At 64.9% G+C, this 110,082-nt stretch carries 93 protein-coding genes and 3 pseudogenes; 40 read left to right on the forward strand and 56 right to left on the reverse strand.

Annotated elements, in window-relative coordinates; all coding sequences use genetic code 11:
• The 4 genes from B4I46_RS15960 to B4I46_RS15975 all read left to right on the forward strand — a co-directional run.
• Positions 1-955 (forward strand): 2-oxo acid dehydrogenase subunit E2 (locus tag B4I46_RS15960; RefSeq protein WP_286900940.1); only part of this gene is annotated, 955 nt, incomplete at its 5' end.
• A gap of 317 nt (positions 956-1,272) precedes the next feature.
• Positions 1,273-3,966 carry a sensor domain-containing phosphodiesterase gene (locus B4I46_RS15965; protein ID WP_043863653.1) on the forward strand — a complete coding sequence of 898 codons (2,694 nt, stop codon included), beginning with the start codon at positions 1,273-1,275 and terminating at the stop codon, positions 3,964-3,966.
• Positions 3,967-4,035: 69 nt separating this feature from the next.
• A complete protein-coding gene (msrA, locus tag B4I46_RS15970) occupies positions 4,036-4,701 on the forward strand; it encodes a peptide-methionine (S)-S-oxide reductase MsrA (RefSeq protein ID WP_286900942.1) in 666 nt (221 codons plus the stop codon).
• 9 nt (positions 4,702-4,710) lie between these two features.
• Positions 4,711-5,343 (forward strand): glutathione S-transferase, encoded by a 633-nt coding sequence (locus B4I46_RS15975; protein WP_088514275.1) that lies wholly within the window; start codon positions 4,711-4,713, stop codon positions 5,341-5,343.
• 179 nt (positions 5,344-5,522) lie between these two features.
• Here the strand turns inward: B4I46_RS15975 and creD are convergent, their stop codons facing one another.
• The 4 genes from creD to B4I46_RS15995 form a co-directional block, all read right to left on the reverse strand.
• On the reverse strand, positions 5,523-6,857 hold the full coding sequence (gene creD, locus B4I46_RS15980; protein ID WP_043863650.1) for a cell envelope integrity protein CreD: 1,335 nt from the start codon (positions 6,855-6,857) through the stop codon (positions 5,523-5,525).
• Between the two features lie 94 nt (positions 6,858-6,951).
• Positions 6,952-8,385: a two-component system sensor histidine kinase CreC gene (creC, locus tag B4I46_RS15985; RefSeq protein WP_043863649.1), complete on the reverse strand. Its 1,434-nt coding sequence runs from the start codon at positions 8,383-8,385 to the stop codon at positions 6,952-6,954.
• Positions 8,385-9,065: a two-component system response regulator CreB gene (creB, locus tag B4I46_RS15990; protein WP_286900945.1), complete on the reverse strand. Its 681-nt coding sequence runs from the start codon at positions 9,063-9,065 to the stop codon at positions 8,385-8,387. Before creB ends, creC begins: the two co-directional genes overlap by 1 nt.
• 141 nt (positions 9,066-9,206) lie before the next feature.
• Entirely contained in the window at positions 9,207-9,707 is a 501-nt protein-coding gene (locus B4I46_RS15995) for an ATP-dependent zinc protease (RefSeq protein ID WP_043863647.1), read from the reverse strand.
• A 180-nt stretch (positions 9,708-9,887) separates the two neighbouring features.
• Between B4I46_RS15995 and B4I46_RS16000 the strand changes: the two genes are divergently transcribed.
• Complete coding sequence (locus B4I46_RS16000; RefSeq protein ID WP_286900948.1) at positions 9,888-10,778, forward strand: acyltransferase; 891 nt, start codon at positions 9,888-9,890, stop codon at positions 10,776-10,778.
• Here B4I46_RS16000 and B4I46_RS16005 read toward each other — a convergent pair.
• The 12 genes from B4I46_RS16005 to glyA all read right to left on the reverse strand — a co-directional run bounded on the left by B4I46_RS16005 (position 10,775) and on the right by glyA (position 25,258).
• Positions 10,775-11,932 (reverse strand): glutathionylspermidine synthase family protein, encoded by a 1,158-nt coding sequence (locus B4I46_RS16005; RefSeq protein ID WP_286900949.1) that lies wholly within the window; start codon positions 11,930-11,932, stop codon positions 10,775-10,777. The genes B4I46_RS16000 and B4I46_RS16005 overlap by 4 nt on opposite strands.
• A 9-nt stretch (positions 11,933-11,941) precedes the next feature.
• Positions 11,942-12,637 carry a DUF1190 domain-containing protein gene (locus tag B4I46_RS16010; RefSeq protein WP_286900950.1) on the reverse strand — a complete coding sequence of 232 codons (696 nt, stop codon included), beginning with the start codon at positions 12,635-12,637 and terminating at the stop codon, positions 11,942-11,944.
• A gap of 15 nt (positions 12,638-12,652) precedes the next feature.
• Entirely contained in the window at positions 12,653-13,081 is a 429-nt protein-coding gene (locus B4I46_RS16015; RefSeq protein ID WP_043863643.1) for a DUF350 domain-containing protein, read from the reverse strand.
• 70 nt (positions 13,082-13,151) lie between these two features.
• Entirely contained in the window at positions 13,152-13,718 is a 567-nt protein-coding gene (locus B4I46_RS16020) for a DUF2780 domain-containing protein (protein ID WP_043863642.1), read from the reverse strand.
• 172 nt (positions 13,719-13,890) lie between these two features.
• Complete coding sequence (locus tag B4I46_RS16025) at positions 13,891-16,245, reverse strand: glucose/quinate/shikimate family membrane-bound PQQ-dependent dehydrogenase (RefSeq protein WP_286900951.1); 2,355 nt, start codon at positions 16,243-16,245, stop codon at positions 13,891-13,893.
• A 195-nt stretch (positions 16,246-16,440) separates the two neighbouring features.
• Positions 16,441-17,640 (reverse strand): formaldehyde dehydrogenase, glutathione-independent, encoded by a 1,200-nt coding sequence (gene fdhA, locus B4I46_RS16030; protein WP_043863640.1) that lies wholly within the window; start codon positions 17,638-17,640, stop codon positions 16,441-16,443.
• A gap of 124 nt (positions 17,641-17,764) precedes the next feature.
• Positions 17,765-18,622, reverse strand: a complete 858-nt coding sequence (purU, locus tag B4I46_RS16035; protein WP_043863639.1) for a formyltetrahydrofolate deformylase — start codon at positions 18,620-18,622, stop codon at positions 17,765-17,767.
• A complete protein-coding gene (locus tag B4I46_RS16040; protein WP_043863638.1) occupies positions 18,619-19,251 on the reverse strand; it encodes a sarcosine oxidase subunit gamma in 633 nt (210 codons plus the stop codon). The genes purU and B4I46_RS16040 overlap by 4 nt, the downstream gene beginning before the upstream one ends.
• Positions 19,252-19,381: 130 nt before the next feature.
• On the reverse strand, positions 19,382-22,399 hold the full coding sequence (locus B4I46_RS16045) for a sarcosine oxidase subunit alpha (protein ID WP_286900953.1): 3,018 nt from the start codon (positions 22,397-22,399) through the stop codon (positions 19,382-19,384).
• Positions 22,396-22,725 carry a sarcosine oxidase subunit delta gene (locus tag B4I46_RS16050; protein ID WP_058541806.1) on the reverse strand — a complete coding sequence of 110 codons (330 nt, stop codon included), beginning with the start codon at positions 22,723-22,725 and terminating at the stop codon, positions 22,396-22,398. Before B4I46_RS16050 ends, B4I46_RS16045 begins: the two co-directional genes overlap by 4 nt.
• A gap of 13 nt (positions 22,726-22,738) precedes the next feature.
• The gene (locus tag B4I46_RS16055) at positions 22,739-23,989 is read right to left on the reverse strand and encodes a sarcosine oxidase subunit beta family protein (RefSeq protein ID WP_286900955.1); all 1,251 of its coding nucleotides are present in this window, start codon (positions 23,987-23,989) and stop codon (positions 22,739-22,741) included.
• Positions 23,990-24,004: 15 nt separating this feature from the next.
• The gene (glyA, locus tag B4I46_RS16060; RefSeq protein WP_054916001.1) at positions 24,005-25,258 is read right to left on the reverse strand and encodes a serine hydroxymethyltransferase; all 1,254 of its coding nucleotides are present in this window, start codon (positions 25,256-25,258) and stop codon (positions 24,005-24,007) included.
• A 177-nt stretch (positions 25,259-25,435) separates the two neighbouring features.
• On the opposite strand from glyA, the gene B4I46_RS16065 reads away from it, so the two are divergent.
• On the forward strand, positions 25,436-26,479 hold the full coding sequence (locus B4I46_RS16065) for a low specificity L-threonine aldolase (protein ID WP_043863633.1): 1,044 nt from the start codon (positions 25,436-25,438) through the stop codon (positions 26,477-26,479).
• Positions 26,480-26,563: 84 nt separating this feature from the next.
• On the opposite strand, the gene B4I46_RS25670 is transcribed toward B4I46_RS16065, so the two are convergent.
• The 4 genes and pseudogenes from B4I46_RS25670 to B4I46_RS16080 all read right to left on the reverse strand — a co-directional run bounded on the left by B4I46_RS25670 (position 26,564) and on the right by B4I46_RS16080 (position 29,190).
• Positions 26,564-27,301 carry a methyl-accepting chemotaxis protein gene (locus B4I46_RS25670; protein WP_370409087.1) on the reverse strand — a complete coding sequence of 246 codons (738 nt, stop codon included), beginning with the start codon at positions 27,299-27,301 and terminating at the stop codon, positions 26,564-26,566.
• 123 nt (positions 27,302-27,424) lie between these two features.
• Positions 27,425-28,501 (reverse strand): annotated as a pseudogene (locus B4I46_RS25675) (HAMP domain-containing protein); the annotation flags it as partial.
• A 159-nt stretch (positions 28,502-28,660) separates the two neighbouring features.
• Positions 28,661-28,963: a cell division protein ZapA gene (locus tag B4I46_RS16075; RefSeq protein ID WP_043863631.1), complete on the reverse strand. Its 303-nt coding sequence runs from the start codon at positions 28,961-28,963 to the stop codon at positions 28,661-28,663.
• Complete coding sequence (locus B4I46_RS16080) at positions 28,960-29,190, reverse strand: hypothetical protein (protein ID WP_043863630.1); 231 nt, start codon at positions 29,188-29,190, stop codon at positions 28,960-28,962. Before B4I46_RS16080 ends, B4I46_RS16075 begins: the two co-directional genes overlap by 4 nt.
• A gap of 293 nt (positions 29,191-29,483) precedes the next feature.
• Here B4I46_RS16080 and B4I46_RS25680 point away from each other — a divergent pair.
• The 4 genes and pseudogenes from B4I46_RS25680 to B4I46_RS16095 all read left to right on the forward strand — a co-directional run.
• Positions 29,484-30,239, forward strand: a pseudogene (locus tag B4I46_RS25680) (MCP four helix bundle domain-containing protein); the annotation flags it as partial.
• A complete protein-coding gene (locus B4I46_RS25685) occupies positions 30,231-31,094 on the forward strand; it encodes a methyl-accepting chemotaxis protein (protein ID WP_408980709.1) in 864 nt (287 codons plus the stop codon). The pseudogene B4I46_RS25680 and the gene B4I46_RS25685, both read left to right, overlap by 9 nt.
• A 382-nt stretch (positions 31,095-31,476) precedes the next feature.
• Positions 31,477-32,898: a purine-cytosine permease family protein gene (locus tag B4I46_RS16090; RefSeq protein ID WP_286900959.1), complete on the forward strand. Its 1,422-nt coding sequence runs from the start codon at positions 31,477-31,479 to the stop codon at positions 32,896-32,898.
• Positions 32,895-33,740 carry a nitrilase-related carbon-nitrogen hydrolase gene (locus B4I46_RS16095; protein ID WP_286900960.1) on the forward strand — a complete coding sequence of 282 codons (846 nt, stop codon included), beginning with the start codon at positions 32,895-32,897 and terminating at the stop codon, positions 33,738-33,740. The genes B4I46_RS16090 and B4I46_RS16095 overlap by 4 nt, the downstream gene beginning before the upstream one ends.
• Here B4I46_RS16095 and gbcB read toward each other — a convergent pair.
• Complete coding sequence (gene gbcB / locus B4I46_RS16100) at positions 33,737-34,837, reverse strand: glycine-betaine demethylase subunit GbcB (RefSeq protein WP_043863626.1); 1,101 nt, start codon at positions 34,835-34,837, stop codon at positions 33,737-33,739. The genes B4I46_RS16095 and gbcB overlap by 4 nt on opposite strands.
• 282 nt (positions 34,838-35,119) lie before the next feature.
• Here gbcB and gbcA point away from each other — a divergent pair, with 282 nt between their 5' ends.
• A complete protein-coding gene (gbcA, locus tag B4I46_RS16105; RefSeq protein ID WP_286900962.1) occupies positions 35,120-36,412 on the forward strand; it encodes a glycine-betaine demethylase subunit GbcA in 1,293 nt (430 codons plus the stop codon).
• 712 nt (positions 36,413-37,124) lie between these two features.
• Here gbcA and B4I46_RS16110 read toward each other — a convergent pair.
• From B4I46_RS16110 to B4I46_RS16135, 6 genes are all read right to left on the reverse strand, one after another.
• A complete protein-coding gene (locus B4I46_RS16110) occupies positions 37,125-37,895 on the reverse strand; it encodes an electron transfer flavoprotein subunit beta (protein ID WP_043860354.1) in 771 nt (256 codons plus the stop codon).
• 10 nt (positions 37,896-37,905) lie between these two features.
• Positions 37,906-39,126, reverse strand: coding sequence for an electron transfer flavoprotein subunit alpha/FixB family protein (locus B4I46_RS16115; RefSeq protein ID WP_286900965.1), 1,221 nt, complete (start codon positions 39,124-39,126; stop codon positions 37,906-37,908).
• Positions 39,123-41,072, reverse strand: a complete 1,950-nt coding sequence (gene dgcB / locus B4I46_RS16120) for a dimethylglycine demethylation protein DgcB (protein WP_043860356.1) — start codon at positions 41,070-41,072, stop codon at positions 39,123-39,125. The genes B4I46_RS16115 and dgcB overlap by 4 nt, the downstream gene beginning before the upstream one ends.
• Before the next feature lie 158 nt (positions 41,073-41,230).
• Positions 41,231-43,291: a dimethylglycine demethylation protein DgcA gene (gene dgcA, locus B4I46_RS16125; RefSeq protein ID WP_286900967.1), complete on the reverse strand. Its 2,061-nt coding sequence runs from the start codon at positions 43,289-43,291 to the stop codon at positions 41,231-41,233.
• 15 nt (positions 43,292-43,306) lie between these two features.
• On the reverse strand, positions 43,307-43,837 hold the full coding sequence (locus tag B4I46_RS16130) for a 4-vinyl reductase (RefSeq protein ID WP_054916693.1): 531 nt from the start codon (positions 43,835-43,837) through the stop codon (positions 43,307-43,309).
• 51 nt (positions 43,838-43,888) lie between these two features.
• Positions 43,889-44,866, reverse strand: a complete 978-nt coding sequence (locus B4I46_RS16135) for a dipeptidase (RefSeq protein ID WP_043860376.1) — start codon at positions 44,864-44,866, stop codon at positions 43,889-43,891.
• Between the two features lie 266 nt (positions 44,867-45,132).
• Between B4I46_RS16135 and B4I46_RS16140 the strand changes: the two genes are divergently transcribed.
• The 3 genes from B4I46_RS16140 to B4I46_RS16150 all read left to right on the forward strand — a co-directional run bounded on the left by B4I46_RS16140 (position 45,133) and on the right by B4I46_RS16150 (position 46,362).
• Positions 45,133-45,543 (forward strand): lysozyme inhibitor LprI family protein, encoded by a 411-nt coding sequence (locus tag B4I46_RS16140; RefSeq protein WP_088514261.1) that lies wholly within the window; start codon positions 45,133-45,135, stop codon positions 45,541-45,543.
• Between the two features lie 8 nt (positions 45,544-45,551).
• Positions 45,552-45,971 (forward strand): DUF3010 family protein, encoded by a 420-nt coding sequence (locus tag B4I46_RS16145; protein ID WP_043860360.1) that lies wholly within the window; start codon positions 45,552-45,554, stop codon positions 45,969-45,971.
• A 130-nt stretch (positions 45,972-46,101) separates the two neighbouring features.
• The gene (locus B4I46_RS16150; protein ID WP_043860361.1) at positions 46,102-46,362 is read left to right on the forward strand and encodes a hypothetical protein; all 261 of its coding nucleotides are present in this window, start codon (positions 46,102-46,104) and stop codon (positions 46,360-46,362) included.
• Positions 46,363-46,464: 102 nt separating this feature from the next.
• Here the strand turns inward: B4I46_RS16150 and B4I46_RS16155 are convergent, their stop codons facing one another.
• Positions 46,465-47,568 carry a GlxA family transcriptional regulator gene (locus tag B4I46_RS16155; RefSeq protein ID WP_043860362.1) on the reverse strand — a complete coding sequence of 368 codons (1,104 nt, stop codon included), beginning with the start codon at positions 47,566-47,568 and terminating at the stop codon, positions 46,465-46,467.
• Between the two features lie 393 nt (positions 47,569-47,961).
• The gene (locus B4I46_RS16160) at positions 47,962-49,338 is read right to left on the reverse strand and encodes an L-serine ammonia-lyase (protein WP_054916697.1); all 1,377 of its coding nucleotides are present in this window, start codon (positions 49,336-49,338) and stop codon (positions 47,962-47,964) included.
• Between the two features lie 350 nt (positions 49,339-49,688).
• Between B4I46_RS16160 and B4I46_RS16165 the strand changes: the two genes are divergently transcribed.
• The 3 genes from B4I46_RS16165 (at position 49,689) to choV (ending at position 52,730) form a co-directional block, all read left to right on the forward strand.
• A complete protein-coding gene (locus B4I46_RS16165; RefSeq protein ID WP_100634829.1) occupies positions 49,689-50,636 on the forward strand; it encodes a choline ABC transporter substrate-binding protein in 948 nt (315 codons plus the stop codon).
• Between the two features lie 70 nt (positions 50,637-50,706).
• Complete coding sequence (gene choW, locus B4I46_RS16170) at positions 50,707-51,555, forward strand: choline ABC transporter permease subunit (RefSeq protein ID WP_173925098.1); 849 nt, start codon at positions 50,707-50,709, stop codon at positions 51,553-51,555.
• On the forward strand, positions 51,552-52,730 hold the full coding sequence (gene choV, locus B4I46_RS16175) for a choline ABC transporter ATP-binding protein (RefSeq protein ID WP_043860366.1): 1,179 nt from the start codon (positions 51,552-51,554) through the stop codon (positions 52,728-52,730). Before choW ends, choV begins: the two co-directional genes overlap by 4 nt.
• Before the next feature lie 338 nt (positions 52,731-53,068).
• On the opposite strand, the gene B4I46_RS16180 is transcribed toward choV, so the two are convergent.
• The 3 genes from B4I46_RS16180 to betT form a co-directional block, all read right to left on the reverse strand.
• The gene (locus B4I46_RS16180) at positions 53,069-53,773 is read right to left on the reverse strand and encodes a hypothetical protein (RefSeq protein ID WP_286900972.1); all 705 of its coding nucleotides are present in this window, start codon (positions 53,771-53,773) and stop codon (positions 53,069-53,071) included.
• 151 nt (positions 53,774-53,924) lie between these two features.
• Entirely contained in the window at positions 53,925-54,245 is a 321-nt protein-coding gene (locus B4I46_RS16185; RefSeq protein ID WP_104572840.1) for a hypothetical protein, read from the reverse strand.
• A gap of 408 nt (positions 54,246-54,653) precedes the next feature.
• Complete coding sequence (gene betT / locus B4I46_RS16190; protein WP_054915558.1) at positions 54,654-56,657, reverse strand: choline BCCT transporter BetT; 2,004 nt, start codon at positions 56,655-56,657, stop codon at positions 54,654-54,656.
• A 423-nt stretch (positions 56,658-57,080) separates the two neighbouring features.
• Here betT and betI point away from each other — a divergent pair, with 423 nt between their 5' ends.
• From betI to selO, 6 genes are all read left to right on the forward strand, one after another.
• Complete coding sequence (gene betI / locus B4I46_RS16195) at positions 57,081-57,746, forward strand: transcriptional regulator BetI (RefSeq protein WP_043860369.1); 666 nt, start codon at positions 57,081-57,083, stop codon at positions 57,744-57,746.
• 29 nt (positions 57,747-57,775) lie between these two features.
• Complete coding sequence (betB, locus tag B4I46_RS16200; protein WP_043860370.1) at positions 57,776-59,248, forward strand: betaine-aldehyde dehydrogenase; 1,473 nt, start codon at positions 57,776-57,778, stop codon at positions 59,246-59,248.
• An 81-nt stretch (positions 59,249-59,329) separates the two neighbouring features.
• On the forward strand, positions 59,330-61,027 hold the full coding sequence (gene betA / locus B4I46_RS16205; RefSeq protein WP_043860371.1) for a choline dehydrogenase: 1,698 nt from the start codon (positions 59,330-59,332) through the stop codon (positions 61,025-61,027).
• Between the two features lie 260 nt (positions 61,028-61,287).
• Positions 61,288-63,030, forward strand: a complete 1,743-nt coding sequence (locus B4I46_RS16210; RefSeq protein WP_043860372.1) for a potassium/proton antiporter — start codon at positions 61,288-61,290, stop codon at positions 63,028-63,030.
• Positions 63,031-63,066: 36 nt separating this feature from the next.
• Complete coding sequence (gene mscK, locus B4I46_RS16215; RefSeq protein ID WP_282362382.1) at positions 63,067-66,399, forward strand: mechanosensitive channel MscK; 3,333 nt, start codon at positions 63,067-63,069, stop codon at positions 66,397-66,399.
• Complete coding sequence (selO, locus tag B4I46_RS16220) at positions 66,396-67,856, forward strand: protein adenylyltransferase SelO (protein WP_286900975.1); 1,461 nt, start codon at positions 66,396-66,398, stop codon at positions 67,854-67,856. Before mscK ends, selO begins: the two co-directional genes overlap by 4 nt.
• Positions 67,857-67,959: 103 nt before the next feature.
• Here selO and B4I46_RS16225 read toward each other — a convergent pair whose 3' ends face one another.
• Positions 67,960-68,445, reverse strand: a complete 486-nt coding sequence (locus B4I46_RS16225; RefSeq protein WP_058541795.1) for a DUF4265 domain-containing protein — start codon at positions 68,443-68,445, stop codon at positions 67,960-67,962.
• Between the two features lie 155 nt (positions 68,446-68,600).
• On the opposite strand from B4I46_RS16225, the gene trxC reads away from it, so the two are divergent.
• Positions 68,601-69,035, forward strand: coding sequence for a thioredoxin TrxC (gene trxC, locus B4I46_RS16230; RefSeq protein ID WP_054915555.1), 435 nt, complete (start codon positions 68,601-68,603; stop codon positions 69,033-69,035).
• On the opposite strand, the gene B4I46_RS16235 is transcribed toward trxC, so the two are convergent.
• Together B4I46_RS16235 and B4I46_RS16240 are read right to left on the reverse strand one after the other, a co-directional pair.
• Positions 69,032-69,802: a ParA family protein gene (locus B4I46_RS16235; RefSeq protein ID WP_043859929.1), complete on the reverse strand. Its 771-nt coding sequence runs from the start codon at positions 69,800-69,802 to the stop codon at positions 69,032-69,034. The two genes, trxC and B4I46_RS16235, sit on opposite strands and share 4 nt — an antisense overlap.
• Positions 69,803-69,868: 66 nt before the next feature.
• Entirely contained in the window at positions 69,869-70,768 is a 900-nt protein-coding gene (locus tag B4I46_RS16240) for a LysR family transcriptional regulator (protein ID WP_054915554.1), read from the reverse strand.
• Between the two features lie 143 nt (positions 70,769-70,911).
• Here B4I46_RS16240 and B4I46_RS16245 point away from each other — a divergent pair, with 143 nt between their 5' ends.
• The gene (locus tag B4I46_RS16245) at positions 70,912-72,153 is read left to right on the forward strand and encodes an MFS transporter (RefSeq protein ID WP_414708945.1); all 1,242 of its coding nucleotides are present in this window, start codon (positions 70,912-70,914) and stop codon (positions 72,151-72,153) included.
• Positions 72,154-72,224: 71 nt separating this feature from the next.
• On the opposite strand, the gene B4I46_RS16250 is transcribed toward B4I46_RS16245, so the two are convergent.
• From B4I46_RS16250 to pilM, 12 genes are all read right to left on the reverse strand, one after another.
• Entirely contained in the window at positions 72,225-72,572 is a 348-nt protein-coding gene (locus tag B4I46_RS16250; protein WP_210015413.1) for a YgiW/YdeI family stress tolerance OB fold protein, read from the reverse strand.
• A gap of 87 nt (positions 72,573-72,659) precedes the next feature.
• Positions 72,660-73,181, reverse strand: coding sequence for a type II secretion system F family protein (locus tag B4I46_RS16255; RefSeq protein WP_286900977.1), 522 nt, complete (start codon positions 73,179-73,181; stop codon positions 72,660-72,662).
• A gap of 125 nt (positions 73,182-73,306) precedes the next feature.
• Positions 73,307-74,371: a uroporphyrinogen decarboxylase gene (gene hemE / locus B4I46_RS16260; RefSeq protein ID WP_043859934.1), complete on the reverse strand. Its 1,065-nt coding sequence runs from the start codon at positions 74,369-74,371 to the stop codon at positions 73,307-73,309.
• A gap of 180 nt (positions 74,372-74,551) precedes the next feature.
• Positions 74,552-75,970, reverse strand: a complete 1,419-nt coding sequence (locus B4I46_RS16265; RefSeq protein ID WP_043859935.1) for an FAD-dependent oxidoreductase — start codon at positions 75,968-75,970, stop codon at positions 74,552-74,554.
• 33 nt (positions 75,971-76,003) lie between these two features.
• Complete coding sequence (gltB, locus tag B4I46_RS16270) at positions 76,004-80,449, reverse strand: glutamate synthase large subunit (RefSeq protein ID WP_286900979.1); 4,446 nt, start codon at positions 80,447-80,449, stop codon at positions 76,004-76,006.
• A 366-nt stretch (positions 80,450-80,815) separates the two neighbouring features.
• Positions 80,816-82,411, reverse strand: a complete 1,596-nt coding sequence (locus B4I46_RS16275; protein ID WP_043859937.1) for an AAA family ATPase — start codon at positions 82,409-82,411, stop codon at positions 80,816-80,818.
• Positions 82,412-82,427: 16 nt separating this feature from the next.
• Positions 82,428-83,525, reverse strand: a complete 1,098-nt coding sequence (gene aroB, locus B4I46_RS16280) for a 3-dehydroquinate synthase (RefSeq protein WP_043859938.1) — start codon at positions 83,523-83,525, stop codon at positions 82,428-82,430.
• A 100-nt stretch (positions 83,526-83,625) separates the two neighbouring features.
• The gene (aroK, locus tag B4I46_RS16285; protein ID WP_043859939.1) at positions 83,626-84,144 is read right to left on the reverse strand and encodes a shikimate kinase AroK; all 519 of its coding nucleotides are present in this window, start codon (positions 84,142-84,144) and stop codon (positions 83,626-83,628) included.
• Between the two features lie 4 nt (positions 84,145-84,148).
• Complete coding sequence (locus tag B4I46_RS16290; RefSeq protein WP_196932067.1) at positions 84,149-85,420, reverse strand: type IV pilus secretin PilQ; 1,272 nt, start codon at positions 85,418-85,420, stop codon at positions 84,149-84,151.
• 24 nt (positions 85,421-85,444) lie between these two features.
• Positions 85,445-86,350, reverse strand: coding sequence for a pilus assembly protein PilP (locus B4I46_RS16295; RefSeq protein ID WP_286900980.1), 906 nt, complete (start codon positions 86,348-86,350; stop codon positions 85,445-85,447).
• Positions 86,347-86,877, reverse strand: coding sequence for a PilN domain-containing protein (locus B4I46_RS16300; RefSeq protein WP_286900981.1), 531 nt, complete (start codon positions 86,875-86,877; stop codon positions 86,347-86,349). Before B4I46_RS16300 ends, B4I46_RS16295 begins: the two co-directional genes overlap by 4 nt.
• Positions 86,874-87,725, reverse strand: coding sequence for a type IV pilus biogenesis protein PilM (pilM, locus tag B4I46_RS16305; RefSeq protein WP_286900983.1), 852 nt, complete (start codon positions 87,723-87,725; stop codon positions 86,874-86,876). Before pilM ends, B4I46_RS16300 begins: the two co-directional genes overlap by 4 nt.
• Positions 87,726-87,899: 174 nt before the next feature.
• On the opposite strand from pilM, the gene B4I46_RS16310 reads away from it, so the two are divergent.
• The gene (locus B4I46_RS16310) at positions 87,900-90,332 is read left to right on the forward strand and encodes a penicillin-binding protein 1A (RefSeq protein WP_173925097.1); all 2,433 of its coding nucleotides are present in this window, start codon (positions 87,900-87,902) and stop codon (positions 90,330-90,332) included.
• Positions 90,333-90,444: 112 nt separating this feature from the next.
• On the opposite strand, the gene B4I46_RS16315 is transcribed toward B4I46_RS16310, so the two are convergent.
• From B4I46_RS16315 to rpmE, 3 genes are all read right to left on the reverse strand, one after another.
• Positions 90,445-91,713 (reverse strand): malic enzyme-like NAD(P)-binding protein, encoded by a 1,269-nt coding sequence (locus B4I46_RS16315; RefSeq protein WP_043860148.1) that lies wholly within the window; start codon positions 91,711-91,713, stop codon positions 90,445-90,447.
• 183 nt (positions 91,714-91,896) lie between these two features.
• Complete coding sequence (locus B4I46_RS16320) at positions 91,897-92,697, reverse strand: thermonuclease family protein (RefSeq protein WP_286900984.1); 801 nt, start codon at positions 92,695-92,697, stop codon at positions 91,897-91,899.
• A 32-nt stretch (positions 92,698-92,729) separates the two neighbouring features.
• Positions 92,730-92,945 (reverse strand): 50S ribosomal protein L31, encoded by a 216-nt coding sequence (gene rpmE / locus B4I46_RS16325; protein WP_043860144.1) that lies wholly within the window; start codon positions 92,943-92,945, stop codon positions 92,730-92,732.
• A 166-nt stretch (positions 92,946-93,111) separates the two neighbouring features.
• Between rpmE and B4I46_RS16330 the strand changes: the two genes are divergently transcribed.
• From B4I46_RS16330 to B4I46_RS16340, 3 genes are all read left to right on the forward strand, one after another.
• Positions 93,112-95,331 (forward strand): primosomal protein N', encoded by a 2,220-nt coding sequence (locus B4I46_RS16330; protein WP_078481693.1) that lies wholly within the window; start codon positions 93,112-93,114, stop codon positions 95,329-95,331.
• A 177-nt stretch (positions 95,332-95,508) separates the two neighbouring features.
• Positions 95,509-97,245, forward strand: a complete 1,737-nt coding sequence (gene argS, locus B4I46_RS16335; RefSeq protein ID WP_043860142.1) for an arginine--tRNA ligase — start codon at positions 95,509-95,511, stop codon at positions 97,243-97,245.
• A 1-nt stretch (position 97,246) separates the two neighbouring features.
• Entirely contained in the window at positions 97,247-97,939 is a 693-nt protein-coding gene (locus B4I46_RS16340) for an SPOR domain-containing protein (protein ID WP_043860141.1), read from the forward strand.
• Positions 97,940-97,979: 40 nt separating this feature from the next.
• Here B4I46_RS16340 and B4I46_RS16345 read toward each other — a convergent pair whose 3' ends face one another.
• Positions 97,980-98,402 (reverse strand): NINE protein, encoded by a 423-nt coding sequence (locus tag B4I46_RS16345; RefSeq protein WP_043860140.1) that lies wholly within the window; start codon positions 98,400-98,402, stop codon positions 97,980-97,982.
• 156 nt (positions 98,403-98,558) lie between these two features.
• Here B4I46_RS16345 and B4I46_RS16350 point away from each other — a divergent pair, with 156 nt between their 5' ends.
• Complete coding sequence (locus tag B4I46_RS16350) at positions 98,559-99,197, forward strand: C40 family peptidase (protein ID WP_043860139.1); 639 nt, start codon at positions 98,559-98,561, stop codon at positions 99,195-99,197.
• Here the strand turns inward: B4I46_RS16350 and B4I46_RS16355 are convergent.
• Positions 99,194-100,228, reverse strand: coding sequence for a type IV pilus twitching motility protein PilT (locus tag B4I46_RS16355; protein WP_286900988.1), 1,035 nt, complete (start codon positions 100,226-100,228; stop codon positions 99,194-99,196). The genes B4I46_RS16350 and B4I46_RS16355 overlap by 4 nt on opposite strands.
• 66 nt (positions 100,229-100,294) lie before the next feature.
• Between B4I46_RS16355 and B4I46_RS16360 the strand changes: the two genes are divergently transcribed.
• The 9 genes from B4I46_RS16360 to B4I46_RS16400 all read left to right on the forward strand — a co-directional run bounded on the left by B4I46_RS16360 (position 100,295) and on the right by B4I46_RS16400 (position 106,900).
• Positions 100,295-100,981 carry a YggS family pyridoxal phosphate-dependent enzyme gene (locus tag B4I46_RS16360; protein WP_054915543.1) on the forward strand — a complete coding sequence of 229 codons (687 nt, stop codon included), beginning with the start codon at positions 100,295-100,297 and terminating at the stop codon, positions 100,979-100,981.
• A 38-nt stretch (positions 100,982-101,019) separates the two neighbouring features.
• Complete coding sequence (gene proC, locus B4I46_RS16365; protein WP_043860136.1) at positions 101,020-101,838, forward strand: pyrroline-5-carboxylate reductase; 819 nt, start codon at positions 101,020-101,022, stop codon at positions 101,836-101,838.
• Positions 101,839-101,848: 10 nt separating this feature from the next.
• Positions 101,849-102,439, forward strand: coding sequence for a YggT family protein (locus B4I46_RS16370; protein ID WP_054915542.1), 591 nt, complete (start codon positions 101,849-101,851; stop codon positions 102,437-102,439).
• 95 nt (positions 102,440-102,534) lie between these two features.
• A complete protein-coding gene (gene metX / locus B4I46_RS16375) occupies positions 102,535-103,674 on the forward strand; it encodes a homoserine O-succinyltransferase MetX (protein ID WP_043860134.1) in 1,140 nt (379 codons plus the stop codon).
• A gap of 7 nt (positions 103,675-103,681) precedes the next feature.
• On the forward strand, positions 103,682-104,302 hold the full coding sequence (gene metW / locus B4I46_RS16380) for a methionine biosynthesis protein MetW (RefSeq protein WP_043860133.1): 621 nt from the start codon (positions 103,682-103,684) through the stop codon (positions 104,300-104,302).
• Positions 104,303-104,328: 26 nt separating this feature from the next.
• Positions 104,329-104,763, forward strand: coding sequence for a DUF4426 domain-containing protein (locus B4I46_RS16385; RefSeq protein WP_043860132.1), 435 nt, complete (start codon positions 104,329-104,331; stop codon positions 104,761-104,763).
• A complete protein-coding gene (rdgB, locus tag B4I46_RS16390; RefSeq protein ID WP_043860131.1) occupies positions 104,760-105,356 on the forward strand; it encodes an RdgB/HAM1 family non-canonical purine NTP pyrophosphatase in 597 nt (198 codons plus the stop codon). The genes B4I46_RS16385 and rdgB overlap by 4 nt, the downstream gene beginning before the upstream one ends.
• Positions 105,353-106,567 (forward strand): radical SAM family heme chaperone HemW, encoded by a 1,215-nt coding sequence (hemW, locus tag B4I46_RS16395; protein ID WP_100634288.1) that lies wholly within the window; start codon positions 105,353-105,355, stop codon positions 106,565-106,567. Before rdgB ends, hemW begins: the two co-directional genes overlap by 4 nt.
• Positions 106,568-106,576: 9 nt before the next feature.
• A complete protein-coding gene (locus B4I46_RS16400; protein WP_043860129.1) occupies positions 106,577-106,900 on the forward strand; it encodes a DUF3392 family protein in 324 nt (107 codons plus the stop codon).
• A gap of 113 nt (positions 106,901-107,013) precedes the next feature.
• Here the strand turns inward: B4I46_RS16400 and trmB are convergent, their stop codons facing one another.
• From trmB to B4I46_RS16420, 4 genes are all read right to left on the reverse strand, one after another.
• On the reverse strand, positions 107,014-107,736 hold the full coding sequence (gene trmB / locus B4I46_RS16405; protein WP_043860128.1) for a tRNA (guanosine(46)-N7)-methyltransferase TrmB: 723 nt from the start codon (positions 107,734-107,736) through the stop codon (positions 107,014-107,016).
• 9 nt (positions 107,737-107,745) lie between these two features.
• Complete coding sequence (locus B4I46_RS16410; RefSeq protein WP_043860127.1) at positions 107,746-108,540, reverse strand: thiazole synthase; 795 nt, start codon at positions 108,538-108,540, stop codon at positions 107,746-107,748.
• A gap of 48 nt (positions 108,541-108,588) precedes the next feature.
• Complete coding sequence (thiS, locus tag B4I46_RS16415; RefSeq protein WP_043860147.1) at positions 108,589-108,789, reverse strand: sulfur carrier protein ThiS; 201 nt, start codon at positions 108,787-108,789, stop codon at positions 108,589-108,591.
• 101 nt (positions 108,790-108,890) lie between these two features.
• Positions 108,891-109,262, reverse strand: a complete 372-nt coding sequence (locus tag B4I46_RS16420; RefSeq protein WP_043860126.1) for a DUF423 domain-containing protein — start codon at positions 109,260-109,262, stop codon at positions 108,891-108,893.
• A gap of 34 nt (positions 109,263-109,296) precedes the next feature.
• On the opposite strand from B4I46_RS16420, the pseudogene mtgA reads away from it, so the two are divergent.
• Positions 109,297-110,054, forward strand: a pseudogene (gene mtgA / locus B4I46_RS16425) (monofunctional biosynthetic peptidoglycan transglycosylase).
• Positions 110,055-110,082 lie beyond the last annotated feature (28 nt).

Consider the following 110,082-nt stretch of genomic DNA (forward strand, 5'->3'; position numbering starts at 1 on the left):
ACCGGCCCCGGCCCCGGCCGCTGCGCCAGCGCCAAGCGGTGCCAAGGTTCACGCCGGCCCTGCCGTGCGTCAGCTGGCCCGCGAGTTCGGCGTCGAGCTGAGCGCCGTGGCTGCCAGCGGCCCGCACGGCCGCGTGCTCAAGGAAGACGTGCAGGTGTACGTCAAGGCCATGATGCAGAAGGCCAAGGAAGCACCGGCTGCCGGCGCGACCGGTGGTGCGGGCATCCCGCCGATCCCGGCAGTCGACTTCAGCCGCTTCGGTGAAACCGAAGAAGTGCCGATGACCCGCCTGATGCAGGCTGGCGCCACCAACCTGCACCGCAGCTGGCTGAACGTGCCGCACGTGACCCAGTTCGACAGCGCCGACATCACCGAGCTGGAAGCCTTCCGCGTTGCGCAGAAGGCCGTGGCCGAGAAAGCCGGCGTCAAGCTGACCGTGCTGCCCTTGCTGCTCAAGGCCTGTGCGCACCTGCTCAAGGAACTGCCGGACTTCAACGCGTCGCTGGCCCCTAGCGGCAAGGCGATCATTCGCAAGAAGTACGTCAACGTCGGTTTCGCCGTGGATACGCCAGACGGCCTGCTGGTCCCCGTGATCAAGAACGTCGACCAGAAGAGCCTGCTGCAGCTGGCTGCAGAAGCGGCGGCCCTGGCTGAAAAGGCCCGCACCAAGAAGCTTTCTGCCGACGACATGCAGGGCGCCTGCTTCACCATCTCCAGCCTCGGTCACATTGGCGGCACCGGCTTCACGCCGATCGTCAACGCGCCGGAAGTGGCGATCCTGGGTGTGTCCAAGGCCACCATCCAGCCGGTGTGGGATGGCAAGGCGTTCCAGCCCAAGCTGATGCTGCCGCTGTCGCTGTCGTACGATCACCGCGTGATCAACGGTGCCGCTGCCGCGCGCTTCACCAAGCGCCTGGGCGAGCTGCTGACCGACATCCGCACCATGCTGCTGTAACTGCTGCCCGCCGTGCTCCCCTGCCGGGGAGCACGGACACTGTTTTCGAGCTGCCACGCTCGTACCTCAACCCCGCCATCTGGCGGGGCTTTTTTTGCCTGCGATTCATGCCATGCCGCTCAACGTCCCACCTTGAGCGGCACCGCCAGACGCAATCCGTCGCGGCATTACTGAAGAATTTGTACCTGTCAGCCGATACAGATCAAGCCAGGCCACTCTATTGCTTGTCAGCCTCAAGCACATGATGCAACCTTGCTCAAACGCGTAGCAGCACTTCGCCCAGCCCGCGCCAACAGCCTTCTTGAAGCGAGCTTCCCATGAAAAGCCAACCTGATGCCGCCAGCCGTACGGTGGCCGAGGTAGTGACGCAGTTGCCGGTGCCTTCGCGGCTCGGCATGCTGCGTTTCGAGCGGCTGAATGAGGCCAGCTGGGCCATGCTGTTCCTCGACCCGGGCTGCGAGCGCCAGTTCGGCCAGGCGGCCGTCGACCTGTGTGCGCTGATCGGCTCGCCCTATGCCAGCCTGATGGAGCCCGAGGCACGCTACAAGCTGCACGACACCATCGAGCTGCAACTGGCGCAGCGTCCGTACTACCTGGTGCGTTATACCCTGCACACCAGCCTGGGCCCGCTCAATATGCTGGAGCTGGGCGAAGCCTACCGGCAGCACAACCGCCAGTTGCTGCGCGGCTATCTGCTGGTGCTCGATGCCCAGCCCAACGACACACCCGACCTTTCGGCGGCAGAACTCGAAACCCGCAACAACCGCCTGCAGATCGCCCTGCAGCTCAACCAGCAGGCGCAGCAGGAACAGCTCGAGCACCTGGAGCGTGTACGCGCCCAGCAAGACCTGATCCTGCGCCTGGCGCGCCAGCGCTACAGCGCCGACAACTCGCTGCAGGAAGCCGCCGAGCTGATCACCCGCAGTGCCTGCGAAATCTACAGCATCGACTGCGCCAGCATCTGGTACCTGGAAGGCCAGCAACTGGAACCGATCTCGGCGTTCTACCGCGCCACCCAGGAGTACCGCCTGCCCGAGGCGATCGATGCCGGGCGATTTCCCGACTACCTCGAGGCGCTGCACACCAGCCGCGCCATCGATGCGCACAACGCGGCGCGCGACCCACGCACCCGCGAAATCTCCGAGAGCCTGCGCCAGCGCGGTATCCACGCCATGCTCGATGCCAGCATCCGCATCGACGGCCAGGTGGTCGGCGTGCTCTGCCTGGAACACAGCGGCTCGACCCGGGCCTGGCAATCGGATGAAATCGCCTTTGCCGGTGAGCTGGCCGACCAGTTCGCCCAGGTCATCAACAACCACAACCGGCGCACCGCCACCAGCGCCCTGCACCTGTTCCAGCGCGCGGTGGAACAAAGCGCCAACGCCTTTCTGCTGGTCAACCGCGATGGCGTGGTGGAATACGTCAACCCCAGCTTCACCGAGATCACCCAGTACACACCCGAAGAGGTGCATGGCCACCGCCTGTCCGAGCTCACCGCACTGGAGAACCTCAGCGAGCTGCTGTTCGACTCGCCATCGAGCCTGGCCATGGGCAACAGTTGGCAGGGCGAATTCAAGAGTCGGCGCAAGAACCTCGAGCCCTACTGGGGCCAACTGTCGATCTCCAAGGTGTATGGCGACAACCGCGAGTTGACCCACTACATCGGCATCTACGAAGACATCACCCAGAGCAAGCTGGCCCAGCAGCGCATCGAACGCCTGGCCTACACCGACAACCTCACCAGCCTGGGCAACCGCCCGGCGTTCATCCGCAGCCTCGACGAGCGCTTCGAGCGCGACAGCGACAGCCCCATCTGCCTGCTGCTGGTGGACATCGACAACTTCAAGCGCATCAACGACAGCCTCGGGCACCAGACCGGCGACAAGCTGCTGATCAGCCTGGCCCGGCGCCTGCGCAACAGCCTGAGCCCCGGTGGCAGCCTGGCGCGTTTTGCCAGCAACGAGTTCGCCGTGCTGCTGGAGGACAGCAGCCTGGATGCCGGCCAGCAGGTGGCCCAGCAGTTGCTCAACACCCTCGACAAGCCGATGTTCGTCGACAACCAGCTGATCAGCGTGACCGGCTCGGTGGGCCTGGCGTGTGCGCCGCTGCACGGGCGCGACCCGCAGACCCTGATGAAGAACGCCGGCCTGGCCCTGCACAAGGCCAAGGCCAACGGCAAGCACCAGGTGCAGGTGTTCACCGAGGCGCTCAACGCCGAGGCCAGCTACAAGCTGTTCGTGGAAAACAACCTGCGCCGCGCCCTGACCCAGAACGAACTGGACGTGTTCTACCAGCCCAAGCTGTGCCTGCGCAGCGGTCGCCTGCTCGGCCTGGAAGCCCTGCTACGCTGGAACCACCCGGAGCGGGGCATGATCCGCCCCGACCAGTTCATCAGCGTGGCCGAGGAAACCGGGCTGATCATCCCCATCGGCAAGTGGATCGCGCGCCAGGCCTGCCGCATGAGCCAGCTGCTGAGCACCGAGGGCATGGGCAACCTGCAGGTGGCGATCAACCTGTCGCCCAAGCAGTTCTCCGACCCGGAGCTGGTCAGCTCGATCGCCAACATCCTCAAGGAAGAAGCCCTGCCGCCACACCTGCTGGAACTGGAACTGACCGAGGGCCTGCTGCTCGAAGCCACCGAGGATACCCACCGCCAGCTCGACGAGCTCAAGCAACTGGGCCTGACCCTGGCCATGGACGACTTCGGCACCGGCTACTCCTCGCTCAGCTACCTGAAGAAATTCCCGATCGACATCATCAAGATCGACCGCAGCTTCATCCACGAGATACCGGACAACCAGGACGATATGGAAATCACCTCGGCAGTGGTGGCCATGGCTCACAACCTCAAGCTCAAGGTGGTGGCCGAAGGCATCGAGACCGCCGAACAGCTGGCGTTCCTGCGCCGCCACCGCTGCGACGTCGGCCAGGGCTACCTGTTCGACCGGCCGATCCCCGGCAGCGAGCTGATCGAAAAACTCAAGCGCTATCCGCGTGGCCCAATCGCCTGACAGCGGCGAAACACTCGGGCACACTACGGGTCTACCCCCTACACATCCTGCCTTGAAGAGGAACCGCCCATGGTCCTGCGCTCGGAGATTCTGGTGAACAAAAACGTACTGCCTGCCGCCGAACAGGCGCTGCCGGGTCGCGAGACCCCGATGACGCTGCCCGAGAAGCATTTCGTGTTCGAAGACACACCGCTGCTGGGCCCGTTCTTCGAAGACGTCGATTTCGCGATCTTCGGCCTGGGCTGCTTCTGGGGCGCCGAGCGGCGCTTCTGGCAGCGTGAAGGTGTGGTCAGCACCGTGGTCGGCTACGCCGGCGGTTTCACCCCCAACCCCACCTACGAAGAAGTCTGCTCGGGCCTGACCGGCCACACCGAAGTGGTGCTGGTGGTGTTCGACAAGGCCAAGGTCAGCTACCAGGACCTGCTGACCATGTTCTGGGAGCTGCACAACCCCACCCAGGGCATGCGCCAGGGCAACGACGTCGGCACCCAGTACCGTTCGGCCATCTACTGCACCAGCCGCGAACAGCTGGAACTGGCCGAGGCCAGCAGGCAGGCCTACCAGGCCGAGCTGAACAAGGCCGGTTTCGGCCAGATCACCACCGAGATCGCCCAGGCACCGACCGTGTACTTCGCCGAGGCCTATCACCAGCAGTACCTGGCCAAGAACCCGAATGGCTACTGCGGCATCGGCGGCACTGGCGTGTGCCTGCCACCCAGCCTGCAAGGCAACTGAGGCCACGCCATGAGCACACCGAGCATGACCCTGTTCCATGCCGCCGCCTCGCCGTTCGTGCGCAAGGTTCGCGTGCTGCTGCACGAGACCGGGCAGGCCGAGCGGGTAGCCCTGCATCCCGTCGACCTGAGCCCGATCAAGACCGATGCCGAGCTGAACCTGGGCAACCCGGCGGGCAAGATCCCGGCGTTGCGCCTGGAGGACGGCACGGTGCTGCATGACAGCCGCGTGATCGTCGAGTTTCTCGACCATCAGCATGTGGGCAACCCGCTGATCCCGCGCGAAGGCCCGGCGCGCTGGCGGCGCCTGACCCTGGCGTCGCTGGCCGATGCGATCATGGACGCGGCGGTGGTGGCGCGCTACGAGACCTTCCTGCGCCCTGAGGACAAGCGCTGGACGCCGTGGGTCGACGCCCAGCAGGACAAGATCCGGCGCGCGCTGGCGCACCTGGAAGACGAGCACCTGGCCGAACTGGCCTCGGTGTTCGACGTAGCGGCAATCGGGGTGGCCTGCGCGCTGGGCTACATCGACCTGCGCCTGCCGGACCTTGGCTGGCGCGAGCGCCAGCCGAAACTGGCAGCCTGGTATGCCGAGGTGAGTCAGCGCGAATCGATGCTAAAGACCGCCCCTTCTGTGGCCTGATCGGGCCTCATCACGGGTCAAGCTCACCCCCACAGATCTGCTGCTGCCGTTGAGGCTTGTACCGGACCTGTGGGAGCGGGCTTGACCCGCGATGAAGTCGACGCTGATCTCGGCAGCCCAGATCAATCTGATTTCCCCCACCATCACAGCCCCCAGCGTGCGTTCCTCTCTCAATCCGCTCATTTCAAGATCCCCTGCCCAACCTGATACCAGTCCAGGCGGCGTGTCAGCACCATGAACACCCCAAGCAGGCCGAACAGCAGCAACGAGCCCATCAGCAGCGCGTAGTCCTCGGCGCCCAGCAGCCCGTACAGCATCGCGTACAGCACCAGCAAGCCCGCCGCAAACCCCAGCCCGCGCGCCAGGCTGCGCAGCACGTGGCACAGGTAGAAGCCGATCAGCAGCACGCAGCCGCCCGCCGACAGCGCATACGCCAACCCGAACCCCAGGTGCTCCGACAACGACAGCAACAGCAGGTAGAAGAACGCCAGGGCCACACCCACCAGCGCGTACTGGATCGGGTGCACGCTGAGGTTCTTGAGAATCTCGAACAGGAAGAACCCGGCAAAGGTCAGCGCAATGAACAGCAACGCATACTTGATCGCCCGCTCGCTCTTGAGGTACTGGTCCACCGGGTCGACGAAGCTCACGCCGAAACTGCGCCCGTGAAAGTCGTCGCAGGCGTTGTTGACCACGCACTGGGTCAGCGCATCCTCCAGGTTGGTGGAGAAGAACGAGGTCTGCCAACGCGCGCTGAAGCCGTGGGCGTCGATCTCGCGGCTGATGGGCAGGTAGTTGCCGATGAAGCTTGGATGCGGCCAGTTCGCCGCCATGTTCACCGTGGTGCTGCGCCCTACCGGCAGCACATGCAGGCGCCCGGTGCCCTGCAGGCTAAGGTCGAAGGCGTAGTCCAGGCGGGTCTCGGCGCGGCCGTCGAGGTCGGGCAGCGTCACGTGCACACCGCCGCCCAGCCAGCCCAGCCCCGTGCCCGCGGCGAAGGCCAGCGACTGGCCATTCACGTTCAGTTCCAGGCTCTTCTCGATACCGCGGATATCGCTGATGCCCACGGCCAGAAACGCCGGGTCGAAGCGGTAATCGTCGAAGTCTTCGGTGATACCCCACTGCGCCGGCACCTTGAATTGCCCGCTGATGCGGTTGTCGGCGTGGAACAGGCGCGCCTGGTAGATGCCCCTCGAACGCAACTCGGTGTCGACCTTGGCGTCGACCTCCAGGGTTTCGGGCAGAAAGTACAGATGCCCGGCCACCGTGCTGGTCTGCTGCTGGGTGCTGCCATCCACGGTTTTCCAGGTGCGCTGGATCTTGCGGTACGGCACCACCAGCAGCGGCCCGCTGATCTGCTGGCTGTAGCTGGAGCTCTGGGCGATGTCCTCGACCACACTGTCGCGCTGCTGCTGGCGGTCCTGGATCAGGCCGCCGATCATCAGCAGGGGTATCAGCAGCAACACGATCAGAAAGGCGATGGCGCCCAGTTTGATGCTCAGGGTTCGGTTCATGGGCAATGGCTCCGGTTTCGATGGAGCCAGTCTGCCCGCCGTGCATGGAGCGGGTTGGGCGCTTGTGTGGAGTTATGTGGAGAGTGCGTGGAGCTCAGCCCAGCCGCTCGTTGGGCAGCCACAGGCGTACCCGCACGCCGTCCTCGACGTTGGCCACCTCCAGCGAGCCGCCATGCAGCTGCATCACTTCCTCGACGAAGTTCAGCCCAAGGCCTGTGCTCTTGCGCCCCGTGCCCGGGCGCGGCAGCGAGTAGAAGCGCTCGCTGAGCCGGCCCAGGGCATAGTCCGGTATCGCCGCCCCCTGGTTGTACAGGCTCAGCGCCAGCCGTGGGCCCCGTGTCTCCAGGTCGACCACCAGCAGGCCGCCCGGCGGGGTGAAGTCCAAGGCGTTCTCCAGCAGGTTGCCGATGGCCTGGCGCAGCAGAAACGGCTCGCACAGCAGCCGCACGCTGGCCGGTACCCGCTGGCGCACCTGCAGGCCGGCGCTTTCGATGCGCGCGCTCTGGGCCAGCAGCACCTCGTCCACCAGCGCCGCCAGCGGCACCTGCTGCTGGTCTTCCAGGCCCTGGCGCTGCTCGACCTGGGCCAGGTCCAGCAGCCGCTCGATCAACTGCTGCATGCGCGCGCTCTCGCTTTCGATATTGCTGGCAAAGCGTTGGCGCTGCTCGTCGCTCATCGGCCCCTGCAGCAGCTCGCTGGCCCCGCGAATCGCCGCCAGCGGGCTTTTCAGCTCGTGGGTCAGGGTATGCACGTAGCGCTCCACATACGCCCTGCCCTCCAGCTGCGTGCGCATGCGCTCCACCGCACCGGCCAGTTGCGCCAGCTCGCCGCCGCGGTAATGCGGCAAGGCCACGCGTTCACCCTCGCTGACCGCCTGCGCATAGCGCGTCAGCCGACGTAGCGAGCGCGCCAGCCACCACGACAGCCCGGCGCCCACCAGCAGGCCCAGCACGATCAGGCCAAGGCCCAGGTTGAACAGGCGCCGCTCGGAGCGATCGATGTACGGCTGCAACGACTTGTTCGGCTTGGCCACGGTGACCACGCCGATGATCTTGCCGGCATCGATGATCGGCGCCGCCACGTGCATCACCGACGACTCCGGGTCGTCCGGATCGCTGCGGGTGGAGCGGGCGCCATACTCGCCGCGCAGGGTCAGGTACACGTCGTTCCAGCGCGAATAGTCCTGGCCCAGGGCTTCGCCGCTGGAGTCGAGCAACACCTTGCCGTTGGCGTCGGTGACGTAGATGCGGTGGTTGACCTCGTTCTTGGCCAGGCCCCAGATATCGGCCCTGGGCTGGCGCTTGCCGTAAGCCTTGAGCAGCTCGGGCAGCCGGCCCTGGCCGAGGGTGCCGGCCTTGACCTCGTCGCGCAGAATCTCGGCCAGCAGGTTGGCGGTGTCCACCAGGGTTTCCTCGGTGGACTGGCGCACACCCGGGCGCACCTGTTCGCGCACGGTGTTGAGGATGAAGTAGCCGGTCAGCCCGACGAACAGGAAGTACACCAGGAAGATGCGGATGCCCAGGCGCATCAGCTGTGCCCGGGGCTGTAGCTGTAGCCCAGGCCGCGGTGGGTCTGGATAGGTTCGGCGTCGGCCTGCACGGTGCGCAGCTTGGCGCGCAGGCTCTTGATGTGGCTGTCGACGTTGCGCTCGTAGCCGGCCTCTGCCGGCACGCCGGTGGCATCCAGCAGTTGCTCGCGGCTGAACACCCGTTCGGGTTGTTCGAGCAGGCATTGCAGCAGGCGAAATTCGTGCCGGGTGAGGTTGAGCGATTGACCGCGATAGCTGATCTGCAGGCGCTGGGAGTCGATGCTGAAGGGCGTTTCGGGGGCCTCGGGTTCGCTGCGCGGGGTCATGCGCTTGAGGATGGCGCGTCCCCGCGCCGCCACTTCACGCGGGCTGAAGGGTTTGACCACATAGTCGTCGGCACCGATCTCCAGGCCCACCACGCGGTCGATCTCCCCATCGCGGGCGCTGAGGAACATCACCGGCACCTCGCTGAAGCGGCGCAACTGGCGGCAGGTTTCGAAGCCGTTGATATCCGGCAGGCCGATATCGAGAATGATCAGGTCAGCCGGGCGCTGACGCTGCTGTTCCAGCGCGGCGCTACCCAGGGTCACCCATTCGGTGCTGTGACCGTCGCCTTGCAGGGCAAAGATCAGGGTGTCGGCGATGGCCGCTTCGTCTTCGACAATCAGTATGTGGGGCATGGGCGGTGCAGGCCTGGCAGGTTTGGGTGCACTTGTAGGGGATTATCCCTCGACTGACAAGGCCCTGTCGCGGCTCAAGCCCGCTCCCACGGGAGAACGACGGCCCTTGTGGGAGCGGGCTTGAGCCGCGATGGATTCAACTCAGCATTCAGGCTTGCCCGCCGTGAACCGGCGCGCCGGGTTCACCGCCGCGCCGAACTCGCGCAGCGCCTTGGCCCCGATCAGCAGCGGGTAGTTGAAGCTGCTGCGGTCGGTCAGGTTGACCTCCACCGTGCGCTTGACGTCGCCCAGGCACAACTCCAGCTCCACCACCGGACGCTTGGCCGGGTCGGGTGCTTCGCCGTCCTCGTCTTCATCGGCGCGGCTCTTGATCTTGCTGATGCGCGCCACCTTGTGTTCATACACCTTGCCGTCGGCATCCTTGGTCGCCAGGCGGAACCGCACCCAGTCCTCACCATCGCGCTTGAAGCGCTCGATGTCCTTGGCCGACAGCGACGCGGTCAGCGCGCCGGTGTCCATCTTGGCCTTGAACGTCTGGTCGAGGTCCGCCACGCCAATGTATTCATAACGGCCATACAGGGTCGGCTCGGCGGCCATCACCGGCAAGGCCAGCAGGGAAAGCAGTGCAAGTACGGATTTCACCGGGTCAGCTTCCTTGAGAAAAGTCTGTGTTTAGACTGCCGCAGCAGCATAGGTTCGTCGCCACAGGGTATTCAACACAATGTGAAACATTTGTCCGCGCCGTGGGCTGCCCAGAATTTGGCCTGAACCGAATCCCTGCTTATCATGGCCGACCGCCTAACCGAAAATCAGAGTTTTCTTATGCGCCGCCTGCTTACCGGCAGTCTTGTGACCCTGCTGCTCTTGCTCAACACCCTGGTGCTGATCGGCCCGTTGCTGGTCTTCGCCCTGCTCAAGCTGGTACTGCCCGGCCGCTACCGCGACTACGCCTCGTGGGCGGTGATGTGGATCGCCGAGACCTGGGCCGAGATCGACAAGCTGATCTTCGCCCTGTGCATCCCCACCCGCTGGGACGTGCGCGGCGCCGCCGACCTGCGCCTGGACACCTCCTACCTGATGGTCAGCAACCACCAGAGCTGGGTGGATATTCCCGCGCTGATCCAGGTGTTCAACCGGCGCATTCCGTTCTTCAAGTTCTTCCTGAAAAAGGAACTGATCTGGGTGCCGTTCCTGGGCCTTGCCTGGTGGGCGCTGGACTACCCGTTCATGAAGCGCTACAGCAAGGCCTTCCTCGAACGCCACCCGCACCTCAAGGGCCAGGACCTGGAGATCACCAAGGCCGCCTGCGAGCTGTTCAAGCGCCAGCCGGTGACCGTGGTCAACTACCTCGAAGGTACCCGCTTCACCCCGGCCAAGCGCGATGCCCAGGGCTCGCCGTTCCGCCACCTGCTCAAGCCCAAGGCCGGCGGCGTGGCGTTCGTGCTCGCCGCGCTGGGCGAACAGCTCGACGCCCTGCTCGACGTGACCCTGGTGTACCCCGGCGACACCGCGCCGGGGTTCTGGGACCTGGTCAGCGGTGCAGTGCCGCGGGTGATCGTGGACATCCAGGTACGCGCACTGGACCCGGCCCTGTGGCGCGGCGACTACGAGAACGACCCGCAATTCCGGCACAGCGTACAGGACTGGGTCAACCAGCTGTGGCACGACAAGGACGCGCGCATCGAGCAACTGCGCCAGGAGCTGCGCCGCTAGCCGATGATCGCGTGGGGCACGAAGCGGCTGCTGTCCTTGGTGATCAGCGAGTTGTCCTCGCGAATGCCGATGCCTGCCGGCTGATCGCCAACCACCCAGCTGCCGATCACCGTGTGGCTGCCGGCAAACCGTGGCAAGGCATGAAACTGCTGGATCACGTGGGGGCCGCCGCCATACGGCCCCTCCTCCTTCACCCGCTGCCCGTCAGGGGTATGAATCTCCACATTCGCCCCCTCCCGCGAGAAGAACGGCTTGCGCACCCACCCCGGCGCCAGCGGCCGTTCGGGCGTGGCGTCGATGAATGCGGGCAGCAGGTTCGGGTGCCCTTCGTGCTGCTCCCACAGCAGCGCCAGCATGCCCTTGTTCGACAGCAGCGCCTTCCAGGGCGGCTCGACGAACAGCGTGCCGCTGCCGGCAATCGCCGGGCCGTAGCGGTCGTGGAACATGTCTTCCCACGGGTAGAGCTTGAACAGGCTGGGGATCGGCGCCCCACTGCGGTCGATGAAACGCCCGGCCGGGTTCAGGCCGATGTCTTCCACATCGATCAGGCGTGTATCGAGCCCGGCAGCGGTGGCAATGTCGCACAGGTACTGCACCGTGCCACGATCCTCCAGCGAGTCCCTGACCGAGGCAAAGTAGAACGGCGTGGCAAAGGTGTTGGCGCCGAACACCTGGCCGAGCTTCTCTTCAAGGCTGTTGAACTGGTCGGCATCGGCCGGCAGTACACCGCGCTGCATCTGCTGCTCAAGCCACAGGTACTGGAAGAAGCCGGCCTCGTACAGCGAGGTGGGTGTGTCGTAGTTGGCTTCCAGCAGCTTGGCCGGGCCATGGCCGTCGTAGCTCAGGTCCATGCGCCCGTAGAAATGCGGGTGCCCGTCGCGCCATGAGCGGCGGATCAGGTCGCGGTAGTCACGCGGGATGGCCAGGCGGTCGAGCAGCTCTTCGCTATCCACTGCCCGCGCCACCAGGTCCATGCACAGCTCGTGCAACTGGCGGGTGGGTTCTTCGAGGTCGTCCTCGATCTGGCGCAGGGTGAACTGGTAGCACGCCGACTCGTCCCAGTACGGCTCGTCGCCGAAGGTGTGGAACCTGAAGCCGTAATGTTCGGCGGTGGCTTTCCAGTCCGCGCGCGGGGTGCAGGCAATACGTTTCATCGCCCGCCCTCAGGAACCGAAACCGAAGCCGCCACGGCCTGGTACATGGGCCGCGAAGCCGGGGTGGCTGCCCACCGTCCAGGGCCGTGCCGAGGCCATGAAGCGCGCCGGCAGCACCGACGCATGGGCATCGGCACCAGCCCCGCCGTTGAAACGGCTGGACGGCGCGTGGTCCTCGACCAGCCCGGCATACTGGTTGCCGCTGTTGACCTGGTCGGTCAGCGAGCTGGCCCTGAACCCTTCGCGCCCTTCACGCTCGTGGTAGATCGCCTCCGACAGGTAGCGCGGCTCGACATTGACGTAGTCGTAGCGGCCACCGCCGCCGCCATACACGGCCGACGAGGTGGTGCTGGAGGTCTGGTTCAGCCCGTCGTCATACACCTGGCGCTCGGTGGTCAGGGCGAAGCCTTGCATGCGCGGCATGTGAAAGCTCGCGCCCTGACCTGGCTCGCACTGCTCGAAGCTGGCCAGGCAGTCTTCCAGGCGGGTGAAGCGTGGGGCGTTGGCGTCGTGGTGCTGGCGGGCGACGTTCCAGGCGCTGTCGCACACCGAACGGCTTACTCCGGCCAGGGCGCAGCTGTCGACGTCCTGGTAACGCTTGACCTCGCTGACCACGCGGGTGGCGCTGCGATCACTGTCACAGGCGGCCAGCGCCAGCGGCAGGCTGCCCAGGGCAATCAGCCGAATGCTCGTGCTGCGTTTCATGGCTGTGCTCCGCTGTCAGGCCGCTGGGGTCATGCACGCGGCATTGAGCATGCCGATGCCGATGGCCACGGCGGCCAGCAGGATGGCGGCCGCGTTTTCCTGACGGCGGATACGCTCGTCCATGCCCTTGACCACCACGCTGACCACCACGAACGCGAGCAACTGCACGGCGCCGGCGATCACCGACCACAGCAGGAAGTCGAGCAGCGAGATCGAATGGGAGATGGCCCCGGACACGGGGATGGCGAAACCCAGCAGCGCACCGCCCAGGGCGATGGCGGCAGCGCTGTTGCCTTCGCGGATCAGGGCAAATTCGTTGTAGGGGGTCAGGCGGGTATAGATGAACGCATAGAGTGCGAACAGCACGGCGGCGCCGGCCATGTAGAACAGAAAACCCAGCACGGCATCGGCCGGCAGGGACATCTTCAGGGCATCCATGAACATCGGGTCGCACTTCCTTGCTTGAACGGGGCGGGACATATACCACACCGCCCCGCCTCGGCAAACCGCCGGCTTACACCGAAGGCACGGCGGCCGGGGTGCCCCAGATGCCGCCCAGGCTCTGCAGCAGCGAACCGGCCACGCCCTGCTGGCCCAGGTACTGCAGGATCAGCGGGGCGAACTGGGCGATCATGCCGGTGTTCATGCCCAGGGCGCCGAAGGCGTTGTTCAGGTCGTCGGTGTCCTTGACGTTGCCCAGTGCGTTGCTCAGGGCCGAGGAATTGCCGCTCTTGCCGAGCAGCTCGCCCAGGCCGCTGAGGCCGCCCAGGGCATTGTCGCCGGACAGCAGGTCAAGGCCGGGCACGGCCTTGCTCAGTTGCGAGTAGTCGCTGCTGCTGAGCTGATGCCTGGCCAGGCCCAGCAGCGCGCCGGTGCCGCCAATGGCCTGTTCGGGGGTGATATCGAGTTGGTCGCCCAGGGTATTGAGCAGGTTGGCCGAGGGGGCCGGGGCTTGAACGGCAGCGTCCTGCTGTTTGTTACCTTGCATGGCAGATACGGCGTTGGCGGCATCGTTGAGATTGAAGGCCAGGGCCGAGGTGGTGGCGAGTGCCAGCAGGGAGAGCAGTGCGAAACGTTTCATGGGGCGGACCTCGTAGGAAAGCGAGGTTTCGACCCGTATCTGCGGCGAATGTTCCGCCGTCATCGCCTGTAGGAGCCGGCCTTGCCGGCGAAAGCAGCACCGCGATATCAGGGGTACGCGGTGGCCGCTTTCGCCAGCAAGGCTGGCTCCTGCAACAGAATGGCAACCCGCCCTACGGCAAGGCGTACGCAATCACGTAATCACCCCGATCCGGCGACTGACGCGCACCGCCAGCACTGATCAGGATGTATTGCTTGCCGGTCTTGGGCGACACGTAGGTCATCGGCCCCGACTGGCTGCCCACCGGCAGACGCGCCTTCCAGATCTCGTTGCCGTTGCCCGAGTCGAACGCACGCAGGTAGAAGTCCTGGGTGCCGGCAAAGAACAGCAGGCCCGACTGGGTCGACAGCGAAGCGCCCAGGGTCGGCATGCCGATCGGGATCGGCAGGTGCATGCGGATGCCCAGCGGCCCGGTGTCCTGCACGGTACCGACCGGCACCTGCCACATCAGTTTCCTGGTCTTCAGGTCGATGGCCGACATGGTGCCGAACGGCGGCTTCTGGCACGGAATACCGGCCGCGGACAGGAAGCGCTGGCGCATCGCGCCATACGGCGTACCGTCCTGCGGCACCACACCCATCTCGATGCCGCTGGCACCCTTGGGAATGTCTGCACGCGGGATCATGTAGTTGGCCAGGCCCAGACGCATGTCGTTGACGAACATGTAGTTGCTGGTCGGGTCGACCGACACGCTACCCCAGTTCATGCCACCCAGCGACCCGGGGAACTGCAACGCCGGGTCCAGCCCTGGCGGGGTGTACACACCCTCGTGGCGCATGCCCTTGAACGAGATGCGGCACAGCAGTTGGTCGAACGGGGTCGCGCCCCACATGTCCGACTCTTTCAGGGTCTGGTTGCCGATCGACGGCATCTCTACCGAGAACGGCTGGGTCGGCGAATAACGCTCGCCCGGCACGTTGCCCTGGGGCACCGGCTTCTCTTCGACCTTGGCAATCGGCACGCCGGTTTCACGGTTGATCACGAAGATCTCGCCCTGCTTGGTCACCTGGGCCAGCGCCGGTTGCACGCCACCCTTGTCATCCGGGATGTCGTACAGCAGCGGCTGGGCCGGCAGGTCGAAGTCCCACAGGTCGTGGTGGGTGGTCTGGAAGTGCCAGCGCACCTGGCCGTTCTTCACGTCCAGCGCCACGATCGAGGAGCTGTACTTGTCGTCCAGTTCGGTACGGGTGCCGGCGAAGAAGTCCGGGGTGGCGTTGCCGGTCGGCAGGTACACCAGGCCCAGCTTGGCGTCATAGGACATCGCCGACCACACGTTGGGCGTGCCACGGGTGTAGGTCTGGCCTTCGGGCGGACGCTTGGTGATGCTCGGGTTGCCCGGGTCCCAGGCCCAGGCCAGCTCGCCGGTACGCACCTCATAGGCACGCACCACGCCCGGCGGTTCGCCGGTGGAGAAGTTGTCGGCCACGCGGCCACCGACGATCACCACATCGCCGGCCACCAGCGGGGTGGAGGTCTGCTGGTAATAGCCCGGTTTGATCTCGCCCATGTCGACGCTCAGGTCGACCACGCCGTTATCGCCAAAGTCGGCACATGCTTCGCCGTTTTCAGCGTTGATCGCGATCAGGCGGGCATCGCCGGTGGGCAGGAACAGGCGCTTGGCGCAGGCCTGCGGGCCGGAGTCGGCGGCCAGCGGGGTTTCGGAGTAGCCCAGGCCACGGCAACGCTGCCAGTTCGGCGCGCTGCCCTTGGGGTCGAACATCCAGCGCTGCTTGCCGGTGTCCACGTCCAGGGCGAAGACCTTGCCGTAGGCGGTGCAGGAATACAGGGTGTCGCCGATCTGCAGCGGCGTGTTCTGGTCTTCGGCACCGGCGCCGGTGCTTTGCGGCACGTCACCGGTATGGAAGGTCCAGGCCACCTGCAGCTTGTCGACGTTGCCCTTGTTGATCTGGTCCAGCGCGGCAAAGCGGTTGCCGGCGGTGGTGTTGCCCCAGTGCGCCCAGTCCTTCTGCTCGGTGCCCGGCTTGACCGGCTGCACCGCAGGCTCGCTGCTGGCGGTGACCACGTGGGTGGGCACGAACATGTAGCCCAGGGTGGCGACCACGCCAACGGCCAGCACACCGGCCACCGCGAACGCGCCACGCCCGGCCGCACGACCGTCGGCGCGTTGCAGGCTCGGGAACACCAGCGCGATGACCAGGCCGATCACGGCAAAGGTCAGTACCCGCGAGACCAGCGGCCAGAAGTCCAGGCCGGCATCCCACACCGCCCAGATCGCGGTGAGTACCAGGGCCACCGCGTACAGCCAGGCGCCCGACGGCTTGCGCCGCGCGATCAGCACACCGCTGACCAGCATCGCCAGGCCCATCAGAAGGAAGTACCAGCTACCACCGAGGCTGCTCAGGTACGCACCGCCCCCTGCCAGCACCAGGCCGATCAGGGCGATCAGGATGCCCAGACCTCCCAGCAGCCACTTTGCGGTGCCCGGAGCACCTGCCTGTTCGTTCATGTGATTACCGTCCTAAACGTAGTGAAAAACCACCGTCAACAGTTGGCCGACCCAATCCCGAGCATAGTCGGCGCATTTAGGTAGCTTGCTTGTTAACCAGTTAGTACGTTTAAGGGTAACAAAAAATTGCGGGCTACTGCGACAATTTGTCTGTCAGCCCGGCTTCAGGGGCCTGAAACCGGGTAGACATTGGTCTTACGCTGCGCTGAACAGCGTGTGCGGGTCGATCACGAATTTCTTCGGCACGCCGGCATCGAACTCGCCGTAGCCCTCGGGCGCCTGATCCAGGCTGATGACCTGCACGCCGACCACCTCGGCGATGTTGATGCGGTCCCACATGATGGCCTGCATCAGGGCGCGGTTGTACTTCATCACCGGGGTCTGCCCGGTGTGGAAGCTGTGGGACTTGGCCCAGCCCAGGCCGAAACGGATGCTCAGGCTGCCCATCTTGGCTGCGGCATCCACCGCGCCCGGGTCTTCGGTCACGTACAGGCCGGGGATGCCGATCTTGCCGGCGACCCGCACCACCCCCATCAGCGAGTTGAGCACCGTGGCCGGCGCTTCGTGCTGGGCCCCGGCATGCCCGTGGCCACGGGCTTCGAAGCCCACCGCATCGACCGCGCAGTCCACCTCCGGCTCGCCCAGCAGGTTGGCGATCTGTTCGTGCAGCGGGGTGTCCTGGGACAGGTCGGCGACCTCGAAGCCCTGGGCCTTGGCATGGGCCAGACGTACCGGGTTCACATCACCGATGATCACCACCGCCGCACCCAGCAGCCGCGCCGAGGCGGCAGCGGCCAGGCCGACCGGGCCGGCACCGGCCACGTACACCGTGCTGCCGGGGCCGACACCTGCGGTGACCGCACCGTGGTAGCCGGTGGGCAGGATGTCGGAGAGGCAGGTCAGGTCGCGGATCTTCTCCATGGCCTTGTCGCGGTCGGGCAGCTTGAGCAGGTTGAAGTCGGCGTAGGGCACCAGCACATACTCGGCCTGCCCGCCGGTCCAGTCGCCCATGTCGACATAGCCGTAGGCGCCGCCGGCGCGGGCCGGGTTGACGCTCAGGCACACGCCGGTGTGTTGTTCCTTGCACGAGCGGCAGCGCCCGCAGGCCACGTTGAACGGCACCGAGACCAGGTCGCCCAGTTGCAGGTTCTCGACGTCACGGCCTTTCTCGATGACCTCGCCGGTGATTTCGTGCCCCAGCACCAGGCCGGTCTGGGCGGTGGTACGACCGCGCACCATGTGCTGGTCGGAGCCGCAGATATTGGTGGAGACCACCCGCAGGATCACGCCGTGTTCGATCTTGCGCCCACGTGGGTCCTGCATTTTGGGATAGGGGATTGTCTGCACCTCGACCTTGCCTGCGCCCAGGTACACCACACCACGATTGCCAGACATGCTTTCACCTCGCTCGATTGTTGTTATGTCGCGCTGAATGTTCTGTCCGTCTTTCGGGCCTCATCGCGGGTCAAGCCCGCTCCCACAGTCCCTGTGGGTGCGGGCTTGACCCGCGATACGCCCGCTACAGCACCACCGTGCGATTGGCGTTCAAAAACACCCGCCGCTCGATGTGATACCCCACCGCCCGTGCCAACGTCAGGCATTCGATATCGCGCCCGCGGGCGATCAGGTCTTCAGGGTAGTGGCTGTGATCCACGGCTTCCACGCCCTGGGCAATGATCGGGCCCTCGTCCAGGTCGTTGTTGATGTAATGCGCCGTGGCCCCCACCAGCTTCACGCCCTTGTTGTAGGCCTGGTGATACGGCTTGGCGCCCTTGAACCCCGGCAGCAGCGAGTGATGGATGTTGATCGCCCAGCCATCCAGGCGTCGGCACAGCTCCGGCGACAGCACCTGCATGTAGCGCGCGAGGATCACCAGCTCGGCGCCGGACGCCTCGATCACCTGCAGCACCTTGCGCTCCTGCGCCGGCTTGTCCTGCGGGTCGAGGGCAAAGTGGTAATAGGGGATGCGGTGCCAGTGCGCCAGCGGCTCCAGGTCCGGGTGGTTGGAAATCACCGCCACCACGTCCATCGCCAACTGGCCGATGCGCTGGCGGTACAGCAGGTCGTTGAGGCAATGATCGGCCTTGGACACCATGATCACCACCTTGGGCCGGTGCCTGGGCGCAGTCAGCTCGAAGGTCATGCCGAACGCTTCGCCACGGGCGGCCAGGCCTGCGCGAAAGGCCTGCTCGTCGAATGCCTCGGGCTGGCGAAACTCCACCCGTATGAAGAACCGCGCCGACAGCCGGTCATCGAACGAATGATGCTCGGTGACGTAGCACTGCTGCTCGTACAGGTAGCGCGTCACCGCGTCCACCGTACCCAGCAGGCTGGGGCAGTCGGCGGTAAGGATCCAGGTGTCCGGCGCACGGCTCATGAGGCGATGCTCAGGCCATGTTCGGCGCAGGCATCCTGCAGCCACAGCCACCAGTAGTCGCTGAAGCTGCGCCGGATCAGCAGCTCCCAGGTGTCCTCGCCGGTGCGCCGGATCACCAGCTGCGACTTGGCGAACACCGTGCCCACCGCCTTGCCCACCGGGAAGTTGTTGGGGTGCACGTCGTAGCTGGTGGACTTCATCAGCACCTCGCGCACCCTGGGCCCGCTCAGTTCGAGCAGGGTCTGTCCGCCGCTGACGTTGACCACCTGGATGTGTTGCCCGTCGAGGGCTTCGCGCAGCTTCTGCTCGGCGGCCAGCTCCTCGCCACCGGGCACGATCAGCAGCCACTCGTCGGGGCCCATCCACTGCAGCGAGGTCTCGCCGCTGGCGACCACGGTGAGTGCGACCGGCAGTTCCAGGCCCAGCGCCTGTTGCACGCCGCTGACGAAAGCCGGGTCGTGAGCGTTGCCGCGCAGGGTCAGGTGGCCGAGGAACTTCTTCTCGCGCAGGGTCACGCCGGGGTTCTTGCGGCCCTTGCCGACCAGGCTGGGCAGGTCGGCGTGATGCAGGGGTGATTCGGCCCTGGCGTCAGTCTCGGGGCGTTGCGGGTAGACGTTGATTGCGCTCATTACATACCTGCCTTGAATTCAGTAGTGCGGTGATCTCTGAGTAGGAGCCGGCCTTGCCGGCGAAGCCCGCGACCCGGTTGCAACCCGGTGCGCGGTGGTCGCTTCGCCAGCAAGGCTGCTCCTGCAACCATCAGATGTTCTGCCGCTCACCCTTCGGATCAAAGAACACCGAGGCGCAGATCTCGGCCTCGATCACGCTGCCATCGGCCTGCGGCGAAAACACCCGCTCGCCCATGCGTTTGAGCCCGCCCTTGACCACCCCCATGGCAAACGAATAGCCCAGCGAGTTGCTCGCGTAGCTCGAGGTCACGTGCCCCACCATGTCCATCGGAATCGGCTGTTTGGGGTCCAGCACCAGCTGCGCGCCCTCGGGCAACCACTGGTTCGGGTCCACCGGCTTGAGCCCCACCAGCTGCTTGCGGTTCTCGCGCACGCAGTCTTCCCGGTTCATGCCGCGCCAGCCGATCCACGAGAACGGCTTGGTGCGCCCCACGCACCAACCCATGTTCAGGTCGTCCGGGGTCATCGAGCCGTCGGTGTCCTGGCCGACAATGATGAAACCCTTCTCGGCGCGCAGCACGTGCATGGTCTCGGTGCCATAGGGGGTGAGGTTGTACGGCTTGCCGGCGGCGACGATCTGCTCCAGCACGCCCATCGCGTAATTGGCCTGCACGTTCACTTCATACGACAGCTCGCCGGTGAACGAGATTCGGAACACCCGCGCCGGCACCCCGCCCACCAGGCCCTCCTTCCAGCTCATGAACGGGAAGGCGTCCCTGTCCAGGTCGATGTCGGTCACTTCAGCCAGCAGCTTGCGGCTGTTGGGCCCCGACAGGGTCAGCGTGGCCCAGTGGTCGGTGACGGAGGTGAAGTACACCTTCAACTCTGGCCATTCGGTCTGCTGGTAGATCTCCAGCCATTGCAGCACCCGCGCCGCGCCGCCGGTGGTGGTGGTCATCAGGAAGTGGTTGTCGCCCAGGCACGCGGTCACGCCATCGTCGAAAACCATGCCGTCTTCCTTGCACATCAGGCCGTATCGCGCCTTGCCCACGTCGAGCTTGGTCCAGGCGTTGGTGTAGATGCGGTTGAGGAACTCACGGGCGTCCGGGCCCTGGATGTCGATCTTGCCCAGGGTCGAGGCATCCAGCAGGCCGACGCTGTCGCGCACCGCCTTGCATTCACGGGCCACCGCCGCCTGCAGGTCTTCGCCGCCGCGGGGGAAATACCACGGGCGCTTCCACTGGCCGACGTCCTCGAACTCGGCGCCGTTCTTCACATGCCAGGCATGCAGCGCGGTGAAGCGCACCGGCTCGAACAGGTGGCCGCAATGGCGCCCGGCCACCGCGCCGAAGGTCACCGGCGTGTAGTTGGGGCGAAACATGGTGGTGCCCATCTGCGCAATGCCGATGCCCAGCGAGCGTGCGGCGATCGCCAGCCCGTTGATGTTGCCCAGCTTGCCCTGGTCGGTGCCGAACCCCAGCGCGGTGTAGCGCTTGACGTGCTCCACCGACTCGAAGCCTTCGCGGGTGGCCAGTTCGATGGCGGCCGCAGTCACATCGTTCTGCTGGTCGACGAACTGCTTGGGTGCCCGCGCAGTGTTGCGGTCATGGGGCACCTGGAACAGCGCCACGGTGGGCTCCTCCGGACGCACCAGCACCTTGGGCAGGACGCCCTCCACTGCCTTGAAGCCGGCCTCGGTGGCCGCACGCACGCCGCCTTCGAAACCGTCGGCCAGCGCATCGCCCAGGGCGAACACGCCATTGACGCCACCCACGCACACGCGCTTCTGCGGCGCTTCGCCGGGCACGAAGCCGAGAATGTCGTCGCGCCACAGCGGCTTGCCGCCCAGGTGCGAAGCCAGGTGCACCACCGGGCTGTAGCCGCCCGACGTCGCCACCAGGTCGCAGTCCAGCCATTCGCCGGGGCTGGTGACCTGGTGTGCGGCCACGTCGATCGCCGCCACCCGCGCTGCCGTCACATGCTTGCTGCCGCGCGCCTCGATCACCGCGCTGGAGGTGAGGATGCGAATGCCCTTGGCACGTGCCTCCTCCACCAGCGAGCCACGGGGGTTGTGCCGCGCATCGGCGACCGCGACCACCTTGAGCCCGGCGTCGTGCCAGTCCAGCGCCACGCGATAGGCGTGATCGTTAGTGGTCGACAGCACCAGCTTGCGCCCCGGCGCCACGCCATAACGGCGCACGTAGGTAGATACCGCGCCGGCGAGCATGTTGCCCGGCACATCGTTGTTGCCGTACACCAGCGGCCGCTCGTGGGCACCGGTGGCCAGCACCACACGCCCGGCGCGCACACGGTGCATGCGCTGGCGCACCTGGCCGATGGGTGCGCGGTCGCCCAGGTGATCGGTGAGGCGCTGGTGGATCGTGAGGAAGTTGTGGTCGTGGTAGCCGTTGACCGTGGCCCGCGCCAGCAAGGTGACCTCGGGCATGCCCTGCAGCTCGTCGATCACCTTGGCCACCCACTCGGCGGCGGGCTGGCCGTCGAGGGTCTCGCGGGTATCGAGCAGGCTGCCGCCGAACTCCTCCTGCTCGTCGGCCAGGATCACCCGCGCCCCGCTGCGCCCGGCCGCCAGTGCCGCAGCCAGCCCGGCGGGGCCTGCGCCCACCACCAGCACATCGCAGTGGTGGTTCATGTAGTCGTAGCTGTCCGGGTCGTTTTCCAGCGGCGAACGGCCCAGGCCCGCGGCCTTGCGGATGTACTTCTCGTAGGTCATCCAGAACGACTGCGGGTACATGAACGTCTTGTAGTAGAACCCCGGCGGCATCAGCTTGCCGCCGACCTTGCCGAGGATGCCCATCACGTCGGTGTTCACGCTGGGCCAGCCGTTGGTGCTGGTGGCCACCAGGCCGGCGTACAGCGCCTGCTGGGTAGCGCGCACGTTGGGTACCTGGGTGGCCTCGCTGGCACCGATCTGCAGGATCGCGTTGGGCTCTTCGCTGCCGGCGGCGATGATGCCGCGTGGGCGCGAGTACTTGAAGCTGCGCCCCACGATGTCGACGCCATTGGCCAGCAGCGCGGCGGCCAGGGTGTCGCCCTGGTAGCCCTGGTAGCGCTGGCCGTTGAAGGTGAAGTCGAGGACCTGGCTGCGGTCGATACGACCGCCGTTGGGCAGACGATAGCGCTGGCTCATACCTTTTCTCCCTGGCCGGTGACAGCCAGCTGCGGGACGTTTTCCTGGGCGCGCGCCTGGGGCCTGGCACCAATCGGATAGGTTTCGAGAATCTCGTAGGTCACGGTGTCGCGGGTGGCGTTGAAGTACTGGCGGCAGCCCGCGGCATGGATCCACAGCTCGTGGTGCAGGCCGCGCGGGTTGTCACGAAAGAACAGGTAGTCGCCCCACTGCTCGTCGGTGCAGGCACTCGGGTCCAGCGGGCGCGGAATGTGGGCCTGGCCGGCGGCATGGAATTCTTCCTCGGAGCGCAGTTCGCCGCAGTGGGGACAGAAGATGTGCAACATGGAGTGTCTCCTGTTAGTGGGCGACAGCGGCAGCGCCGTGCTCGTCGATCAGGGCGCCGTTATGGAAACGGTCGATGGAAAACGGCTTGGCCAGTGCATGCATCTCGCCGGTGGCCAGGCTTGCGGCGAACACGTGGCCCGAGCCCGGCGTGGCCTTGAAACCGCCAGTGCCCCAGCCGCAGTTGAAGAACATGTTAGCCACCGGGGTCTTGGAGATGATCGGGCAGGCGTCCGGGGTGGTGTCGACGATGCCGCCCCACTGGCGGTTCATGCGCACCCGCGACAGGATCGGGAACATCTCGACGATGGCCTGCAGGGTATGTTCGATCACCGGGTACGAACCGCGCTGGCCGTAACCCACCCAGCCGTCGATGCCGGCGCCGATCACCAGGTCGCCCTTGTCCGACTGGCTGATGTAGCCGTGCACCGCGTTGGACATGATCACGCTGTCGATGATCGGCTTGAGCGGCTCGGACACCAGTGCCTGCAGCGGGTGCGACTCGATGGGCAGGCGAAAGCCGGCCAGCCTGGCCATGTGCCCGGAGTTGCCGGCGGTGACCACGCCCACGCGCCGCGCACCGATGAAGCCCTTGTTGGTCTCGACGCCGACCACCGCGCCGTTTTCCTTGCGAAAGCCGATCACCTCGGTCTGCTGGATCAGGTCCACGCCCAGGGCATCGGCGGCACGCGCATAGCCCCAGGCCACGGCATCGTGACGCGCCACGCCGCCGCGGCGCTGCACGGTGGCGCCGAGAACCGGATAACGGGTGTTCCTGGAGCAGTCCAAGTGCGGGATCTCGTCGGCCACCTGCTTGCTGTTCAGCAGTTCGCCGTCCACGCCGTTGAGCCGGTTGGCGCTGACCCGGCGCTCGGAGTCGCGCATGTCCTGCAGGGTGTGGCACAGGTTGTAGACCCCGCGCTGGGAGAACATGACGTTGTAGTTGATGTCCTGGGCCAACCCCTCCCAGAGCTTCATCGCGTGCTCATAGAGGTGCGCCGACTCGTCCCACAGGTAGTTGGAGCGCACGATGGTGGTGTTGCGCGCGGTGTTGCCGCCGCCCAGCCAGCCCTTCTCGACCACCGCCACATTGGTGATGCCGTGCACCTTGGCCAGGTAGTAGGCGGTGGCCAGGCCGTGCCCGCCGCCGCCGACGATGACCACGTCGTAGACCTTCTTCGGGGTGGGCGTGCGCCACATGCGCTGCCAGTTCTCGTGGTGGCTGAGCGAGTGCTTGAAAAGGCCGAAGCCCGAATAGCGTTGCATGGTCTGTTACTCCACTCAGCGGTAAACCGGAAAATCCGCACACAGTGCCGACACGCTCCTGGCCACGTCGGCCTCGACATCGGCATCGCCCAGGTGGTCGAGGATGTCGCAGATCCAGCCGGCCAGCTCCGTGCACTGGGCCACCTTGAAGCCACGGCTGGTGACGGCCGGGGTGCCGATGCGCAGGCCCGAGGTGACGAACGGCGACTGCGGGTCGTTGGGCACGGCGTTCTTGTTGACGGTGATGTGGGCGCGCCCCAGGGCGGCATCGGCGTCCTTGCCGGTCAGGCCCTGGCGGATCAGGCTGACCAGGAACAGGTGGTTGTCGGTGCCACCGGACACCACGTCGAAACCACGCTCGATGAACACCGCAGCCATCGCCCGGGCGTTGTCGATCACCTGTTGCTGGTAGGCCTTGAAGCCGGGCTCCAGGGCCTCCTTGAAGCACACCGCCTTGGCCGCGATCACATGCATCAGCGGGCCGCCCTGCCCGCCGGGGAACACCGCGGCGTTGAGTTTCTTTTCCAGCGCTTCGTTGGCCCTGGCCAGGATCAGCCCGCCACGCGGGCCACGCAGGGTCTTGTGGGTGGTGGTGGTGACCACGTCTGCATAGGGCAGCGGGTTGGGATACAGGCCCGCCGCGACCAGCCCGGCGACGTGGGCCATGTCGACGAACAGGTAGGCGCCGACCTTGTCGGCGATCTGGCGAAAGCGTGGGAAATCGAGGGTTTTGCTGTAGGCCGAAAAACCGGCAATGATCATCTTCGGCTGGTGCTCGACGGCCAGGCGCTCGACCTCGTCGTAGTCGATCAGGCCGGTGCGGGTATCGATGCCGTATTGCACGGCGTTGTACAGCTTGCCGCTGAAACTGACCTTGGCACCGTGGGTGAGGTGGCCGCCGTGGGCCAGGCTCATGCCCAGCACGGTGTCGCCGGCCTGCAGCAGGGCCAGGTACACCGCGGCGTTGGCCTGGCTGCCGGAGTGCGGCTGGACGTTGGCATAGTCGGCGCCGAACAGCTGCCTGGCACGATCGATGGCCAGTTGCTCGACCTTGTCCACGTGCTCGCAGCCACCGTAGTAGCGCTTGCCCGGGTAGCCTTCGGCGTACTTGTTGGTCAGGCCGCTGCCCTGGGCCTGCATCACGCGCTTGCTGGTGTAGTTTTCCGAGGCGATCAGTTCGATGTGGTCTTCCTGGCGCTGTTCCTCGGCGTTGATCGCCGCCAGCAGTGCATCGTCGTAACCCTGGATCTGGTCGTGCTTGGTGAACATCGCATCTCTCCCGGCAGTGGCATGGACAGCGCCCTTTGGCTGCGATGGTAGGGCTGGCGCGGGCCGTCCAGATGCCTGCGCACGCCACGCAAAGGTGCGTTTACGACATGGCCCTTGTAGTCGGCGATTTGATAGTTGGTTTAGAGTGCTTGCCTGCGTCGACCACAGGACAGTGCAATGACAGAACAAAGCCAGCAATTTGCCAGCGACAACTATTCCGGCATCTGCCCCGAAGCCTGGGCGGCGATGGACAAGGCCAACCAGGGCCACGAACGCGCCTACGGCGACGACCAGTGGACCGCCAAGGCCTCCGACCACTTTCGCAAACTGTTCGAGACCGACTGCGAGGTGTTCTTCGCCTTCAACGGCACCGCCGCCAACTCCCTGGCCCTGTCGTCCCTGTGCCAGAGCTACCACAGCGTGATCTGCTCCGAGACCGCCCACGTCGAGACCGACGAATGCGGCGCGCCGGAGTTCTTCTCCAACGGCTCCAAGCTGCTCACCGCCCGCAGCGAAAACGGCAAGCTTACGCCGGAGTCCATCCGCGAAGTGGCGCTCAAGCGCCAGGACATCCACTACCCCAAGCCACGCGTGGTAACCATCACCCAGGCCACCGAAGTGGGCAGCGTGTATCGGCCCGAAGAGCTCAAGGCGATCAGCGCCACCTGCAAGGAACTGGGCCTGAACCTGCACATGGACGGCGCTCGCTTCAGCAATGCCTGCGCGTTCCTGGGCTGCTCGCCGGCCGAACTGACCTGGAAGGCCGGCATCGACGTGCTGTGCTTTGGCGGCACCAAAAACGGCATGGCGGTGGGCGAGGCGATCCTGTTCTTCAACCGCAAGCTGGCCGAAGACTTCGACTACCGCTGCAAGCAGGCCGGGCAGCTGGCGTCGAAGATGCGCTTTCTGTCGGCGCCGTGGGTGGGGTTGCTCGAAGACGGTGCGTGGCTGCGCCATGCGCAGCACGCCAACCACTGCGCGCAGTTGCTCAGCGGGCTGGTGGCGGACATCCCGGCGGTGCAGTTGATGTTCCCGGTAGAAGCCAACGGGGTGTTTCTGCAGATGCCGGAGCCGGCACTGGAAGCGCTGCGCGCCAAGGGCTGGCGGTTCTACACCTTCATCGGCAGCGGCGGCGCACGGTTCATGTGCTCGTGGGACACCGACGAGGCACGGGTGCGCGAGCTGGCGGCGGATATTCGTGCGGTAACGCTGGGTCGCTGATGGCCCCTTCGCCGGCAAGGCCGGCCCCTACAGACACCGCCAACCTGTAGGAGCCGGCCTTGCCGGCGAAGCAGTCACCCTGATCTAGAGCCTGAACCCACCCATCTGCCGCGCCAGGTCATCAGCCAGCCCGCGCAACGCCTGGCAATCCACCCGACACGCCTCCACCTGCGCCACCGTCTGGCGCGCCAGGTCGGAAATCCCCTGCACGTTGCGGTTGATCTCCTCGGTCACCGCCGACTGCTCCTCGGTGGCCGTGGCCACCTGCAGGTTCATGTCGGTGATGTGTTCCACCTGCCCGGTAATGGTGGTCAACGACGCTCCGGTCTGCTGGCTCGACGCCACGCCGGTGCCGGTCGCCGCCTGCCCCGCCTGCATCGACGCCACCGCGCTGCCCGCCCCCTGCTTGAGGCGCTGGATCATCTGCTGCACCTCGTCGGTGGACACCTGGGTTCGCTGGGCCAGGGTACGTACCTCGTCGGCCACCACAGCGAAGCCACGGCCCATCTCCCCGGCCCGCGCCGCCTCGATCGCTGCGTTCAACGCCAGCAGGTTGGTCTGCTCGGAAATGCTGCGGATCACCGCCAGCACCTCGTCGATGGACGCCACCTCCTGTGCCAGTTGGCCAACCGCACTGGCCGCCACGCCGATCTCGCCCGACATGCCTTCGATGTGCGCAATCGAGCGCTGCACCACCTCGCGCGCCTGCAACGCTTCGGTGCGCGCGGTCTGCGAGGCGTGCGCGGCCTGGCCGGCATTCTGCGCGATGTCCTGCACGGTGAGGCCCATCTGGTGCACGGCAGTGGCCACCATCTCGGTCATCTCCTGCTGGCGATGGGAGCGCCCGGCGGTGTCCTCCACCACCGCGCTCACCTGCCCCACGGCGCTGCGCAGGTGCTCGGTGGTGCGCAGCACCTCGCCGATCAGGTCGCGCTGGCTGTCCAGAAAACGGTTGAAACCCCGGGCCAGGTCGCCCAGTTCATCGGCCCGCGACTCGTCCAGGCGCTGGGTCAGGTCGCCACCGCCCTGGGCAATCGAGGTCAGCGCACCGGTCACCCGGCGCAGCGGGCGCACGATGCCGCGCGCCAGCCATACCACCAGCAGCAGCGACAGCAACGCCACCGCCGCGCCGATCAGGCTGGTGAGCCACACGGCCTGGTTCACCTGGGCGTAGATCTGCGCCTCGGGCACCTCGGCCACCAGGGTCCAGTTCAGGTCGCGCAGCGGCAGGCTCAGGGCCAGGTAGGTCTCGCCATCGCGCTCGAAGCGGCTCTGCTGCAGGCCCTCGTGCGGGGTCAACGCACGCTGGGCGGCGCCTTCGCCGATCTGCTCGGCCAACTGGCGCTTGCCGCTGAACTCGGACTGCGGGTGCACCTGGATCAGTCCATCGCCGCGCACCAGGAACACCCGGCCGCGCTCGCCGAAACTGAAGTCGTGGATCAGTTGGGACAACTCGGTCATGCGCAGGCCCAGCCCGGCAATGCCCACCAGCTGGCCGGCTTTTTCCACCCGAAAGTCGATGAACAGCGCCAGGTCGCCACTGCTGATGTCCGTGTCGATATTGAGCAGGCGCGGCTTGCCACTGTCGATGAACCCGAAGAACCACGAGTCCTTCGGGTTGTCGCGGCTCAAGGTGCGGTCCAGCCCGCCCTGGTTGTAGTAGTGATTGCTGCGCGTGGCGGCGAACAGCGCGGTGAACGCCTGGTTGTGCACACGCACCGACTCCAGGTACTCGACGAACGCACCGGCCTGTTCGGGGGGCTCCCCCGCTGCCAGCCAGTCGCGCAACAGGGTGTTGTTGGCAATGTCGGCCGCCGCCGTCAGAGGCCGGTCCAACATGCGCTCGATATCGTTGCGCATGGCCTCGATGCTCGCCGGCAGCGCCGTCTCCACCAGGTAGCGCTCGGTCAGTCGATTGACCGCCACGGTGTAGATACCAACCACGATCAGAATGCTCGCCACCAGGGCCGCGCCCATGCTTGCGATCAATTGCCACTGGATACTGCGCCGCCAGAACTGCATGAATTTCCCCTGAGTTAAACCAGCCGTGTACCGCGAACACCAGGCCAATTGTATACAACAGAAAATACAATGCTAGCAGTCAGCCACACTCGGGCCGCTCACTGCCCCCAGGGGTCAGTGAGCCAGCACAGTAAAGAGGGAATGCACGCGAGGGGGAAATCAGCTGTTGCCGATTGTCCGGGCAATGACGTCGACCGTGGCGCTGACTTGCTCTTGATAACGGTCGAGGGCTTCCTGATGTGCCTGTTGCAGTTCGATCTGCTGCGAGCACAGGTTCAGGGCGGCCAGCACCAGCAACTTGTCGCCGATCAGCGACGGGTACTTGCGCTTGGTATCGGCCAGGGAGGCCTTGAGCATCTGCACCGCCTGCGCCAGGGTCTGCTCCTGACCTTCAGGGGCCTTGATCGAATAGTCATTGCCCATTATCGACACGACATTGATCGACTGCGCGGTGGTCTTCATGCGGTAACGGCGCCGCCACCGGCACGTTCAACCAGCGCCTGGATACGCGCGGCGGTTGCACCTTGCTTCTCTTCCTGCTCCATCAGGCTCAGTTGCAGGCTTTCGTTCTCGTCCTTGGCCTGGGCCAGTTCGTCGCTCAGCTGCGCGTTGCGCTCGGCCAGGTCGAGGTTCTTCTGCACCAGGTCGTTGACCAGTTGCTCCAGTTGACTCAGGGATGTTTCCAGCATGATTGCGTTCTCACGGTTTTTCAGGGGGCGCACACGATAAAGAAATCTCACCGCACTCGCCAGGGATATCGGGGCCAGAGCCTCGACCGGGTGCAGATTGACCCGTCGATCGGCAACCGGTTCCAGCGCTTGGTCGGATGCCGGGGTGAAAAAAATGACCGGTGGTTCACATTTAGTTACATGCCCCCTCAAGTCTGCCCTGCTTTGACCGATAGGCAATAAGAGTTGCCCCACGACGCATGGACCGCGCGCATTCCTATTCCCTGCCGGATAAAACCATGTCATTACGTAACATGAACATCGCCCCGCGCGCACTTCTGGGGTTTTCGCTGATCGGCGCCCTGATGCTTGCATTGGGCATCTTTGCCCTCAACCAGATGGGGCAGATACGCAAGGCCGGCGAAGCCATCGAACAGATCAGCGTGCCCAGCATCACCAACCTCGACCAGCTCACCCAACTCACCCTGCGCCTGCGCACGTTGTCCTACCGCCTGCTGCTCAACCGCGAAGCCGCCACCCTGCAGGACACCGTGCAACTGCTGGCCAAGCGCAATGCCCAGATCGACGAAGCGCGCCGGGCCTACGAGCCACTGATCGAAGGCGACGAGGAACGGGGCGCGTACAACCAGTACGTGCAGCTGCTCAACCAGTACCGCCAGCTCGAAAACCGCATGGTAAGCCTGTCGCAGGCCGGTGATGTGGAAGCACTGCGCAGCCTGATCAACCACGACCTGCTCGACAACTCCGAGCAGATCAGCGCAGTCACCGATCGCCTGGTCAAGATCAACACCGATCAGACCCGTGTGACCAACCAGACCGCCGCCACGCAATACGACACGGCCTTCACCCTGGTGATCGTGCTGCTGGTGGCCGCCACCGCACTGACCCTGCTGTGCGCGCTGCTGCTCACCCGCAGCATCGTCAAGCCGATCGACGAAGCGCTGCAGGCGGCCGAGCTGATCGCCGATGGCAACCTGACCAAACCGATCAACACCACCGGTACCGACGAAGCGGCGCGCCTGCTGCACGCCATGGGCAAGATGCAGCACAAGCTGCGCGACACCCTGCAGCAGATTGCCGGCTCCGCCACCCAGCTGGCCTCGGCGGCCGAAGAGCTGAATGCAGTCACCGACGAAAGCGCACGCGGCCTGCAGCAGCAGAACAACGAGATCCAGCAGGCCGCCACTGCCGTCACCGAGATGACCAGCGCGGTGGAAGAAGTGGCACGCAACGCGGTGAGCACATCCGAGGCGTCCAAGCAGGCCACCCGCTCGGCCGGCGACGGTCGCGACCTGGTCATGGAGACCGTCAGCGCCATCGAGCGCATGAGTGCCGACGTGCAGGGTACTGCCGAGCTGATCGGCAACCTGGCCGGCGAGTCGCGTGACATCGGCAAGGTGCTCGATGTGATCCGCGGCCTGGCCGACCAGACCAACCTGCTGGCCCTCAACGCCGCCATCGAGGCGGCGCGTGCCGGTGAAGCCGGGCGCGGCTTCGCCGTGGTCGCCGACGAAGTGCGCGCCCTGGCCCACCGGACCCAGCAGTCGACCAGCGAAATCGAGCGCATGATCGGCAGCATCCAGGGCGGTACCGAACAGGCGGTGAACTCGATGCGCCACAGCACCGAACGCGCCGAGTCGACCCTGAGCATCGCCCGCGGCGCCGGCCTGTCGCTGGAGACCATCACCACCGCGGTGGCCGAAATCAACGAACGCAACCTGGTGATCGCCAGCGCCGCCGAAGAGCAGGCCCAGGTGGCCCGCGAAGTGGACCGCAACCTGGTGAACATCAACGACCTGTCGGTGCAGTCGGCCACCGGGGCGCACCAGACCAGCGCCGCGAGTGCCGAACTGTCTCGCCTGGCGGTGGGCCTGAACGGCCTGGTCGCACGCTTCAGCGTGTAGGTCGCCACCGGGCCCCGGCGCAGTGCGCGCCGGGCGCCCGGTTTTTTTCGATCGGCCCCCGCTCGCCGTCGAAAACACTATCTCGTCAGACTTATCTAAAGTTGCTCACAAACTATTCATAATATTAAGTAGGAATATTCACTGCACTTTAACTTCGGCATCAAAAACCTCACGCCGCACGATAACTTTTCGCAATAACCTCCCCGCATTGCAGACTGGCATAAATACCAGTTTACAAATCAGAATGGCTCTACATCGGACATTACAGACACTTTCAGGCAAGTACCTGCGCGCTCGCTGAAAGTGTGTCGTTGTTCCATTAGTTGCAGCTTCATCTAACCTCATCAGCATTGAAACTTTCGCCCGAATGCCTGGGAACGCCATGAACAATGCGGCACCTGCACCTGAAACGTCAGGCCTGAAGATAGAAACCCGTACCATCCACCCGGTGCCCCTCGACGAGCGTCACGGCAAGGCCTGGCACCTGGGCCCCTTCTGGTTTACCGGCAACTTCGTACTCACCACCATGGTCACCGGCTTCGTCGGGCCCGCCTTGGGTCTGGCCGCCTGGCAGGCGGTGCTGGCGATCCTGCTCGGGGTGGCCCTGGGCACCCTGTGCATGGCCCTGCATGCCAACCAGGGCCCGCGCCTTGGCCTGCCACAGATGATCCAGTCCCGTGCCCAGTTCGGCCTGCGGGGCGCCGTGCTGCCGTTCATGGCGGTGGTGTGCGTGTACATCGGCTTCAACGTGTTCAACGTGATCCTGGCCACCGATGCACTGACCACTGTGCTGCCGGGCAGCGATGCCTTCTGGTACGCACTGCTGATCGCGGTGGCCGTGGTGATCGCCGTGGTCGGACACGACCTGCTGCACACCGTGCAGCGCTGGCTCACCTACCTGCTGATCGGCGTGTTCGGCCTGCTCACCCTGGCAGCGCTGCTGTTGCTGGAGGCCGACACCGTTCAGCGCCAGCTGCAGTTTTCCTGGTCGGGCTTTCTCATCCAGCTGTCGGCCGCCGCCGGCTACCAGATCAGCTACTCGGTGTATGTCTCGGACTACTCGCGCTACCTGCCGCCCAGCACCTCGGCGCGCAAGGTGGTGCTATGGACCTATCTGGGCGCCGCCGGCTCTGCGGTGTGGCTGATGTCGCTGGGCGCGCTGGTAGCCTCGGCAGTGGTGGCGCCCGAAGCCATCAGCAGCCTGCAACACCTGGGCAACCGCTTCCTGCCCGGCTTCGGCACCTTCGCGATCCTGATGGCGGTGCCGGCGCTGGTGGGCATCATGGCCGTCAACTGCTACGGCGCGCTGCTGACCGGCATCAGCGCGATCACCGCGTTTCGCCCGCTGGCGCCGGGGCTGGCCGGGCGTGCCCTGGGCCTGGGCGGCATTGGCGCGGTGGTGTACCTCACCGCCATCGCGTTGCCCGACAGCTACCTCGACAGCTTCAACCTGTTCCTGCAACTGATGCTGTATGTGCTGGTGCCCTGGAGCGCAATCAACCTCACCGACTACTACCTGTTGCGCAAAGGCAACTACGTGATCCCGGCCATGTTCGACCCGGCGGGCGAGTACGGCCAATGGGCCTGGCCCGGCATCCTGGCCTACCTGGGGGGACTGCTGGCGATGCTGCCCTTCGTGTCGCTGGCCGGCGTGCAAGGGCCGGTGGCGGTGGCGTTGTCCGGCGCCGACCTGGCCTTCGTCCCTGGCTTCATCGTTTCGGCCCTGCTGTACTGGCTCCTGATGCGCCACCTGCGCGGCACCCCGCCGCCCCCGGTCGCCGAGCCCAAGGCGCCGCAGCCATGACCCCATCCCCGCAAACCGTGCGTGTCGGGTGCTACCAGCTGGCGCCGACCATTGCCAATCCAAGCTACAACCTCGACCGTACCCGGGTGGCCATCGCCGAGGCCGCCGAGCGCGGCGCGCAACTGCTGGTACTGCCCGAGCTGGCGCAGAGCGGCTATGCGTTCTACGACCGCGAAGAGGCCCACGCGCTGTCCGAGCCCCGTGACGGGCCGACCCTCGAGGCCTGGGCCCGGCAGGCCGCCAAGTACCAGATCATCGTGGTGGGCGGCTTCTGCGAGCGCCTGCCCCACGGCCAGGTGGCCAACAGCTCGGTGCTGATCGAGCCCGACGGCCGACGCACCTTCTACCGCAAGGCCCACCTGTGGGACCGCGAAACGCAGATCTTCACCCCCGGCAGCGAGCCGCCGCCGGTGGTGGACACCCACCTGGGGCGCATCGGCATGATGATCTGCTACGACCTGGAGTTTCCCGAATGGGTGCGCCTGGCGGCGCTGCGCGGTGCCCAGCTGCTGTGCGCACCGGTGAACTGGCCGGACACCTCCCGGCCCGGCTTCCAGCGCCCGGCCGAGGTCATCCGGGTTCAGGCCAGCGCCTCGGTCAACCGGCTGTTCGTCATTGCCTGCGACCGCTGTGGCGAGGAGCGCGGGGTTGGCTGGGTGGGCGGTTCGACCCTCACCGATGCCGACGGCTATGTGCTCAAGGGCGGCAAGCGTGTCGGCAAGAAGCAGCTGCTGCTGGCCGACATCAGGCTGGGCCAGGCACTGGACAAGCAGATCAGCGACCACAACCACGTGCTGGCCGACCGGCGCCCTGCGCTGTACCACGAGCTGCTGCGCGACTAGAACTCGATGCGCACGTCACCACGCGGCACGCTGCAGCACGACAGGATATAGCCTTCGGCCTCGTCGTCCTCGGTGATGCCGCCGTTGTGCTCCATGTCCACCTCGCCACCCAGCTTGAGCACCTTGCAGGTGCCGCAGATACCCATGCCACAGGCCTTGGGGATCATCAGCCCGAGCTTGGCGGCTGCCGCATGCACCGTCTCGCCCGGCGCCACGCGGATGCTCTTGCCGCTGGCGGTGAACTCCACCTGGTGCTGGTCGGCCACGTCCACCTCGGCGGCCTCGGCGGCCTGCTCGGCGTTCTCTACCGCATCGGCCTTGGCCTCGGGCGGCGTGGCGCCGAACGACTCCTCATGGTAGCGCTGCATGTCATAGCCGCTGGCTTCGAGCATGCGCTTGACCGCGTTCATGTAGGGCGTGGGCCCGCAGCAGAAGATCTCGCGTTCCAGGTAATCGGGCGCGATCAGCTCCATCAGCTTCTGGTTCAGGTAGCCGCGATAACCGGCCCATGCCTCGCCCAGGCCATGCTTCTCGCAGATGATGTGCAGGCTGAAGTTGTCGATCCGCGAGGCCATGTGCTCCAGCTCGCGGTGGTAGATGATGTCCTTGGGCGAACGCGCGCTGTGCACGAACACCATGTCGACATTGGCATTGGTGTCATAGAACCAGCGCGCCATGGACATCACCGGGGTGATGCCCACCCCGCCGCTCAGGTACAGCACCCTGGGGCTGGGGAAGTCCATCGCGTTGAACAACCCCACCGGCCCGTGCACGGCCAGCTCCTGGCCTTCATGCAGGGTGTCGTGCAGCCAGTTGGAAACCTTGCCGCCGGGTACGCGCTTGATGGTCACCGAAAAGCTGTAGGGCACCGAGGGCGAGCTGGAGATGGTGTACGAGCGCATGATCGGCTGACCGTCGATTTCCAGCTCCAGGGTCACGAACTGCCCGGGCTTGAAGAAGAACAGGATCGGCTGGTCGGCCATGAAGCAGAAGGTGCGCACATCCCAGGTTTCCTGAATGACCTTGACGCAGCGCACGGTATGCCGGCCGTTGGCCCAGGTCTGAGTGGTCACCGGGTTGAGGAAGTTGTTCGACATGCTCGTCTCCGCGGCCGATCGGGGCCTGTTATGGCGACGATGATGCGCAAGGTGCAGGCGGCGCACATTCCTGTTCGCGACATCGGCGTACTTATCGCGACCAGCCCCCGCCCACAAGGGCTCGCGCGTCGGGAACGGATCTGGCCATGTCGCCCATGGGCATGGTTGCCGGCGCGGGCGAACGCACACTCCATCGCACATCAACCTGCTGTCTGAGCCCTGCGTCGCCACACGAACGATTAGCCACTTTCGCGGCCCGCACGGGCCATGAGGACCTGAACGATGGACGTCACCGCAACCTTGAGCCTGGGCGACCCACTGGACGCTGCACGCAAGGCCACCGCCGACATGCTGCAGACCCGCGAGCGCACCTTTTCGCTGCCGCAACCCTTCTACACCGATGAGCGGCTGTTCCAGATCGACATGCAGGAGATTTTCCACAAGGAATGGCTGATTGCAGGCATGACCTGCGAGATCCCGGCCAAGGGCAACTACCTGACCCTGCAGATCGGCAAGAACCCGATCATCGTGATCCGCGGTGCCGAGGGCAAGGTGCATGCCTTCCACAACGTGTGCCGCCACCGTGGCTCGCGCCTGTGTACCAGCGACAAGGGCAAGGTGGCCAAGCTGGTGTGCCACTACCACCAGTGGACCTACGAGCTGGACGGGCGGCTGCTGTTCGCCGGCACCGAGATGGGCGACGACTTCGACATGCAGCAGTACGGTCTCAAGCCGGTGAACGTAAAGACCGCCGGTGGCTACATCTTCGTCAGCCTGGCCGACAACCCGCCGGCGATCGATGACTTCCTCGCCACCCTGGCCCATTACATGGAGCCCTACGACATGGAGAACACCAAGGTGGCGGTGCAGACCACCCTGATGGAAAAGGCCAACTGGAAGCTGGTGCTGGAGAACAATCGCGAGTGCTACCACTGCAACGCCTCGCACCCGGAACTGCTCAAGACCCTGCTCGAATGGGACGACGTCACCGACCCGCGCGCCGACCAGGCGTTCAAGGATCACGTGGCGGCCAGCGCTGCGGCGTGGGACGCGGAGAAGATCCCCTATGCGCATGCCAGCTTCGGCCTGCGCAACCGTATCGTGCGCATGCCCCTGCTCAAGGGCACGCTGTCGATGACCCTGGACGGCAAGCTGGGCTGCCAGAAACTGATGGGGCGCATCCAGAACCCCGACCTGGGCTCGATGCGCATCCTGCACCTGCCGCATTCGTGGAACCACTGCATGGGTGATCACATCATCGTGTTCACGGTATGGCCGATCAGTGCCCAGGAGAGCATGGTCACCACCAAGTGGCTGGTGCACAAGGATGCGGTTGAGGGCGGGGACTACGACCCGGCACGCATGCGCCAGGTGTGGGACGCGACCAACGACCAGGACCGGCGCCTGGCCGAAGAGAACCAGCGCGGCATCAACTCGACGGCGTATCAGCCGGGGCCGTATTCGAAAACCTACGAGTTTGGCGTGGTGAATTTCGTGGACTGGTACAGCGAGCGGATGCTGAGCAACCTGGGCGCGGCGCCGGCGCCGTATCTCAAAGGTGTGGCGGCGCAGTAATACTGGGGCCGCTTTGCGGCCCATCGCGGGTCAAGCCCGCTCCCACAAGGGCCGCGTAGATCTTGTGGGAGCGGGCTTGGCCCGCGATGAGGCCGGTGCCAACTGTACAAATTTTGAACAACACCCGCAAACCCCAGCCCCTACTGCCCCATACCTACTCCACCAACACTTTATCCACAGCCACACCCACAGCAATTGTGGGCAACCCTTGTGGAAAACTTCCGCCCAGCGCCCTTCAATCCACAGCGTGCAATAGATCAAAAAGTGATCAAACCTCTGTAAGCCTTTGAATACGTGCCCCCCAGCACTGCACGAACACCTTATCCACAAAGCCGCCAACAGACTTTGTGTGCAAGTATCCCTCTTTGCAAAACCCATGTGGATAAACCGCCGAAACCCCCGATTTTCGCTGCCGCGTGAGTATTTCGCGGTGGATTGACGAGGTTTTGTGCGTTTTTTGATCAAATAGCTGAACACCTTTAACCACGTGGCCTGCAGCCATGTCCGAACAGATTATCCACAGAGCCGCCAACAAGGATTGTGAGCAAAACTGCCGTCTCGCTGGACGACGGGCATGAAAAAACCGCGAAAAATTTGCGGCGCGTATTGATCACTATTTGAACAATAGCCTGCAGGCCACAGTTGACGTGGCCTGCAGCCATAGGCAAACACTTTATCCACAGAACCGCCAACAGACTTTGTGCACAACCCTTCAGCGCAGCACACCCTCCTCCACCAACAGCTTCAGGATCGCCTCGGCGCCTTCGCTCGGGGTCACGCCCTTGAGTACCTGTCCACCGCCGCCACTGGCCTTCGCCGTGGCGGCTTTCATGCGGTCGGCACCGCTCTTGGCCTTGATTACCTTGAGGCGTTTGGGCCGGGGTCTGGCCGGCTGCAATACAGCATCTGTGAATAACTCGTCCTCCACCACCGCCACCTCATGGGCCGCCAACAGCCCGCGTTGCGCCGGCCCATAGGCGCTCTGGCGCGGCACCGGCGCGGCGTTATCCACAGTGGCGAGCATCGGCAGGCGCACGCTCAGGCGACGCCGCTGCCCCCGTGGCAGGGCCTGCAGCACCTGGGCCACGCCATTGTGGATGGATTCCACCTGCGCCAGCCCCACCACCAGCGGCCAACCCAGGCGCTCGGCCAGCAGAAACGGCAGCATGCCCGAGCCTTCGCCGGTTTCGGCCTGGCTGCCGCTCAGCACCAACTGCGCCCCCGCCTCGCGCAGGTAGTCACCGAGCACGCCCAGCACATCGGCGCCTGCGGGCTGCTGCAACACGTCCAGCTGCGCTAGCCCCATGCCCAGGTACGCGCGCAGCGCAGGCTCGTGCGGGTCGCCGGCATGCAGCACCTGCAGGTTATCCCCAGCCAGTTGCAACCCCAGCTCCACGGCCCGCGCATCCTGTTCGGCGCGGCGCATGCGCCCCGAGGTGGGGTGGGCGCCGATCGAGACCAGGCTGATGACCTTGGTGTTCATGAATGCCCCCTCAGGCCGCATCGCGCCGGGCGTTGTTGCGATAGTTGTCCACAGCCTCGATCAGCGCCTGCAAAATCGCCGCGCTGTCGCCGATGACCGCCAGGTCGGCACGCTTGATCATGTCGCAGCCGGGGTCCAGGTTGATCGCCACCACCTTGTCGCAGGCACCGATGCCCTGCAGATGCTGGATCGCCCCGGAGATACCCACAGCCACATACACCCGCGCCGTGACCCAGGTACCGGTGGCCCCCACCTGGCGATTGCGCGGCATGAAGCCATCGTCCACCGCCACCCGCGAGGCCCCTTCGGTGGCCCCCAGCGCGGCGGTGGCCCTGTGGAAAAGTGCCCAGTCCTTGACCCCGTTGCCGCCCGACAGGATGAATTCGGCCTCGGCCATGGCGATGGTGGCCGGGTCCACCGGCACCGGGCCGAGGTCTTCGATACGCGCCAGGCTGCGCGCCGCGCCTGTGGACAACTCCACCGGCAGGGCTTCATGGCGGGTTTCGCTGACCGGCTCGGCACATTCGGCCGCCGCCAGGATCAGGCGCGCCAGCCCGCGTACCAGGTCCTGCTGGCCAGCCCCGGCGCGCCCGCTGCACAGCCCGTCCTTGACCTGCCACACCCGCGTGGCCGGGCGCTCGCCCAGCGCCGCGGCAAGGCGCCGGCCCAGCTCGCCGCCACCGCTGCGGCTGTCGGGCAGCAGCCAGTGGCGCGGGTTGAACTGGTTATCCACAGCCCGCAGGCCTTGCACCCGCTGCTCCGGTGCATAACCTGCGAACGCGTCACCGTCGATCTGCAGCAAGCGGTCGACGCCGAACGTGCCGAAGGCGGTTTCCTTGTGCTCGCCAAACACCACTGCCAGCACCGCGCCGTCGCTGCCGGCCAGGCCGTGGGCCAGCCCGAGCACATCCCGGTCGTGGCTGCTCAGGCGCCCGCCGACCATGTCCGGCACCACCACGATGTAGAACGCCGGCAACGGCACCTGATGCAGCGGCACCAGCACCTCGGCGGCGGCGCTGCGCTTGCTCGTAGCGCCCTGGCTGGCGCCACTGCGATCGATGCGCTTGATCCCATTGGGGCCGATGAAACCCACCGCATGCGGGTTCTTGCGCAGCACGCCATTGGGCCCCATCCACTGCGTCTGTTGGGCCTGCATGGCTGCGTGCAGCGGGTGCAGACGGTTGCGTGCAATCCACTCGGCACGCGGGTCACGCCGGATGATCTCGCTCATGGGTCCACCTGCGCAGGTTCTGGTTGGCTTGCTACCGGCGTGCTGGCAACCGTCGCTTCACGCAGCGCGTCGGCCACCAGCTCGGCCAGGTCCTTGATCTGCGGGCGTGGTTCGACCACGCCTTCGAGCATCGCGGTGCACTGCGGGCAGCCCACGGCCACCACCTCGGCGGCGGTCTCGCGGATGTCCTGCATGCGCATGTCGGGAATGCGCTGCTTGCCCGGAATGTCGGTGATCGGCGCACCGCCGCCGCCGCCGCAGCAACGCGAGCGAAAGCCGGAGCGCGCCATCTCGCGCACCTCGATGCCCAGCGCGCGCAGCACCTGGCGCGGCGCCTCGTACTCGCCGTTGTAGCGGCCCAGGTAGCACGGGTCGTGATAGGTCACGCTGGCGCCCTTGTGCGGCGCCAGGTCGAGGCGGCCGGCGGCGATCAACTCGGCGATGAAGCTGCTGTGATGCTGCACCTGGTAGTGCCCGCCCAGCGCGCCGTATTCGTTCTTCAGTACATGGAAGCTGTGCGGGTCGCAGGTGACGATGCGTGTGAAGCGGTACTGCGCCAGGGTCCGGATATTGCGCCGGGCCAGTTGCTGGAAGGTGGCCTCGTCGCCCAGCCGGCGGGCCACGTCGCCGCTGTCGCGTTCCTCCAGGCCGAGCACGGCAAAGCCTACATTGGCCGCCCTGAGCACCTTGACGAAGGCGCGCAGGGTGCGCTGGTTGCGCATGTCGAAGGCGCCGTCACCCACCCACAACAGCACGTCGGTGCCGTGCACCTCGCCCAGCACCTCGAGGTCGAGGTCGGCGGCCCAGTTCATGCGCCCGCCCGGGGCGAATCCGCCGGGGTTGTCGGTGGCGATCAGGTTGTCCAGCACCTCGGCGCCCTTGTTCGGCGTGGCGCCTTTTTCCAGGGTCAGGTGGCGACGCATGTCGACGATCGCATCCACGTGCTCGATCATCATCGGGCACTCTTCCACGCACGCCCGACAGGTGGTGCACGACCACAGCGTGTCGGCATCCACCAGGCCGTCGACGATCGGCTGGTGCGGGTTGCCGCCGTGCTCGCCGAGCGGTTTGCCGGGGTACGGGCTGCCGGCAAACTTCGCATCGGTGCCACCCGCCAGGCCCACCACCATGTCCTGGATGAGTTTTTTCGGGTTCAGTGGCTGGCCGGCGGCGAACGCCGGGCACGCGGCCTCGCATTTGCCGCATTGCACGCAGGCGTCGAAGCCAAGCAACTGGTTCCAGGTGAAGTCCCTGGGTTTTTCCACACCCAGCGGTGCGCTCGGGTCTTGCAGATCCAGCGGCTTGAGCCCGGTGGAGCGTCCGCCGCCGAAGCGTTCGGCGCGCCGGTGCCAGGCCAGGTGCAGGGCACCGGCGAAGGCGTGCTTCATCGGCCCGCCCCAGGTCATGCCGAAGAACAGCTCGCTCACCCCCCACAGCACGCCCAGCCCGAGCAAGGCCACCAGCACCCAGCCACCGGTACCTTCGGGCAGGATGCCGGCTACCGGCAGGGTGGCGATGAAGAAGCTGGCGGAAAACACCAGCAGGCTTTTCGGCAGGCGCATCCACGGGCCTCTGGACAGGCGCGCGGGCGGGTTCAGCCGGCGCCTGTAGACGAACAGCGCACCGCCGAACATCAAGGCGGTGGCCACCAGCAGGGCGTAGCCGAGGAGGCGGTTGTGCAGGCCGAAACCGTGCACCAGGATCGCCAGTACGGCGGCCAGCACGAAGCCGCCGGCGGTGGCGACGTGGGTGTTGGCCATGTACCTGTCGCGGGCGACCACATGGTGCAGGTCGACCATGTACCGGCGTGGCATGGCCAGCAGGCCCTTGAGCAGCTCGACCCGCGATGGCCGGCCTTGGCGCCACATCCGCACGCGCCGCAGCGCGCCGAGCACGGCCAGGCCGAGGGCGGCGAACAGCAGCAGGGGTAGCAGGGTGTTCAACATGGGAAGCTCCCACACTCGATATGATCGGTTGCACACACTGTGGGAGCGGGCTTGACCCGCGATGGCGGCACGCCTGACACACCGCAGTGCTTGCATCGCGGGTCAAGCCCGCTCCCACAAAAAGCCCGAGCGACCGGGACACTCGGTTCACAGAGCGATCAGAAATCCTTGCACAGGCGCAAGGCGTCGTAGATCGCCGCATGGGTGTTGCGCTGCGCCACGCAATCGCCGATCCGGTACAGCAGGTACCCCTCCCCCGGCTGGCTCAATATCGGCTGCGGCTCAATCGCGAACAGCGCCTCCACATCGATCTGGCCCTTGTTGCGCGAGCCCTCCTTGAGTGCGTAGTACAGGGTCTCGTCGGGGCGCACACCGTTCTCGATCACCACCTGGTCGACCACCCGCTCCTCCCGTGCCCCGGTGTATTCGTTCTCCAGCACTGCCACCAGCTTGTCGCCCTCGCGGTAGACCTTCTCCAGCATCAGGTCGCCGGTCATGATCACTTCCTTGGGGTACATGCTGCGGTAGTAGGTGGGGAACGAGGTGCCGCCAATCGCCACCCCCGGCTTGATGTCGTCGGTGACGATCTCCACCTGGCTACCCTTGTCGGCCAGAAAATCCGCCACCGACATGCCGGTGAATTCGCAGATGGTGTCGTACACCAGCGCGGTCTTGCCCGGCGCCACCGTGCCGTCGAGCACGTCCCAGCTGCTGACCACCAGGCCCTCGGCCGCGCCCCAGTGCTCGTTCTGCTCGATGAATGGGTGCCCGCCCACCGCCAGCACCACCACGTCGGGGCGCAGGTCCATGAGGGTGTCGACGTTCGCCGCCGTACCCAGGCGCAGGTCGACCTTCAGCCGCGCCAGCTCCAGCTGGTACCAGCGCGTGATGCCGGCGATCTGGTCGCGTTGCGGAGCCTTGGCGGCGATGCTGATCTGCCCGCCGATCGCCTCCTTCTTCTCGAACAGGGTCACGTCATGCCCGCGCTCGGCCGCCACCCGCGCCGCCTCCATGCCGGCCGGGCCGGCACCGACCACCACCACCTTGCGTCTGGGGCCGGTGGATTTCTCGATGAGGTGCGGCACGCCCATGTATTCCCGCGAGGTAGCGGCGTTCTGGATGCACAGCACGTCCAGGCCCTGGTACTGGCGGTCGATGCAGTAGTTGGCGCCCACGCACTGCTTGATCTGGTCGATCTGGCCCATCTTGATCTTGGCGATCAGGTGCGGGTCGGCGATGTGCGCGCGGGTCATGCCGACCATGTCCACGTAGCCGCCCTCCAGAATGCGCGTGGCCTGGTTGGGGTCCTTGATGTTCTGCGCGTGCATCACCGGCACGCTCACCACCTCCTTGATGCCCGCCGCCAGGTGCAGGAACGGCTCGGGCGGGAAGCTCATGTTGGGGATCACGTTGGCCAGGGTGTTGTGGGTGTCGCAGCCCGAGCCGATCACGCCGAAGAAGTCCAGCATGCCGGTGGCGTCGTAGTACCTGGCGATCTCCTTCATGTCCTCGTGGCTGAGGCCGTCGGGGTGGAACTCGTCGCCGCAGATGCGCATGCCCACGCAGAAGTCGGGGCCGACTTCCTCGCGCACCGCCTTGAGCACTTCCAGGCCGAAGCGCATGCGGTTCTCGAAGCTTCCGCCCCATTCATCGGTGCGCTTGTTGACCCGCGGGCTCCAGAACTGGTCGATCATGTGCTGGTGCACTGCCGACAGTTCCACCCCGTCCAGCCCGCCTTCCTTGGCGCGGCGCGCGGCCTGCGCGTAGTTGCCGATCACGCGCCAGATCTCCTCCGGCTCGATGGTCTTGCAGGTGGCGCGGTGCACCGGTTCGCGGATGCCCGAGGGCGACATCAGGGTCGGCCAGTGATAGCCGTCCCAGCGCGAGCGCCGGCCCATGTGGGTAATCTGGATCATGATCTTGGCGCCGTGCTTGTGCATGGCGTCGGCCAGGTTCTGGAAGTGCGGGATGATGCGGTCGGTGGCCAGGTTGACCGAGGCCCACCACTGCTGCGGGCTGTCGATGGCCACTACCGACGAACCGCCGCAGATGGCCAGGCCGATGCCGCCCTTGGCCTTCTCTTCGTAGTACTTCACGTAGCGCTCGGTGGTCATGCCGCCGTCGGTGGCGTACACCTCGGCGTGTGCGGTGCTCAGTACCCGGTTGCGGATGGTCAGCTTGCCGATCTGCAGCGGCTGGAACATTGCTTCGAAAGCCATGGCGGGTTCCTCGACTTACAGGGGCTTGACGATGAACAGGCCGTCGTCGTGGCCGTGTTCCGAACCGCCGTAGACCTGCTCGGCGACCGTGCGAAGGGGGCTGCCGCGGGCCGCCAGGATCTGGTCCATGGCGCCGGCGAACCAGCCGGTGAACATGTAGTCGACCTTGCGCCCGACCTTGCCGTACACATAGACGAAGGCCGAGTGTTCGAGCCTGACGCTGGCGGTACCCCTGTCGAGGTCGATGTCCTGGATCGTGAACAGCCCCCAGCCGCGTTGCGACAGGCGCTTCATGTAGTGCTCGAACACCGCCACGCCCTGCAGGCCGTGGCATTCGGCCTCCTTCTCGCACCAGTGCCAGGCCGACTTGTAGCCGGCCTTGTACAGAATCTCGGCGTAGGCGTCGGCGCCCAGCACCTCTTCGATGCCCATGTGGTTGTTGACGAAGAAATGCCGCGGCACGTACAGCATCGGCAGCGCGTCGCTGGTCCACACACCGGTTTCGCTGTCGACTTCGATGGGCAATTGCGGGGCGATCTTGGCCATGGAAACTGAACTCCATAAAAGAAAAAGGATGCGGCTGGGTGAGGCGTGGGGTTACTCGCCCCAGACGTCTTTCAGGACATTGACCCAGTTCTCGCCCATGATCTTGCGCACCACCCGCTCGGGGTGGCCGCGCTTGAGCAGGGTTTCGGTGAGGTTGGGAAATTCGCCCACGGTGCGGATGCCCAGCGGGTTGATGATCTTGCCGAAGCTGGTGAGGCGGCGCGCATAGCCCTTGTCGTGGGTCAGGTACTCGAAGAAGTCCTGGCCGTGGCCCTGGGTGAAGTCGGTGCCGATGCCGATGGCGTCTTCACCCACCAGGTTCATGGTGTATTCGATGGCCTCGGCGTAGTCGTCGATGGTCGCGTCGATACCCTTGGCCAGAAACGGCGCGAACATGGTCACGCCGACAAAGCCGCCATGGTCGGCGATGAACTTCAACTCGGCATCGGACTTGTTGCGCGGGTGCTCCTTGAGCCCGGAGGGCAGGCAGTGGGAATAGCACACCGGCTTTTTCGATTCGAGGATGACTTCCTCGCTGGTTCGGGAGCCGACGTGGGACAGGTCGCACATGACCCCCACGCGGTTCATCTCGGCGACGATTTCGCGACCGAAGCCGGACAACCCGCCGTCGCGCTCATAGCAGCCGGTACCCACCAGGTTCTGGGTGTTGTAGCACATCTGCACGATGCCCACGCCCAGCTGCTTGAAGATCTCCACGTAGCCGAGCTGGTCCTCGAAGGCATGGGCGTTCTGGAAGCCGAAGAGGATGCCGGTCTTGCCCTGCTCCTTGGCCTTGCGGATGTCGGCGGTGGTGCGTACCGGCAGTACCAGGTCGCTGTTTTCGCGAATCAGCTTCTGGCTGGCGACGATGCTGTTGATGGTGGCCTGAAAGCCCTCCCACACCGAGACAGTGCAGTTGGCGGCAGTGAGGCCGCCCTTGCGCATGTCCTCGAACAGCTCGCGGTTCCACTTGGCGATGATCAGCCCGTCGATAACGATGCTGTCTGCGTGCAATTCGGCCGGGCTCATCAGGCTGTCCCCTTGTATGACGTTGCGGCGCCGAATCGTCTGCCGGCGCTTTGGGGCCAGCATATGCCTAGGCGCCAGGTCGCCAGGATGCAAAAACGACAGGGGAATTGCCGAAAACGTCAAGGTGCGACAAAGGGCCCGGGCGGCACCCGTCGGGAAGGTGCCGAACAGTGCCGACCATTGCCCGCTCGCCATGCTGTTCTTTGCTACGGTGCTTTGCGAGAATCGCGGATCCTTTACGCGCACCCTGGTGGGAGACTCTGTAGATGAAATCGCTGGTATGGCTTGTGCTTGCGGCTGTGGCGCTGGGCGCACAGGCCGAGGAAAGTGACGCTCCCACCCCGTGCGACAACGTCGAGACGGCCCAGCAGAACTACGCCTGCGCCGCCTACAGCCGTACGGTTGCCGAACGCGAGCTGAACGCCGCCTTCGGCGACCTGCTCGAACGCATCAAGGAACAGTATGCCGGCCAGGGTGCGAAGATCACCGAACTGAGCAACCGCCTGAACGCCGCCCAGAACCTGTGGAAGCAAGTACGCGACGCCGACTGCAAGGTCGAGACCTTCGACAGCACACCGGGCAAGGAGTACGACGCCGCACTGAACACCTGCCTGGCGCAACGCAGCGACGACCGCTCCGAATACCTGCAGTCCCTTGGCCTGCAAAACTCCGATTGAGGCACCCCATGAAAATCTGCGGCATCGAAATCAAGGGCAGCGAAGCCCTGCTGGCCGTGGCCAGCCTGGACGCCGGCCAGCCCGTGCACGTTGGCGTGGCCACCAAGAAGATCGGCCTGGAGGATGACGAGGATGCCGCCCAGGTAAAGGCATTCGCCGCACAGGTCAGAGCCTTTGTCAGCGAGCATGGCATCGGGCAATTGGCGATCAAGAAGCGCAGCAAGAAAGGCGACTTTGCCGGCGGCCCGACCACCTTCAAGATCGAGGGCGTGCTGCAGTTGCTGGACAACTGCACGGTGGAGCTGGTGTCGCCACAGACCGTCAGCGCCCAGGCCAAGAAGCACAATCTCGAGCTGCCGGGAACGCTGAACAAGTATCAGCATGAGGCCTACAAGAGCGCCTGTGCGGCGCTGCTCAAGCGCGGCTGAGGGCGCCTGCGCACGTCACTGATCTAGCCAAAAACGACCTGTTCATAGGTATGCCGGCCATGCCCCTTGTCGCCACCGTGCAGCGCTCCCAGAATCGGGGCACCCTTCGCCTCGAACAAGGACAACCGCCATGATGCACGCCGATTTGATCGATCAGGACGACCTGCTGGGCCAACTGCGCGCCCTGGGCTTCGAGATGCCTGCCGGCGCTAGCGCCGAGCAGGCCTGCGAATGTGCGGTACGCGGCTTGAGCGCGGAACGCGCCCGGGCCCTGCGCGGCCTGGTGGAGCAGTTGTACACCGGCAGCGCGACGATCCTGCCGGCGGTGCGCCAGGCGATCGACAAGCAGTTGCTGCCGGCGCTGGCGAACCACAAAAGCCTTCACGGTTGACCCCATCGCGGGCCAAGCCCGCTCCCACAGGCGCTTCACTGCCCTTCAGAGCAGCGATGTACCGGTGGGAGCGGGCTTGACCTGCGATGCGGTCGGCCTGGTCTACAGCCTCACACTGGCAAACGTCGACTCATTGCGCGCCTGACTCAGCGCCGACATCGGCCCGGCCAGCGGCGACAGCACCAGCGCCTGCGGCAGCGGCATCATCGCCACCTGCTGGGCCGTGTTCGAGCCTACCCGCTCATCACGCGGCGGTATCCCGAAGTACTCCCGGTAGCACTTGGAAAAGTGCGGCGTGGACACGAACCCGCACACCGATGCCACCTCGATGATCGACATCGGCGTCTGCTTGAGCAACTGCCGCGCACGAATCAGCCGCAGCTTCAGGTAGTAGCGCGACGGCGAACAATGCAGGTACTTCTGGAACAACCGCTCCAGCTGGCGCCGCGACACCGCCACGTACACCGCCAGTTCGTCCAGGTCGATCGGCTCTTCGAGGTTGGCCTCCATCAGCGCCACGATTTCCTGCAGCTTGGGCTGGTTGGTACCGAGCATGTGCTTGAGCGGCACGCGCTGGTGGTCCTGCTCGTTGCGGATGCGCTCGTACACGAACATCTCCGAGATCGCCGCCGACAGCTCGCGGCCATGATCGCGGCTGATCAGGTGCAGCATCATGTCCAGCGGCGCGGTGCCGCCCGAGCTGGTGAAGCGGTTGCGGTCCAGGGTAAACAGGCGCGTGCTCATGCTCACCCGCGGGAAGGCCTCCTGCATCGCGGCCAGGCACTCCCAGTGCACGCTGCAATCGAAGCCATCGAGCAGCCCCGCACAGGCCAGCGCCCAGCTGCCGGTACACACCGCCCCCAGCCGACGCGACTGGCGGGCCTGGCTCTGCAGCCAGGTCACGTGTTCACGGGTCACGGTGCGCTGGATGCCGATGCCGCCACACACGATCACGGTGTCCATCGCCGGCGCCGCATGCATCGCCGAATCGGGAGTGATCTGCAGGCCGTCGCTGGCCCACACCTGACCGCCATCCACGCTCAGGGTGCTCCAGCGATACAGCTCGCGACCCGACAACTGGTTGGCCATGCGCAGCGGCTCGACCGCAGAGGCCAGGGAGATCAGCGTGAAGTTGTCCAGCAGCAGGAAACCGATGGATTGGGGGGTGCGGTTCTGGTTTGGGGTTGCGGAGTTGTACGACGTCATCGCGATCTCTCCTCACACAATGCAGGGTGTGCCTCAGGCTCGGGCTTTTTGTCATGGCCCCGGTTCGATTGCAGGGGCTTTGCCAAACCCAACGCAAATGCCATGCCCAAACTTGAATACGCATTCAACAACACCTGAAAACGACATCGCGATGTGTCTAGTTCGCCCACCCCCGCAGGCTCGCTTTTAAACGCAAAAGGCCGGGCCAAAGCCTGTCTGTAGTCCCGTTGTGAAATTGGGTAGCACTTGTGGGAAGGATGCCCAGAAACGACAACGCGCGGTGTCACCGCGCGTGCTGGAAGGGGTGGTGTGGCCAGTGAATCGCCATCGGCCGGGGCGCGCCAAAACGCAGCGCACGCTCAAAGCGATGGGCCAAAACGGCGCAGCCACGCCTCAGCATTCGATGGCGTTCACCGCCAGCCCGCCGCGAGAGGTTTCCTTGTACTTGTCGTGCATGTCGGCGCCGGTGTCGCGCATGGTGCGGATCACCCGGTCGAGGGAGATGAAGTGCTCGCCGTCACCGCGCAAGGCCATCTGCGCGGCGTTGATCGCCTTGACCGCGGCAATCGCGTTGCGCTCGATGCACGGCACCTGCACCAGCCCGCCAACCGGATCGCAGGTCAACCCCAGGTTGTGTTCCAGGCCGATCTCGGCGGCGTTCTCAAGTTGCGCCGGGGTGGCCCCGAGCACTTCGGCCAGGCCCGCCGCCGCCATTGCGCAGGCCGAGCCGACCTCGCCCTGGCAGCCGACTTCGGCGCCGGAGATCGACGCGTTCTTCTTGCACAGGATGCCCACCGCCGCCGCGCCCAGAAAGAAGTCCACCACGCTGGCTTCGCTGACCTCGTCGCTGAAGCGCATGTAGTAGTGCAGCACCGCCGGGATGATGCCTGCCGCGCCGTTGGTGGGGGCGGTGACCATGCGCCCGCCTGCGGCGTTTTCCTCGTTGACCGCCAGCGCATACAGATTGACCCACTCCATGGCACTGAGGGTGGAGCCGATCACGTTTGGCTTGCCCAGCTCCTGCAGGCTGCGGTGCAGGCGTGCCGCGCGACGGCGCACATTGAGCCCGCCCGGCAGGATGCCCTCGTGGCGCAGGCCGTTTTCGACACAGGCCTGCATGGCCCGCCACAGGGTCATGAGCCCGGCACGGATTTCAGCCTCGCTGCGCCACACCTTTTCGTTCTCCAGCATCAGTTGCGACACGCGCAGGTCGTGCTGCCGGCACAAATCCAGCAGTTCCACGGCACTGTTGAAGTCGTAGGGCAGCACGGTGGTGTCGGCGTCCAGCACACCGCTGGCCGCCTGCGCCGCGTCCACCACGAAGCCGCCGCCCACCGAGTAGTAGGTATCGCGGTGCAGCTCGCCCTGCTCGCCCTCGGCGATCAGGGTCAGGGCGTTGGGGTGGTACGGCAGGTTCTCGTCCAGCAGGCGCATGTCGCGGGCCCAGACGAAGCCGACCGGCCAGCGTCCGTCCAGCAGCAGGCTGTCGGTTTCGCGCAGCGTGGCGATGCGCGGGGCGATCTGCGCCGGGTCGATGGCGTCCGGCCATTCGCCCATCAGGCCCATGATCACCGCGTTGTCACTGCCGTGACCGATGCCGGTGGCCGACAGCGAGCCGTACAGGCGCACCTCGATACGCCGCACCCGGGCCAGCAGGTTGCGCTCGCGCAGCCCCTGCACGAACAGCGCTGCGGCGCGCATCGGGCCGACGGTGTGCGAGCTTGAAGGGCCGACACCGATCTTGAACAGGTCGAACACACTGATGGCCATGCCGCGTACCTCTGGCTGCTACGCTGAAAAGGCGGCAATCCGCCGGTTTCGCGCATCATCAGGCTTTTGTCAGCGACCACGACGTCTGCAACCGACGCGCTCTTGTCCAGCAGCGCCGCCCGTTGCCAGGGCAGGACCTGCGCCGTTTTTTTGCGGTGCACATGCGCCAGAACCGCGTTTTTCGAGGCCGACGACACTGTAAGCGACCTCATTGGCACTGGATGCGACCCTGCCTGTACTGGATACGACGCACCCGGTAGGCGTTTGATTTTCGCTGTTAGATGATCGGTACCGACTCGATTGCACGGCCCCTGTCCCGTGGGACATCCGAAAAAAACCAGGAGTCCACCATGAAAGGTTCACCCCCGCTGTTGCTGGCCGCGCTGCTGAGCCTGCCGGCGCTGGCCCAGGCCGTGGAGCCCGAGCAGTGCCACACCGTCAACTTCTCCGACGTCGGCTGGACCGACATCACCGTGACCACTGCAGTCACCAGTGCGGTGCTCGAAGCGCTTGGCTACAAGACCCGCACCACCATGATCTCGGTACCGGTGACCTACAAGTCGCTGGCCGACGGCAAGAACATGGACGTGTTCCTCGGCAACTGGATGCCGACCATGGAAAACGACATCAAGCCTTACCGCGATGCCGGCACCGTCGAGACCGTGCGTGCCAACCTGGAGAATGCCAAGTACACCCTGGCCGTGCCCCAGGCGCTGTATGACAAGGGCCTGAAGAACTTCGCCGACATCGCGAAATTCAAGAAGGAGCTGGACGGCAAGATCTACGGCATCGAGCCTGGCAACGACGGCAACCGCACCATCCAGAGCATGATCGACAAGAATGCCTTCGGCTTGAAGGACGCCGGCTTCAAGGTGGTGGAGTCGAGCGAGGCCGGCATGCTCGCGCAAGTCGACCGTGCCCAGCGCCGTGGCACCGACGTGGTGTTCCTCGGCTGGGAACCGCACCCGATGAACACGCGCTTCAAGATGAAGTACCTCGAAGGCGGCGACGACTTCTTCGGCCCCGACTACGGCAAGGCCACCGTGCTCACCAACACGCGCAAGGGCTACAGCCAGGAGTGCAGCAACGTCGGCCAGTTGCTCAAGAACCTTTCCTTCACCCTGGACATGGAAAGCACCCTGATGGGCAAGGTGCTCGACGACAAGGTCAAGCCCGACGCCGCCGCCAAGGCCTGGCTCAAGCAGAACCCGCAGGTGCTCGACACCTGGCTGGCCGGCGTGACCACCGTGGATGGCAAACCGGGCCTGGAGGCGGCCAAGGCCAAGCTGACGCAGTAAGCACGCCCCGCGCCGGGGGGCGATTGCCCGGCGCGGGTTGTTTCCAATCCCTTGCAGGTGGACGCTCGCTATCATGCTGATCGATCAAAAAATACCCCTGGGCCAGCACATCGCGGCCTTCGTCGAGTGGTTGACGCAACACGGCGCCAACTACTTCGACGCCTTCGCCGAGGCGCTGGAGTTCATGATTCACGGGGTGACCGGGGCGCTGACCTGGTTCAACCCATTCGTCCTGATTGCCCTGGTGGCCCTGATCGCTCACCTGATCCAGCGCAAATGGGCGCTCACCGTATTCTGCGCGCTGTCGTTCCTGCTGATTCTCAACCTCGGCTACTGGCAGGAAACCATGGAAACCCTGGCCCAGGTGCTGTTCGCCACCTTCGTGTGCGTGGCCATCGGCGTGCCGCTGGGCATCCTGGCGGCACACAAGCCGATGTTCTACACCGCCATGCGCCCGGTACTCGACCTGATGCAGACGGTGCCCACGTTCGTGTACCTGATCCCGACCCTGACCCTGTTCGGCCTGGGCGTAGTGCCGGGGCTGATCTCGACGGTGGTGTTCGCGATTGCCGCGCCCATCCGCCTGACCTACCTGGGCATCCGCGACGTGCCGCAGGAACTGCTGGATGCCGGCAAGGCGTTCGGCTGCTCGCGGCGCCAGCTGCTCTCGCGCATCGAGCTGCCGCATGCCATGCCCAGCATCGCGGCGGGGGTCACCCAGTGCATCATGCTGTCGCTGTCGATGGTGGTGATCGCCGCGCTGGTGGGCGCCGACGGTCTGGGCAAACCGGTGGTCAACGCACTCAACACCGCCGATATCGCGCTGGGCTTCGAGGCGGGGCTGGCGATCGTGCTGCTGGCGATCATGCTCGACCGTATCTGCAAGCAACCGGACGCACCGGCAAGGAGTGAAGCATGAGCATCATTCGCTTCGAAGAGGTCGACGTGATCTTCTCGCGCCACCCGCGTGAGGCGCTCAGCCTGCTGGACCAGGGCCTCACGCGTGAACAGATCCTGAAGAAGACCGGCCTGGTGGTCGGCGTCGAGAAAGCCAGCCTGGACATCAACAAGGGCGAGATCTGCGTGCTGATGGGCCTGTCGGGTTCAGGCAAGTCGAGCCTGCTGCGCTGCATCAACGGCCTGAACACGGTGAGCCGCGGCAAGCTGTTCGTCGAGCATGAAGGCGCACAGATCGACATTGCCCACTGCACCCCGGCCGAGCTGAAGATGATGCGCACCCAGCGTATCGCCATGGTGTTCCAGAAGTTCGCCCTGATGCCCTGGCTGACGGTACGCGAGAACATCAGTTTCGGCCTGGAGATGCAGGGCCGGCCCGAGAAGGAGCGGCGCAAGCTGGTGGACGAGAAGCTCGAGCTGGTGGGCCTGACCCAGTGGCGCAACAAGAAGCCCGACGAGCTGTCGGGCGGCATGCAGCAGCGCGTGGGCCTGGCCCGGGCGCTGGCGATGGACGCCGACATCCTGCTGATGGACGAACCGTTCTCGGCGCTCGACCCGCTGATCCGCCAGGGCCTGCAGGACGAGCTGCTTGAGCTGCAACGCAAGCTGGCCAAGACCATCGTGTTCGTCAGCCATGACCTGGACGAGGCCCTAAAGCTCGGCAGCCGCATCGCGATCATGAAGGACGGGCGCATCATCCAGTACAGCAAGCCCGAGGAGATCGTGCTCAACCCGGCGGACGAGTATGTGCGTACCTTTGTCGCGCATACCAACCCGCTCAACGTGCTGTGCGGGCGCAGCCTGATGCGCACGCTGGACAAGTGCAAGCGCATCAACGGTTCGGTATGCCTGGACCCGGGTGGTGATTCTTGGCTGGACCTGGCCGAGGGCAACACCATCAGGGGCGCGCGCCAGGGCGTCAACGGCATGGCCTTGCAGAACTGGGCGCCGGGTGAGGCGGTGGAGGGGCTGGAGCGCAAGCCGACGCTGGTGAATGCCAATATCGGCATGCGTGAGGCGTTGCAGATTCGGTATCAGACCGGCAACAAGCTGGTGTTGCAGGAAGGGAATCAGGTGGTGGGGATATTGGGCGACAGCGAGCTGTATCACGCGTTGTTGGGCAAGAATCTGGGGTGAAGCGGATGGCTTCTTCGCCGGCAAGGTCAGCGCATGACTTGCCAGCGAGGGGGCCGTGAGGGCAAGACGTCGATATGAATTCTTTTTCTGGCAAGTTTGAACTGTGGGGCAGGGTTTTCAAGTTTGAAAGTAAAAACTGTCTATTCTCATGCTGACAGCCGCTTATGGTGGGGCGGTCATGGGGGGCGTAATTCTCGTATTGACGCTGTGGGGGCGTAGTAAAGGGTGCGATTTCCCAATTAATGACAATTCAATACTTAGCCCGCTTCCGAAAACACTGCTTCCATAAAAACAGAGCTTATACACAAGACTCACACTTCTATTTTTATAGGGGCATATTAAAACCTCCTGCTATTTTTGCACAAAAAGCCAACTAACCTTGAAAATGCATAAGGATATTTACTTACCTCACGCCTACTGATAGCACCATCCAGCTCAAACGAATTCATGTATTTTTTTACGCTTCTTACTGAAACACCAGGAACACTACCAACTCTATCCAGACCACTTTCCACATTATCAATCAAGTATGCACCCCTGTTCTGGCGAAAACCAAATCTGACCACTATGTTTTCCTCAAACACAACAGCGCCCTCATCATTACCATCCCAGAAATAAAAACTTATATTATCGAGCGATCCGCCCCGTAAGTCTCGATAATCCCAATACGCTTTCAGCAGCGTGGTTAATCTAACCTTCGGCTCAACACCCAATCCAGTGCCGACAGATTCATCTGCAAAAAAATACAACTTGTGCATCAGACTAAGCCCAGTATTTCTATGAGGCACAATAATTTCTTTTTCGTAAGCGTGACAGTCTGACTTATCACCCACCAATTCATACCCGTAGTCCTCTAGGGTGGAGCGCTCCATATCAGGCAGCCCAAGAACCTCTAAATCCTCAAATGTTAATTTATCCAAAAAAATATTAAATATTTCGAAAAATGTAGTTCTCAACATTGTTTTCACCAAGAATTTAATAACATGGTTCGTTCCAGCGGAGTGATGCCACGGCCTGGCTCGAAGAGGTAGTACTTTATTCACTGCCATACCGGTCATTCAGCATGGGCTGTCAGCTTGGAGCATAAGTAAACGTCTCTGGCATCCGAAGGGGCCTTCTTGTAGAGGCCTAAACGCATACAATTACTTTAGAGCCAAAAAACACTTTATTTAAGTGCAACTTTACTTATCGACTTTAAAGTGCCTGTCCAACTTCAAAAATTGCCCACCCCCTCATTATTTGAAGCCCTTTTATTTTTAGTTTAATTTCCGACCCCTCTGCTTTGACGTAGAAACCTAGCAAGGCGATTTTTTCTTCTATTTCGTCTACATGACTAAACAGCATAGCATTTGCCGCACTTTCAAGCTCTTTGAACAAATTCCGGCACCTCGAGAACTCTTTGACTGGAGAGAACCTCCCTTGCTTCTTGGGGTTGTCACCAACCTGCAATATGATCTGCCCCAAGCACTTATCATCTTTATCAAATAAGTAAAACAGTTCTTCAGTTATTGACATCTCGTTTCATCCCTCAGCGCATTTGATAGACCGACTAAATTTTAGTCACTAAATCCATCCCTTCCATCCGGATGAATAATTCTCGCATGATTGGGAAATTTATTCGTCGGATCACTGATTACATCGAATCCCGCAGCCCTAATACTTTCTGCTGTTCCCGACGCAACTGTACCCGCTGCACGTTGTAACCCGCTGGCCTTGGGAAAGGCAAAACCCGAAAAAGTGCGCAACTTCTTGCGCAGTTGTTAAAAGTCGAGAATCGACTTTTTCGTGCTTTCCCTGGTCGCCAGCCAGCAAACCTTTTAATTTATTTATCGTTCGTCAGCGCTGTAGAACGCCAACGCATCGCCAGCAAAAAAAAGGCCCTGCCGTCACCGGCAGGGCCCTTCTTCATTCAGCTATCTACCATCAGCTGTACACACGCCCCAGCAACTGGCGATGACTCTCGAACTGATCCAGCACGTCGCGGGTGATCTGCTCGACGGTAAAGCCCATCAGGTCGTACTCCTGGCTGCCGTTGTGCAGGTACACCTCGGCCCGGTAGTAACGCTGGCGCACGTCGCCTTCACCCTGCGCCGGCGCTTCGCTCGGCGCCGCCAGGTAGCCGTCCAGGCTCACTTCGTAGACAAACGGGTTGCCCTCCTCCATCTCGATGCGCAAGCCCATCGCCTCGCGCGACTGGCCGACGCGGCTCTGCACCTGCAGGCCCATGCCCTGCAACTGCACCGCCGCCTCTTTCAGCGCCGGGCTCACCTGCTTGTCCATGAAGCGCTGCACCATCGCCTGGGTCGGCTGCAGGTCCAGCTGGGTGAGGCGCTCGCTGAAGCCGCGACGGCCACGCGCCGCCAGTTCGGCCTGCTCCTGCTCGACCTGGGTGTCCTGCTTCATGGCCTTGAACAGGCCGAACATGAACACCACCAGCACCACCGAGAACGGCAGCCCGGCCAGTACCACCATGGTCTGCATGGCCTGGAAGTTGCCCACCAGCAACAGCCCGATGGTCACCAGGGTGATGATCGCCGACCACAGGATACGCAGCCAGTGCGGCGCATCCTCGTCCACGTCGCCGCCCTTGCACGACAGGTTGGCCATCATCACCGCGCCCGAGTCAGCCGGGGTGAGGAACAGCACGAAGCCGACGAACACCGCCACACCAACCACGATCTTGGCCGCCGGGAAGTGCTCCAGCAGCTGGTAGATCGACATCGCCGGTTGTTCCACCGCCGTGCGCCCAAGCTCCACCGCACCGTGGTTGATCACCAGGTCCAGCGCGGTGTTGCCGAAGATTGACAGCCACGCCAGGGTAAAGCCCAACGGAATCAGCAGCACGCCGGCCACCAACTCGCGCACGGTGCGGCCACGGGAGATACGCGCGATGAACATGCCCACGAACGGGGCCCAGGAAATCCACCAGGCCCAGTAGAACAGGGTCCACAGGCCCAGCCAGCCTTCGGACCTGGCGTTGTTGCCTTCGTACACGTAGAGGTCGAAGGTCTTGAGGATCACGCCGTTGAGGTAGTCGCCGATGTTCTGCACGAAACCGTTGAGCAGGTGCAGGGTGTCACCGAACAGCAGCACGAACAGCAGCAGGCCGCTGAACAGCAGGATGTTCAGGTTGGACAGGCGGCGAATGCCGTTCTCCACGCCCGACACCGCCGCGATCGTGGCCACGGTGCTCATCACCAGGATCACCATCAGCAGGTTGGTGTTGCTGTGCTGCATGCCGAACAGGTACTCCAGGCCCGAGGACACCTGCATCGCACCGATGCCCAGGTTTGTCACCAGGCCCAGCAGGGTCACGAACATGCCGAAGATGTCCACTGTGTGCCCGGCAGCCCCCTTGACCCAGCGCTCACCCACCAGCGGGTACAGCGCCGAACGCAAGGCCAGTGGCTGGTTGTGGCGGTAGGCGAAGTATGCCACGGCCAGGCCCACCAGCGCATAGATCGCCCAGCCGTGCAGGCCCCAGTGCAGGAAGGTCAGCTGCATGCCCTGGCGTGCGGCCTCCAGGCTGGCCGGCGCACCGGCAGGCGGGTTGAAGTAGTGGTCCAGCGGTTCGGACGCGCCAAAGTACAGCAGCGAGATACCGATACCGGAGGAGAACAGCATGCCGGCCCAGGCACCGTAGCTGAAGTCGGGCTTGTCGTCCTTGCCGCCAAGCTTGAGCTTGCCGTAGGAGGAAAACGCCAGCCCGATGACGAACAGCAGGTAGCCGCCGATCACCAGCATGTAGTACCAGCCGAAGCTGCGCGACAGCCAGGCTTGGGCCTGGCCGAGAATTTGACCGGCCGTGTCCGGGGCGGCGATCAGCAAGGCAGTCAACAACAGGATCAGCAGCGCCGTGGTGTAGAACACCACGCTGTTGACCCGGACCCTCTCGGCAGGGGTCTTTATCAGGGAGGCAGAACTCATTGCACAGATGCTCCAGGCAGTGCGAGAGAAAACACGAAACGACCCGTCACCCGCGCAATTGGTGCAATAGCCCCACTGCGTCAGGTGTTATAAAAGCACCTTGAAAAACCGTGATCCCAAACCGATTGCGTTGAAAAAAACAGAAAAAGGGTCCCGATCCGAGGGCCCGCCGAACGGTGCGACACCGCTGGGCAATTCTGATCAACGTTTCGTTTAAACCCGTGCACGCCTTGCATTACGGGGGTTACACGTCTTTTTAGGGTGCCAATCGGCGTCAGTGACGGGCCACAAAAACCTGTCAATGGCGCGAATTGTCGCAGAGCTTATTCTTTGTTGATTGAACGTTCAATCAAAACAAAATAGACTGGTCTTCGCCGAGTCAGCCGCCTGTCGTCTGCCCGAAGGCCTGAGGAGATTTGCCAGATGCCCAAGGTCGGTATGCAACCCATTCGCCGCCAGCAGTTGATCGAAGCCACGTTGATGGCGGTAGACCAGGTCGGCATGGGGGACGCCAGCATTGCGCTGATCGCCCGTTTGGCCGGTGTGTCGAACGGCATCATCAGTCACTACTTCCAGGACAAGAACGGCCTGATCGCAGCGACCATGCGGTACTTGATGAACGTGCTGATCGACAACGTCGCGGCACGTCGCCAGGCGCTCACGGAGGACACCCCGCGCGCCCACCTGAAGGTGATCGTCGAGGGCAACTTCGACGCCAGTCAGGTCAACGGCCCGGCAATGAAAACCTGGTTGGCCTTCTGGGCCGCCAGCATGCACCAGCCGTCTTTGCACCGGTTGCAGCGGATCAACGATCACCGCTTGTATTCCAACCTGTGCTGCCAGTTCCGCCGTGTGTTGCCGCTGCCCGAAGCCCGCAGCGCGGCCCGCGGGCTGGCTGCCCTGATCGACGGGCTGTGGCTGCGCGGCGCGCTGTCGGGAGATGCCTTCGATACCGACCAGGCGCAGCAGATCGCTTACGAATACATGGATTCACAACTGGCTAAACAGAGCAGCCCGGCTCTACAGGACCCGGCCTCTGAACCACTGCGCGTCGCGAGTGCCAAACAAGCAGGAGCACAGCGCGGATAGCCAACACACACTGCACTTGCGAGGACACTATGGCCCGTTTCGAAACGCAAAAACTCTACATTGACGGTGGTTATGTCGACGCTTCCAGCGGCGCCACCTTCGACGCCATCAACCCGGCCAACGGCGAAGTCCTCGCCCAGGTGCAACGTGCCAACCAGGCCGACGTGGAGCGCGCAGTGGAAAGCGCCGAGCGCGGCCAGAAAGTCTGGGCGGCCATGACCGCCATGCAGCGTTCGCGCATCCTGCGCCGCGCCGTCGACATCCTGCGCGAGCGCAACGACGAGCTGGCTGCACTGGAAACCCTGGACACCGGCAAGTCCTACTCCGAAACCCGCTACGTCGACATCGTCACCGGTGCCGACGTGCTCGAATACTACGCAGGCCTGGTGCCGGCCATCGAAGGCGAGCAGATCCCGCTGCGCGACAGCTCGTTCGTGTACACCCGTCGCGAGCCGCTGGGCGTGACCGTGGGTATCGGCGCCTGGAACTACCCGATCCAGATCGCCCTGTGGAAATCCGCCCCGGCCCTGGCCGCCGGCAACGCGATGATCTTCAAGCCCTCGGAAGTCACCTCGCTGACCACCCTGAAACTGGCCGAGATCTACACCGAAGCCGGCCTGCCGGACGGCGTGTTCAACGTACTGACCGGCAGCGGCCGCGACGTCGGCACCTACCTCACCGAACACCCGCGCATCGAGAAGGTCTCGTTCACCGGCGGCACCGCCACCGGCAAGAAGGTCATGGCCAGCGCCTCGAGCTCCTCGCTCAAGGAAGTCACCATGGAGCTGGGCGGCAAGTCGCCGCTGATCATCTGTGAAGACGCCGACCTGGACCGCGCCGCCGACATCGCGATGATGGCCAACTTCTACAGCTCGGGCCAGGTGTGCACCAACGGCACCCGCGTGTTCATCCCGGCCTCGCTCAAAGCCGCCTTCGAAGCCAAGATCGCCGAGCGCGTGGCGCGCATCCGCATCGGCAACCCGCAGGACGAGAACACCAACTTCGGCCCGCTGGTCAGCTTCGCCCACATGGAAAGCGTGCTGGGCTACATCGCCAAGGGCAAGCAAGAAGGTGCCCGCGTACTGTGTGGCGGCGAGCGCCTGACCGACGGCGAGTTCGCCAAGGGCGCCTTCGTGGCCCCGACCGTCTTCACCGACTGCCGTGACGACATGACCATCGTCAAGGAAGAGATCTTCGGCCCGGTGATGAGCATCCTCTCCTACGAGACCGAAGAAGAAGTCATCCGTCGCGCCAACGACACCGACTACGGCCTGGCCGCCGGTGTCTGCACCAACGACATCAGCCGCGCGCACCGCATCATCCATCAGCTGGAAGCGGGCATCTGCTGGATCAACGCCTGGGGCGAATCGCCGGCCGAGATGCCGGTCGGTGGCTACAAGCAATCCGGTGTCGGCCGTGAAAACGGTGTCAGCTCGCTGGCCCAGTACACGCGGATCAAGTCGGTACAGGTCGAGCTGGGCAACTACGCCTCGGTGTTCTAAGCACCCGTGTAGCCGCGCCCGGGCCGCTAGGTCCGGGCGCCTCCCCCGCTCCCCTGCTCACTGCCTATGAGGGTACGCAACATGTCCCACGTTTTTGACTACATCATCGTCGGGGCCGGCTCGGCCGGTAACACCCTGGCGACCCGCCTGACCGAAGACGAAGGCGTCACCGTATTGCTGCTGGAAGCCGGCGGCCCGGACTACCGCTTCGACTTCCGCACCCAGATGCCGGCCGCACTGGCCTTCCCGCTGCAGGGCCGACGCTACAACTGGGCCTACGAGACCGACCCGGAGCCGCACATGGACGGCCGCCGCATGGAATGTGGCCGCGGCAAGGGCCTGGGCGGCTCCTCGCTGATCAACGGCATGTGCTACATCCGCGGCAACGCCATGGACTACGACGGCTGGGCCAAGCTGCCAGGCCTGGAAGACTGGTCGTACCTGGACTGCCTGCCGTACTTCCGCAAGGCCGAAACCCGTGACATCGGCCCCAACGACTACCATGGCGGCGAAGGCCCGGTGAGCGTCACCACGCCAAAAGCCGGCAACAACCCCCTGTTCCACGCCATGGTCGAAGCCGGCGTGCAGGCCGGTTACCCGCGCACCGAAGACCTGAACGGCTACCAGCAGGAAGGCTTCGGCCCGATGGACCGCACCGTGACGCCCAAGGGCCGTCGCGCCAGCACCGCCCGCGGCTACCTGGACACCGCCAAGAAACGCTCGACCCTGACCATCGTCACCCATGCCCTGAGCGACCGCGTGCTGTTCGAAGGCAAGCGCGCCGTAGGCGTGACCTACCTGGTGGGCGCCAGCGAAGAGCGCGTCGAAGCCCGTGCCCGCAAGGAAGTCATCGTGTGCAGCGGCGCCATCGCCTCGCCACAGTTGCTGCAGCGCTCCGGCGTGGGCCCGGCGGCCCTGCTCGAAAGCCTGAACATCCCTGTGGTGCACGACCTGCCGGGCGTGGGCGAGAACCTGCAGGATCACCTCGAACTGTACCTGCAGTACGCCTGCACCCAGCCGGTGTCGCTGTACCCGTCGCTGCTCTGGTACAACCAGCCGGCCATCGGTGCACAGTGGCTGTTCGCGGGCACCGGCATCGGCGCCAGCAACCAGTTCGAGGCCGGCGGCTTCATCCGCTCGCGCCCGGAATTCGAATGGCCGAACATCCAGTACCACTTCCTGCCGGTGGCGATCAATTACAACGGCAGCAACGGCGTGCAGGAACACGGCTTCCAGGCGCACATGGGCTCGATGCGTTCGCCTAGCCGCGGGCGTATCCAGCTCAAGTCCAAGGACCCGCGCCAGCACCCGAGCATCCTGTTCAACTACATGGCCACCGAGCAGGACTGGCAGGAGTTCCGTGACGGTATCCGCCTGACCCGCGAGATCATGGCGCAGCCGGCGCTGGACGCCTACCGTGGCCGCGAGATCAGCCCCGGTGCCGATGTGCAGACCGACGAGCAGCTGGACACATTCATCCGCGAGCACGCCGAGACCGCGTTCCACCCATCGTGCTCGTGCAAGATGGGCATCGACGAGATGGCGGTGGTCGACGGCCAGGGCCGCGTGCATGGCATGCAGGGCCTGCGCGTGGTGGATGCCTCGATCATGCCGATCATCACCACCGGCAACCTGAATGCGCCGACGATCATGATGGCCGAGAAGATCGCCGACAAGATCCGTGGCCGCCAGCCATTGCCGCGCAGCACGGCCAAGTACTATGTGGCCAATGGTGCACCGGTGAAGGGCAAGCCGATGCGTGAGGTGCCGCAGGCTTAAGACCCTGCTGCCCCCATCGCGGGTCAAGCCCGCTCCCACAGAGACCAATGTGATCCTTGTGGGAGCGGGCTTGACCCGCGATGGGGGCGGTACATTCACAGCAGATCAAGCACCCCTGCGGTGCTTTTTTTGTGCCCGCGATAATCGCTTTACAGCCCGCCAACCTCACAGGTTAGAATCCTTGGCACGCGACCTGCTAGCTGAAGTCAGGCAAAAAGCAAGTCGCGCCTCTTTCTGCAATCCCCCCTGGAGTACTGCCTTTGGATGCGTCCACCATCAATAGCCTGTTCTTGATCGGCGCATTGCTGGTAGGTGCAAGTATCCTGGTCAGTTCACTCTCCTCGCGCCTGGGCATCCCGATCCTGGTGATCATCCTGGCAGTGGGCATGGTTGCCGGCGTCGACGGCGGCGGCATCATCTTCAACAACTACCCGACCGCCTACCTGGTTGGCAACCTGGCACTGGCCGTGATCCTGCTCGACGGCGGCCTGCGCACCCGCGTCTCGAGTTTTCGCGTGGCCCTGTGGCCGGCGCTGTCGCTGGCCACGGTGGGGGTGATGATCACCACCGGCCTCACCGGCCTGGCCGCCGCCTGGCTGTTCGACCTGAGCCTGATGCAGGGCCTGCTGATCGGCGCCATCGTCGGCTCCACCGACGCCGCCGCGGTGTTCTCGCTGCTGGGCGGCAAGGGCCTCAACGAGCGGGTGACGGCCACCCTGGAAATCGAGTCGGGCAGCAACGACCCGATGGCGGTGTTCCTCACCGTGACCCTGATCGAGATGATCGCCAGCGGCCAGAACGGCCTGCACTGGGGCCTGCTCGGCCACCTGGTGCGCGAATTCGGCATCGGCAGCCTGCTGGGCCTGGGCGGCGGCTGGCTGATGCTGCAGCTGGTCAACCGCATGAACCTGGCCGGCGGCCTGTACCCGATCCTGGTGATCAGCGGCGGCCTGGTGGTGTTCGCGCTCACCAACGCCCTGCACGGCAGCGGCTTCCTGGCCGTGTACCTGTGCGGCCTGGTGCTGGGCAACCGGCCGATCCGCAGCCGCCACGGCATCCTGCACATGCTCGACGGCATGGCCTGGCTGGCCCAGATCGGCATGTTCCTGGTGCTGGGCCTGCTGGTCACGCCCCACGACCTGCTACCCATCGCGCTGCCGGCCCTGGGCCTGGCGCTGTGGATGATCCTGTTCGCGCGGCCGCTGTCGGTGATGATCGGCCTGCTGCCATTCAAGGCCTTCCATGGCCGCGAAAAGGTGTTCATCTCGTGGGTCGGCCTGCGCGGCGCGGTGCCGATCATCCTTGCGGTGTTCCCGCTGATGGCCGGGCTGCCGCATGCCCAGCTGTACTTCAACCTGGCCTTCTTCATCGTACTGGTGTCGCTGCTGGTGCAGGGCACCAGCCTGCCGTGGGTGGCGCGCCTGCTCAAGGTGACCGTGCCGCCCGACCCGGCGCCGATCTCGCGCTCGGCCCTGGAAGTGCACATCACCAGCGAGTGGGAGCTGTTCGTGTATCGCCTGGGTGCGGAGAAGTGGTGCATCGGTGCCGCCCTGCGCGAGCTGAAAATGCCCGAAGGCACGCGTATCGCTGCCCTGTTTCGCGGTCAGCAACTGCTCCATCCGTCGGGAAGTACCACCCTCGAAGTCGGCGACCTGCTGTGCGTGATCGGCCACGAACACAACCTGCCGGCGCTGGGCAAGCTGTTCAGCCAGGCGCCGCAACGCGGCCTGGACCTGCGTTTCTTCGGCGACTTCGTGCTCGAAGGTGACGCAGAACTGGGGGCTGTAGCGGCGTTGTACGGTTTGCAGCTCGACGGCCAGGACCCGCACCAGCCGCTGGCGCACTTCATCGAGCAGAAGGTCGGCGGCGCACCGGTGGTGGGCGACCAGATCGAATGGAACAACACCCTGTGGACCGTTGCGCTGATGGAAGGGAACAAGATCCTCAAAGTGGGTATCAAATTCCCCGAAGGTTCTCGACCCGGCCCCGGGTTGTTCCTTTAAACTTCGATTCTCTGCCCGGTTCTACGACGTCTGCCTATGTCCCTGCGCACTGTTGTTAGCGCAGCCCTGCTCGGGCTGTGCCTGTCCCTCTCCTTCGCCCAGGCGGCGGAACCCCCCACCACGGCAAGCGTCCAGCACAGCCTGGACAAGATCGCCGAGCGCAAGCTGCCGGAGGCCGACCAGAAGGCCCTGCAGCAAGTGCTGGAGCAGACCCTTGGCCTGCTGGCCTCGCGCGACGACTACGACAAGCGCCTGGCCGCGCTCAAGCAGCAACTGGCCGACGCCCCGCGCCAGACCAGCGAAAACCAGCGCGAGCTGACCCGGCTCAAGGACACCAAGACCCTGCCCGTGGCGCAGCGCTACGCCAGCATGGGCGTGCCGCAGCTGGAGCAGTTGCTGTCCGAGCGCACCACCCAGCAGGGCGAGCTGCAGAAGGCGCTGTCCGAAGCCAACAGCCTGATCATCAACTCCCAGACCCGCCCCGAGCGCGCCCAGGCCGAGATCAGCAGCAACCAGACCCGCACCCAGCAGATCAACAGCATCCTCAAGCTGGGCAAGGACAACGGCAAGAGCCTCTCGGCCGACCAGCGCAACCAGCTCAATGCCGAACTCGCCTCGCTCAACGCGCTGACCCTGCTGCGCCGCCAGGAACTGGCCGGCAACAGCCTGCTGCAAGACCTGGGCAACAGCCAGCACGACCTGCTGATCGAGCGCGCCACACGCCTTGAGCAGGAGATCCAGGACCTGCAGACGCTGATCAACCAGAAGCGCCTGGCGCAGTCGCAGCAGACCGTCACCGAACAGTCCATCGAGGCACAGAAGGCCGGCGGCAGCAGCGTGCTGGCCACCGAAAGCGCCACCAACCTGAAGCTGTCCGACTACCTGCTGCGCAGCACCGACCGCCTCAACGAGCTGACCCAGCAGAACCTGCAGACCAAGCAGCAGCTCGACAGCCTGACCCAGGCCGACCAGGCACTGGACGAACAGATCAGCGTGCTCAAGGGCAGCCTGTTGCTGTCCAAGATCCTCTACAAGCAGAAGCAGGCCCTGCCGCACCTGAAGGTCGATCGCGACCTGGCCGACCAGATCGCCGACATTCGCCTGTACCAGTTCGAGGTCAACCAGCAGCGCGAGCAGATCAGCAGCCCCAGCAGCTACGTCGACAAGCTGCTGGCCACCCAGCCGCCCGACAGCGTCACCCCACAGTTGCGCAAGGCCCTGCTGGAGGTGGCGATCACCCGCAGCGATTTGCTGGAGCGGCTCAACCGCGAGCTGAGCGCCCTGCTCAACGAATCCATCACCCTGCAACTGAACCAGAAGCAGCTGCTGAGCACCGCACAGAACCTGCGCGGCACCCTCGACGAACAGATGTTCTGGATCCCCAGCAACAAGCCGCTGGACTTCGAATGGCTGCGCAGCGTGCCCGAACGCCTGCAAAAGCAGGTGGTGAGCCTGCCGTGGGGGTCGGGCATCAACGAACTGGCCGACGGCCTGACGCAGCGCCCGCTGCTGTTCCTGCCGCTGCTGTTGCTGATCGGCGCCCTGCTGTGGCGGCGCAAGTACCTGTATGCGCGGCTGAACAAGGTTCACCAGGATGTGGGCCACTTCAAGCGTGACAGCCAGTGGCACACGCCCCAGGCCATTCTGATCAATATCCTGCTGGCGATGCCGCTGAGCCTGGGCCTGGCGCTGTGCGGCTATGCGCTGCAGATCGACGCCCGCGGCCAGAACGCCAACCTGGGCGCCGCGCTGTGGCAGATCGCCCAGGCCTGGCTGGTGTTCTACACCGCCTACCGGATTCTGGCGCCCGGCGGCGTGGCCGAGCTGCACTTTCGCTGGGAGAAGGCCCAGGTCGAGTTCTTGCGCGGCTGGATCCGCCGCCTGGGCAGCGTGGTACTGGCGCTGGTCGGCGTGGTGGCGGTGGCCGAGCACCAGCCCTCGGCGCTGGCCGACGACGTGCTCGGCATCGGTGTGGTACTGACCTGTTACGCACTGATGGCCTGGCTGCTCAGCCGCCTGCTGCTGAGCAGCCCCGCGCACCGCAATACCTCGCTGTTTCGCAAGGCCGTGGGCGTGGCGTTCACGGCGCTTCCGGTGGCGCTGTTCATTGCCGTGTGCTTTGGCTACTACTACACCGCACTCAAGCTCACCGACCGCCTGATCGACACCCTGTACCTGCTGATGTTCTGGCTGGTGATCGAGGCAGCCTTCGTGCGCGGCCTGGCCGTGGCCGCCCGGCGCCTGGCCTACCAGCGCGCACTGAGCAAGCGCCAGGCCACCAAGGAAGGGCTCGATGGCGAGGTGATCGTCGAGGAGCCGACCCTGGACATCGAGCAGGTCAACCAGCAGTCGCTGCGCCTGATCCGCCTGGCCCTGCTGGGCGGCTTCATCGCCGCGCTGTACTGGGTGTGGGCCGACCTGATCAGCGTGTTCGCCTATCTCGACAACATCACCCTGTACGAGTACACCAGCGGCAGCGGCGCGGCCATGAGCATGGTGCCGATCAGCCTGGGCGACCTGCTCGGGGCACTGGTGATCATCGGCATCACCTTCGCCCTGGCCGGCAACCTGCCGGGGCTGCTCGAGGTGCTTGTGCTGTCACGCCTGAACCTGGCCCAGGGCAGCGCGTATGCGACCACCACGTTGCTGTCGTACGTGATTGCCGGGGTGGGCTTCGTCACCACGCTGTCGACCCTCGGCGTCAGCTGGGACAAGCTGCAATGGCTGGTGGCGGCGCTGTCGGTGGGCCTGGGCTTCGGCATGCAGGAGATCTTCGCCAACTTCATCTCCGGCATCATGATCCTGTTCGAGCGCCCGGTGCGCATCGGCGACACCATCACCATCGGCAACCTGTCGGGCACGGTGAGCAAGATCCGCATCCGCGCCACCACCATCACCGACTTCGACCGCAAGGACATCATCGTCCCCAACAAGACCTTCATCACCGGCCAGTTGATCAACTGGTCGCTGACCGACACCATCACCCGCGTCACCCTCAAGCTGGGCGTGGACTACGGCTCGGACCTGGACCTGGTACGCACCCTGCTGCTGCAGGCAGCCAACGAGAACCCGCGGGTGCTCAAGGAACCAGCACCGATCGTGTACTTCCTGAACTTCGGCGAGAGTACCCTGGACCACGAACTGCGCATGCACGTGCGTGACCTGGGCGACCGCAACCCGGTACTCGACGAGATCAACCGCTACATCAACAAGGAATTCAAGCGCCAGCACATCAACATCTCGTTCCGCCAGATGGAGGTGTACCTGAAGAACATGCAGGGCCAGGAGTACAAGATGGTACCGGTCGAAGCGCCGAACAAGACCGTGCTGCCCGAGCCCCCCACCGATGCGCCAGGAGATGGCCGTTGAAATCCCTCGACGAACTGACCTTCGACAACCGCTTCGCCCGCCTGGGCGATGCGTTCTCCACCCACGTGCTGCCCGAGCCGATTGCCGAGCCGCGCCTGGTCGTGGCCAGCGACGCGGCCATGGCACTGCTCGACCTGGACCCTACCGAGGCGCATTCCCCGGTGTTCGCCGAGCTGTTCAGCGGACACAAGCTGTGGGCCGAGGCCGAGCCGCGGGCGATGGTGTATTCGGGGCATCAGTTCGGTTCGTACAACCCGCGCCTGGGTGACGGTCGCGGGCTGTTGCTGGGCGAGGTGTACAACGATGCCGGCGAGCACTGGGACCTGCACCTCAAGGGTGCCGGGCAGACGCCGTATTCACGCATGGGCGATGGCCGTGCGGTGCTGCGCTCGTCGATCCGCGAGTTCCTCGCCTCCGAGGCCCTGCACGCGCTGGGCATCCCCAGCAGCCGCGCGCTGTGCGTGATCGGCTCGAGCACGCCGGTGTGGCGCGAAACCCAGGAGCGCGCGGCGATGGTGCTGCGCCTGGCGCCCAGCCATGTGCGCTTTGGCCACTTCGAATACTTCTACTACACCCGCCAACCCGAGCAGCAGCGCGAGCTGGCCGAGCACGTGCTCAACCTGCACTTTGCCGAGTGCCGCGAGCAGCCCGAGCCGTACCTGGCGATGTTCCGTACCATCGTCGAACGCAATGCCGAGCTGATTGCGCGCTGGCAGGCCTATGGTTTCTGCCACGGGGTGATGAACACCGACAACATGTCGATCCTGGGCATCACCTTCGACTTCGGGCCGTTTGCCTTCCTCGACGACTTCGATGCCGGCTTCATCTGCAACCATTCCGACGACCAGGGGCGCTACAGCTTCAGCAACCAGGTGCCGATCGCACACTGGAACCTGAGCGCGCTGGCCCAGGCGCTGACCCCGTTCATCAGCGTCGAGGCGCTGAAGGAAACGCTGGGGCTGTTCCTGCCGTTGTACCAGGCCCATTACCTGGACCTGATGCGTCGACGCCTGGGGCTGACCGAGGCGCGCGATGACGATTCGGCGCTGGTCGAGCGCTTGCTGGGGCTGATGAACAAGGGCGCTGTGGACTACACGCTGTTCTTCCGCAAGCTGGGTGATCAGCCGGCGGCGCAGGCCGTGCGGGTGGTGCGCGACGATTTCGTCGACCTGGCCGGGTTCGATGCCTGGGCGGTGGAGTACCTGGCGCGCCTGGACCAGGAGCCGGGCAATGCCGAAGGCCGGCGCGCGCGGATGCACGCGGTGAACCCGCTGTACATTCTGCGCAACTACCTGGCGCAGCGTGCCATCGAGGCGGCTGAAGGCGGGAATTACGAGGAAGTGCGACGCCTGCACCAGGTGCTGACACGGCCGTTCGAGGAACAGCCGGGGATGCAGGCCTATGCCGAACGCCCGCCCGAGTGGGGCAAGCATCTGGAGATCAGTTGTTCATCCTGAGATCGCAGCGCCTGCTTCGCGGGTCAAGCCCGCTCCCACAGGTACTGCGGTGTTCTTGTGGGAGCGGGCTTGACCCGCGATAGAGCGCGCAGCGCTCGCAGCTTCAGTTGTCGACCCACCAGTTCAGCAACGTCTCATCCTCGTCGTCATCGAGGTTCTGGTAGATGTTGGCGTAATACCACTGCACCCCCGTCGCCTCCCGAAACCGGTCGAACACCGGGCGAATCGCCTCGAACCCATTGCTCGCCGGCACTGCCAGCGTCAGGTTGCCTTTGTAGCGACCATCCAGCGTGCCGCCCAGCAACGTCTGCACCTCGCTTTCCAGCGTGTCGACGGCATCCTGGGGCAGATCGTCGGCGTAGACATGGATGCAAAAATTGCCACCCCGGCGCACCACCTCGACATGCTGATCGGGGATGGCCGTGCAGATGATGTCGCCGCGCGCCATGTTCAGCGCCAGCCCCGGCGACGACAGCAGTTCATAGGTATGTTCGCCCACTTCGCGCACCGGCACGCTTTCGAACACCGGCTCGCCGTTCTTCTTTCTGTCGACGAATACACGAATGTGCGGTGAATGCTGGCAATCCATCGGTCTGTCCCTGGCCTGTTCAGAAAGGCCGCATGCTAAACCATTACAGCCTCTTCGCCAGCATCGCTGGCTTATCTGGCAGGCTATGGCATCTTGCAATCCATCCTCATCACCTCCAGATACCCAACATCACCTGACGCATCCGGACTCCCACCATGACCGACCCCCTCCACATCCCCTGCCCCCACTGCAACGGCCTCAACCGCATCCCCGCCGCACGCCTGAGGGACGCGCCCAAGTGCGGGCGCTGCAAGGGTGAAGTGCTGTTGCACAAGCCATTCGAATTGAAACAGGGCGACTACGCCAGCCAGATCAAGGGCGACCTGCCATTGCTGATCGATGTGTGGGCCGACTGGTGCGGGCCCTGCAAGGCGTTCGGCCCGGTCTTCGAACAGGCCGCCGGCCAACTGGCCGGACGCTGCCGCCTGGCCAAGCTCGACAGCGAAGCCAATCAGCAACTGGCCGGGCAGCTGGGCATACGCTCCATTCCCAGCCTGATCCTGTTCAAGAACGGCCGCGAAGTGGCGCGCCAGAGCGGCGCCTTCCCACTCCAGCAACTGCTGGAATGGCTGCGCAGCCAAGGGGTCTAGGCGTTTTCCAGCAACGTATGCAGTTCGACGAACTGCTGGGTCAGCTTGTGCCGCGGTTCCAGGTGAATCAGCGGCAGGCTGGCCTGGTGGGACTCGCGCATCTTCACCGAGCTGTTGAGATACACCGGCAGCACCGGCAAGCCTTCGGCAATCAGTTCGTCGAGCATCTGCTGCGGCAGGCTGGCGCGCGCCTGGAACTGGTTGACCACGATGCCCTCGACTTCCAGGCCCTCGTTGTGGTCTTCCTTGAGCTCTTCGATCTCGGCCAGCAGGCCGTACAGCGCCTGACGCGAGAAGCTGTCGCAGTCGAAGGGGATCAATACGCGATCGGCGGCGATCAACGCTGAAACCGCATAGAAGTTCAGCGCAGGCGGGGTGTCCAGGTAAATGCGGTCGTAATCGTCGGACAGCTCGTCCAGCAGTTTTCGCAGTTTGTTGATCTTGTGCTTGGCCTCGAGCTTGGGCTGCAGGTCGGCCAGCTCTGCCGTGGCGGTCACCACATGCAGGTTGTCGAACGGGGTTTCATAGATGTCGACCTTGTTCTTCTTGGCGAACGGCCCCGAGGACAGGGTCTGCTTGAAGAAGTCGGCAATGCCCATGGGAATGTCCTCGCCGGTCAGGCCGGTGAGGTACTGGGTCGAGTTGGCCTGGGCGTCCAGGTCGATCAACAGGGTTCGATAGCCTTCATTGGCACTGACGGCCGCCAGGTTGCAGGCAATGCTCGACTTGCCCACGCCACCTTTCTGATTGAACACCACGCGCCGCATGAACAGACCTCCATGTGAAAGGAACTACCGAGTATGTGAGGGTTGCGCCGGTTTAGCCAGTGCCTTTCAGCCCTGCGTCTGGGCCTGGCGGATCAACAGTTCGGTGAACGCCCGGGCCATCGCCGACACGTCCTCGCGCCGCTGCGCCAGCCATACCGCTGTCACCGCGTCGGCGTCGAGCAAGGTGCGGTACACCACCCCGTCGATGCGCATGCGCTTGAACGACGCCGGCAGCACCGACACCCCAAGCCCCGCCGATACCAGGCCGATGATGGTCATGGCCTCGCCTGCCTCCTGGGCAAAGTGCGGGCTGAAGCCGGCCGAGCGCGCCAGGCTGAGCAACTGCGCGTGCAGGCCGCTGCCGTAGCTGCGCGGGAAGAACACGAACGGCTCCTGGGCCAGGGCCGCCAGCGGCAGGCCCTGCTCGTTGCCCTGGGCCAGCGGGTGCGCGGCATTGAGCACCGCCACCAGCGGCTCGCGGAACAGTTCGGTGATCACCACGCCATCGGGCACGCTCATCGGGCGCATCAGGCCGACCTCGATGGACTCGTCGAGCAAGGCATCCACCACGTCGCGGCTGCTCATTTCCTTGAGGTTCAGGTGCACCGCCGGGAAGCGCTGGCGAAACGCATTGATGGCCTTGGGGATGCTGGAGTTGAACGGCGCCGAGGAGGTGAAGCCGATCTTCATCTCACCCAGCTCGCCGAGCTGGGCACGCCGCGCCACGTCGGCGGCCTTGTCGACCTGCGCCAGCACCTGGCGCGCCTCGTCGAGAAACAGCCGGCCGGCTTCGCTGAGCGCCACCCGTCGGTTGGTACGCTCGAACAGGCGTGCACCCAACTCCTGCTCCAGGGCCTGGATCTGCTGGCTCAGCGGCGGTTGAGAGATGCCCAGTTGTTGTGCGGCACGGCCAAAATGCAGCTCTTCGGCCACGGCGATGAAGTAGCGAAGGTGGCGCAGTTCCATGGCAACTCCAATAGGTCGTAAAACCTCTTAAACAGGTCGAACAATATATTGGAAAAGATCAATAGCCAGCTATATGCTTTTTTCACTGCCTGCGAGGCCGTGCCCCTTTCGAGGTCCCCGTGAAAACTGCTGTTGCCCATGAGCTGCCCCCTGCCCCGGCGAACACCGCCGCCCCCCTGAACGAAAGCTGGATCGAGAAAGGCACCCCTGCGTTCATGCGCACGGTGCTGGCATTGTTCTGTGGCGGCTTTGCCACCTTCGCCCTGCTGTACTGCGTGCAGCCGATGATGCCGCTGCTGTCCCACGAGTTCTCCATCAATGCCGCCCAGAGCAGCCTGGTGCTGTCGGTGTCGACCGGCCTGCTGGCGTTCGGGCTGCTGGTGACCGGGCCGATTTCCGACCGCGTCGGGCGCAAGCCGGTGATGGTGTTCGCCCTGTTCTGCGCCGCGCTGTGCACCATCGCCAGCGCATTGATGCCCAGCTGGCACGGCGTGCTGGCCATGCGTGCCCTGGTGGGCCTGTCGCTGAGCGGGCTGGCGGCGGTGGCCATGACCTACCTGAGCGAAGAGATTCATCCGCAGCACATCGGCCTGGCCATGGGGCTGTACATCGGCGGCAACGCCATCGGCGGCATGAGCGGGCGCCTGATCACCGGGGTACTGATCGACTTCGTCAGCTGGCACACCGCGATGCTGGTGATCGGCGGCCTGGCACTGGTCGCGGCGGCAGTGTTCTGGAGGATCCTGCCCGAGTCGCGCAACTTCAGTGCACGCTCGATGAACCCGCGCAGCCTGCTGAACGGCTTCACCCAGCACTTTCGCGACGCCGGGCTGCCGTGGCTGTTTCTGGAAGCGTTCCTGCTGATGGGCGCCTTCGTCACGCTGTTCAACTACATCGGCTACCGGCTGCTCGCCGAGCCGTACCACATGAGTCAGGCGCTGGTGGGGCTGCTGTCGGTGGTGTACCTGGCAGGCATCTACAGCTCGGCGCAGATCGGCGCACTGTCGGACAAGCTGGGGCGGCGCAAGGTGTTCTGGATGAGCATCCTGCTGATGTTCGGTGGGTTGCTGCTGACGCTGTTCTCGCCCCTGGTGCTGGTGATCGTCGGCATGCTGGTGTTCACCTTCGGCTTCTTTGGCGCGCATTCGGTGGCCAGCAGCTGGATCGGCCGGCGTGCGCTCACGGCCAAAGGGCAGGCCTCTTCGCTGTATCTGTTCAGCTATTACGCGGGGTCGAGCGTGGCGGGCACGGCAGGCGGGGTGTTCTGGCATTACGGTGGGTGGAACGGCATCGGGCTGTTCATCGGCAGCCTGCTGGTGATCGCACTGCTGGTGGCGTTGCACCTGAGCAAGCTGCCGGCGCTGCCGGGGAATGTGAAACCCTGACGGGCCCCTTCGCCGGCAAGGCCAGCTCCTACGCAGATCTCTGTAGGAGCCGGCCTTGCCGGCGAAGCTGTTCAGTTGATGATTTCGACCAGGTCGACATCGATCTCGCGGGACATCAGGTTCTTCTCGACCTCACCGGTCAGCTTGACCTTGGTCTTGTCGTTGAAGGCCACCGCCGGCAAGTCTTCGTTGTCGATCTCGACGGTGATGGTGCCGCTGGCATCCTTGAATTCGTACTTGTCGTCGTTGTTGAGCTTCTTGACCACAAAGCCCTGCAGTACCACCGGAGTGTCGTCGGCGGCGTCGTTGGCTGCCGCGACCGTGGTGACCGGCTGGGCGCCAGGGCCGGTGTAGCCGGCGGCCATCGCGCCAGTGGTGAACAGCGAGGCAAGCAGCAGAGCCAGGTAACGAGTTTTCATGGTGGGCATTCCGTTTCAAGTGGGGATGCGCTCAGGTTAATCCCCACGCCTGAACTGAAGCTTAATGCGCGATGGTGGGAAACCCGATCAGGCCAGCAACGCGGTGAGGCTCAGAATCGGCATAAGGATGGCCAGCCCGATGAACAGCATCACACCGCCCGTCATCGCCAGCATCAATGGCTCAAACAGGCCCAGGGCTCGTTCAACCCTTACGTCCGACAGCAAACCGTGCCACCTCAGGCGACGCCGCAGTGCATGCAACGCGAGCCGTGCGAACACGCCGGCGGCGAACAGCACACCGGCAAACGGAAGCGCGAAGCGCTGCCCGCTCTCGTTCAGCGCCATCGAAACGCGGATCGTGGCCGGCAACGCTTGCTGGTGATGGGCGAATATCTGCACGACATCAGGGATCACGACACCCAGCAGGAACGCGAAGATGGCCAGCACGGCGCACATCAGGATCGCCGGACACAGCAACGCCAGGCGGATGCCCTGACGCGTCAGTTGCTGGTTGTCAACGTGCTCGGCAAGCCGTTGGCAGGTTGCCGCCAGCAGGGATGCTGTACTGCGCGGGTATCCTTGGGCACGGGTTCCTTCCTTGAATGGCACGGCTGTGCATCGAGGTCGGAATGGTAAGGGAGGGGGCTTGGACGGGCAGTAGGACGGATCGGCGGGGGAGCGTGAAAAGTCAGTGGCGGGGCCGCGATACGCGGCACCCGCCAGGCAGTTGCCCGTTACTGGTGGTACTGCGCCGACAGTTCGTGCACGGCGTGGATGAAGGCACCGGCATGTTCCGGATCGACTTCCGGGGTGATGCCATGGCCCAGGTTGAACACGTGGCCGGTACCGTGGCCATAGCTGGCCAGGATACGCCCGACTTCGGCGCGGATGGCCTCGGGCTTGGCGTAGAGCACGGTCGGGTCCATGTTGCCCTGCAGGGCCACCTTGCTGCCCACGCGCTGGCGCGCCTCACCGATGTCGCAGGTCCAGTCCAGGCCCAGGGCGTCGGCGCCGGCATCAGCAATGCTTTCCAGCCACAGGCCGCCGTTCTTGGTGAACAGGATCACCGGCACCTTGCGCCCTTCGTGCTCGCGGATCAGGCCGCTGACGATCTTGCGCATGTAGGCCAGGGAGAACTCCTGGTACGCCGCCGCCGACAGGTTGCCACCCCAGGTGTCGAAGATCTGCACGGCCTGTGCGCCGGCCAGGATCTGCCCGTTAAGGTAGCTGACCACCGACTGCGCGAGCTTGTCGAGCAGCAGGTGCATGGCCTGCGGGTTGTCGTAGAGCATGGCCTTGGTCTTGCGAAAGTCCTTGGACGAGCCGCCTTCGACCATGTAGGTGGCCAGGGTCCACGGGCTGCCGGAGAAGCCGATCAGCGGCACACGGCCGTTGAGCTCGCGGCGGATGGTGCTGACCGCATCCATCACGTAGCCCAGGTCCTTTTGCGGGTCGGGGATCGGCAGCGCCTCGATGTCGGCCAGGGTGCTGATGACTTTCTTGAAGCGCGGGCCTTCGCCGGTTTCGAAATACAGGCCCTGGCCCATGGCATCAGGGATGGTCAGGATGTCCGAGAACAGGATCGCGGCGTCCAGCGGGTAGCGGTCCAGCGGCTGCATCGTGACCTCGCAGGCGAACTGCGGGTTCATGCACAGGCTCATGAAGTCACCGGCCTTGGCGCGGCTGGCGCGGTACTCCGGCAGGTAGCGGCCGGCCTGGCGCATCATCCACACCGGGGTGACGTCTACGGGTTGCTTGAGCAGGGCGCGCAGAAAACGATCGTTCTTCAAGGCAGTCATGTCGGCATCCGGAAAAAAAGTGGGGGCATTTTCTCAGACACCAACGTAAAAGGCACGGTATGAACCGTGCCTTTTGTCTATCGACCTGTGGTAGGTCAATAGATTTAGTTAAAAGCTTCGCCGGCAAGGCCGGCTCCTACAGGTTTGGCAGGAGCCAGCCTTGCTGGCGAAGAGGCCCGATCAGACCTCCAGATAGTCCAGGATCCCCTCGGCGGCATTGCGCCCCTCGAAGATAGCCGTCACCACCAGGTCCGAACCGCGCACCATGTCGCCACCGGCAAACACCTTGGGGTTGCTGGTCTGGTGCTTGAAGCGGTTCTGCTCCGGCGCCACCACACGGCCCTGGCTGTCGGTCTGGATGCTGAACTGCTCGAACCACGGCGCAGGGCTGGGGCGGAAACCGAAGGCGATGACCACGGCGTCCGCCGGGATGATCTCTTCGGAACCCGGGATCGGCTCCGGGCTGCGACGGCCACGGGCATCCGGCTCACCGAGACGGGTCTCGACCACCTTCACGCCCTCGACCTTGTCTTCACCCACGATCGCGATCGGCTGGCGGTTGTAGAGGAACTTCACGCCCTCCTCCTTGGCGTTCTTCACCTCCTTGCGCGAGCCGGGCATGTTCGCTTCGTCACGCCGGTAGGCACAGGTCACGGCCTTGGCGCCCTGGCGGATGGAGGTACGGTTGCAGTCCATCGCGGTGTCGCCGCCGCCCAGCACCACGACCTTCTTGTCCTTCATGTCGACGAAGTCTTGCGGGGACTTTTCAAAGCCCAGGTTGCGGTTGACGTTGGCGATCAGAAAATCCAGCGCGTCGTGCACACCCGGCAGGTCTTCGCCAGGGAAGCCACCCTTCATGTAGGTGTAGGTGCCCATGCCCATGAACACCGCATCGAATTCCTCGAGCAACTGGTCCATGGTGACGTCCTTGCCCACCTCGGTGTTCAGGCGGAACTCGATGCCCATGCCGGTGAAGACTTCGCGGCGGTTGCTGAGCACGGTCTTTTCCAGCTTGAACTCGGGGATGCCGAAGGTCAGCAGGCCGCCGATCTCGGGGTTCTTGTCGAACACCACCGGGGTTACCCCGCCGCGCACCAGCACGTCGGCACAACCCAGGCCCGCAGGGCCGGCACCGATCACCGCGACGCGCTTGCCGGTGGGCACCACCTTGGACATGTCCGGGCGCCAGCCCATGGCGAAGGCGGTGTCGGTGATGTACTTCTCCACCGAGCCGATGGTCACCGCGCCGAAGCCGTCGTTGAGGGTACAGGCACCCTCGCACAGGCGGTCCTGCGGGCACACCCGGCCGCACACTTCGGGCAGGGTGTTGGTCTGGTGCGACAGTTCCGCGGCGGCGAGGATGTTGCCCTCCGACACCAGCTTGAGCCAGTTGGGAATGAAGTTGTGCACCGGGCACTTCCATTCGCAGTACGGGTTGCCACAGCCCAGGCAGCGGTGGGCCTGTTCGGCCGACTGCTGGGGTTTGAAGGGCTCGTAGATTTCCACGAACTCTTTCTTGCGTTGACGCAACAGTTTCTTCTTCGGATCCTTGCGCCCGACCTCGATGAACTGGAAGTCATTACTCAGACGTTCAGCCATGTTCAAAACCTCATCAAACTCTTCAGGCGCATATCACTGCGGGTTGGCACGGGTGCTGGACAGCAGGTTCTTCAGGCTGGCCGCCTTCGGCTTGACCAGCCAGAAGCGACGCACGTAGTCATCCAGGTTTTCCCAGAGCTCACGACCCCATTCGCTGTTGGTTTCTTCGACGTATTCACCCAGCACGCGCTGCAGGTGGCTGCGATATGCCTCCATCGCCTCGCCGCTGATACGCTGGATCTCCACCAGTTCGTGGTTGACCTTGTCGACGAAGCTGTTGTCCTGGTCGAGCACGTAGGCAAAACCACCGGTCATCCCGGAACCGAAGTTGTAACCGGTCTTGCCCAATACGCAGACAAAGCCCCCGGTCATGTATTCACAGCAGTGATCGCCCGTGCCCTCGACGATGGCGTGGGCACCGGAGTTGCGCACCGCGAAGCGCTCACCCGCGGTACCGGCGGCGAACAGCTTGCCGCCCGTGGCGCCGTACAGACAGGTGTTGCCCACGATGGCGCTGTGCTGGGTTTCGAACGGGCTGCCCGCTGGCGGCACGATCACCAGTTTGCCGCCGGTCATGCCCTTGCCGACATAGTCGTTGGCATCACCTTCGAGGTACATGTTCAGGCCACCGGCGTTCCACACCCCGAAGCTCTGCCCGGCAGTGCCCTTGAAGCGGAAGGTCAGCGGCGCCTTGGCCATGCCCTGGTTGCCGTGCAGGCGGGCAATTTCACCGGAGATCCGCGCGCCGATGGAGCGGTCGCAGTTGCAGATATCCAGCTCGAATTCGCCGCCGGCCAGGTCACGGATCGCCGGCAGGGCCATCTGCACCATCTTCTCGGCCAGCACGCCCTTGTCGAACGGCGGGTTGCGGTCCACTTCGCAGAACTGCGGCTTGTCGGCCGGAACGTGCGGGCTGCCCAGCAACGGGCTGAGGTCCAGGTGCTTCTGCTTCTCGGTTTCACCGGGGAGCATTTCCAGCAGGTCGGTACGCCCGATCAGCTCGCCCAGGCTGCGCACGCCCAGCCTGGCCAGCCATTCACGGGTTTCCTCGGCCACGTAGGTGAAGAAGTTGACCACCATGTCGACGGTGCCGATGTAGTGGTCCTTGCGCAGTTTTTCGTTCTGCGTGGCCACGCCGGTGGCGCAGTTGTTCAGGTGGCAGATGCGCAGGTACTTGCAGCCCAGGGCGATCATCGGTGCGGTGCCGAAGCCGAAGCTCTCGGCGCCGAGGATCGCGGCCTTGACCACGTCCAGGCCGGTTTTCAGGCCGCCATCGGTCTGTACCCGCACCTTGCCGCGCAGGTCGTTGCCGCGCAGGGTCTGGTGGGTTTCGGCCAGGCCCAGTTCCCACGGTGCACCGGCATACTTGATGGAGGTCAGCGGCGAGGCGCCGGTACCACCGTCGTAGCCGGAGATGGTGATCAGGTCGGCATAGGCCTTGGCCACGCCGGCGGCGATGGTGCCTACCCCGGCTTCGGCCACCAGCTTGACCGAGACCAGCGCCTGCGGGTTGACCTGCTTCAGGTCGAAGATCAGCTGCGAGAGGTCTTCGATCGAGTAGATGTCATGGTGCGGCGGTGGCGAGATCAGGGTCACGCCCGGCACCGCATAGCGCAGCCTGGCGATCAGGCCGTTGACCTTGCCGCCCGGCAGCTGGCCGCCCTCGCCCGGCTTGGCGCCCTGGGCCACCTTGATCTGCAGCACTTCGGCGTTGACCAGGTATTCGGGAGTGACGCCGAAGCGGCCGGTGGCCACCTGCTTGATCTTGGAACTGCGGATGGTGCCGTAGCGGGCCGGGTCTTCGCCGCCCTCGCCGGAGTTGGAGCGCGCGCCCAGGCGGTTCATCGCCTCGGCCAGGGCTTCGTGGGCCTCAGGCGACAGCGCGCCCAGGGAAATACCCGCCGAGTCGAAGCGCTTGAGGATGGCCTCCAGTGGCTCGACTTCGCTCAGGTCCAGCGGCTGCTCCAGGGTTCTCACCTTGAGCAGGTCGCGGATCATCGACACCGGACGCTTGTCGACCAGTGCGGTGTATTCCTTGAACTTGGCGTAGTCGCCCTGCTGCACGGCGGCTTGCAGGGTATTGACCACGTCCGGGTTGTAGGCGTGGTATTCACCACCGTGCACGAACTTGAGCAGGCCGCCCTGCTGGATCGGCTTGCGCGGGCTCCAGGCTTCGGCGGCCAGCAGCTTCTGCTCGTTCTCGATGTCGACGAAGCGCGCGCCCTTGAGGCGGCTGGCCACCCCACGGAAGCTGAGGTTGACCACTTCCTCGGACAGGCCCACGGCTTCGAACAGCTGCGCGCCCCGGTAGGAACCGATGGTCGAGATGCCCATCTTGGAGAGGATCTTGAGCAGGCCCTTGGAGATGCCCTTGCGGTAGTACTTGAACACTTCGTCCAGGTCACCGAGCACTTCGCCGGTGCGGATCAGGTCGGCCAGCACTTCGTAGGCAAGATACGGGTACACCGCCGAGGCGCCGAACCCGATCAGCACCGCGTAGTGGTGTGGATCGCGGGCGGTTGCGGTCTCGACCAGGATGTTGCTGTCGCAGCGCAGGCCCAGTTCGGTCAGGCGATGGTGCACGGCGCCCACGGCCAGCGACGCATGCACCGGCAGCTTGCCGGGTGCGATATGACGGTCGCTCAGCACCAGCTGGGTCTTGCCGCTGCGCACGGCTTCTTCGGCCTGTTCGGTGATGTTGCGCACGGCCGCTTCCAGGCCGATGCTTTCCTCGTAGTTGAGGTCGATCACCTGGCGTTCGAAGCCCGGGCGGTCGAGGTTCATCAGCGAGCGCCACTTGGCCGGCGAAATCACGGGCGAGCTGAGAATCACCCGCGAGGCGTGCTCGGGGGATTCCTGGAAGATGTTGCGCTCGGCACCCAGGCAGATCTCCAGCGACATCACGATGGCTTCGCGCAGCGGGTCGATCGGCGGGTTGGTGACCTGTGCGAACTGCTGGCGGAAGTAGTCGTAGGTGGAACGCACGCGTTGCGACAGGATCGCCATCGGCGTGTCGTCGCCCATCGAGCCCACGGCTTCCTGGCCCTGCTCACCCAAGGGGCGCAGCACCTGGTCACGCTCCTCGAAGGTGACCTGGAACATCTTCATGTACTGCTTGAGCTGGTCGCCGTCGTAGCTGGCCACGCCCTGGTCGTCGCTCAGGTCGGCCTGGATGCGCAGGGCATTCTGGCGCAACCAGCGCTTGTACGGGTGGCGCGACTTGAGGCGGTTGTCGATCGCATCGGTGTCGAGGATCTGGCCGGTCTCGGTGTCGACCGCGAAGATCTGCCCCGGGCCCACGCGGCCCTTGGCGATGACGTCTTCGGGCTTGTAGTCCCACACGCCGATTTCCGACGCCAGGGTGATATAGCCGTTCTTGGTGGTGACCCAGCGCGCCGGGCGCAGGCCGTTGCGGTCGAGCAGGCACACGGCATGGCGGCCTTCGGTGAGCACGATGCCCGCCGGGCCGTCCCAGGCTTCCATGTGCATGGAGTTGTATTCATAGAACGCGCGCAGGTCGGGGTCCATGGTCTCGACGTTCTGCCAGGCCGGCGGTACCAGCATGCGCACGCCACGGAACAGGTCGATGCCACCGGTGACCATCAGCTCGAGCATGTTGTCCATCGACGAGGAGTCGGAGCCCACGCGGTTGACCAGCGGGCCGAGCTCTTCCAGATCCGGGATCAGGTCGTTGGCGAACTTGGTACGCCGCGCCTGGGCCCAGTTGCGGTTGCCGGTGATGGTGTTGATCTCGCCGTTGTGGGCGAGGAAGCGAAATGGCTGGGCCAGCGGCCATTTGGGCAGGGTATTGGTGGAGAAGCGCTGGTGGAACACGCAGATCGCGGTCTGCAGGCGCTCGTCGCTCAGGTCCGGATAGAAGGCGGTGAGGTCCGCCGGCATCATCAGGCCTTTGTAGATGATGGTCTTGTGCGAAAAGCTGCAGATGTAGTGTTCGGCATCGGCGGCGTTGGCCACCGACGAGCGACGCCGGGCACTGAACAGCTTGATCGCGAATTCCTGATCGCTCAGGCCTTCGCCACCGACGAACACCTGCTCGATCTGCGGCAGGCGCTCCAGCGCCAGGCGACCGAGCACGCTGGTGTCGATCGGCACCTTGCGCCAGCCCACCAGGCTCAGGCCGGCAGCGAGGATCTCGCGGTTCATGTTGTCGCGTGCGGCTTCGGCCTTGGCGGTGTCCTGGTTGAAGAACACCATGCCGACCGCGTACTGGCGGGGCAGCTCGCTGCCGAACTGTTCCAGGGCCACGGCCCGCAGGAACCGATCGGGCTTCTGCATCAGCAGCCCGCAGCCGTCGCCGGTCTTGCCGTCGGCGTTGATCCCACCACGGTGGGTCATGCAGGTCAGGGCCTGGATAGCCGTTTGCAAAAGGTGGTGGCTGGGTTCGCCCGTCATATGGGCGATCAGGCCGAAACCACAGTTATCCTTGAATTCTTCGGGATGGTACAGACCTGTTTTCATAGACACTTTCTCACCAGGTTCGCCTCTCACCAAGGCAAATCTCTTTTTAATACAACCACTTACCATCCACGCCGAACGAACGTCAGCTTTGCGGGGGCAATACGGATGCCATTGTTGCACAGCGACAGTGAAGCCCACAAATTTACTGACGCATCAGTGAAAATCCATGTCGCATTTTTGAATGTTTTTATACAAGAATCCGTGGTACGGAATTGCTTGAGTCTGAAGCGTTTCAGCCTGGACTGCAACACGGGCTTGTGGCCGGCAGTCTGGGACAGAAAAGCCTGCCGCGTGTTACGCAGCAGGCTAGACCGGGGTTCAGGAGTCGCTCAGCAGGTGGCGGGGGTAGTGCCACCCGACCATGTATCAGCGGGTCGCAGCCAGTTCTTGTTGGACGCTGGCAACGGTACGAGGCCAAGGTTTACCAGCCTGGACCTTGGCTGGCAAGGTTTTGATTGCAGCGACGGCTGCATCGCGGCTGGAGAAGTTGCCGTAGGTGATCACGTACAGGGGTTTGCCCTGCAGGGTTTTCTTGAAGTAGCGATAGTCGCCACCCTCGGCCTTGACGAACGCCTGGGCCGATGCCTCGGAACTGGTGCCCAGGATCTGCACCACGTAGTTGCCTGGCGCCTGGCCGCTGTACCAGCTACCGCCCGCAGCGGGCTTGGCAGCGGGTTTTTCTGCAGGTTTGGGTGCTGGCTTGGCCGTGGCCACCTGCACGGGTGCAGGGGCGGGCTTGGCGGCAGGTGCAACCGGCTTGCTGGCCACTGGCGCGGCAGGCTGCTGCGCCGGTACAACCGGCTGGGCCATCGTAGGCGCCGGGCCTGCAGTGACACCGGCGGGCGGTGCAGTGGTGGTAACGGTAGGCGGTTGCAGTGCAGTGTCGCCAGCCGGGCCGGATTCCTCGCCATCACCCATGCCGGCCGCCTCGGCCAGCGGGCCGCGCATCACCGGCTGGGACTGGCCCACCAGTGGCAGCGGCATCGGCTGCGAAGAACCGGCGAACTCGATGGCCGGGCCACCGTTGTTCGACTGGGCATTGCCCGGCTTGCCCTGGCCCAGGGGCAGTTGCGCCTGCTCGGCAGGCGCAGTGGCCGGCGCCTGGTCGCCCTTCTTGGGCATCAGCACGGCTGCCGCCACGGCAACCACTACCACGGCAGACAACGCCAGCACGTGTTTCTTCGGCATATTGAACCCCATTGATGGTCGCTTCACCGGCGAGCGGGTGGCGAGCATGGCTTCGATCATGGTATCGCGGGCCACCTGGTTGATTGCTCCAGGCCAGCCGTCCGAGTTTTCGTGAATCTCGGCGATCTGCTCGCTGGTGAACACCTCGATGCCACGCCCGGCACCTTCCAGACGCTGCTCCAGGTATTCCCGGGTTTCGTCCTCGGTGTAGGGCTGCAACTCGATGACGTGGAAACGCTCCTGCTCGGCATTGAGTTCATCCAGGGCTGCGATCAGTGACGGCTCGCCGAACAGGAACACGTGCGGGCGACCTTCCGGTGTGCCCGCCGCCAGTTCCAGCAAGGCTTGGAGTGCCGACTCGCCAAGTTGTTCCGCATCGTCCACCAGCAAGTAGACTTCCTGACCGGTCAGCGCCAGCTGCACGATCTGGGCGAGGATCTCGGTGACTTGCGCCTTGGCCACGTTCAGCGACTGCGCTACCTGGGCCAGCAGGCCGGCTGCATCGCCGGCGCCACGCGCCGAAACCACCACGCTGAGCACCGACTGCTTGTTGGTGCTGGCCACCAGGGCCTGGCGCAGCAGGGTCTTGCCGCTGCCCAGAGGGCCTGTGACCACCAGCAGCAACTGGCTGTAGCGGGCCAGGTGATGCAACTGGCCCAGCACCGGCTTGCGCTGGGCAGGGAAGAACTTGAAGCCAGGCACCCGCGCAGCGAAGGGGTCATGGTTCAACTGGTAATGGCCGAGAAAGGCCTCGTCGGCATGCAAACTAGTCATCGAACTCTCGTCAACCTCAAAGCTGGGCCACGATTGCGCGGTAATCCGCCGCCAGCGTGGCCTGAAGAATCTCTTGCGGATAGTCGTCGGTCACCACGGCTTCGCCCATATGGCGCAGCAGGACCAGGCGCAGACGACCGTCGAGCACCTTTTTATCGACCGCCATGTGTTCCATGAAGTGGGCCGGGGTCATTTCGGCCGGAGGCACCACCGGCAGGCCGGCGCGCTGGAACAGGCGAATGCCGCGGTCGCGCTGCGCCTGGCTGATCCAGCCCAGGCGCATGGACATCTCCAGGGCCATTACCGTGCCAGCCGCCACGGCTTCACCGTGCAGCCACACACCATAGCCCATGTGGGTTTCGATGGCGTGGCCAAAGGTGTGACCGAGATTGAGCGTGGCACGCACGCCCGACTCGCGCTCGTCAGCCCCCACCACGGCCGCCTTGGCCTCGCAGGAGCGCTGGATGGCGCGGGTCAGTGCAGCCTGGTCGAGCGCACGCAGCGCATCGACATTGTCTTCGAGCCAGCCCAGAAACGGCTCGTCGCAGATCAGGCCGTACTTGATCACCTCGGCCAGACCCGCCGACAGCTCGCGCGGCGGCAGGCTCTTGAGGCTGGCGGTATCGATCAGCACCGCGTTGGGCTGATAGAAGGCACCGACCATGTTCTTGCCCAGCGGGTGGTTGATGCCGGTCTTGCCGCCCACCGACGAGTCCACCTGGGACAGCAGCGTGGTGGGCACCTGGATGAAGTCCACGCCGCGCTGGTAGCAGGCGGCAGCAAAGCCGGCCATGTCGCCGATCACCCCGCCGCCCAGGGCGATCACGGTGGTGCGACGGTCGTGGCGTGCCGTCAGCAGGGCGTCGAAGATCAGTTGCAGGGTTTCCCAGTTCTTGAAGGCCTCGCCATCGGGCAGCACCACCGGCAGTACCGAATAGGCCCCCAGGCTGTGGGTGAGGCGTTGCAGGTAAAGGGGCGCGACAGTCTCGTTGGATACGATGGCGACCTGCTTGCCGGCAATGTGCGGCGCCAGCAGTTCAGGCTGATCCAGCAGGCCTTCGCCGATGTAGATCGGGTAGCTGCGTTCGCCCAGTTCGACCTTAAGTGTCTGCATGTGTCCCCACAAAGAACAAAGGCGCGGCATCGAAGACCCGACCCGCGCAATAACGAAGTGCCCTGCCAGGGCATGACTGGCCGCCGAGGATAGTCAAGCCTTAACGGGGCGGCAACTTCTGCAAGCGCTCCAGAATATCCAGAACCACCATGCGCGGCGGCCGCTCGTCGGTTTCCACCACCAGGTCGGCGATTTCCCGATAAAGCGGGTCGCGCAACTCGAGCAAGGCACGCAGCGTGGCCTCCGGGTTGGCCGTGCGCAGCAGCGGCCGGTTGCGGTCGCGGGCGGTACGCCCCACCTGCTGCTCCACCGAGGCGTGCAGGTAGATCACGCGCCCCCCGGCATGCAGCGCCGCACGGTTGGCATCGCGCATCACCGCGCCGCCGCCGGTGGCCAGCACCACGCCGTCGGCCTCGCACAGCTCGGCGATCATCGCCTGCTCGCGATCACGAAAGCCGGGCTCGCCTTCCTTGTCGAAGATCCACGGGATGTTGGCGCCCGTGCGCAGCTCAATTTCCTTGTCGGAATCCTTGAACGGCAGGCGCAGCTCTTTGGCCAGCAAGCGACCGATGGTGCTCTTACCGGCACCCATCGGCCCTACAAGTATCAAATTTCGCACAGAATCAACGACTCACAGCAATCGCCCGGTCACTCATGATACGCGGAGTCAGGAAGACCAGCAGCTCGGATTTTTTCTCTTGGATGACAGCGCGACGAAACAGCCGCCCAACATACGGCACATCGCCGAAAAATGGCACCTTGTCGACAACATTACTTTGCACGGTGGCATACACCCCACCGATCACGATGGTCTCGCCATCCCCCACCTGAACCTTGGCATTCACCTCGTTCTTGCGGATCGGCGGCACGCTGTTGAGGGCATTGAGGTAGTCCGGCTCGTCCTTGGTGACCTTGACCGTCATGATCACCCGGTTGTCGGCCGTGATCTGCGGGGTCACCTCCAGCGACAGCGAGGCCTCGCGAAAGGTGGTGGACGTGGTGCCGTTGGCGCCCGACTCCTGATACGGCACCTCGGTACCCTTTAGGATGCGCGCGGTTTCCTTGTCGGCGGTGACCACCTTGGGCTGGGAGATGATTTCGCCATTGCCGGTCTTTTCCATCGCGCTGAGCTCCAGGTCGAGCAGCACACTGTCGCGCACCAACCCCAGGCCGATACCCGAGGTGGCCCGTTCCACCCCCAGGTCGACGAACGGCAGCCCGTCGGCGGCCAACCCGCCTGCGCGCAGGCCGCCGCCCAGTTGCACCGCCCCGCCCCAGCGCACCCCCAGGCTTTTTTCGTAATCGACATTGGCCTCGACGATGCGCGCCTCGATCATCACCTGGCGAACCGGTACATCGAGCTGCGCGAGCAGCCGCCGCAGGTCGGCCAGGCGTGCCGACGGCTGGCTGGCAATGATGGTGTTGGTGCGCTCGTCGACCGTGATCGCGCCGGGGTCGTCGTCCTCGACCATGGCCTGGAACAGCTGCACGATGTCCCCGGCCCGCGCATGGCTGACCGTGAGCAGTTCGCGCACCAGCGTGGGCGGGGCCTGCGCCGCACGGGCCTGGGTATCGTGCCCGGCCAGTTCGGCCAAAGGCGCCACCAGCAGCACGTTGCCCTCCTGACGCCGACCCAGGCCCTTGCTGCGCAGCACCAGGTCCAGTGCCTGTTCCCAGGGCACCTCGTGCAGGCGCAGGGTCACCTTGCCCTGTACTGCATCACTGGCCACCAGGTTGACCCCGGTGAAGTCGGCCAGCACCTTGAGCACCGAACGCACCTCGACATCCTGGAAACTCAACGACAGCGACTCGCCGCCATACCCTGCCCCCTCGGCCCCAAGGCCTGCACCTGCTACCGGCAGCGCCACCATCAGTACCGCACACAGGCTGAACATCCTGTTCATCCACGACCTCCCTGGTCAGTTGACGACGTGTCGAGCCACCCCATTGGCTTCGATCACCTGCGAGCGCTCCACCCAGCCGGCGCCCTCGACCCATACCTGCTCCTCGAGCTCGACCTGCTGCGCATCGATGCGCACCACCCGCCCCTTGTCCGGCCCCAGCCGGTCACCTTCGCGCAACGGGTACAGCGCCCCCGCAACACGGATCAACGCGACCCCGCCGCGACGGTCGGCCAGGTGCCCGACCAGTTCCATCTGTTCCAGCGGCACGTGTTCCAGCGCAAATTCGAGCGCTGCGGGCGGCGGCGCGGCAAAGGGATCGCGCGCCTCCGCCAGCACCGGCGCCGGCTGCGCCACGGGGTCGACCGGCAGGCCGGACGCATAGGCCTTGAGGTGCATCTGCAGACGCAGTTGCCCACGCCCCGCCAGAGGCGCCAGGTGAAAGTCATGCAGGGTCACGCGCTCAGGCAGCGTGGCCAGGGCGTCGACAAAACCGGCCAGCGCGGCGAAGTCGCCCACCACCTGCAGGTGCACCGGCATTTCGGCATGCAGGGCCTGCGGCTGCGCCGGCAACACCTTCACCTGCTCGAACACCAGGCCCCGCCCGGCCCGGGCGACAGCCTGCAGCAGGCCGGGCATGCCGCCCGCTGGCAGCAGCCGGGCCTGGGCCTCCCGCAGGCGTTGCTCCAGGCCGAGCAAGCGGGCCTGCTGCTCGTCCAGCCGGGCGACCTGGTCTGCATGCGCCTGCCAGGCCTGCTGCAACTCGGCTCCACGCGCCAGCGCCCGCTCAAGCGAAGCGTTCGCCCCGCGCAGGTGCAGCCCATAACCGCTACCGAGCGCCAGCAGCAGGCAAGCCGACAGCAACAGCGCCTTGTACCGCCGAGGCCACGCTGCCATCAGGTACCAGTCGAGAGCCGGGCTCATGGCTGCACCTGCGCACGGAGGTGGAACACCTCGCCGGCGGCGGTGGCCTTGATCTCCTGCAACTGCACCTCGCTCAGGCCAGGGGCCTGATCCAGATTGCGCAGCAGTTGAGTGACCGACGCCCGCCCCTGTGCCACCCCCTCCAGGCGCAGCGCGCTGCCCTCGAGCGCCAGTGCAGTCAGTTGCAGCCCTTGTGGCACCCGCGTGGCCAGCGGTGCAAGCACCTGCCCACCTGGGGATGCGGCGCGCAGCACGGCATCCAGCCCCTGGATGCGTTCCTGCAGCGCATCGCCCCGGGCGGTCAGGTCGGCCAGTTCTGCCAGCGGGCCCTCAAGCCGTGCGATGGCATCGCGCAGGGCCGCATTGGCCTGCCCCTGCTGCGCCAGGCGATAGGCGCCATGCCGGTCCAGCAGCACCACGATGGCGACCCCCAGCAGCAGAGCCACCAGCATCAACCCCTGCAACTGCCGCACACTGCGCTGGCGTTGCCAGGCCCGCCACGGCAGCAGGTTGATATCGCGCCTCACGGTGCACGCCTCATCGCCAGCCCATAGGCCAGCGCCAGGGCGGGCTCGGCGGCATCGAACACCGTGGTTTCGATACCCAGCCGACGCTGCACTTCCAGCGCCTGGGCCGAATCGGCAGCCGCCCCGGTCAGTACCAGCCGCGCCGGTGCCGGGCCCTCCAGGGCCTGCAACCAGCGTTCGATGCAGGCAGCCAACGCCTGCGGCACATCGGCCGCTGCACCCACGTCGGCACGCCATGCCTGGTGCTGTGCATGCAGCGCCCAGTGCCCTGGCTCGACCCGCACCACGGCGACCGCGTGATCGTCCGCCCCGACCGCGCGCAACAACGCCAGGCTGTCGGTCTCGACCACCCGCGCACGCAGGCCTGCCAGCTCCAGTGCCGCCTCCAGCCCGTCGAGCCAGCCCTGATGACAGGCATACACCCCCACCGCCTCGTAGCACGGGTCGTGCGCCACCGAGCCGCGGCACTCGAAATCGAAGGCCGCCTCGTCAAGGGCAAAGGGTATGAAAGGTTCGGCCTCATGGCACAGGCGGGCAAACAGGGCATCCTCTGCCAGCCCCGCCGGCACCTGCACGGTCTTGCTCAGCACGGCCGTGGCCGGAATCGCCAGCGCCGCCTCGCGCAAGGTGGCACCGCTGCGGGCCAGGGCATCGCCCAGCACCTGCGCCAACTGTGCCGGGTCGGCCACCCGGCCGTCCTGCAGCACGCCCGCCGCCAGCGTCTGCACGGCCTGCGCACGCACCTCGAAGGCCCCTGCCACCTGCCGCAGCTGCAGCAATCGCACCGCGCAACATGAAATATCGATACCCAGCAGTGAACCGGCATCCTTGCCGAAACGTCCAAACATTGGCTTTCCCTGGCATCCGCCTGCTTCGACCGGCCCCCAGACAGGGCACCGGTCAGCCCGTGCACCGCGCAACCCACGCGGCACAGTGAAAATTGCTTATAATGCCCAGCGTTTTTTCTCGTCGATCAGCCCTGCGCTCAATCCATATTTCAAACTGGACACCCCAAAGCCTTGATACGCCTGCTGAAGTTCTTCTGGTGGTCTTTCGTCGCAGTCATCTGTGCCGTCGTGCTCGGTCTGAGCGGCGCGTTTCTGTATCTTAGCCCCAGCCTGCCCTCGGTAGAGGCCCTGAGAAGCATCCAGTTGCAGATCCCTTTGCGGGTATACAGCAGCGATGGAAAGCTGATTGCCGAGTTCGGCGAGATGCGGCGTTCTCCCATCCGTTTCGCCGACATTCCCCCGCATTTCATCCAGGCTTTGCTGTCCGCCGAAGACGACAACTTCGCCAATCACTATGGGGTCGACCCCAGCAGCCTGATGCGCGCTGCAACACAATTGCTCAAGTCCGGGCACATCCAGACCGGCGGCAGCACCATCACCATGCAGGTGGCGAAGAACTTCTTCCTCAGCAGCGAACGCAGCTTCTCGCGCAAGACCAACGAGATCCTGCTGGCCCTGCAGATCGAGCGCGAGCTGACCAAGGACGAGATCCTCGAGCTGTACGTGAACAAGATCTACCTGGGCAACCGTGCCTACGGCATCGAAGCCGCAGCGCAGGTGTACTACGGCAAGTCGATCCGTGACGTGAGCCTGGCGCAGATGGCGATGATCGCCGGCCTGCCCAAGGCACCGTCGCGCTTCAACCCGCTGGCCAACCCGACGCGCGCCAAGGAACGCCGCGACTGGATCCTGGGGCGCATGTACAAGCTGGGCAAGATCGACGAAGCCAGCTACCAGGCTGCCCTGGCCGAACCGATCAACGCCAGCTACCACGTGCCGACGCCCGAGGTGAATGCCCCGTACATCGCCGAGATGGCCCGCGCCGAGATGGTCGGCCGCTACGGCAGCGACGCCTACACCGAAGGTTTCCGCGTGACCACCACGGTGCCGAGCGACCTGCAGGAAATGGCCAACAGCGCCGTGCTCGATGGCCTCAGCGCCTACGACCACCGCCACGGCTACCGCGGCCCCGAGTCGCGCCTGCCGGGCAAGACCCAGGCCGCCTGGCTGCAGGAGCTGACCAAGCTGCGCCCACTGGGCGGGCTGGAACCGGCCATCGTCACCCAGGTCGACAAGACCGGCCTGCAGGTGCTGACCAAGTCGGGCCAGACCGAGACCGTGGCCTGGGACACCATGAAATGGGCCCGCCCATTCCTCAACACCAACAGCCAGGGCCGCGCCCCGCAGCAGCCTGGCGATGTGGCCCAGGTCGGCGACGTGATCCGCGTGCAACGCACCGGCGAGGGCGAACTGAAGTTCAGCCAGGTGCCGGGCGCCCAGAGCGCACTGGTGACCCTGGACCCGAACAACGGCGCCATCCGTGCTCTGGTGGGCGGCTTCTCGTTCGAGCAGAGCAACTACAACCGCGCCATGCAGGCCAAGCGCCAGCCGGGCTCGAGCTTCAAGCCGTTCGTCTACAGCGCGGCGCTGGACAACGGCTACACCGCCGCCAGCCTGGTCAACGACGCCCCTATCGTGTTCGTCGACGAGTACCTGGACAAGGTGTGGCGACCCAAGAACGACACCAACACCTTCCTTGGCCCGATCCGCATGCGCGAGGCGCTGTACAAGTCGCGCAACCTGGTATCGATCCGCCTGCTGCAGGCCATGGGCGTGGACAAGACCATCGACTACATCGCCCGTTTCGGCTTCAACAAGCAGGACCTGCCGCGCAACCTGTCGCTGGCGCTGGGCACCGCGACCCTCACGCCGATGGAGATCGCCACCGGCTGGAGCGCGTTTGCCAACGGCGGCTACAAGATCACCCCGTACCTGATCGACCGCATCGAAAGCCGCAATGGCGAGACGCTGTTCACCGCCAACCCGCCCAGCGTGCCTCGGGGGCATCAGGACGAGGCCGGGATTGGCGCCGCCGAAACGCCGATCGTCACCGATGCGGCACTGGGCGCCGACGTGAGTGCGGTGGCGCCGCAGGTGCCGGCGGTGGCCGAGCAGATCATCGACGGACGTACCAGCTACATCCTCACCAGCATGCTGCAGGACGTGATCAAGCGTGGCACCGGGCGACGTGCCCTGGCGCTGGGGCGCACCGACCTGGCGGGCAAGACCGGTACCACCAACGAGTCCAAGGATGCGTGGTTCTCCGGCTACAACGCCGACTACGTGACCACCGTATGGAGCGGCTTCGACCAGCCCGAGACCCTGGGCCGTCGCGAGTATGGCGGTACCGTGGCGCTGCCGATCTGGATGAGCTTCATGGGCGCCGCGCTCAAGGACAAGCCGATGCACACGCTGCCGCAGCCTGAAGGCATCCTCAGCCTGCGGGTGGACCCGGTGAGCGGCCGTGCGGCCACGCCGAGCACGCCTGATGCGTACTTCGAGCTGTTCAAGGCCGAAGACACCCCGCCGTCGGTCAACGAGCTGGGTGGCAGTGCGCCAGGCAGCCCGCTGCCGGCGGACGAGTCGGCGCCGATCGATCTGTTCTGATGGGGTAACCCGGGGGCTGCCCTGCAGCCCATTCGCCAGCACAATTACCAGCCCCAAACAAAAAGCCCCGACTCTCGCGAGCCGGGGCTTTTTGCTACAACGCTACAACGGCTCAGCCGTTGAACACGTCATCCACGCTTTTGAGCGGGTAGTTCTTCGGATACGGCAGGGTCGCCACACCGCTTTCGATCGCAGCCTTGGCCACGGCATCGGAAACCACGGTGATCAGGCGTGCGTCCATCGGCTTCGGAATGATGTACTCACGACCGAATTCCAGCGCGTCGACGCCGTAGGCAGCGCAGACTTCCTTGGGCACCGGCAGCTTGGCCAGGTCCTTCAGGGCGTTGGCGGCAGCGATCTTCATCTCTTCGTTGATGCGCTTGGCGCGAACGTCCAGGGCACCACGGAAGATGAACGGGAAGCCCAGTACGTTGTTGACCTGGTTCGGGTAGTCGGAACGACCGGTGGCCATGATCACGTCGCTGCGGGTGGCGTGGGCCAGCTCCGGCGAAATTTCCGGGTCCGGGTTCGAGCAGGCGAACACGATCGGGTTCGGTGCCATCGACTTGAGGCCTTCAGGGCTCAGCAGGTTCGGACCGGACAGGCCGACGAACACGTCAGCGCCTTCCAGGGCATCGGCCAGGCTGCGCTTGTCGGTAGCGTGGGCGAACACCGCCTTGTACTGGTTCAGGTCGTCACGGCCAGCGTGGATCACGCCGGTACGGTCGACCATGAAGATGTTTTCGATCTTCGCGCCCATGCTCACCAGCAGCTTCATGCAGGAGATGGCCGCAGCACCGGCGCCCAGGCAGACGATCTTGGCATCGGCGAGGGTCTTGCCCGCGATTTCCAGGGCGTTGATCATGCCCGCCGCGGTCACGATCGCGGTGCCGTGCTGGTCATCGTGGAACACCGGGATGTCGCACTGCTCGATCAGCGCGCGCTCGATCTCGAAGCACTCGGGTGCCTTGATGTCTTCCAGGTTGATGCCGCCGAAGGTGATCGAGATGCGCTTGACGGTGTCGATGAAGGCCTGCGGGCTTTCGGCATCGACTTCGATGTCGAACACGTCGATACCGGCGAAACGCTTGAACAGAACACCCTTGCCTTCCATCACCGGCTTGGACGCCAGTGGGCCCAGGTTGCCCAGGCCGAGGATGGCGGTGCCGTCGGAAATGACTGCTACCAGGTTGCCCTTGCCGGTGTACTGGTAGGCCAGCTCCGGGTCACGGGCGATTTCACGTACTGGCTCGGCAACACCCGGGCTGTAGGCCAGCGCCAGGTCGCGAGCAGTCGCGGTCGGTTTGGTGAGCTCTACGCTCAGTTTCCCCGGACGAGGCTGAGCATGGTATTCGAGAGCGGCAGTTTTCAAATCTGACATGATGGGCATTCCGCTTTTACTGTTCTGACGGACCGCCGAGGATACGCAAAGAGCAATGGGCCGACAAGACTGCCCGGTCACTTGTGTCAAGGCCTTTAGCCTACGACTTTAAGCCAAGAGCCGCAGCCCGCAAGGCTTTCAGTGTGTACAATCCATTTTTAAAATGTTCACAATTTATTATCTTTATTGTCTTTCCAGCATCGTCGGGTCGGTGAGTGGCAGCATCCAGCGCGCCTGACCCGGCTTGAGCCCGCCCTTGCGGGAACGATCCAGCACCCAACCGCGGGCTTCGACGCGTCGGCCTTCGAGGCCGTCGGTGAAATCAGGCGCAAAGTTGCGCGACAACCTGGCCGGCACCTGAAGCACCAGCGAATGGCCCAACTCGATCCAGATGGCGCCACCGCTGTGCTCGACCGACTGAACCTGGCCAGCGACCAGCGCAAAACCGGACTGGCGCAGGTGCCCCGGCGCAATCACCGGCGGCTGGCCCCACAGCCCCGCGCGGGCGCTGCGGGCGGCCTGTTCAGCCTGTTGATGGCAGTCGCGCAGGGCGGTGTTGGGCGCTACCGCGATGCGATAACCCAGACCCTCGCCCAGCAGTTGTTCTTCCAGATTGTGACCAGAGCGGTCGAACACATGGGCCAGGGTGCGCTTGTATTTGTCGCGCGGCTCTGTACCCGGCAGCAGCTCGACCCGCCCGCCACTGGCCTTGACCAGGGCCTGCAAACGCTGGCGCGCGGCCACCGCATAGGGCTCGCTGGGCCGCCCCTTGCGCCCGATCTCGGGAGCATTGATGCCGATCAGGCGCACATTGCGCCCATCATTCAGACGCAAGGTATCGCCGTCGATCACCTGGCGTACCGCAACGCTCTGCACCTCGCGCTGCGCGTCGGCCGGCAGCGTACACAGCGCCTGCGCCGGCAACTGCCAGATCGCGGCCACAAAAAAGGCGCCCACCAGGGACGCCTTCTTCTTCAACAGCATTGCCAAGCCCATGGGGCCAGCTTCGCGCCGTCTTACTTCTTGGCACCGAACATGCCGAAACGGTCGGCGAACTTCTGTACGCGGCCGCCGGTGTCCAGCACTTTCTGCTTACCGGTGTAGAACGGGTGGCACTCGTTGCAGACGTCGGTGGCCAGTGGGGCGCACAGGGTCGAACGGGTCTGGAACACATTGCCGCAGCTGCAGGTGACTGCGACTGCTTCATAATTCGGATGAATTTCTGGTTTCATGGTCACTTCCTCGACTGCGTGCCGCCACCCAACACCATTGTTGAATACCGCACGTAATTAGGCGGCGAATAATACCAGAGCATGCCATCAGCGCAAGTTGTCGCTTGTACCGACTGTCGTCTGCTAGGCTCGGCGGCTACCGAATTGCCCTTCAGAGACCCTGCGCGTGTCCGACGTCATCCTTCGCCTTGCCTTGCCCTCGCCCCTGCGGCGGTTGTTCGACTACAGGGCCCCGGCAAGCATGGCGCACACCGCATTCACCCCCGGCATGCGCCTGCGCGTGCCGTTCGGGCGCCGCGAGATGATCGGCATCCTGGTGGAGGTGTGCGAGCACAGCGAGGTGCCCGCCGACAAACTCAAGCCCGCCATCGCCCTGCTTGACCCGGTATCGCCGATACCGCCAGCCCTGTTCAAGCTGTGCGTGTGGACCGCGCAGTACTATCAGCACAGCCTGGGCGACACCCTGAGCTGGGCGCTGCCGGTGCTGCTGCGCCAGGGCGAGCCGGCCGAAGCGCACCAGGAACGCTTCTGGCAGGTGGCCCCGGGGGCGCGCCACGACGACCCGCGCATCGCCCGCGCACCGCGCCAGCGCGATGCCCTGGCCACCCTCGCGCAGCATCCGCACGGCGTGGCCCACGGCCTGCTGAGCAAGCTCAAACTGAGCAAGGACAGCCTCGACCTGCTGCTGGCCAAGGAGCTGGTGCAGGTGGAGGTACGCCGGCATGCCCCGCCGGCGCGCCACGAACACTGGCTGGCACAGCCCGAACTGCCGCTCAACGATGAACAGAAGGCGGCGTTTCATGCGGTGCAGGCCGGGTTCGGCAGCTTCCATGCCTTTCTGTTGGCCGGGGTCACCGGCAGCGGCAAGACCGAGGTCTACCTGCAACTGATCCGCGAGACCCTGGAGGCCGGCAAGCAGGCGCTGATCCTGATTCCGGAGATCAACCTCGGGCCGCAGACCCTGGCGCGCTTCGAGCAGCGTTTCAATGCGCGCATTGCCCTGCTGCATTCGGCAGTCAACGACCGCGAACGCCTCAAAGCCTGGCTGGCAGCCCGTGATGGCGAGGCCGACATCATCATCGGTACCCGCTCGGCGCTGTTCACGCCCATGAAGAACCCGGGCCTGATCATCATCGACGAGGAGCACGACGGCTCCTACAAGCAGCAGGAAGGCCTGCGCTATCACGCCCGCGACCTGGCCCTGGTGCGCGCGCACCAGGAGCACATCCCGATCCTGCTGGGCTCGGCCACGCCATCGCTGGAAAGCCTGCACAACGCCTACTCCGGCCGTTACGGCCTGCTGCGCATGAACCACCGCGCCGGCGGCGCCAAGGCGCCGCGCTTCCTGCGCCTGGACGTCAAGAGCCGGCCGCTGGACAGCGGCATCAGCGGGCCGATGCAACAGGCCATCGGCCAGACCCTGGCCGCCGGCCAGCAGGTGCTGGTGTTCCTCAACCGTCGCGGCTTTGCCCCCACGCTGCTGTGCCACGACTGCGGCTGGCTGTCGGAATGCCCGCGCTGCGATGCGCGCATGACCGTGCATCAGCGCTCCGGCGAACTGCGCTGCCACCACTGCGGCTATGACGAGCGCGTACCGCGCCAGTGCCCGCAGTGCAACCATGTGGACCTGCGCCCGGTAGGCGCAGGCACCGAGCGCGCCGAAGAGCGCCTGAGCATTCTGTTTCCGGATGTCCCGGTGCTGCGCGTGGACCGCGACAGCACCTCGCGCAAGGACGCGATGAACCAGCTGTTCGCCACAGTGCAGCGCGGCGAGCCGTGCATCCTGGTCGGCACCCAGATGCTGGCCAAGGGGCACCACTTTCCGCGGGTCACCCTGGTGGCGATCCTGGATGCCGATGGCGGGCTGTTCTCCGGGGATTTTCGCGCCAGCGAGCGCATGGCCCAACTGATCGTGCAGGTGGCAGGGCGTGCCGGGCGTGCAGAGGAGCCAGGCAAGGTGATCATCCAGACGCACCTGGCCGATCATCCTCTATTGGTACAGCTTACCGAGCAGGGCTATTTCGCGTTTGCCGAACAGGCCCTGAGCGAGCGCCGCGCCGCCGGCCTGCCGCCCTTCGCGCACCTGGCGCTGCTGCGCGCCGAGGCGCACAAGCCGGGGCAGGCCGAGAGCTTTCTCGACGAGGCCTGCAGCGCCGCCGAGCAGTTGCTGGCAGAGCACGACCTGCACGGCATCGAGCTGCTGGGCCCGGTGCCGGCGCCGATGGAGCGACGGGCGGGACGTTTTCGTGCGCAATTGTTGTTGCAGGCCAATGCAAGGGCATCCTTGCATCGTCTGATGAGCGCCTGGCTGTTAGTGTTGGAGCAGATGCCGAGCGGGCGACAGGTGCGCTGGTCGCTGGATGTGGACCCGGTCGACCTGTACTGACCGCTTCGCCGGCAACGCCGGCTCCTACAGGTTTGATGAGCCCTGGCCCTCTGCAGAGCCTGCATTGTTGGCCAAAGGGCCCTAAAGGTTGGCAACCTCGCCCCGGCAACGGATAATACCCAGTTTTTCCACCTGCGCATCCAGGCGCCGCCGCGCTTGCGGTCGAAAGAGAAGCCCATGAAAGACACCATTCGCCAGCTGATCCAGCAAGCCCTCACCCAACTCGTCAACGACGGTGTGCTGCCTGACGGGCTGACGCCGGCGATCCAGGTGGAAAACGCCCGGGACAAGACCCACGGCGATTTCGCCAGCAACATCGCGATGATGCTGGCCAAGCCCGCCGGCCTCAAGCCGCGCGACCTGGCCGAGAAACTCATCGCCGCCCTGCCCGCCGACCCGCAGGTCAGCAAGGTGGAGATCGCAGGCCCGGGCTTCCTCAACTTCTTCCAGAACACCCAGGCCCTGGCCTCGCGCCTGGATGCCGCACTGGCCGACGCCAGGCTCGGCGTGCACAAGGCCGGCGCCACGCAGAAGGTCGTGATCGACATGTCGGCGCCCAACCTGGCCAAGGAAATGCACGTCGGCCACCTGCGCTCGACCATCATCGGCGACGCCGTGGCCCGTGTGCTGGAGTTTCTCGGTGACGATGTGGTACGCCAGAACCACGTGGGCGACTGGGGCACCCAGTTCGGCATGCTGATGGCGTACCTGGAAGAGAACCCGATCACCAGCGAAGAGCTGTCGGACCTGGAGAACTTCTACCGCGCCGCCAAGAAGCGGTTCGACGAGTCCAGCGAGTTCGCCGACCGCGCCCGTGGCCTGGTGGTCAAGCTGCAGGCCGGCGACCCCGAGTGCCTGAAGCTGTGGACCCGCTTCAAGGACATATCGCTGTCGCACTGCCAGAAGACCTACGAGCTGCTCAACGTCAAGCTGACCATGGCCGACGTGATGGGCGAAAGCGCCTACAACGACGACCTGGCCAATGTGGTCGAGGACCTCAAGGCCAAGGGCATGCTGGTGGAAAGCAACGGCGCCCAGTGCGTGTTCCTCGACGAGTTCAAGAACGCCGAGGGCGAGCCGCTGCCGGTGATCATCGTCAAGGCCGACGGCGGCTACCTGTACGCCACCACCGACCTGGCCGCCGTGCGCTACCGCAGCGGCGTGCTCAAGGCCGACCGCGCCCTGTACTTCGTCGACCAGCGCCAGGCCCTGCACTTCCAGCAGGTGTTCGCGGTGGCCCGCAAGGCCGGCTTCGTGACCCACCCGATGGACATGGAGCACATGGGCTTCGGCACCATGAACGGCGCCGACGGCCGCCCGTTCAAGACCCGCGACGGCGGCACCGTGAAGCTGATCGACCTGCTCAACGAAGCCAAGGAGCGTGCCTACGCCCTGGTCAAGGAGAAAAACCCGCAGTTGCCAGAAGAAGAACTGCGCGCCATCGCCAAGGTGGTGGGCATCGGCGCGGTCAAGTACGCCGACCTGTCCAAGCACCGTACCAGCGACTACAGCTTCAACTTCGAGCTGATGCTCAACTTCGAAGGCAACACCGCGCCGTACCTGCTGTACGCCTACACCCGCGTGGCCGGCGTGTTCCGCAAGCTGGGCAAGGGCTTCGACCAGGTCGAAGGCGAGATCCGCTTGCAGGCACCGCAGGAACAGGACCTGGCCGCGCGCCTGGCGCAGTTCGGCGAAATCCTGAACAACGTCGCCGAAAAAGGTACCCCGCACGTACTGTGCAGCTACCTCTACGACGTGGCCGGCCTGTTCTCCAGCTTCTACGAGAACTGCCCGATCCTCGCCGCAGAAACACCCGAACAGCAGCAGAGCCGCCTGCGCCTGGCCGCCCTGACCGGTCGCACCCTCAAGCAGGGCCTGGAACTGCTTGGCCTGGAAACCCTGGAGCGCATGTAAGTTGGCTGCCAAGAAAAAACCTGCTCCCAAGCGCGGCGCCAGCCGCTATCAGGCCCCGGCCAAGCAACCGATACCGGGCTGGATGTGGCTGGCCATCGGCCTCACGGTCGGTGCGTTCATCGTGTTCCTGATGAAACTCGAGCCCAGCCGCGACGAGGTCAAGCGCACCAAGCCTGAAGCCCAGCAGAAGGCCGAGAAGATCGCCGAGGCGAACAAGACCGCGCCGAGCCCGCAGCAGCCGGTCAAGCCCAAGTACGACTTCTACACACTGCTGCCCGAGTCGGAAGTGATCGTGCCGCCCGAAGCCGTGCCGGAGAAAACCCCGCCGGTACCGGCGCAGCCACCGGTGACCCCGGCCGAGGCGGCCAAGATCGACACCGCCCGCGCCCAGGCCGCGCTGCTGGGGCAGACCCCGCCACCGGCACCGCCGGTGATCAAGCCGGCCGCCACCACGCAGTTCTACCTGCAGGCGGGCTCGTTCCGCAAAGAGGCCGATGCCGACAAGGTGCGTGCGCAGATCATCCTGCTCGGCCAGGCGGTGAAGGTGGAGTCCGGTACGGTGAAGGAAGAGACCTGGTACCGCGTGCTGGTCGGCCCGTTCAGCAATCGCGAACAGCTGACCGTGGCGCAGAAGCAACTGGCCGGCAGCGGCTTCAACAACCTGCTGCTGCAACAGCGCCAGATACGCCAGTAACCCCGATGTTCGGCGGCCCGCAGCAGCGGGCCGCCTGCTTTCAGGCCCGCGCCTGCACGTTCTTGAGCGATACCTGGGTGTTCAGCGTCCAGAAGTCGTACAGCACCCCCAGCAGAAACAGCCCGCCGGTAAAGGCATAGATCACGCCGCTGATCCACTTGCCCTGGTACATGCGGTGCACGCCGAATATCCCCAGGAAGGTCAGCAGGATCCAGGCCAGGCTGTAGTCCAGCGGGCCGGCGTGAAAGCGCAGGTCGGCCTCGCTGTCCATCTTCGGGATCAGGAACAGGTCGATGAGCCAGCCGATACCGAGCAGGCCCAGGGTGCAGAACCAGATGGTGCCGGTCACCGGCCTGCCGTAGTAGAAACGGTGCGACCCGGTAAAACCGAAGATCCACAGCAGGTAGCCGAGGACCTTGCTGTGGGTGTCCTGGGGCTGCGCCTGTTGCTGATAACTGTTCATTCATAGCCTCCACGGTTTAGAGAGAAATTTTCTAAGAAAAAATGTGACTTTTACGTGCTCAGCCGACGTATGGCGCCTCTGCAATCGACCAACGGACCAGAATTCGATCAAAAAGCTGTTATAAAGTTGCGCGCTTAACCAACAAGAGCCCTGCCCATGCGACCTTTTTTCAAGACATGGCTGACTGTTTGCCTTTTATTGCCACTGGCCGCCCACGCCACCAACCGTGAGCAACGTCTTCCCAACGGCTTCAACGTGCACACCACCAGCACCGCAGCCGTACGCTCGACCAAGGGCGCCCACGCCAAGGTCACCTCGTCCGCCGCCTCTTCCAAGGTCGCCAAGACCACCCGCCAGGTCGCCTCGATGCCGGCCAAGCAGAGCAGCGATGTGCTCAGCCGCGCGGTGAACGTGCTGGGCACTCCGTACCGCTGGGGCGGCAGCAGCCCGAGCAAGGGCTTCGACTGCAGCGGGCTGGTCAAGTACGCCTTCAACGACATCGACGAGGTCGACCTGCCGCGTACCTCCAACGCCATGGCCAGCGGCCACGGCGTGAAAGTCGACCGCAAGGATCTCAAGCCCGGCGACCTGCTGTTCTTCAACATCAAGAGTCGCCGCGTCAACCACGTGGCCATCTACCTGGGCAACGACCGCTTCATCCACGCGCCACGGCGCGGCAAGCGGGTCAGCATCGATACCCTGAACAAGCCCTACTGGCAGAGCCACTACGTGGTCGCCAAGCGCGTACTGCCCAAGGAGCAGCCGCAAACCCAGCTGCGCCTGGCCAAACGCTAGACCTGATCGGGCGAACGCGCGTTCGCCCTGGCCGTTTCCAGGCTGACGACTCCCCGCCTCACCAGGCCCTGCAGGCTGCTGTCCAGGGTCTGCATGCCTAACGCCGCGCCGGTCTGCATGGCCGAATACAGCTGCGCCACCTTCCCCTCGCGAATCAGGTTGCGCACCGCCGGCGTGGCCAGCAGGACCTCGTGCGCGGCCACTCGCCCGCCTTGCACCCTGGGCACCAGCACCTGGGCCATCACCGCCTGCAAGGCGTCGGCGAGCATCGTGCGCACCAGGGCCTTCTCCTGCGCGGCAAACACGTCCACCAGCCGGTCGATGACCTTGGCCGCCGAGGCGGTGTGCAGGGTCGCCAGCACCAGGTGGCCGGTATCGGCGGCGGTCAGGGCCAGGCGGATCGTCTCCAGGTCGCGCAGCTCGCCAAGCATGATCACGTCCGGGTCCTGGCGCAGCGCAGCCCGCAGCGCCTGGGCGAACCCCTGGCTGTGACGCCCCATCTCACGCTGGCTGAGCTGGCTGCGCAGCGGGCTGTGGATAAATTCGAGCGGGTCTTCCAGGGTCAGGATATGCACGGCGCGCTCGCGGTTGAGGTGATCGACCAGCGCCGCCAGGGTGGACGACTTGCCTGAGCCGGTGGGGCCGGTCACCAGCACCAGCCCGGCCGGCGACTCGGCAATGCGACGAAACACCTCCGGCAGCTGCAGGCTCGCCAGCGTCGGCACCTGGTCGGGTATCAGGCGCAGTACCGCCGCCGGCCCGCGCACCTGCACGAAGGCGTTGACCCGAAAGCGCCCCAGCCCGGGCACGGCCACGGCAAAGTCCAGGTCCTGCAGCCTGGCGAAGTCCTCCTGCTGCTGTGGGCTCATGAGCTGCGCCAGCAGGGCATGCAGGTTGTCGCTGCTCAACGCCGCCGGCCCCAGCGGCTGCATCTGCCCGTCACGGCGGATCATCGGCGCACTGCCGGCCGCCAGGTGCAGATCGGAGGCGCCTTCCCTGAGCGCCAGGGCCATCAGCCCGGTCATGTCCATAACACTCCCCAAACATCGCCAAGCAGGTAGAATGCCGCAGACCCGAACAGCCGCTGGCGTTGATCCATGTCCACCATAGCAGACAACCTTTCCACGCTTGCCGACCGCATCCGCAGCGCTGCACAGGCCGCCGGGCGTGACCCCGGGCAGGTCCGCCTGCTGGCCGTGAGCAAGACCAAGCCGGCTGCCGCGATACGCGAAGTGTATGCGGCCGGTGTGCGCGACGTGGGCGAAAACTACTTGCAGGAAGCCCTGGCCAAGCAGCTCGAATTGACCGACCTGCCCTTGACCTGGCACTTCATCGGCCCCATTCAATCGAACAAGACGCGAGCAATCGCCGAGCACTTCGACTGGGTACATTCGGTGGACCGACTGAAAATCGCACAACGCCTCAGCGAACAACGCCCTGCCGGGCTGCCCGCACTGAATGTGTGCGTGCAGGTCAACGTAAGCGGCGAGGCCAGCAAATCGGGCTGCAACCCCGACGAGCTGCCGGCGCTGGCCCAGGCCATCGCGGCGCTGCCGCACCTGAAGCTGCGCGGCCTGATGGCGATTCCCGAACCCACCGACGACCCGGCCGCCCAGGCGGCGGCATTCGCCCGTGTACGCCAATTGCAGGACAGCCTGAACCTGGGCCTGGACACCCTGTCGATGGGCATGAGCCACGACCTGGAAGCAGCGATTGCCCAGGGCGCGACCTGGGTGCGCATCGGCACCGCCCTGTTCGGTGCCCGCGACTACGGCCAGGCCTGACCCATGCATCGTTCACCTTCTTCAACCAAGGACCTGACATGAGCAAGACTCGAATTGCCTTCATCGGCGCCGGCAACATGGCCGCCAGCCTGATCGGCGGCTTGCGCGCCCAGGGTGTGGACGCCGCGCAGATCCGCGCCAGCGACCCGGGTGCCGAGACGCGCGCCAGGGTGCACGCCGAACACGGCATCCAGCTGTTCGAAGACAACGCCCAGGCCGTCGATGGCGCCGACGTGGTGCTGATCGCGGTCAAGCCGCAAGCCATGAAGGCGGTGTGCCAGGCGCTCAAGCCAAGCCTCAAGCCCAACCAGCTGGTGGTGTCGATTGCCGCCGGCATCACCTGCGCCAGCCTGCGCAACTGGCTGGGCGAGCAACCGCTGGTACGCTGCATGCCCAACACCCCGGCGCTGCTGCGCCAGGGCGTCAGCGGTCTGTACGCCACCGAGCAGGTATCGGCCGAACAACGCGCCGAAGCCGAGCAACTGCTCTCGGCAGTGGGCGTGGCCCTGTGGGTCGACAGCGAACAGCAACTGGATGCAGTGACCGCGGTCTCCGGTAGCGGCCCGGCGTATTTCTTCCTGCTGATCGAGGCGATGACCGCAGCCGGCGAAAAACTCGGCCTGCCCCGCGACGTCGCCTCCCGGCTGACCCTGCAAACCGCCCTGGGCGCGGCGCACATGGCCGTGGCCAGCGATGTCGAGGCCAGCGAACTGCGCCGGCGCGTCACCTCCCCCAATGGCACCACCGAGGCGGCGATCAAGTCGTTCCAGGCCAACGGGTTCGAGGCGCTGGTAGAAAAAGCACTGGGCGCCGCGGCGCACCGCTCGGCCGAAATGGCCGAACAACTGGGCAACTAAGGAGCTCTGCATGAATGCACTTTCGGGCGCCGCGATCTTCGTGGTGCAAACACTGGTCAGCCTGTACCTGGTCATCGTGCTGCTGCGCTTCGTGCTGCAGCTGGTCAAGGCCAACTTCTACAACCCGCTCAGCCAGTTCGCGGTGCGCGCCACCCAGCCGCTGCTCAAGCCGATCCGGCGCGTCATCCCCAGCGTGTTCGGGCTGGACACCTCATCGCTGATCCTGTCGATCGTGATCCAGGCGCTGTTGATGGCGTTCGTGCTGATGGTCACCTACGGCACCTTCGGCGACATCCCGCACCTGCTGATGTGGGCCGTCATCGGCGTCACCTCGCTGTTCCTGAAGATCTTCTGGGTCGCGATGATCGTGATGGTGATCGTGTCGTGGATCGCCCCCGGCAGCCACAACCCCGCCGCCGAGCTGGCCTACCAGATCAGCGAGCCGGTGCTGGCACCGTTTCGCAAGCTGGTGCCCAACCTCGGAGGCCTGGATATTTCGCCGATCTTCGCCTTCCTGGCGATCCAGGTGATCCAGTCGTTCGTGATGCCGCCGCTGGCCGCCTACGCCGGAATGCCGCAGGAACTGTTCCGCATGATCTGACCCGCACCACCCCCGGCCGCAAGCCGCGCCATGTTGCTTGCCGCTGGGGGTGGCGGTCTTTAGACTTACGCCTCATTCAAGCGTGAGCAGGGTCGATGTCCACTGTCTTTCCCGAAGATTCGGTCGGTCTGGTAGTACCGCAACTGGCGCGATTCGATGAGCCCCTGGCCCTGGCCTGCGGTCGCTCGCTGGCCAGCTACGAGCTGGTCTTTGAAACCTACGGTACCCTCAACAGCGCGGCCAGCAATGCCGTGCTGATCTGCCATGCCCTGTCCGGGCATCACCATGCCGCCGGCTACCACAGCCCCGACGACCGCAAGCCGGGCTGGTGGGACAGCTGCATCGGGCCGGGCAAGCCGATCGATACCAACCGCTTCTTCGTGGTCAGCCTGAACAATCTCGGCGGCTGCAACGGCAGCACCGGCCCCAGCAGCGTCAACCCGGCCACCGGCCAGCCCTACGGCGCCGACTTCCCGGTACTCACCGTGGAAGACTGGGTGCACAGCCAGGCGCGCCTGGCCGATCGCCTGGGCATCGGGCAGTGGGCCGCCGTGGTGGGCGGCAGCCTGGGCGGCATGCAGGCGCTGCAATGGACCATCACCTACCCCGACCGCGTGCGCCACTGCCTGGACATCGCCTCGGCACCCAAGCTGTCGGCGCAGAACATCGCCTTCAACGAAGTGGCGCGCCAGGCCATCCTCACCGACCCCGAGTTCCACGGCGGCTCGTTCCAGGCCGAAGGCGTGATCCCCAAGCGCGGGCTGATGCTGGCGCGCATGGTCGGGCACATCACCTACCTGTCGGATGACTCGATGGGCGAGAAATTCGGCCGCGAGCTCAAGAGCGACAAGCTCAACTACGACTTTCACAGCGTCGAGTTCCAGGTCGAAAGCTACCTGCGCTACCAGGGCGAGGAGTTCTCCGGGCGTTTCGATGCCAACACCTACCTGCTGATGACCAAGGCGCTGGACTACTTCGACCCCGCCGCCAGCCACGGCGGCGACCTGGCCGCGACCCTGGCCCACGTCACCGCCGACTACTGCGTGATGTCGTTCACCACCGACTGGCGTTTCTCGCCGGCGCGCTCGCGGGAGATCGTCGATGCGCTGATCGCCGCGCGCAAGAACGTGTGCTACCTGGATATCGACTCGCCGTATGGCCACGATGCCTTCCTGATCCCGACCCCGCGCTACATCACGGGATTCACGAACTACATGAACCGCATCGTCTGCTGAGGACCCCATGAGAGCCGACCTGGAAATCATCCAAGACTGGATCCCCGCCGGCAGCCGGGTACTCGACCTCGGTTGCGGTACTGGCGAGCTGCTCGCCTCGCTGCGTGACACCAAGCAGGTGGCTGGCTACGGCCTGGAAATCGACCCCGACAACATCGCCCAGTGCGTGGCCAAGGGCGTCAACGTCATCGAGCAGGACCTGGACAAGGGCCTGGGCAACTTCGCCAGCAACAGCTTCGACGTGGTGGTCATGACCCAGGCCCTGCAGGCCGTGGAGTACCCCGACCGGATCCTCGACGAAATGCTGCGCGTGGGCCGCCAGTGCATCATCACCTTCCCCAACTTCGGCCACTGGCGCTGCCGCTGGTACCTGGCGACCAAGGGTCGCATGCCAGTGTCGGACTTCATGCCGTATACCTGGTACAACACGCCGAACATCCACTTCTGCACCTTCGAGGATTTCGAGGCGCTGTGCAGCGAACGTCGCGCCCAGGTGCTCGACCGCCTGGCGGTCGACCATATGCACCGGCATGGGTGGGCGAGCAAGCTATGGCCTAATCTTCTAGGGGAGATCGGCATTTACCGTGTCAGCAGCCCGGGCCTGCAGGAACACAAGGTCGCGGTTTGAACAACCCACACTGGAGGAGACAGATCATGGGTCGCTTGTTGAGCTTTTTACTGGTTGCCTGCCTGAGCACCACGGCGCTTGCTGCCGATGCGATCAAGGGCGAGCGCAAGGAAGTCTTCGGTGACACCACGGTGCACTACAGCACCTTCATCTCCACCTTCCTGCAGCCGGACATCGCCAAGGCGGCGCAACTGGTGCGCAGCAAGAACCAGGGCGTGATCAACGTGTCGGTGATCAAGGCCGGCAAGCCGCAGGTGACCCAGGTCAGCGGCAGCGTCAAGGACCTGAGCAGCCGCACGGTGCCGCTCAGCTTCAAGCAGATCACCGAACAGGGCGCGATCTACTACATCGCCCAGTTCCCGGTGGAGCAGCAGGAAACCCGCACCTTCACGATCAATGTTGCAATTGGTGGCAAGACCGAGACCATCAGTTTCAACCAAGAGCTCTTCCCAGGCGAATGATGAACATCCAGCAACTCGTATTGGCCAGCCACAACGCCGGCAAACTCAAGGAACTGCAGGCCATGCTCGGTGACACCGTGCAACTGCGTTCGATTGGCGAATTCAGCAGCGTCGAGCCGGAGGAAACCGGCCTGTCGTTCGTCGAGAACGCCATCCTCAAGGCGCGCAATGCCGCACGTATCTCCGGGCTGCCGGCCCTGGCCGACGACTCGGGCCTGGCGGTGGACTTTCTCGGTGGTGCGCCGGGCATCTACTCGGCGCGCTACGCCGATGGCCAGGGCGACGCGGCGAACAACGCCAAGTTGCTCGAGGTACTCAAGGACGTGCCGGACGCCGAGCGCGGCGCGCAGTTCGTGTGCGTGCTGGCGCTGGTACGCCATGCCGACGACCCGCTGCCGATCCTGTGCGAGGGCCTGTGGCATGGACGCATCCTGCACCAGGCCAGCGGTGCCCACGGCTTTGGCTACGACCCGCTGTTCTGGGTACCGGAGCGCGACTGCTCCAGCGCCGAGCTGAGCCCCGCAGACAAGAACCAGATCAGCCACCGCGCCCGCGCCATGAGCCTGCTGCGTCAGCGCCTGGGCCTGCAATGACCGACCGCACGCCGGCACAGCCACTGCATCTGGGCGAGGCTGGCTTCAGCTCCAACGCACCTCGGGCGGCACTCGCGCAGCTGCCGCCGCTGTCGCTGTACATCCATATCCCGTGGTGCGTGCGCAAATGCCCGTACTGCGACTTCAACTCCCATGCCGCCACCCCGCAGCTGCCGGAAGAGGCCTACGTCGACGCCCTGCTCGCCGACCTCGACCAGGAGCTGGGCGCGGTGTACGGGCGACCGATCAGCTCGATCTTCTTTGGCGGCGGTACCCCGAGCCTGTTCAGTGCCCGTGCGCTGGGCCGCCTGCTGGCGGGCGTGGAGCAACGCATCCCGTTCGCCGCCGACATCGAGATCACCCTGGAGGCCAACCCCGGGACCTTCGAGCAGGAGAAGTTCAAGGCCTACCGGCAACTGGGCATCAATCGCCTGTCGATCGGCGTGCAGAGCTTCCAGCAGGCCAAGCTCCAGGCGCTGGGGCGCATCCACAACGGTGACGAGGCGGTTCGTGCGGCCGGCATGGCGCGTGCGGCGGGGTTCGACAACTTCAACCTGGACCTGATGCACGGCCTGCCCGACCAGTCGCTGGACGATGCGCTGGGCGACCTGCGCCAGGCCATCGCGCTCAACCCTACCCACCTGTCGTGGTACCAGTTGACCCTGGAGCCGAACACGGTGTTCTGGAACCAGCCGCCGCTGCTGCCAGAGGACGACATCCTGTGGGATATCCAGGAGGCCGGGCAGGCGCTGATGGCCGAGCACGGCTACCGCCAGTACGAAGTGTCGGCCTACGCCCAGCCCGGGCGCCCGGCGCGGCACAACCTCAACTACTGGAGCTTTGGCGACTTCATCGGCATCGGCGCCGGTGCCCACGGCAAGCTCAGCCACCCGGACGGGCGCATCGTGCGCACCTGGAAGACCCGGCTGCCCAAGGACTACCTGAACCCGGCCAAGGCGTTCAAGGCGGGCGACAAGCTGCTGGCGGTGGACGAACTGCCGTTCGAGTTCCTGATGAACGCCCTGCGCCTGACCGAGGGCGTGGAGGCTGCGCTGTTCGCGCAGCGTACCGGCCTGCCGCTGGAACAACTGACGGCGGCGCGCCGTGAAGCCGAACAAAAGGGCCTTTTGCAGGTCGAACCGACGCGGCTGGTGGCGACACCGCGGGGCCAGCTGTTTCTCAACGACCTGCTGCAGTATTTCTTGACCTAAGGATAGCGAATGGACCTGGTACTCGACCTGCTCTCGACCGTCTCCCGCTGGAGCCGCAGTAACCTGTCGGAGATCTCTCTGGCGCTTGTAGGCTGTCTGCTGGTGTTGTTCGGCACCGACATCAAGGGCTGGGTCGAACAGCGCCTGGGCGGGCTGGCAGGTGCGTTGCGCGTGCCGTTCATGGCCCTGCTGGTGCTGATCGGCAGTGGTGCGGCGTTGATCTATGCCACGCCGTGGGTGGTACGCGGGCTGAGCCAGTTCAACAACTATGCACTGGCGCCGGTGCTGCTGGTGGTGCTGGTGTTGCTTGGCGTGGTCGCAGACCGCCGCTAGAAGCATCGCGGGTCAAGCCCGCTCCCACAGGTACTACGCTGATTTCGAGGTCAGCGCTGTACCTGTGGGAGCGGGCTTGACCCGCGATTCGAGCGCGCAGCGCTCGCCGGCAATCAGGCCAGCTTCTCGAACTTCAGATCCCACACCCCATGCCCCAGGCGCTCGCCACGGCGTTCGAACTTGGTGATCGGACGCTCGGCAGGGCGAGGTACGCACTTGCCGTCTTCGGCCAGGTTCCTGTACCCCGGCGCGACATTCATCACTTCCAGCATGTACTCGGCGTACGGTTCCCAGTCGGTCGCCATGTGGAACACGCCGCCCACTTTCAGCTTGCTGCGCACCAGCTCGGCAAATTCCGGCTGCACGATGCGACGCTTGTGGTGACGGCTCTTGTGCCACGGGTCCGGGAAGAACAGCATCAGGCGGTCCAGGCTGTTGTCGGCCACGCACTTGTTCAGCACTTCGATGGCATCGCAGTCATACACCCGCAGGTTCTGCAGGCCCTGGGTCAGCACGCCATTGAGCAGCGCGCCCACGCCCGGGCGGTGCACTTCGACACCGATGAAGTCCTGCTCGGGCGCGGCGGCAGCCATCTCCAGCAGGGAATGGCCCATGCCGAAGCCGATCTCCAGGGTGCGCGGCGCCGAACGGCCGAACACCTGGTCGTAATCCACCGGGCTGTCGGCCAGTGGCAGCACGAACAGCGGCGCGCCCTGGTCCAGGCCGCGCTGCTGGCCTTCGGTCATGCGCCCGGCACGCATCACGAAACTCTTGATGCGGCGGTGTTGGCGTTCTTCGCCTTCGGCGGTGATCGGCGATTCTTGCGATTCAGTCATCAGGGGCTCTTACTTGATCAGACCATCCAGCGGCGACGAGGCGCTGGCATAGAGTTTTTTCGGCATGCGGCCGGCCAGGTAGGCCAGGCGGCCCGCCACGATGGCGTGCTTCATGGCTTCGGCCATCATCACCGGTTGTTCGGCATGGGCGATGGCGGAGTTCATCAGCACTGCCTCGCAGCCCATTTCCATGGCAATGGTGGCGTCCGACGCGGTACCCACACCGGCATCGACCAGCACCGGCACTTTCGATTCCTCGAGAATGATGCGCAGGTTGTACGGGTTGCAGATGCCCAGGCCCGTACCGATCAGGCCTGCCAGCGGCATGACCGCGATGCAGCCGATTTCGGCCAGCTGACGCGCGATGATCGGGTCGTCGCTGGTGTAGACCATCACGTCGAAACCGTCCTTGACCAGCACTTCGGCGGCCTTGATGGTTTCGATCACGTTGGGGAACAGCGTCTTCTGGTCGGCCAGCACTTCGAGCTTGACCAGGTTGTGCCCGTCGAGCAGTTCGCGGGCCAGGCGGCAGGTGCGCACGGCCTCGACCGCGTCGTAGCAGCCGGCGGTGTTCGGCAGGATGGTGTAGCGGTCCGGTGGCAGCACGTCGAGCAGGTTCGGCTCGCCCGGGTTCTGGCCCAGGTTGGTACGGCGCACGGCGACGGTGACGATCTCGGCACCCGAGGCCTCGATGGCCAGGCGGGTTTCTTCCATGTCGCGGTACTTGCCGGTACCGACCAGCAGGCGCGACTGGAAGGTACGACCGGCCAGCGTGAAGGGCTTGTCGCTACGAACATTGCTCATCGGTAATCCTCTTGAAGGTTGAGGGACTTGCAGGTGAAGCGCGTGGGCCTAGCCGCCGCCGATGGCGTGAACCACCTCGACCTGGTCGCCTTCGCGCAGGGCGGTGGCGTCGTGCTGGCTGCGCGGCACGATGTCCAGGTTCAGCTCCACCGCCACCCGGCGACCTGCGAGGTCGAGCCGGGTCAGCAGGGCCGCGACGCTTTCGCCGTCGGGCAATTCGAAAGGTTCACCGTTCAGTTGAATGCGCATGCGCACGGCCGCCATTGTTTTTAGGGGCCCGCATTCTAGCCCCTATCCGGGGCTGAACCCAAGGCCAAGCGGCGCCATTCGTCTCGATCCGGACCCGCGGGTCAACCCAGGCGCCAGGCCGCCAGGCCCAGGCACAGCCAGCCGCCGAGGAAGGCCAGGCCGCCAAAAGGGGTGATGATGCCGAGCTTGCCGATGCCACTCAGGGTCAACAGGTACAGGCTACCGGAAAACAGCACGATGCCCAGGCAGAACAGACCACCGGCCCAGGCCGTGAGTCGCCCGGGCAGGTGCGCCCAGAGCACTGCCACGCCCAGCAGGGCCAGGGCGTGTACCAGCTGGTAGGTGACGCCGGTATGGAAGATCGCCAGGTACTCCTGGCTCAGGCGGCCCTTGAGGCCATGGGCAGCGAAGGCACCGAGGGCCACGCCGGTAAAGCCGAAAAAGGCGGCGAGCAACAGAAAGCTGCGAAGCATGCGCAAGACTCCTTGGGGGCACAGGGTCTGTATAATGGCCCGCTCATTCGGTTCGGCCAAGCCATCTCTATGCTTTCATCCCTGATCCGCCGCCTCACCCGCGCCCTGCTCTGGTTCGCCGTTGCCAGCGTGTTGCTGGTGCTGCTGTTTCGCTGGGTACCGCCGCCGGGCACCATGCTGATGGTCGAGCGCAAGGTGGAATCGTGGGTCGACGGCCAGCCCATCGACCTGCAACGCGACTGGCGCCCATGGGGCGAGATTTCCGATGAACTGAAGGTGGCGGTGATTGCCGGCGAGGACCAGAAGTTCGCCGGGCACTGGGGTTTCGACTTCAATGCCATCCAGGCCGCACTGGCACACAACGAGCGTGGCGGCACGCTTCGCGGCGCCAGCACGCTGAGTCAGCAGGTGGCCAAGAACCAGTTCCTGTGGGCCGGCCGCAGTTGGCTGCGCAAAGGGCTGGAGGCATGGTTTACCGCACTGATCGAGCTGCTGTGGTCCAAGGAGCGCATCCTGGAGGTGTACCTCAACAGCGCCGAGTGGGATGACGGCGTGTTCGGCGCCCAGGCAGCGGCCCGCCATCACTTCGGTACCGATGCGAGCAAGCTGACGCGCCAGCAGGCCAGCCTGCTGGCGGCGGTGCTGCCCAGCCCGCGCAACTGGAGCGCAAGCCGGCCCAGCAGCTATGTGGCGCGACGGGCGGCGTGGATTCGTCAGCAGATGAGCCAGCTGGGCGGCAGCGGCTACCTGGTGCAACTGGATGAGCCGCGCAAGGCGCCCTGGGCCAACTGAAACAAAGAGGGCCCCTTCACCGGCAAGG

Origin of the sequence: Pseudomonas sp. UBA7500 (genome assembly GCF_002478435.1) — a bacterium.
GTDB classification, from domain to species: Bacteria; Pseudomonadota; Gammaproteobacteria; order Pseudomonadales; family Pseudomonadaceae; genus Aquipseudomonas; species Aquipseudomonas palmensis.

Bases quoted from the DNA above. Each gene is read 5' to 3' on its own strand.
- B4I46_RS15965 (WP_043863653.1), top strand. From the start codon at position 1,273: ATGAAAAGCCAACCTGATGCCGCCAGCCGTACGGTGGCCGAGGTAGTG.
- msrA (WP_286900942.1), top strand. From the start codon at position 4,036: ATGGTCCTGCGCTCGGAGATTCTGGTGAACAAAAACGTACTGCCTGCC.
- B4I46_RS15975 (WP_088514275.1), top strand. From the start codon at position 4,711: ATGAGCACACCGAGCATGACCCTGTTCCATGCCGCCGCCTCGCCGTTC.
- creD (WP_043863650.1), bottom strand. From the start codon at position 6,857: ATGAACCGAACCCTGAGCATCAAACTGGGCGCCATCGCCTTTCTGATC.
- creC (WP_043863649.1), bottom strand. From the start codon at position 8,385: ATGCGCCTGGGCATCCGCATCTTCCTGGTGTACTTCCTGTTCGTCGGG.
- creB (WP_286900945.1), bottom strand. From the start codon at position 9,065: ATGCCCCACATACTGATTGTCGAAGACGAAGCGGCCATCGCCGACACC.
- B4I46_RS16000 (WP_286900948.1), top strand. From the start codon at position 9,888: ATGCGCCGCCTGCTTACCGGCAGTCTTGTGACCCTGCTGCTCTTGCTC.
- B4I46_RS16005 (WP_286900949.1), bottom strand. From the start codon at position 11,932: ATGAAACGTATTGCCTGCACCCCGCGCGCGGACTGGAAAGCCACCGCC.
- B4I46_RS16010 (WP_286900950.1), bottom strand. From the start codon at position 12,637: ATGAAACGCAGCACGAGCATTCGGCTGATTGCCCTGGGCAGCCTGCCG.
- B4I46_RS16015 (WP_043863643.1), bottom strand. From the start codon at position 13,081: ATGTTCATGGATGCCCTGAAGATGTCCCTGCCGGCCGATGCCGTGCTG.
- B4I46_RS16020 (WP_043863642.1), bottom strand. From the start codon at position 13,718: ATGAAACGTTTCGCACTGCTCTCCCTGCTGGCACTCGCCACCACCTCG.
- B4I46_RS16025 (WP_286900951.1), bottom strand. From the start codon at position 16,245: ATGAACGAACAGGCAGGTGCTCCGGGCACCGCAAAGTGGCTGCTGGGA.
- fdhA (WP_043863640.1), bottom strand. From the start codon at position 17,640: ATGTCTGGCAATCGTGGTGTGGTGTACCTGGGCGCAGGCAAGGTCGAG.
- purU (WP_043863639.1), bottom strand. From the start codon at position 18,622: ATGAGCCGTGCGCCGGACACCTGGATCCTTACCGCCGACTGCCCCAGC.
- B4I46_RS16040 (WP_043863638.1), bottom strand. From the start codon at position 19,251: ATGAGCGCAATCAACGTCTACCCGCAACGCCCCGAGACTGACGCCAGG.
- B4I46_RS16045 (WP_286900953.1), bottom strand. From the start codon at position 22,399: ATGAGCCAGCGCTATCGTCTGCCCAACGGCGGTCGTATCGACCGCAGC.
- B4I46_RS16050 (WP_058541806.1), bottom strand. From the start codon at position 22,725: ATGTTGCACATCTTCTGTCCCCACTGCGGCGAACTGCGCTCCGAGGAA.
- B4I46_RS16055 (WP_286900955.1), bottom strand. From the start codon at position 23,989: ATGCAACGCTATTCGGGCTTCGGCCTTTTCAAGCACTCGCTCAGCCAC.
- glyA (WP_054916001.1), bottom strand. From the start codon at position 25,258: ATGTTCACCAAGCACGACCAGATCCAGGGTTACGACGATGCACTGCTG.
- B4I46_RS16065 (WP_043863633.1), top strand. From the start codon at position 25,436: ATGACAGAACAAAGCCAGCAATTTGCCAGCGACAACTATTCCGGCATC.
- B4I46_RS25670 (WP_370409087.1), bottom strand. From the start codon at position 27,301: ATGACCGAGATGGTGGCCACTGCCGTGCACCAGATGGGCCTCACCGTG.
- B4I46_RS16075 (WP_043863631.1), bottom strand. From the start codon at position 28,963: ATGAAGACCACCGCGCAGTCGATCAATGTCGTGTCGATAATGGGCAAT.
- B4I46_RS16080 (WP_043863630.1), bottom strand. From the start codon at position 29,190: ATGCTGGAAACATCCCTGAGTCAACTGGAGCAACTGGTCAACGACCTG.
- B4I46_RS25685 (WP_408980709.1), top strand. From the start codon at position 30,231: ATGCAGCACAAGCTGCGCGACACCCTGCAGCAGATTGCCGGCTCCGCC.
- B4I46_RS16090 (WP_286900959.1), top strand. From the start codon at position 31,477: ATGAACAATGCGGCACCTGCACCTGAAACGTCAGGCCTGAAGATAGAA.
- B4I46_RS16095 (WP_286900960.1), top strand. From the start codon at position 32,895: ATGACCCCATCCCCGCAAACCGTGCGTGTCGGGTGCTACCAGCTGGCG.
- gbcB (WP_043863626.1), bottom strand. From the start codon at position 34,837: ATGTCGAACAACTTCCTCAACCCGGTGACCACTCAGACCTGGGCCAAC.
- gbcA (WP_286900962.1), top strand. From the start codon at position 35,120: ATGGACGTCACCGCAACCTTGAGCCTGGGCGACCCACTGGACGCTGCA.
- B4I46_RS16110 (WP_043860354.1), bottom strand. From the start codon at position 37,895: ATGAACACCAAGGTCATCAGCCTGGTCTCGATCGGCGCCCACCCCACC.
- B4I46_RS16115 (WP_286900965.1), bottom strand. From the start codon at position 39,126: ATGAGCGAGATCATCCGGCGTGACCCGCGTGCCGAGTGGATTGCACGC.
- dgcB (WP_043860356.1), bottom strand. From the start codon at position 41,072: ATGTTGAACACCCTGCTACCCCTGCTGCTGTTCGCCGCCCTCGGCCTG.
- dgcA (WP_286900967.1), bottom strand. From the start codon at position 43,291: ATGGCTTTCGAAGCAATGTTCCAGCCGCTGCAGATCGGCAAGCTGACC.
- B4I46_RS16130 (WP_054916693.1), bottom strand. From the start codon at position 43,837: ATGGCCAAGATCGCCCCGCAATTGCCCATCGAAGTCGACAGCGAAACC.
- B4I46_RS16135 (WP_043860376.1), bottom strand. From the start codon at position 44,866: ATGAGCCCGGCCGAATTGCACGCAGACAGCATCGTTATCGACGGGCTG.
- B4I46_RS16140 (WP_088514261.1), top strand. From the start codon at position 45,133: ATGAAATCGCTGGTATGGCTTGTGCTTGCGGCTGTGGCGCTGGGCGCA.
- B4I46_RS16145 (WP_043860360.1), top strand. From the start codon at position 45,552: ATGAAAATCTGCGGCATCGAAATCAAGGGCAGCGAAGCCCTGCTGGCC.
- B4I46_RS16150 (WP_043860361.1), top strand. From the start codon at position 46,102: ATGATGCACGCCGATTTGATCGATCAGGACGACCTGCTGGGCCAACTG.
- B4I46_RS16155 (WP_043860362.1), bottom strand. From the start codon at position 47,568: ATGACGTCGTACAACTCCGCAACCCCAAACCAGAACCGCACCCCCCAA.
- B4I46_RS16160 (WP_054916697.1), bottom strand. From the start codon at position 49,338: ATGGCCATCAGTGTGTTCGACCTGTTCAAGATCGGTGTCGGCCCTTCA.
- B4I46_RS16165 (WP_100634829.1), top strand. From the start codon at position 49,689: ATGAAAGGTTCACCCCCGCTGTTGCTGGCCGCGCTGCTGAGCCTGCCG.
- choV (WP_043860366.1), top strand. From the start codon at position 51,552: ATGAGCATCATTCGCTTCGAAGAGGTCGACGTGATCTTCTCGCGCCAC.
- B4I46_RS16185 (WP_104572840.1), bottom strand. From the start codon at position 54,245: ATGTCAATAACTGAAGAACTGTTTTACTTATTTGATAAAGATGATAAG.
- betT (WP_054915558.1), bottom strand. From the start codon at position 56,657: ATGAGTTCTGCCTCCCTGATAAAGACCCCTGCCGAGAGGGTCCGGGTC.
- betI (WP_043860369.1), top strand. From the start codon at position 57,081: ATGCCCAAGGTCGGTATGCAACCCATTCGCCGCCAGCAGTTGATCGAA.
- betB (WP_043860370.1), top strand. From the start codon at position 57,776: ATGGCCCGTTTCGAAACGCAAAAACTCTACATTGACGGTGGTTATGTC.
- betA (WP_043860371.1), top strand. From the start codon at position 59,330: ATGTCCCACGTTTTTGACTACATCATCGTCGGGGCCGGCTCGGCCGGT.
- mscK (WP_282362382.1), top strand. From the start codon at position 63,067: ATGTCCCTGCGCACTGTTGTTAGCGCAGCCCTGCTCGGGCTGTGCCTG.
- B4I46_RS16225 (WP_058541795.1), bottom strand. From the start codon at position 68,445: ATGGATTGCCAGCATTCACCGCACATTCGTGTATTCGTCGACAGAAAG.
- trxC (WP_054915555.1), top strand. From the start codon at position 68,601: ATGACCGACCCCCTCCACATCCCCTGCCCCCACTGCAACGGCCTCAAC.
- B4I46_RS16235 (WP_043859929.1), bottom strand. From the start codon at position 69,802: ATGCGGCGCGTGGTGTTCAATCAGAAAGGTGGCGTGGGCAAGTCGAGC.
- B4I46_RS16240 (WP_054915554.1), bottom strand. From the start codon at position 70,768: ATGGAACTGCGCCACCTTCGCTACTTCATCGCCGTGGCCGAAGAGCTG.
- B4I46_RS16250 (WP_210015413.1), bottom strand. From the start codon at position 72,572: ATGAAAACTCGTTACCTGGCTCTGCTGCTTGCCTCGCTGTTCACCACT.
- hemE (WP_043859934.1), bottom strand. From the start codon at position 74,371: ATGACTGCCTTGAAGAACGATCGTTTTCTGCGCGCCCTGCTCAAGCAA.
- B4I46_RS16265 (WP_043859935.1), bottom strand. From the start codon at position 75,970: ATGGCTGAACGTCTGAGTAATGACTTCCAGTTCATCGAGGTCGGGCGC.
- gltB (WP_286900979.1), bottom strand. From the start codon at position 80,449: ATGAAAACAGGTCTGTACCATCCCGAAGAATTCAAGGATAACTGTGGT.
- B4I46_RS16275 (WP_043859937.1), bottom strand. From the start codon at position 82,411: ATGACTAGTTTGCATGCCGACGAGGCCTTTCTCGGCCATTACCAGTTG.
- aroB (WP_043859938.1), bottom strand. From the start codon at position 83,525: ATGCAGACACTTAAGGTCGAACTGGGCGAACGCAGCTACCCGATCTAC.
- B4I46_RS16290 (WP_196932067.1), bottom strand. From the start codon at position 85,420: ATGTTCAGCCTGTGTGCGGTACTGATGGTGGCGCTGCCGGTAGCAGGT.
- B4I46_RS16295 (WP_286900980.1), bottom strand. From the start codon at position 86,350: ATGAGCCCGGCTCTCGACTGGTACCTGATGGCAGCGTGGCCTCGGCGG.
- pilM (WP_286900983.1), bottom strand. From the start codon at position 87,725: ATGTTTGGACGTTTCGGCAAGGATGCCGGTTCACTGCTGGGTATCGAT.
- B4I46_RS16315 (WP_043860148.1), bottom strand. From the start codon at position 91,713: ATGTCAGATTTGAAAACTGCCGCTCTCGAATACCATGCTCAGCCTCGT.
- B4I46_RS16320 (WP_286900984.1), bottom strand. From the start codon at position 92,697: ATGCTGTTGAAGAAGAAGGCGTCCCTGGTGGGCGCCTTTTTTGTGGCC.
- rpmE (WP_043860144.1), bottom strand. From the start codon at position 92,945: ATGAAACCAGAAATTCATCCGAATTATGAAGCAGTCGCAGTCACCTGC.
- argS (WP_043860142.1), top strand. From the start codon at position 95,509: ATGAAAGACACCATTCGCCAGCTGATCCAGCAAGCCCTCACCCAACTC.
- B4I46_RS16345 (WP_043860140.1), bottom strand. From the start codon at position 98,402: ATGAACAGTTATCAGCAACAGGCGCAGCCCCAGGACACCCACAGCAAG.
- B4I46_RS16350 (WP_043860139.1), top strand. From the start codon at position 98,559: ATGCGACCTTTTTTCAAGACATGGCTGACTGTTTGCCTTTTATTGCCA.
- B4I46_RS16355 (WP_286900988.1), bottom strand. From the start codon at position 100,228: ATGGACATGACCGGGCTGATGGCCCTGGCGCTCAGGGAAGGCGCCTCC.
- B4I46_RS16360 (WP_054915543.1), top strand. From the start codon at position 100,295: ATGTCCACCATAGCAGACAACCTTTCCACGCTTGCCGACCGCATCCGC.
- proC (WP_043860136.1), top strand. From the start codon at position 101,020: ATGAGCAAGACTCGAATTGCCTTCATCGGCGCCGGCAACATGGCCGCC.
- B4I46_RS16370 (WP_054915542.1), top strand. From the start codon at position 101,849: ATGAATGCACTTTCGGGCGCCGCGATCTTCGTGGTGCAAACACTGGTC.
- metX (WP_043860134.1), top strand. From the start codon at position 102,535: ATGTCCACTGTCTTTCCCGAAGATTCGGTCGGTCTGGTAGTACCGCAA.
- metW (WP_043860133.1), top strand. From the start codon at position 103,682: ATGAGAGCCGACCTGGAAATCATCCAAGACTGGATCCCCGCCGGCAGC.
- B4I46_RS16385 (WP_043860132.1), top strand. From the start codon at position 104,329: ATGGGTCGCTTGTTGAGCTTTTTACTGGTTGCCTGCCTGAGCACCACG.
- rdgB (WP_043860131.1), top strand. From the start codon at position 104,760: ATGATGAACATCCAGCAACTCGTATTGGCCAGCCACAACGCCGGCAAA.
- hemW (WP_100634288.1), top strand. From the start codon at position 105,353: ATGACCGACCGCACGCCGGCACAGCCACTGCATCTGGGCGAGGCTGGC.
- B4I46_RS16400 (WP_043860129.1), top strand. From the start codon at position 106,577: ATGGACCTGGTACTCGACCTGCTCTCGACCGTCTCCCGCTGGAGCCGC.
- trmB (WP_043860128.1), bottom strand. From the start codon at position 107,736: ATGACTGAATCGCAAGAATCGCCGATCACCGCCGAAGGCGAAGAACGC.
- B4I46_RS16410 (WP_043860127.1), bottom strand. From the start codon at position 108,540: ATGAGCAATGTTCGTAGCGACAAGCCCTTCACGCTGGCCGGTCGTACC.
- thiS (WP_043860147.1), bottom strand. From the start codon at position 108,789: ATGCGCATTCAACTGAACGGTGAACCTTTCGAATTGCCCGACGGCGAA.
- B4I46_RS16420 (WP_043860126.1), bottom strand. From the start codon at position 109,262: ATGCTTCGCAGCTTTCTGTTGCTCGCCGCCTTTTTCGGCTTTACCGGC.